General features: G+C 62.2%; 86 protein-coding genes and 4 pseudogenes (1 of these 90 running past the window's edge). 48 read left to right on the forward strand and 42 right to left on the reverse strand.

Going from position 1 to position 103,864, the window contains the following annotated elements:
* Positions 1-441, forward strand: partial view of a LysR family transcriptional regulator gene (locus LB524_RS18245; protein WP_224528962.1) — the final stretch only. 492 nt of this gene lie to the left of the window's left edge; 441 of the gene's 933 nt are visible here — the last part of the coding sequence; its start codon lies off the left edge, out of view; its stop codon occupies positions 439-441.
* A gap of 49 nt (positions 442-490) precedes the next feature.
* On the opposite strand, the gene gndA is transcribed toward LB524_RS18245, so the two are convergent.
* From gndA to LB524_RS18275, 6 genes are all read right to left on the reverse strand, one after another.
* Complete coding sequence (gene gndA, locus LB524_RS18250; protein ID WP_224528964.1) at positions 491-1,915, reverse strand: NADP-dependent phosphogluconate dehydrogenase; 1,425 nt, start codon at positions 1,913-1,915, stop codon at positions 491-493.
* A gap of 116 nt (positions 1,916-2,031) precedes the next feature.
* Positions 2,032-3,666: a copper resistance CopC/CopD family protein gene (locus tag LB524_RS18255; protein ID WP_224528966.1), complete on the reverse strand. Its 1,635-nt coding sequence runs from the start codon at positions 3,664-3,666 to the stop codon at positions 2,032-2,034.
* 52 nt (positions 3,667-3,718) lie between these two features.
* Positions 3,719-4,237, reverse strand: a complete 519-nt coding sequence (locus tag LB524_RS18260) for a YcnI family protein (protein ID WP_140721101.1) — start codon at positions 4,235-4,237, stop codon at positions 3,719-3,721.
* A 37-nt stretch (positions 4,238-4,274) separates the two neighbouring features.
* Entirely contained in the window at positions 4,275-4,817 is a 543-nt protein-coding gene (locus LB524_RS18265) for a copper chaperone PCu(A)C (RefSeq protein ID WP_140721098.1), read from the reverse strand.
* Positions 4,818-4,911: 94 nt separating this feature from the next.
* Entirely contained in the window at positions 4,912-5,268 is a 357-nt protein-coding gene (locus LB524_RS18270; protein WP_140721095.1) for a DUF2946 family protein, read from the reverse strand.
* 115 nt (positions 5,269-5,383) lie between these two features.
* Positions 5,384-6,286, reverse strand: a complete 903-nt coding sequence (locus tag LB524_RS18275) for a GntR family transcriptional regulator (protein ID WP_140618928.1) — start codon at positions 6,284-6,286, stop codon at positions 5,384-5,386.
* A 206-nt stretch (positions 6,287-6,492) separates the two neighbouring features.
* Between LB524_RS18275 and LB524_RS18280 the strand changes: the two genes are divergently transcribed.
* The 6 genes from LB524_RS18280 (at position 6,493) to LB524_RS18305 (ending at position 14,135) form a co-directional block, all read left to right on the forward strand.
* Positions 6,493-7,998 carry a UxaA family hydrolase gene (locus LB524_RS18280; RefSeq protein WP_015315665.1) on the forward strand — a complete coding sequence of 502 codons (1,506 nt, stop codon included), beginning with the start codon at positions 6,493-6,495 and terminating at the stop codon, positions 7,996-7,998.
* A gap of 61 nt (positions 7,999-8,059) precedes the next feature.
* Complete coding sequence (locus LB524_RS18285) at positions 8,060-9,058, forward strand: aldo/keto reductase (RefSeq protein ID WP_015315664.1); 999 nt, start codon at positions 8,060-8,062, stop codon at positions 9,056-9,058.
* Between the two features lie 336 nt (positions 9,059-9,394).
* Entirely contained in the window at positions 9,395-10,387 is a 993-nt protein-coding gene (locus tag LB524_RS18290; protein WP_015315663.1) for an ABC transporter substrate-binding protein, read from the forward strand.
* A 151-nt stretch (positions 10,388-10,538) separates the two neighbouring features.
* Positions 10,539-12,092 (forward strand): sugar ABC transporter ATP-binding protein, encoded by a 1,554-nt coding sequence (locus LB524_RS18295; RefSeq protein WP_140618932.1) that lies wholly within the window; start codon positions 10,539-10,541, stop codon positions 12,090-12,092.
* Entirely contained in the window at positions 12,089-13,054 is a 966-nt protein-coding gene (locus LB524_RS18300; RefSeq protein WP_015315661.1) for an ABC transporter permease, read from the forward strand. Before LB524_RS18295 ends, LB524_RS18300 begins: the two co-directional genes overlap by 4 nt.
* 64 nt (positions 13,055-13,118) lie before the next feature.
* Entirely contained in the window at positions 13,119-14,135 is a 1,017-nt protein-coding gene (locus LB524_RS18305) for a zinc-binding alcohol dehydrogenase family protein (protein WP_224528980.1), read from the forward strand.
* A gap of 2 nt (positions 14,136-14,137) precedes the next feature.
* On the opposite strand, the gene phnF is transcribed toward LB524_RS18305, so the two are convergent.
* On the reverse strand, positions 14,138-14,887 hold the full coding sequence (gene phnF / locus LB524_RS18310) for a phosphonate metabolism transcriptional regulator PhnF (protein ID WP_224528982.1): 750 nt from the start codon (positions 14,885-14,887) through the stop codon (positions 14,138-14,140).
* Positions 14,888-14,998: 111 nt separating this feature from the next.
* On the opposite strand from phnF, the gene phnG reads away from it, so the two are divergent.
* The 12 genes from phnG (at position 14,999) to phnE (LB524_RS18370) (ending at position 25,447) form a co-directional block, all read left to right on the forward strand.
* A complete protein-coding gene (gene phnG / locus LB524_RS18315; protein WP_140787834.1) occupies positions 14,999-15,460 on the forward strand; it encodes a phosphonate C-P lyase system protein PhnG in 462 nt (153 codons plus the stop codon).
* Positions 15,460-16,071, forward strand: coding sequence for a phosphonate C-P lyase system protein PhnH (gene phnH, locus LB524_RS18320; protein ID WP_224528984.1), 612 nt, complete (start codon positions 15,460-15,462; stop codon positions 16,069-16,071). The genes phnG and phnH overlap by 1 nt, the downstream gene beginning before the upstream one ends.
* A gap of 1 nt (position 16,072) precedes the next feature.
* On the forward strand, positions 16,073-17,185 hold the full coding sequence (locus tag LB524_RS18325; protein ID WP_224528985.1) for a carbon-phosphorus lyase complex subunit PhnI: 1,113 nt from the start codon (positions 16,073-16,075) through the stop codon (positions 17,183-17,185).
* Positions 17,182-18,093 (forward strand): alpha-D-ribose 1-methylphosphonate 5-phosphate C-P-lyase PhnJ, encoded by a 912-nt coding sequence (locus tag LB524_RS18330; protein WP_015315655.1) that lies wholly within the window; start codon positions 17,182-17,184, stop codon positions 18,091-18,093. The genes LB524_RS18325 and LB524_RS18330 overlap by 4 nt, the downstream gene beginning before the upstream one ends.
* Positions 18,090-18,866 (forward strand): phosphonate C-P lyase system protein PhnK, encoded by a 777-nt coding sequence (gene phnK / locus LB524_RS18335; RefSeq protein WP_015315654.1) that lies wholly within the window; start codon positions 18,090-18,092, stop codon positions 18,864-18,866. The genes LB524_RS18330 and phnK overlap by 4 nt, the downstream gene beginning before the upstream one ends.
* Before the next feature lie 46 nt (positions 18,867-18,912).
* A complete protein-coding gene (gene phnL, locus LB524_RS18340) occupies positions 18,913-19,620 on the forward strand; it encodes a phosphonate C-P lyase system protein PhnL (RefSeq protein WP_015315653.1) in 708 nt (235 codons plus the stop codon).
* Positions 19,617-20,255, forward strand: a complete 639-nt coding sequence (locus tag LB524_RS18345) for a DapH/DapD/GlmU-related protein (RefSeq protein ID WP_224528988.1) — start codon at positions 19,617-19,619, stop codon at positions 20,253-20,255. The genes phnL and LB524_RS18345 overlap by 4 nt, the downstream gene beginning before the upstream one ends.
* Before the next feature lie 86 nt (positions 20,256-20,341).
* On the forward strand, positions 20,342-21,052 hold the full coding sequence (locus LB524_RS18350; protein WP_140618946.1) for a DUF1868 domain-containing protein: 711 nt from the start codon (positions 20,342-20,344) through the stop codon (positions 21,050-21,052).
* 130 nt (positions 21,053-21,182) lie between these two features.
* A complete protein-coding gene (phnC, locus tag LB524_RS18355; protein WP_015315650.1) occupies positions 21,183-22,040 on the forward strand; it encodes a phosphonate ABC transporter ATP-binding protein in 858 nt (285 codons plus the stop codon).
* Positions 22,041-22,151: 111 nt separating this feature from the next.
* The gene (gene phnD, locus LB524_RS18360) at positions 22,152-23,060 is read left to right on the forward strand and encodes a phosphonate ABC transporter substrate-binding protein (RefSeq protein WP_015315649.1); all 909 of its coding nucleotides are present in this window, start codon (positions 22,152-22,154) and stop codon (positions 23,058-23,060) included.
* Between the two features lie 59 nt (positions 23,061-23,119).
* Positions 23,120-24,076, forward strand: a complete 957-nt coding sequence (phnE, locus tag LB524_RS18365; RefSeq protein WP_224528990.1) for a phosphonate ABC transporter, permease protein PhnE — start codon at positions 23,120-23,122, stop codon at positions 24,074-24,076.
* Positions 24,077-24,079: 3 nt separating this feature from the next.
* A complete protein-coding gene (gene phnE, locus LB524_RS18370) occupies positions 24,080-25,447 on the forward strand; it encodes a phosphonate ABC transporter, permease protein PhnE (protein ID WP_224528991.1) in 1,368 nt (455 codons plus the stop codon).
* Positions 25,448-25,742: 295 nt separating this feature from the next.
* Here the strand turns inward: phnE (LB524_RS18370) and LB524_RS18375 are convergent, their stop codons facing one another.
* From LB524_RS18375 to LB524_RS18385, 3 genes are all read right to left on the reverse strand, one after another.
* Positions 25,743-26,594: a sugar phosphate isomerase/epimerase family protein gene (locus LB524_RS18375; RefSeq protein ID WP_224528992.1), complete on the reverse strand. Its 852-nt coding sequence runs from the start codon at positions 26,592-26,594 to the stop codon at positions 25,743-25,745.
* A gap of 212 nt (positions 26,595-26,806) precedes the next feature.
* The gene (locus LB524_RS18380) at positions 26,807-27,994 is read right to left on the reverse strand and encodes a Gfo/Idh/MocA family protein (protein ID WP_224529004.1); all 1,188 of its coding nucleotides are present in this window, start codon (positions 27,992-27,994) and stop codon (positions 26,807-26,809) included.
* A 53-nt stretch (positions 27,995-28,047) separates the two neighbouring features.
* The gene (locus LB524_RS18385; RefSeq protein ID WP_140661665.1) at positions 28,048-29,103 is read right to left on the reverse strand and encodes a sugar phosphate isomerase/epimerase family protein; all 1,056 of its coding nucleotides are present in this window, start codon (positions 29,101-29,103) and stop codon (positions 28,048-28,050) included.
* Positions 29,104-29,503: 400 nt separating this feature from the next.
* Between LB524_RS18385 and LB524_RS18390 the strand changes: the two genes are divergently transcribed.
* The 5 genes from LB524_RS18390 to LB524_RS18410 are packed head-to-tail and all read left to right on the forward strand — an operon-like array spanning position 29,504 to position 33,768.
* Positions 29,504-30,391, forward strand: coding sequence for a sugar phosphate isomerase/epimerase family protein (locus tag LB524_RS18390; RefSeq protein ID WP_015315643.1), 888 nt, complete (start codon positions 29,504-29,506; stop codon positions 30,389-30,391).
* 60 nt (positions 30,392-30,451) lie between these two features.
* A complete protein-coding gene (locus tag LB524_RS18395; RefSeq protein WP_015315642.1) occupies positions 30,452-31,621 on the forward strand; it encodes a mandelate racemase/muconate lactonizing enzyme family protein in 1,170 nt (389 codons plus the stop codon).
* Positions 31,622-31,623: 2 nt separating this feature from the next.
* On the forward strand, positions 31,624-32,343 hold the full coding sequence (locus LB524_RS18400) for a FadR/GntR family transcriptional regulator (protein WP_015315641.1): 720 nt from the start codon (positions 31,624-31,626) through the stop codon (positions 32,341-32,343).
* Between the two features lie 2 nt (positions 32,344-32,345).
* The gene (locus tag LB524_RS18405) at positions 32,346-33,338 is read left to right on the forward strand and encodes a hydroxyacid dehydrogenase (protein ID WP_224529007.1); all 993 of its coding nucleotides are present in this window, start codon (positions 32,346-32,348) and stop codon (positions 33,336-33,338) included.
* 40 nt (positions 33,339-33,378) lie between these two features.
* Positions 33,379-33,768 carry a hypothetical protein gene (locus LB524_RS18410; protein WP_224529009.1) on the forward strand — a complete coding sequence of 130 codons (390 nt, stop codon included), beginning with the start codon at positions 33,379-33,381 and terminating at the stop codon, positions 33,766-33,768.
* Here LB524_RS18410 and LB524_RS18415 read toward each other — a convergent pair.
* Positions 33,757-35,088: an amidase gene (locus LB524_RS18415; RefSeq protein ID WP_224529010.1), complete on the reverse strand. Its 1,332-nt coding sequence runs from the start codon at positions 35,086-35,088 to the stop codon at positions 33,757-33,759. The genes LB524_RS18410 and LB524_RS18415 overlap by 12 nt on opposite strands.
* Positions 35,089-35,203: 115 nt before the next feature.
* On the opposite strand from LB524_RS18415, the gene LB524_RS18420 reads away from it, so the two are divergent.
* The gene (locus LB524_RS18420; RefSeq protein ID WP_015315637.1) at positions 35,204-35,551 is read left to right on the forward strand and encodes a GFA family protein; all 348 of its coding nucleotides are present in this window, start codon (positions 35,204-35,206) and stop codon (positions 35,549-35,551) included.
* A 38-nt stretch (positions 35,552-35,589) separates the two neighbouring features.
* Here the strand turns inward: LB524_RS18420 and LB524_RS18425 are convergent.
* A pseudogene (locus LB524_RS18425) lies at positions 35,590-35,817 on the reverse strand (MFS transporter); the annotation flags it as partial.
* Here LB524_RS18425 and LB524_RS18430 point away from each other — a divergent pair.
* Positions 35,808-36,113 (forward strand): annotated as a pseudogene (locus LB524_RS18430) (DUF4437 domain-containing protein); the annotation flags it as partial. The pseudogenes LB524_RS18425 and LB524_RS18430 overlap by 10 nt on opposite strands.
* A 7-nt stretch (positions 36,114-36,120) precedes the next feature.
* Here the strand turns inward: LB524_RS18430 and LB524_RS18435 are convergent.
* From LB524_RS18435 to LB524_RS18465, 7 genes are all read right to left on the reverse strand, one after another.
* Positions 36,121-37,224, reverse strand: a complete 1,104-nt coding sequence (locus tag LB524_RS18435; protein WP_224529012.1) for an ABC transporter ATP-binding protein — start codon at positions 37,222-37,224, stop codon at positions 36,121-36,123.
* Positions 37,224-38,327 (reverse strand): ABC transporter ATP-binding protein, encoded by a 1,104-nt coding sequence (locus LB524_RS18440; RefSeq protein WP_140618969.1) that lies wholly within the window; start codon positions 38,325-38,327, stop codon positions 37,224-37,226. The genes LB524_RS18435 and LB524_RS18440 overlap by 1 nt, the downstream gene beginning before the upstream one ends.
* Positions 38,324-38,554, reverse strand: coding sequence for a hypothetical protein (locus LB524_RS18445; RefSeq protein WP_015315634.1), 231 nt, complete (start codon positions 38,552-38,554; stop codon positions 38,324-38,326). Before LB524_RS18445 ends, LB524_RS18440 begins: the two co-directional genes overlap by 4 nt.
* On the reverse strand, positions 38,551-39,510 hold the full coding sequence (locus tag LB524_RS18450) for a carbohydrate ABC transporter permease (RefSeq protein ID WP_140618971.1): 960 nt from the start codon (positions 39,508-39,510) through the stop codon (positions 38,551-38,553). The genes LB524_RS18445 and LB524_RS18450 overlap by 4 nt, the downstream gene beginning before the upstream one ends.
* 1 nt (position 39,511) lies before the next feature.
* Positions 39,512-40,417: a carbohydrate ABC transporter permease gene (locus LB524_RS18455; RefSeq protein WP_015315632.1), complete on the reverse strand. Its 906-nt coding sequence runs from the start codon at positions 40,415-40,417 to the stop codon at positions 39,512-39,514.
* A gap of 69 nt (positions 40,418-40,486) precedes the next feature.
* Positions 40,487-41,803 (reverse strand): ABC transporter substrate-binding protein, encoded by a 1,317-nt coding sequence (locus LB524_RS18460; protein ID WP_015315631.1) that lies wholly within the window; start codon positions 41,801-41,803, stop codon positions 40,487-40,489.
* Between the two features lie 360 nt (positions 41,804-42,163).
* Positions 42,164-42,844 (reverse strand): TetR/AcrR family transcriptional regulator, encoded by a 681-nt coding sequence (locus tag LB524_RS18465; RefSeq protein ID WP_041163315.1) that lies wholly within the window; start codon positions 42,842-42,844, stop codon positions 42,164-42,166.
* 139 nt (positions 42,845-42,983) lie between these two features.
* On the opposite strand from LB524_RS18465, the gene LB524_RS18470 reads away from it, so the two are divergent.
* From LB524_RS18470 to LB524_RS18480, 3 genes are read left to right on the forward strand one after another with little or no spacing between them, the layout of a single operon-like run.
* On the forward strand, positions 42,984-44,180 hold the full coding sequence (locus tag LB524_RS18470; RefSeq protein WP_224529014.1) for a Tm-1-like ATP-binding domain-containing protein: 1,197 nt from the start codon (positions 42,984-42,986) through the stop codon (positions 44,178-44,180).
* Between the two features lie 9 nt (positions 44,181-44,189).
* Positions 44,190-45,047, forward strand: a complete 858-nt coding sequence (locus LB524_RS18475; protein ID WP_224529016.1) for a phosphoenolpyruvate hydrolase family protein — start codon at positions 44,190-44,192, stop codon at positions 45,045-45,047.
* A 5-nt stretch (positions 45,048-45,052) separates the two neighbouring features.
* Positions 45,053-45,469: a cupin domain-containing protein gene (locus tag LB524_RS18480; protein WP_140661659.1), complete on the forward strand. Its 417-nt coding sequence runs from the start codon at positions 45,053-45,055 to the stop codon at positions 45,467-45,469.
* Between the two features lie 67 nt (positions 45,470-45,536).
* Here the strand turns inward: LB524_RS18480 and LB524_RS18485 are convergent, their stop codons facing one another.
* Positions 45,537-46,727, reverse strand: a complete 1,191-nt coding sequence (locus tag LB524_RS18485) for a M24 family metallopeptidase (protein ID WP_224529018.1) — start codon at positions 46,725-46,727, stop codon at positions 45,537-45,539.
* 366 nt (positions 46,728-47,093) lie between these two features.
* Between LB524_RS18485 and LB524_RS18490 the strand changes: the two genes are divergently transcribed.
* From LB524_RS18490 to LB524_RS18510, 5 genes are all read left to right on the forward strand, one after another.
* On the forward strand, positions 47,094-48,704 hold the full coding sequence (locus tag LB524_RS18490) for an ABC transporter substrate-binding protein (RefSeq protein WP_140713142.1): 1,611 nt from the start codon (positions 47,094-47,096) through the stop codon (positions 48,702-48,704).
* 144 nt (positions 48,705-48,848) lie between these two features.
* Positions 48,849-49,835: an ABC transporter permease gene (locus LB524_RS18495; protein WP_224529023.1), complete on the forward strand. Its 987-nt coding sequence runs from the start codon at positions 48,849-48,851 to the stop codon at positions 49,833-49,835.
* Positions 49,832-50,662, forward strand: a complete 831-nt coding sequence (locus LB524_RS18500) for an ABC transporter permease (protein WP_015315623.1) — start codon at positions 49,832-49,834, stop codon at positions 50,660-50,662. The genes LB524_RS18495 and LB524_RS18500 overlap by 4 nt, the downstream gene beginning before the upstream one ends.
* A complete protein-coding gene (locus tag LB524_RS18505) occupies positions 50,659-51,540 on the forward strand; it encodes an ABC transporter ATP-binding protein (RefSeq protein ID WP_224529025.1) in 882 nt (293 codons plus the stop codon). Before LB524_RS18500 ends, LB524_RS18505 begins: the two co-directional genes overlap by 4 nt.
* Complete coding sequence (locus LB524_RS18510) at positions 51,537-52,313, forward strand: ATP-binding cassette domain-containing protein (protein ID WP_140823936.1); 777 nt, start codon at positions 51,537-51,539, stop codon at positions 52,311-52,313. Before LB524_RS18505 ends, LB524_RS18510 begins: the two co-directional genes overlap by 4 nt.
* A 36-nt stretch (positions 52,314-52,349) precedes the next feature.
* Here the strand turns inward: LB524_RS18510 and LB524_RS18515 are convergent, their stop codons facing one another.
* The 4 genes from LB524_RS18515 to LB524_RS18530 form a co-directional block, all read right to left on the reverse strand.
* Positions 52,350-53,105 carry an ATP-binding cassette domain-containing protein gene (locus LB524_RS18515; RefSeq protein WP_224529027.1) on the reverse strand — a complete coding sequence of 252 codons (756 nt, stop codon included), beginning with the start codon at positions 53,103-53,105 and terminating at the stop codon, positions 52,350-52,352.
* Positions 53,098-54,159, reverse strand: coding sequence for an ABC transporter permease subunit (locus LB524_RS18520; RefSeq protein WP_140713133.1), 1,062 nt, complete (start codon positions 54,157-54,159; stop codon positions 53,098-53,100). The genes LB524_RS18515 and LB524_RS18520 overlap by 8 nt, the downstream gene beginning before the upstream one ends.
* 98 nt (positions 54,160-54,257) lie before the next feature.
* Positions 54,258-55,235: an ABC transporter substrate-binding protein gene (locus tag LB524_RS18525; protein ID WP_015315618.1), complete on the reverse strand. Its 978-nt coding sequence runs from the start codon at positions 55,233-55,235 to the stop codon at positions 54,258-54,260.
* A 431-nt stretch (positions 55,236-55,666) separates the two neighbouring features.
* Positions 55,667-56,572: a sugar-binding transcriptional regulator gene (locus tag LB524_RS18530; RefSeq protein WP_140661652.1), complete on the reverse strand. Its 906-nt coding sequence runs from the start codon at positions 56,570-56,572 to the stop codon at positions 55,667-55,669.
* A gap of 275 nt (positions 56,573-56,847) precedes the next feature.
* Here LB524_RS18530 and LB524_RS18535 point away from each other — a divergent pair, with 275 nt between their 5' ends.
* Both LB524_RS18535 and LB524_RS18540 read left to right on the forward strand, forming a co-directional pair.
* On the forward strand, positions 56,848-57,756 hold the full coding sequence (locus tag LB524_RS18535) for a tagatose-bisphosphate aldolase (protein ID WP_224529030.1): 909 nt from the start codon (positions 56,848-56,850) through the stop codon (positions 57,754-57,756).
* A gap of 50 nt (positions 57,757-57,806) precedes the next feature.
* A complete protein-coding gene (locus tag LB524_RS18540) occupies positions 57,807-59,264 on the forward strand; it encodes an ROK family protein (RefSeq protein ID WP_224529033.1) in 1,458 nt (485 codons plus the stop codon).
* On the opposite strand, the gene LB524_RS18545 is transcribed toward LB524_RS18540, so the two are convergent.
* Complete coding sequence (locus LB524_RS18545; protein ID WP_224529036.1) at positions 59,248-59,859, reverse strand: NAD(P)-dependent oxidoreductase; 612 nt, start codon at positions 59,857-59,859, stop codon at positions 59,248-59,250. The genes LB524_RS18540 and LB524_RS18545 overlap by 17 nt on opposite strands.
* 36 nt (positions 59,860-59,895) lie before the next feature.
* Positions 59,896-60,534 (reverse strand): DsbA family protein, encoded by a 639-nt coding sequence (locus LB524_RS18550; RefSeq protein ID WP_224529039.1) that lies wholly within the window; start codon positions 60,532-60,534, stop codon positions 59,896-59,898.
* Between the two features lie 139 nt (positions 60,535-60,673).
* Between LB524_RS18550 and LB524_RS18555 the strand changes: the two genes are divergently transcribed.
* Complete coding sequence (locus LB524_RS18555) at positions 60,674-61,591, forward strand: LysR family transcriptional regulator (protein WP_140720305.1); 918 nt, start codon at positions 60,674-60,676, stop codon at positions 61,589-61,591.
* Here LB524_RS18555 and LB524_RS18560 read toward each other — a convergent pair.
* The 10 genes and pseudogenes from LB524_RS18560 to LB524_RS18605 form a co-directional block, all read right to left on the reverse strand.
* Positions 61,509-63,368: a recombinase family protein gene (locus tag LB524_RS18560; RefSeq protein ID WP_224529042.1), complete on the reverse strand. Its 1,860-nt coding sequence runs from the start codon at positions 63,366-63,368 to the stop codon at positions 61,509-61,511. The two genes, LB524_RS18555 and LB524_RS18560, sit on opposite strands and share 83 nt — an antisense overlap.
* Complete coding sequence (locus LB524_RS18565; protein ID WP_224529045.1) at positions 63,365-63,631, reverse strand: hypothetical protein; 267 nt, start codon at positions 63,629-63,631, stop codon at positions 63,365-63,367. Before LB524_RS18565 ends, LB524_RS18560 begins: the two co-directional genes overlap by 4 nt.
* A gap of 121 nt (positions 63,632-63,752) precedes the next feature.
* On the reverse strand, positions 63,753-64,370 hold the full coding sequence (locus LB524_RS18570; protein ID WP_224529047.1) for a hypothetical protein: 618 nt from the start codon (positions 64,368-64,370) through the stop codon (positions 63,753-63,755).
* A 421-nt stretch (positions 64,371-64,791) separates the two neighbouring features.
* The gene (locus LB524_RS18575; RefSeq protein ID WP_224529049.1) at positions 64,792-66,096 is read right to left on the reverse strand and encodes an HlyD family type I secretion periplasmic adaptor subunit; all 1,305 of its coding nucleotides are present in this window, start codon (positions 66,094-66,096) and stop codon (positions 64,792-64,794) included.
* A complete protein-coding gene (locus LB524_RS18580; protein ID WP_224529051.1) occupies positions 66,096-67,841 on the reverse strand; it encodes a type I secretion system permease/ATPase in 1,746 nt (581 codons plus the stop codon). Before LB524_RS18580 ends, LB524_RS18575 begins: the two co-directional genes overlap by 1 nt.
* Before the next feature lie 28 nt (positions 67,842-67,869).
* On the reverse strand, positions 67,870-74,988 hold the full coding sequence (locus LB524_RS18585; RefSeq protein ID WP_224529053.1) for a calcium-binding protein: 7,119 nt from the start codon (positions 74,986-74,988) through the stop codon (positions 67,870-67,872).
* 75 nt (positions 74,989-75,063) lie between these two features.
* Positions 75,064-76,062 (reverse strand): hypothetical protein, encoded by a 999-nt coding sequence (locus LB524_RS18590; protein WP_224529054.1) that lies wholly within the window; start codon positions 76,060-76,062, stop codon positions 75,064-75,066.
* Between the two features lie 599 nt (positions 76,063-76,661).
* Positions 76,662-76,892, reverse strand: coding sequence for a DUF3363 domain-containing protein (locus tag LB524_RS29110; RefSeq protein ID WP_224529056.1), 231 nt, complete (start codon positions 76,890-76,892; stop codon positions 76,662-76,664).
* Between the two features lie 297 nt (positions 76,893-77,189).
* Positions 77,190-77,742: pseudogene (locus tag LB524_RS18600) on the reverse strand (type VI secretion protein); the annotation flags it as partial.
* 554 nt (positions 77,743-78,296) lie between these two features.
* Positions 78,297-79,374 (reverse strand): annotated as a pseudogene (locus LB524_RS18605) (IS110 family transposase).
* Positions 79,375-79,899: 525 nt separating this feature from the next.
* Between LB524_RS18605 and LB524_RS18610 the strand changes: the two are divergent.
* Positions 79,900-80,376: a transposase gene (locus LB524_RS18610; RefSeq protein WP_224529059.1), complete on the forward strand. Its 477-nt coding sequence runs from the start codon at positions 79,900-79,902 to the stop codon at positions 80,374-80,376.
* Between the two features lie 83 nt (positions 80,377-80,459).
* Positions 80,460-81,980 (forward strand): hypothetical protein, encoded by a 1,521-nt coding sequence (locus LB524_RS18615; protein WP_224529061.1) that lies wholly within the window; start codon positions 80,460-80,462, stop codon positions 81,978-81,980.
* Positions 81,981-82,075: 95 nt separating this feature from the next.
* Here the strand turns inward: LB524_RS18615 and LB524_RS29025 are convergent, their stop codons facing one another.
* The 5 genes from LB524_RS29025 to LB524_RS18640 all read right to left on the reverse strand — a co-directional run bounded on the left by LB524_RS29025 (position 82,076) and on the right by LB524_RS18640 (position 88,535).
* Entirely contained in the window at positions 82,076-84,739 is a 2,664-nt protein-coding gene (locus LB524_RS29025; protein WP_224529063.1) for a S8 family peptidase, read from the reverse strand.
* A 116-nt stretch (positions 84,740-84,855) separates the two neighbouring features.
* Positions 84,856-85,797 (reverse strand): trypsin-like serine protease, encoded by a 942-nt coding sequence (locus tag LB524_RS18625; protein WP_224529066.1) that lies wholly within the window; start codon positions 85,795-85,797, stop codon positions 84,856-84,858.
* A 62-nt stretch (positions 85,798-85,859) separates the two neighbouring features.
* A complete protein-coding gene (locus tag LB524_RS18630; RefSeq protein WP_224529069.1) occupies positions 85,860-86,840 on the reverse strand; it encodes a hypothetical protein in 981 nt (326 codons plus the stop codon).
* Between the two features lie 235 nt (positions 86,841-87,075).
* Positions 87,076-87,729 carry an acyl-homoserine-lactone synthase gene (locus LB524_RS18635; RefSeq protein WP_224529073.1) on the reverse strand — a complete coding sequence of 218 codons (654 nt, stop codon included), beginning with the start codon at positions 87,727-87,729 and terminating at the stop codon, positions 87,076-87,078.
* A gap of 83 nt (positions 87,730-87,812) precedes the next feature.
* Positions 87,813-88,535, reverse strand: a complete 723-nt coding sequence (locus LB524_RS18640; protein WP_224529075.1) for a helix-turn-helix transcriptional regulator — start codon at positions 88,533-88,535, stop codon at positions 87,813-87,815.
* 461 nt (positions 88,536-88,996) lie between these two features.
* Here LB524_RS18640 and LB524_RS18645 point away from each other — a divergent pair, with 461 nt between their 5' ends.
* The 8 genes from LB524_RS18645 (at position 88,997) to LB524_RS18680 (ending at position 96,651) form a co-directional block, all read left to right on the forward strand.
* Positions 88,997-89,452, forward strand: coding sequence for a MucR family transcriptional regulator (locus LB524_RS18645; protein ID WP_224529079.1), 456 nt, complete (start codon positions 88,997-88,999; stop codon positions 89,450-89,452).
* A gap of 520 nt (positions 89,453-89,972) precedes the next feature.
* Positions 89,973-90,263, forward strand: a complete 291-nt coding sequence (locus LB524_RS18650) for a cytochrome b (protein WP_224529082.1) — start codon at positions 89,973-89,975, stop codon at positions 90,261-90,263.
* Between the two features lie 533 nt (positions 90,264-90,796).
* The gene (locus LB524_RS18655; protein ID WP_224529086.1) at positions 90,797-91,699 is read left to right on the forward strand and encodes a MurR/RpiR family transcriptional regulator; all 903 of its coding nucleotides are present in this window, start codon (positions 90,797-90,799) and stop codon (positions 91,697-91,699) included.
* 86 nt (positions 91,700-91,785) lie between these two features.
* A complete protein-coding gene (locus LB524_RS18660; protein ID WP_224529089.1) occupies positions 91,786-92,790 on the forward strand; it encodes an ABC transporter substrate-binding protein in 1,005 nt (334 codons plus the stop codon).
* 22 nt (positions 92,791-92,812) lie between these two features.
* Entirely contained in the window at positions 92,813-94,621 is a 1,809-nt protein-coding gene (locus LB524_RS18665) for an ABC transporter permease (RefSeq protein WP_224529092.1), read from the forward strand.
* A complete protein-coding gene (locus tag LB524_RS18670; protein WP_224529095.1) occupies positions 94,618-95,661 on the forward strand; it encodes an ABC transporter ATP-binding protein in 1,044 nt (347 codons plus the stop codon). Before LB524_RS18665 ends, LB524_RS18670 begins: the two co-directional genes overlap by 4 nt.
* 25 nt (positions 95,662-95,686) lie before the next feature.
* On the forward strand, positions 95,687-96,442 hold the full coding sequence (locus LB524_RS18675; RefSeq protein WP_224529112.1) for a COG4280 domain-containing protein: 756 nt from the start codon (positions 95,687-95,689) through the stop codon (positions 96,440-96,442).
* On the forward strand, positions 96,439-96,651 hold the full coding sequence (locus LB524_RS18680) for a hypothetical protein (RefSeq protein ID WP_224529114.1): 213 nt from the start codon (positions 96,439-96,441) through the stop codon (positions 96,649-96,651). Before LB524_RS18675 ends, LB524_RS18680 begins: the two co-directional genes overlap by 4 nt.
* On the opposite strand, the gene LB524_RS18685 is transcribed toward LB524_RS18680, so the two are convergent.
* Positions 96,652-96,969 carry a hypothetical protein gene (locus tag LB524_RS18685; protein ID WP_224529116.1) on the reverse strand — a complete coding sequence of 106 codons (318 nt, stop codon included), beginning with the start codon at positions 96,967-96,969 and terminating at the stop codon, positions 96,652-96,654.
* Between the two features lie 545 nt (positions 96,970-97,514).
* Between LB524_RS18685 and LB524_RS18690 the strand changes: the two genes are divergently transcribed.
* The gene (locus LB524_RS18690) at positions 97,515-103,844 is read left to right on the forward strand and encodes a hypothetical protein (RefSeq protein WP_224529119.1); all 6,330 of its coding nucleotides are present in this window, start codon (positions 97,515-97,517) and stop codon (positions 103,842-103,844) included.
* Positions 103,845-103,864 lie beyond the last annotated feature (20 nt).

Here is a 103,864-nt window from a genome sequence, read left to right on the forward strand (position 1 = left end):
TCCCGGCGACTGCTCGTGGGGGCGCCCGACTATCTCGCTGAACGCGGCAGGCCTGAAGGTCCCGGGGACCTGGCCGATCACGAAGGTATCCGGATGTCAAACGTTGCCGGCAGCGACACCCTTGTGCTGCAAGGACCAGACGGCAACCGCCATACAGTGCCGTTTGCAGGGCGCCTCCGGGTCGACCACGGGCTTGCCGCACGCGAAGCCCTGCTCGCCGGGCGCGGCATTGCGCCCGCCCACCAATGGCTTGTCGGCGATCTCCTGGCGTCCGGCCGGCTTGAAGCGATTCTGCCGGACTATGCGCTGCCTTCGGTTCCGCTCAGCATGCTGATCGTCCCCGAACGGGCGGGCATCGCCCGGGTCCGGCTGCTGGTCGATTTTCTTGCCCAACAGGTCGGCGGCATCCCCGGAATCGAGAAGCCACATGTGGAGCGGTGAGTATTCCGGCACGGCAGCCAAGCTAAGCCGGATGTCTTCATAGCGTGATCTAGCCAGCCGCGCCGCTGCCCCACGGTCCGTGGAACGCGCCCTGCTCGCCGATGCGCTCGAAACCATGCGCCCCGAAGAAGTCGCGCTGCGCCTGGATCAGGTTCGAGGTGCCGCGGCCCTGGCGGTAGCTGTCGAAATAGGCAAGAGCCGAAGACAGTGCAGGCACCGGCGCGCCGGCTTCGGAAGCCCTCGCCACGACGCGCCGCAGCGACGGATGCGCCTCCTGCATCAGGCTGATGAAGGCAGGTGCCATCAACAGGTTGGTGGAAGCGCCACCACTGAAAGCCTCGGCCATCGTGTCGAGCATCTGCGAGCGGATGATGCAGCCGGCGCGCCAGATCTTGGCGATGGTCGGCATCGGCAGGTTCCAGTTGAACTCCTTCGAAGCGCCGCTCATCACCGCGAAGCCCTGCGCGTAGGCGGCGATCTTGCCGGCGAACAGCGCCAGTTCGAGGTCTTTCAGCAGCGCGTCCTTGTCGCCGGAAATCCTGGTCACGCCGATATTGCTATAGGCCTTTTCCGCCGCCTGCCGCTCGTCCTTGATCGACGACAGCACGCGCGCCGCCACCGCCGCTTCGATCGCGGTTGCCGGAATGCCGAGCTGCTGCGCCTCGATGACGGACCATTTGCCGGTGCCCTTCTGGCCGGCGCGGTCGAGGATGATGTCGACCACCGGCTTGCCGGTCTTCGGATCGTCGGCGGCGAGCACCTTGGCGGTGATCTCGATCAGGTAGGAATTGAGCCGGCCCTTGTTCCAGTTGGAAAATACCGTGGCGATCTCCTTCGGCCCCATGCCCAGGCCGTCACGCAGGATGCCGTAGATTTCGGCGATCATCTGCATGTCGGCATATTCGATGCCGTTATGGATGGTCTTGACGAAATGCCCGGCGCCGTCGGTGCCGAGCCATGCGGCGCAAGGTTCCTCCTTGAACTTGGCGGAGATCGCGGTCAGCACCTTCTCGACGCGCTTCCAGGAGTCTTCCGTGCCGCCGACCATGATCGAGGGTCCGTGGCGCGCGCCCTCCTCGCCGCCGGAGACACCCATGCCGATGAAGGTCAAACCCGAGCCAGAGAGCTCGGAGAAGCGCCGCATCGTATCGCGGAAATTGGCATTGCCGGCATCGATGACGATATCGTTGTCGGACAGCACGCCACGCAACGCTTCGATCTGCTCGTCGACCGGCTTGCCGGCCAGCACCATGATGATGATCGGACGCGGCGGCCGGATCGCGGCGGCAAGTTCCTCCAGGCTGTAGCAGGGGACGACCATGTCCCTGAGCGCGCCGGAATTCTCGACGAAAGCGTCGGTGCGTGCCCTTGTGCGGTTGAAGACGGCGATGCGGTGCCCGTGCTCGGCGATGTTCAGCGCCAGGTTGGAGCCCATAGTGCCAAGGCCGATCAGCCCGATTTCGGCTTTTTCCATCGTTTCTTCCCTGCTTTCGGATCTGGTGTTTTCGAGCTTGCGCTCATTGTTGCTTGAATGATTGACGGCCCTTCAGGCCCGCGTCAACCGCCTCGCCCAATTGTGTGGCTGGGACGTTACGGTCTGATGTCGACCGGCGCCTCGATCTTCACCATCTCGAAGTCCGAGACCAGGATGTCTATGCGCACCATCCAGCGGCCGGGTACCGGGATGATGAGGTTGTCGACACGCCAGCTGCCGTCGCCGGGCCTGGTCGCCGCGCGCTTCAGCGGTTCGATGCCGGAATCGGGCTTCGACAGCACCAGCGTCACCTCCTTGGCGTCGAGCGGTCCGAAATCGCCGGTCATGATGATCATCGAGGCGACCACCGGCCCCGCATGGCCTGGCGTGATGCTGAGATCGGCCATCGCCTGCAGCGCGTGGATGTGGACCGAAACCGGCTGCGCCGCCGCGATCGCCAGTGCTCGTGGCGGCGGCGTGAAGCGCCAGCCCGCGGCGACCCCGAAGATCGCCAGCACGATCAGCACTTCGACGCCGACCGAGCGGGTGAGCCTGCGTTGCACCTCGGTCGCTCCCGCCTCGGCCGAAGCAGTGAGCTTCCAGCGATTGACGGCAGCGAGCGTGAACAGGAAGACCAGCAACGCGAGCTTGACCAGCAGCAGCCGGCCATAGGCTGTGTCGGCCAGCGCCGAGGGTATCTGCACCTGGATCACGGCCAACACGATGCCTGCCGCGGCAAGCAAGGCCACCACAGGCAGGATTGCCCATGAGAAGTGGTGCAGGAATTCGACGGCGCCCGCCGCTTGACGCTTCAGCGCGAGACCGAGCGGCACCAAGGCGCCGGCCCAGAAAGCGATGCCGACGCCATGCACGAAGACCAGCGGCCGTGTCAGCCATTGCGGCTCGGCCGCACTGGCATGGCCGCTGGCGGCGAGTGCGACGCCGACGCCAGCCAGTCCGGCAAGGGCAAGCGGCCTGGCGGCCGCGCGCGGTCCGGCCAGCGACAGCAGGCCAAGTCCCAAGGCGACCAGGGCGATCAGCACCGTCCAGCCGAAGCTGGTGCCGAGCCCGGTGCGCCAGATCACCGGCTGCGCCAGATGGGAGAGCGGCGCCCCCAGCGCATCGAGACCCTGAAAGCCCAGCGACAAGGGTGCCGCCACCAGCCCGCACAAGATCGCGGCCGCGACAAAGCGCTGGCCGGCACGGCCAGCCCTGGCCAGCCAGGCAAAGGCGAACGCGCCGCCAATGCCGAGGAAAAGGCCTATGTAGAGAAAAACCTTGCCGATCCAGATCGCCGACCGCAGTGGCCAGTCAATCGCCTCGGAGACGGCCGGCGGCTCGCTTGGCGCGCCGATGGAAAACAGCAGCGAGCCGCCGACCGGATGGCCGTCGGCGGAAATGACACGCCAGCTCAGCACATGCGTGCCGGATTTGAGCGCCCGCGGATTGTCGATCTCGACCGTCTGGTCGCCGAGACGGAAGTCGGTCAGCGGAACCGGGGTGCCGTCGGGCATCACCAACGTCAGCACCAACGGCGAGACCGGCTCGCTGAAGGTCAGCGAGAACCGCGCTGGCGCCTGCGCCAGCACCGCACCGTCGGCCGGATCGGTCTTGATCAGCGCCGCATGGGCAAGGGCCTGGCTTGTCGAGGCCATGACGATGAGCGCCATGGCCGCGGCGAGCAGCCCGCCGGCAATCCAGCCGACGAGCTTGCTGTTCGTATCGACTATCCAGGAAGGTATTGCGATCATGCCATGCCATGGGGATGCGGCGCTCCGACAGGCAGAGCGCCAGGGAGAAAAGCTATTTCTTCGGCGTGAGCTTGATGCCGGGCGCCGGGTTCTCCAGCGCGTCCTCATCCTGTCCGGCCGCCGGAATCTCGATCCAGCGGGCGGCGGCATCGCCGCATTCCTGCACCACCGGGAAGTACAGCTTCTGGCCGGCGGGCAGGTCGGCCGTCAGCGTCGCCCGGAAGATGAACTCATCGTAGAATTCATCCGGCAGATTGCCGCCGCTCCAGTCGACTTCCTTGACCCCATCGGCAACCGCCTGACCATAGAGCTGGTAGGATTTCTCGTACTTGCCCTTCTTGGTCTGCAGCGTCCAGCCCGACTTGGGCATCGGCTTCACCGCGATCACCCCTTCCGGGATCTGCACGCGCACCGCCGTCGTGGCCTTGCCGTCGCAACCGTGCGGCACGCGCAGCACAGCCTTGTAGGTCGAGCCGACTGCCGCCTCCTGGGTCTCGAGCGTGATGTGCGCGAAGGCGGCATTTGTCCCCAGCACGAGAAACGCGCCGGCCGCCAAAAGATATTTGTTCATGATGGTCCCTCAGATTCAAAATTGGTGATTGGCGCGATCAATTGGCGTGGTCGTCCATGCCGCCCATTTCGCCCATCCCTTCAACGGCGAACTCGACATTGACCGTGCCGGCCTTCTCGAAGGTCAGCGTGGCGGCGAATTTTTCACCCTGCTTGGGTTGCCGCTTCAGGCCGATGAACATCAGGTGGTAGCCACCGGGCGCCAGCGCGACCTTGCCGCCTGCCGGGACTTCCAGGCCACCATCCACTGGCCGCATGGTCATGACGCCGTCCTTGACGCCCATTTGATGCAGCTCGGCCTTTTCCGAGACGTCGGAGGAAATCGACAGCAGCCGGTCCGGTGTACTGCCCTTGTTGACGATGGTGAAATAGCCGCCGGCCACCTTGGCGCCGGCTGGCGTGGCGCGCGACCAGGGGTGTTCGATTTCGAGATCGCCGACCTTGAATTCATGCGCCAGGACGGCCTGGGCGCCCAGGAAGACAAGCGCGAGGGCCAACGCGGCAATGCCGAAATCGGCTTTGAAGCGGGACAGGGTGCGGCCGAACACAGTGCCCGCCGATATACGGAAAGAATGGGACATGGTTGCTCCACGACATGATGATCGCGCCGTCGCCGGTCGCGAATGCTTGATCTTGGATGAGTACGCTCGCGAAAGGTTCCGCAAGCAAGCAGGCTCAAGCCGCCAGTGGCGGCGCGCGCGGGTTCGATGGGGAGCGTTCGCGGGCGAAGTCGAGATGCGTGGTCGCCGGGAAGACGAAGGCGACGGTCTCGAAGGAAAGGGACGCAAGTGCAAGCCTGGCATCGGCCGGCGGCGCATAGGCCGGCGAAAACATGCTGCAGCCGAGTGTGCAGCAGGCCGGCGGATGGGACGGGTGCTGGTCGCCGCCGGGAAGCTGTGTGGCGCCATCGTGGGTACAGATGACGTTGCCGAAGGCATCGAGCTGCGCGGTATCAGGCCCGATGCTGAAGGCGAACGCACCAAGTGTCGACTGGAGCAACAGCAGACAGGCCGCGACAAGCGCGACCGGCATGCTCCAGCGTCTCTCCCGGCGGTTCACCATTTGCCTCTTCAAATCGATGACTATCCCTACCACGGCAGCCAGAGGTCGAAAATCGTCAATTCCATGCTGCGGCAACACGGCAGGATCAGTTCTTTTGGGATGGCCGGCTTTCCGGGATGGAGGTCAGCAATGTCTGGCGGGCCGACTTCAGGTGCTTGCGGCAGGCGGCATCGACCTTGCCGAGATCGCGCGACTTGAGCGCCTCGATATAGGCAAGATGCTCGCCGATCGCGACTTCGTTGCGCTCGCGTTCCTGTGCCTTGTTCCACTGGTAGTGGTAGTGGAAGATCATGGCGATGACGTCGTAGAAATCGACGATGAAGCGGTTGCGTGAGGCGCGATGAATGAGCCGGTGCAAGCGCTCGTCCAGCTCCGAGAACTCATTGAAACGCGTCGCGATCTCGCGTGCCAGAACGCGGTGTTCCCCTTCCAGCCGATCGAGATCGCCCCATACCGGACTGTCCTGCGGCAGCGCCGTGAAGGCGGCGGCCGAGCGCAATTCGAACATTTCGCGGATCTCGGTCAGTTCCAGCGCGAAGGCCCGCGTGAAGCCTTTCAGCACCCAATGGCTGTTGCGGCGTTTTTCGATCAGGCCGAAGCGGGAGAAGCGGATCAGGAACTCGCGTACGCTGGTGGTGCCGACGCCGATCTCGCGCGCCAGTTCGAGCTCGTTGATCTGCATGCCGGCCTCGGCGCCGCCGGCCAGCAGCCTGCGCATGAACGACCGTTCGATGATCTCGGCCAGCGTGTCGGTCTCTTCCTCGGGAAAGAAATCATCCGCACGTGGATCGCGCAGCACCGTCTTGGCGCGCTTGTTCCAGGCGATCAACCCGGTTTCTTCCATGCGCGCCAGGATGCTGCGCACGGTCGTGCGGCTGACTCCCAGCAAGGCGCCAAGTTCCGGTTCCGAGGGCAGGCTGCGCGTCTCATCGAGCAGCCTCAGACAACGGTTATAGGCGTCCTTGTAGACGTTGTTGCTCTTCGACATCCCCTGACCCGTTGCACGCCAGCGCTTGCGGCGGCCGGCTTGAAGCGCAATATGACGTTCCATCGTCTGCAGCGCCACCACTTACCCAGGGCGGAACCGCCGTGAAAAAACAATTGACGCAAAACTGTTTTTTCACGATAAAAGACATTAACTCTTAACAGGCGCGTGTCAATCCGCGCATCCCAGGATCACCCAGGAAACCGCCCGTGAACGTCTCGAATACCATTCTTCTGTCCCCCGCCGACAATGTCGCCGTTGCCAATGGGCGCATCGAGATCGGCACCGCGCTGCCGGGTGGCGCGCTCGCTGCCACCGTCATCGAGCCCGGCCACAAGGTGGCGATCAAGCCGATTGCCGCGGGTGAAGCCGTGGTCAAATACGCTCAGGCGATCGGTCGCGCCACGCAGGACATCGCGCCCGGCGAGCATGTCCATTCGCACAATCTGGTCTTCGAGGCCGGCCGCCTCCCCGTGGTGCCGCCAAGCGAGGCCGAGCATGCGACGGAAGCGGACCGCGCCCGGACATTCATGGGCTATCGCCGCGCCGACGGCCGCGCCGGCACGCGCAACTTCATCGGCATCATCGCCAGCGTCAATTGCTCGGCCACCGTCTGCCATTCGATCGCCGACACCGCCAACCGGACCCTTTTGCCGAAATATCCCGGGATCGATGGCTTCGTGCCCATCGTCCATGGCCAGGGCTGCGGCATGAGCGGCACCGGCGACGGCATGATGGTGCTGCACCGCACGCTGGCCGGCTATGCCCGCCACCCGAATTTCGGCGGCGTGCTGATGGTCGGGCTCGGCTGCGAGGTCAACCAGCTCACGCTTTACGGCCAGAAGGGTGCCGCCGCCGGCAAGCGCCACTTCAACATCCAGGATGCCGGCGGGTCGCGCAAATCGGTCGAAAAGGCGATGGGCGTGCTGGCCGAGATCGCCGAGGAAGTCGGCCAGTTGAAGCGCGAGCCGATCCCCGTCAGCGAGATCGTCGTCGGCCTGCAATGCGGCGGCTCCGATGGCATGTCGGGTATCACGGCCAATCCGGCGCTGGGCGCGGCCGTCGACATCCTCGCTGGCGTCGGCGGCATCGGCATCCTCTCCGAGACGACGGAAATCTATGGCGCCGAGCACCTGCTCGCCTATCGCGCCGCAAGCCCCGAGGTCGCCAAGAAGCTCGATGGCTACGTGAAATGGTGGGAGGATCACGTCGCCAAGCATGGCGCCTCGATCGACAACAATCCGTCGCCTGGCAACAAGCGCGGCGGCCTAACCACCATCCTGGAAAAGTCGCTGGGCGCGGTCGCCAAGGGCGGCCAGACGCCGCTTAACGGCGTCTTCGGCTACGCCGAGAAGGTCACCGGCAATGGGCTGGTGTTCATGGATACGCCCGGCTACGACCCGGTCTCTGCCACCGGTCAGGTCGCGGGCGGCGCCAATGTCATCGTCTTCACCACCGGCCGCGGCTCCTGCTTCGGCTGCCGGCCGACACCCTCGATCAAGGTCGCCACCAACTCGACCATGTATCACCAGATGGAAGAGGACATGGACGTCAATTGCGGCGTCATTGCCTCCGGCGAAAAGACCATCGCCGGCATGGGCCGGGAGATCTTCGAACTAATCGTCGAGACGGCTTCGGGCCGCAAGACCAAGAGCGAGGATTTTGGCTACGGGGACAACGAATTCGTGCCCTGGCATCTCGGCGCGACGCTCTGATTTCGATTGATGTCTGATAGACTGCCCGGCCGGACAAGTGGCCGGGATAGGGAGGTTGCGCATGGAAAAACGCCGCATCGGCCAGACCGCGTTGGAGGTCACCGAAGTCAGTTTCGGAGGCGCCGCGATCGGCGGCCTCTACCGGGCGTGTTCGCGCGAAGCGGCAATGGAAACGCTGCAGGGTGCCTGGGAGGCGGGCCTGCGCTATTTCGACACCGCGCCCTTCTACGGTTTCGGCCTGTCGGAACGGCGCTTCGGCGATTTCCTGCGCTACAAGCCACGTGATTCCTATGTGTTGTCGACCAAGGTCGGCCGCCTGCTTCACCCGGTGCCCGAAGATCAGGTGCCAGACCACTCCTATGTCGATCCGCTGCCCTTCGCGCTGGACTACGACTATTCCTATGACGGCATCATGCGCTCGGTCGAGTTCAGCTATGCGCGCCTTGGGCTAAACAGGATAGACATCCTGTTTGTCCACGATATCGGCGTTTACACGCACGGTGTCGAGAAAACCAAATTGCACTTTCGCCAGTTGATGGACGGCGGCCTCAAGGCGCTCGAGGAGCTGAAGCGGGCCGGCACGATTTCCGCCTACGGGCTCGGCGTCAATGAAGTCCAGATCTGCCTCGACGTGATGCGCCGCGCGCCGCTCGACTGCATCCTGCTCGCCAGCCGCTATTCCTTGCTCGACCGCAGCGCGGAAGCCGAATTGCTGCCGCTGTGCCGGGCGCAACGGACCTCGCTTGTCATTGGCGGGGTTTTCAACTCAGGCATATTGGCGACCGGGCCGGTGCAAGGGGCGCATTTCGACTACCAGCCCGCCAGCCGCGATGTTCTCGACCGTGTCGACGCCATGGAGAAGATCGCCGCTGAAGGTGGCTACCCGCTGCCCGCCGCCGCGTTCCAGTTTCCTTTGCACGAACCCGCGGTCGCCACTGTGCTGACCGGTACCGCAAAATTGGCAAACCTGACGCGCAACCTCGAACTGCTCGATATCGACGTGCCGGAGACGGACTATGCCAGGTATCGTCCCTACACGGTGGTGCAGGAACTGCATTGAAGCGCATCGTCGCGATGTGCACGGGCGCGCGACCCGCCTTCACGATGTCGCGATCCAGAGAAGAATGAACATTCCATGTTGACTGATCTATGGAATTAATATTCCATACCTTCACAGAACGGAAACGGGAGCGCCTGACCGCGACAAGGGAGAGCCGCCGCTGGGGGAGTCATTGTCGGGCAGTTGGAAGAACTGGCTGAAACACCGCTTGCATCGGCTGGATCGATGCACTATCAAAACGGTGCAACTGTTTTTTATTGATAAAGTTCTGTTTGGGCCACGCCTATCCGGACGGAGCTTCCGTTAACGTTCACCGGGCGACTTAGGGAGGATCCTATGAAATTCGTGACCAGCATTCTCAACCGCCGCGCCGTCATGGCCCTGGCGGCAGCATCGATGCTCACCGGCGTCATGCATACCGCACCGGTTTCGGCGGCGGATGTGACCATCCCGATCATTGTCAAGGACACCACGTCCTTCTACTGGCAGATCGTTCTGGCCGGCGCCCGCAAGGCCGGCAAGGATCTCGGCATCAACGTGCCGGAACTCGGCGCCCAGGCCGAGACTGACGTCAACGGCCAGGTCTCGATCCTCGAGAACGCCGTCGCCAGCAACCCGGCCGCGATCGTGATCGCGCCCACCGAGTTCAAGGCGCTGGGCAAGCCGATCGATGAAGCGGCCGCCAAGGTCAAGGTCATCGGCATCGACTCCGGCGCCGACTCCAAGGCCTTCACCTCGTTCCTGACCACCGACAACGTGCAGGGCGGACGCGTCGCCGCGGACGGCCTTGCCGCCGCCATCGGCGCCGCCAATGGCGGCAAGATCGAGGGCGACGTCGCCCTGATCACCAACGCTCCCGGCGCCGGCTCGCTCGAACAGCGCAAGCAGGGCTTCACCGAGCAGCTCAAGGCAAAATATCCCGGCCTGAAGCTGGTCGCCGACAAATACGCCGACGGCCAGGCCACCACCGGACTCAACATCGCCACCGACCTGATCACCGCCAATCCGAACCTCAAGGGCATCTTCGCCTCCAACCTGATCATGGCGCAGGGCGTCGGCCAGGCCGTCGCCGAGAACAACCTTGGCGGCAAGCTGGCGCTGGTCGGCTTCGACAGCGACGAGAAGCTGATCAAGTTCCTCAACGACGGCGTCATTTCCGCCCTCGTCGTCCAGGATCCCTACCGGATGGGCTATGACGGCATCAAGACCGCGCTCGCCGCCTCGAAGGGCGAAAAGGTCGAGGCCAATGTCGACACCGGCGCCAATCTGGTGACCAAGGCCAATATGAAGGACCCCAAGATCGACGCGCTGCTCAATCCCAAGCTCTAAGCAGCCGGCGTTCAAAACCGCTTCCGGGGCCAGAGGCCCCGGAAGCATCCGCCGCCAAAGCGGCTTGGCGATCAGCCCGTTTGGCCTTCGCCTGAAAGACGACCGCAGCCTCGCCGAATGCCAACCGCGAGGCCAATCTGGGAGGATTGTCATGACGCCGACGGCGCAGGAACTGCATCCGGCCCCCGTGCTGGAACCCGGCAGGACCATCCTCGAACTGCGCGGGCTGGAAAAACGCTACCCCGGCACCCATGCGCTGAAGCCGGTCAATCTCGCCTTCAAGTCAGGCGAAATCCACGCCATCGTCGGCGAGAACGGCGCCGGCAAATCGACCCTCATCAAACTCCTGACCGGCGTCATGCCGCGCACCTCTGGCGAGGTCCTCTGGGAAGGCCAGCCGGCTGCCTTGGCGACGCCGCATGAAGCGATGGCGCTCGGCATCAATGCCGTGCACCAGGAAGTCGTGCTGTGCCGTCACCTGACGGTCGCCGCCAACATGTTCCTTGGCGAGGAAAATTCCCGTTTCGGCATCCTGCAGCAGCGCGCCATGGTCAGGGAAGCGCAGACGATCATCGACGATCTCGGCTTCGACCTGCCGGCGCATGTCGTGCTGGGTGATCTCACCATCGGCCAGCAACAGCTGATCGCCGCTGCCCGCGCCACGGTGCGCGGCACCAAATTCCTGATCTTCGACGAACCCACGGCCTACCTCACCCGCAAGGAGGCCGACCAGCTTTTCACGCTGATCCGGCGCCTGAAGGGTGAAGGCGTGACGATCATCTACATCAGCCATCGCATGGAGGAGGTCTTCGAACTCGCCGACCGGGTTTCCGTGCTGCGCGACGGCACGCTGGTCGGCACACGCAATATCGCCGAGACCAATGATGCCGAGCTGGTCAAGATGATGATCAACCGCTCTATCGAACAGGTCTATCACAAGGAGCATTTCACGCCGGGCGCTCCGATCGTCGAAACAAGGAACCTGTCGGGCAAAGGCTTCGAGAACATCTCGATGACGGTGCGTGCCGGTGAGATCGTCGGCCTCTACGGACTGATCGGCGCCGGCCGCAGCGAGTTCGTCACCTCGCTCTATGGACGTCACAAGAAGTCGGCCGGCCAGATCCTGTGGGAAGGCAAGGACGTCCAGATCAACTCCGAGCACGACGCCATCAAGCTCGGCATGGCACTGGCGCCGGAAAGCCGCCGCGACCAAGGCCTTTGCCTCAATTTGCCGGTTGGCCTCAACCTCAATTTGCCGATCTACAAGCGCATCTCCAGCAATCTGTTGATCTCGAATGCGAAAGAGAAGGCCGAGGCCGACCGTCAGATCGCCGGCCTGAGGATCAAGACGCCGACGCGCGGGGCGCTGGCGTCGAGCCTTTCGGGCGGCAACCAGCAGAAGATCGTCATCGGCAAATGGCTGGCGCACGGCGCCAAGCTGTTCATCTTCGACGAACCGACGGTCGGCGTCGATGTCGGCACCAAGGCGGAGATCTATCGCCTGTTCGGCGAGCTGTTGTCGAAGGGCGCCGGCATCATCCTGATCTCGTCCTATTTGCCGGAGGTCTACGAACTGGCCGACACGCTGCACGTGTTCCGGCGCGGCAAGCTGGTGGCCACGCACGGGTTCCACACCGCCAGTCACGAGGACATTCTCACGCAGGCGCTCGCCGAGAAACAAGAAAAACTGGGAGGACAGACATGAGCATCGAGGCGATCCCCGCCGAAAAACCGAAGCGCAACTACAACGTCCTGTTCGGGCTGACGCTGCTGGCGCTGCTGGTGCTGCTCTGGATCGTCCTGTCCCTGGCGACGCCAAGCTTCGCCTCGGGCAACAACATCGCCAATCTTCTGCGGCAGGGCTCGATGATCGCCATCATGGCGGTCGGCCAGACCTTCGTCATCATTACCGGCGGCATCGATCTGTCGGTCGGCGCGGTGGTCGGCTTCGCCACCGTCGTCGTCGCCATGCTGATCAATGCCGGCGTTCCGATCGCGGTCGCCATCCTGATCACCTTGCTCGTCGGTGTCGCCATCGGCCTTTTCCATGGCTTCGGCATCGTCAAGATGGGCTTGCCGCCGTTCATCATCACGCTGGCGACGCTGACCTCGCTGCGCGGCATCGGCCTTTTGATGACCAACGGCAACTCGATCAACATCAACAGCGACAGCTTTACCGCCTTCTCGCGCAATTCCTTTATCGGCATCCCCAATTTGTTCTGGATGGTGATCCTGGTGGGTGTGCCCGCCTATGTCTTCCTGCATCACAGCCGTTGGGGCCGCTACCTCTTTTCGGTCGGCTCCAACGCCGAGGCCTCGCGCCTGTCCGGCGTCAATGTCCAGCGCACCATCTACATGGCTTACACGCTGTCCGGCCTGTGCGCGGCCTTCGTCGGCGTGCTGCTCGCCGCCCGCATCGGCATCGGCAACCCGACCCAGGCCGAGGGCTGGGAACTGCAGGCGATCGCCTCTTCGGTCATCGGCGGCACCTCGCTGTTCGGCGCGGTCGGCTCGGTGCACGGGCCGCTGCTTGGCGCCTTCATCCTGGCCACCATCAACAACGGCGCCAACCTGCTCAACGTCAACTCGTTCTGGCAGCGCATCATCACCGGCGCGCTGATCATCATCATCGTCTACTTCGACGGACTGCGCCGCCGCGGCAAATGACGCATTCCAATCGATCGCCGGCCTGGCGCGGGCCGGCGATTTCTTGAACAGACTGGATCAAAGCATGAAAGCCGTCGTCTGCCGCTCGCCCGGCGACCTTGCTGTCGAAGACCACCCGGCTCCCGGCGCCCCACCTCCCGGCTGGGCTCTGGTGGCGGTCAGCCATGTTGGCATCTGCGGCACCGACTACCATATCTTCGAGGGCAAGCACCCTTTCCTCGCCTATCCCCGCATCATGGGCCACGAAGTCTCCGGCACAGTGATCGAGCGGGGCGAAGGCGTCGACCTCGCCCTTGGCGAACCGGTGATCATCAACCCCTACCTTTCCTGCGGCAAATGCATCGCCTGCCGGCACGGCAAGCCCAATTGCTGTGTCAGGATCGAAGTGCTCGGCGTGCACCGCGACGGCGCCATGTGCGAACAGATCCTGGTGCCGGCTAAGAATCTCTATCCCACCAACGGCCTGTCGCTCGCCGACGCCGCCGCCGTCGAATTCCTGGCCATCGGCGCGCATGCCGTCCGGCGCGCCCGGGCCGAGCCTGGCGCCCGCACCCTGGTCATCGGCGCTGGCCCGATCGGGCTCGGCACCGCCATCTTCGCCCGCATTGCCGGGTTGGACGTGACACTTCTCGACATGAGCACCGAAAGACTGGTCTTCGCGGCGAGTGAACTCGGCTTTTCGATTCTCGACGGCTCGCAAGCACCCGTGTCCGATCTGGTGCGTGATGCGACCGGCGACGAAGGCTTCGACGTGGTGTTCGACGCCACCGGCAACACGCGATCGGTGCGATCGGCCTTCGCCCACGTCGCGCATGGCGGAGCGCTGGTGCTGGTCAGCGTCGTCAAGGACGATATTGTTTTTTCCGATCCCGAGTTCCACAAGCGAGAAATGACATTGATCGGCAGCCGCAATGCGTTGCGCGCCGACTTCGACCATGTCGCGGCCTCGATCCGCAATGGTGCCGTGCCGTTGGCCAAGCTTGTCACCCACCGCACCACGCTGGCCGATACGCCAGGGGATCTCGCCCGCTGGGCGCATGAAAAGTCGGGCCTGATCAAGGCTGTCATCGAGATCGGATAGCCCTACAGCGCCGACAGCTTCAGCTCCACCCGCTCGGCCGGAAAACGCGACTCCGAAAACTGGATCGGCTGGCCGTCAGGTGTGACGTTGACCGCAACCGTGACCAGCACGATGGCGCCCGGCTGCAGATCGAGATCGGCGAGATCGGCGGCGCCCGCATGGCGTGCCGAGAGCACGGTCGATTGCCTGAGATAATCGTCGATGCCGAAACGTGCGAGCGAGGCGGTGATAGAACCGGTTTGCGCCATCGCCTTGTCGATGCCGGCAAAGCGCCGGGCATCGAACCATCCAGCGGCGCGCGACACTGGCCGTCCGTCAGCCTCGCCGCGTGTCTCCAACCGGATCACCTCGGCACCCCTGGCGAGGCCAAGGCCTTCGGCCACGCGCTGGCTGGCGGGCTCGACCGACGAAGCGAGCAGCACGATGTGCCGTTCCGACGTCTGCCCCTGCAGGCCAGTCGAAAAGCGTGTCCGCGCGCCAATCGGATAGGACAGCCGCTTGCGTGACAGGACGAAGGTGCCGCGTCCCTGCTCGGCCCGCAGCACGCCCTCCTGCACGAGGGCCGATATGGCGCTGCGTACGGTGTGACGGTTGACGCCGTAGCGCTCGGCCAGCGCGACTTCGGGCGGCAGCGCGGCGTTTTCGGCGAGATCGCCGGCGGCGATCGATTGCAGGATCCTGTCGGCGATCTGGCGCCACAGTGAGACGCCGCTGCGCCGCTCGATGCTGTCGGCCACATCATGCCCGATCATGTTTTGCCCCCCGGCCTGTCACGCACCCGTCATGGACTCGCGTTAGGTAATATGTATAACTTGTATAGTTGTCTATATCAATAGACAAATTTAGCTGAGAGGAAGTTGGCGATGCGAGGACAGGAAGGCCGCGACCAGGCCGAGCGCAAGGCCGCCATGGCGACGCTGGCGCAATCGAGCGGCGACGACATCGTCCGGCTCTGGAACGAGTCCGGCCTGCCTTCGCAAGCCGAACTTCTGCGCGGTCCCGAGACGGGCCTTGTCACGCTTCGTGGCCGCATCGGCGGCGGCGGCGCGCCCTTCAATGTCGGCGAGGCGACCGTCACGCGTGCCACTGTCCGGCTGCCATCCGGGCAGGTCGGCCATTGCTACGCGCTTGGCCGCGACAAGCAGAAGGCGAAGCTGGGAGCAATAGCCGACGCGCTCTGGCAGGACCCTGCCCGCCGCACCGAGGTCGAGACCAGGCTCATTACGCCTTTACGCTCGGCTCTCACCGCTGCCCAGGAAAAACGCCGCGCCGAGACGGCGGCAACGAAGGTGGATTTCTTCACCATGGTTCGCGGAGAAGATTGATGGATATCGCTGCGCAATCGATCGAGGGCGGTTTCGCCGATCCGGTCTTCAACGCTCAGACCGTGTTTCGGGCCGTCATGGATGCCATGGCGCGGCCGGGCAGTGTCCACCCCTTGCCACCCCTGGCCCGCCCGCCGGCTCCGCTCTCGGCGACGTCGGGCGCCGTAGCACTGGCGCTATGCGACAACGACACGCCGCTCTGGCTCGACCCTGCCCTGCATGCCTCCGCCGCGATCGGGTCCTGGCTTGGTTTCCACACAGGCGCGCCGCTGGCCAACACGCCGGCCGACGCGCATTTCGCGTTCGTTGCCACGCCGGCCGAGATGATGGCGCTCGACGGTTTTTCACAGGGCACGCAGGATTATCCCGACCGATCGACGACGCTGATCCTGCAGGTCGGCGATCTCACTTCAGGGGCCCCGCTCTTGCTGGAAGGCCCGGGCATCGAAACCAGCGCCACGATCGCGCCGGCACAGATGCCGCGCCATTTCGTCGAGCAGTGGAAGCAGAATATCAGGCGCTTTCCGCGCGGCGTCGACATCATCCTCGCCACATCGGACCGCATAGCCTGCCTGCCGCGCACGACGCGCATCAAGACGATGGAGGTGTAAGATGTATGTCGCGGTAAAAGGCGGCGAGGCCGCCATTGCCAACGCCCACAGCCTGCTCGCCGATCGCCGGCGCGGCGACCGCTCGGTGCCCGCACTTCGCCTCGACCAGATCGTCGAACAGCTGGCGCTCGGCGTCGACAGGGTGATGAGCGAAGGCTCGCTCTATGACCGTGAACTGGCCGCACTCGCCATCGTCCAGGCACGCGGCGACATGATCGAGGCGATCTTCCTGGTGCGCGCCTACCGCACAACGCTGCCGCGCTTCGGCTACAGCAAGCCGATCGACACCGGCGCCATGCTGGTCGAACGGCGCGTCTCGGCGACCTACAAGGATCTGCCAGGCGGCCAGTTGCTCGGTCCGACCTTCGACTACACGCATCGGTTGCTCGACCCTGAACTTGCCGCTGGCGCCGATGTCGCCGAGCCCTTGCAGCGCGAGACGGAAGCGCAGGCAATGCCGCGCGTCTCGGCGATCCTCGCCCGTGAAGGCCTGATCGAGCCCGATGGCCAGATGCCGCAGGACCATGTGCCCGGCGACATCACCCGCGAGCCGCTGGAATTCCCGATGGCGCGCGACATCCGCCTGCAGGCACTGTCGCGCGGCGACGAGGGTTTTCTGCTGGCGCTCGGCTATTCCACCCAGCGCGGCTATGCCCGCAACCATCCCTTCGTCGGCGAAATCCGCATCGGCGAGGTCGAACTGGAACTCGACGTTCCCGAACTGCCCTTCGCCGTGCCGCTCGGCACGGTGCGCGTCACCGAATGCCAGATGGTCAACCAGTTCAAGGGCTCGGCCAAGGCGCCGCCGCAATTCACCCGCGGCTACGGCCTCGTCTTCGGCCAGAGCGAACGCAAGGCGATGGCCATGGCGCTCTGCGACCGCGCCTTGCGCGCCTCCGAGCTCGGCGAGGATATCGTCGCCGCCGCCCAGGACGAGGAGTTCGTCATCTCGCACTCCGACAATGTCCAGGCCACCGGCTTCGTCGAGCACCTGAAGCTGCCGCACTACGTCGACTTCCAGGCCGAACTCGATCTCGTACGTCGCATGCGCGCCGAGTACGAAGCACGCGAGAATCCAGCGAAGGCGGAAGAAAAAAAGGAGGCAGCGGAATGACTGCGCAACCGACAGACATCGCCACCTACAACTTCGCCTATCTCGACGAGCAGACCAAGCGGATGATACGCCGCGCGATCCTCAAGGGCATCGCCATTCCGGGCTACCAGGTGCCGTTCGCCTCGCGCGAAATGCCGATGCCCTATGGCTGGGGCACTGGCGGCGTGCAGGTCACCGCGTCGATTATTGGCCCCGACGATGTGCTCAAGGTCATCGACCAGGGCGCCGACGACACCACCAATGCCGTGTCGATCCGCGCCTTCTTCAAGAAAGTCGCTAACGTTGCGGTCACCACCGATACCGCCACCGCCACCATCATCCAGACCCGTCACCGCATCCCCGAACATCCACTCACGGCGGGCCAGGTGCTGGTCTACCAGGTTCCCATCCCCGAACCGCTGCGCTTCCTCGAGCCGCGCGAGACCGAAACGCGGAAAATGCATGCGCTGGAAGAATACGGCCTCATGCATGTGAAGCTCTATGAGGACATCGCCAAGCACGGCCGCATCGCCACCACCTATGCCTATCCGGTCAAGATCGAGGGCCGCTATGTGATGGACCCGTCGCCGACGCCAAAATTCGACAATCCCAAGATGCACCGCTCGCCGGCCCTGCAGCTGTTCGGCGCCGGCCGCGAAAAGCGCATCTACGCCGTGCCGCCCTTCACCGATGTGGTGAGCCTCGACTTCGAGGATCATCCGTTCGAGGTGCAGACTTTCGATCAGCCCTGTGCGCTGTGCGCGGCCGAGAATGTCTATCTCGACGAGGTCATCCTCGACGACCATGGCGGCCACATGTTCGTCTGCTCCGACACCGATTATTGCGAGAAGCGGCGCGCCGACGGCCATCGCGGCCACCTTGCCCCCGAAACCGATCTTGCCGCAGGAAACATGGAGCCGGCGCAATGACCGACGAACCGCTGCTGCGCGTCTCGGCGCTCTCCAAGTTCTATGGCTCGCGGGTCGGCTGCGACAATGTCTCCTTCGACCTGTGGCCGGGCGAGGTTCTGGCGGTCGTCGGTGAGTCCGGCTCCGGCAAGACGACGCTGCTCAACTGCCTGTCGACGCGGCTGCTGCCTTCCTCCGGCACAGCCAGCTACCGCATGCGCGACGGCCAGTTCCGCGAGCTCTACCGCATGAGCGAGGCCGAGCGCCGCTTCCTGATGCGCACCGACTGGGGCTTTGTCCATCAGAACCCAGCCGACGGCCTGCGCATGACGGTCTCGGCCGGCGCCAATGTCGGCGAACGGCTGATGGCGGTCGGCGACCGCCACTACGGCAAGATCCGCGCTACCGCGGTCGACTGGCTGTCGCGCGTCGAGATCGAGGAAGACCGCATCGACGACGAACCGCGCGCCTTTTCCGGCGGCATGCGTCAGCGGCTGCAGATCGCCCGCAATCTCGTCACCGGGCCACGGCTGGTGTTCATGGATGAGCCGACCGGCGGCCTGGATGTCTCGGTGCAGGCCCGCCTGCTTGATCTCTTGCGCGGCCTGGTCACGGACCTCGGCCTTGCCGCGATCGTCGTCACCCACGACCTCGCCGTGGCGCGGCTGCTGTCGCAGCGCATGATGGTGATGAAGGACGGCCGCGTCGTCGAAAGCGGCCTCACCGACCGCGTCCTCGACGACCCGCGCGCGCCCTACACGCAATTGCTGGTTTCCTCGATTTTGCAGGTGTGATGATGGCGCGTGTCCCGCCGACGATTGACGATTGGAGAACCTTCTGATGCCGACCCCACTCGTTGTTTCCGACGTTGCCAAAAGCTTCACCATGCATCTGCGCGACGGCATCAAACTCCCTGTCGTCGCGGGTGTCTCGTTCTCGATCAAGGCGGGCGAATGCACCGTGCTCGGTGGTCCGTCCGGCGCCGGCAAGAGTTCGATCCTGAAGATGCTCTACGGCAACTACGCCGTCGACGAAGGCCAGATCATCGTCAGGCACGAGGACGGACTGATCGACCTCGCCCATGCCAGCCCGCGCACCGTGCTTGCCGTACGCCGGCAAACGATCGGCTATGTCAGCCAGTTCCTGCGCACCGTGCCGCGCGTCTCGGCTCTCGACGTCGTCGCTGAGCCACTGGTTGAACGCGGTGAGGAGCGCGAGGCAGCCCGAGCCAAGGCACGCGCGTTGCTGGCCCAGCTCAACCTGCCGGAAAAACTCTGGATGCTGCCACCGGCAACCTTCTCGGGCGGCGAGCAGCAGCGTGTCAACATCGCGCGAGGCTTCATCACCGAGCACCCCATCCTGCTGCTCGACGAGCCGACCGCATCGCTCGACGCGACGAACCGCGACGTGGTGATCGAACTCATCGCCGCCAAAAAGGCGGCGGGCGTCGCCCTGCTCGGCATCTTCCACGATCACGATGTGCGCGAGGCGGTGGCCGACCGCATCATCGACGTCACCGCCTTCGCTCCGGGAAAAATCGCCGCATGACCAGGAAGCTATCGGAGACGCCGCTGGTTCACCCGACGGCGGAGGTGCACAACTCGACACTCGGCCGCTGGACCGAGATCGCCGACCGCAGCCGGGTTTCGGAAAGCGAGATCGGCGACTATTCCTACATGATGCAGGACTGCGCGGTCTGGTGCGCGACGATCGGCAAATTTGCCAACATCGCCGCCAGCGTGCGCCTCAACGCCACCAACCACCCGACCTGGCGGCCGACGCTGCACCACTTCACCTACCGCGCCTCCGACTATTGGGGCGACGCCGAGCATGAGAGCGAATTCTTCGCCGAGCGCCGCGCCAAGCGCGTCATCATCGGCCACGACACCTGGCTCGGCCACGGCTCGACCGTCCTGCCCGGCGTCACCGTCGGCGACGGCGCCGCCGTTGGCGCCGGCGCGGTCGTCTCGAAGGACGTCGCGCCCTACACGATCGTCGCCGGCGTACCGGCAAAACCGATCCGCGAGCGCTTCGACCGCCGCACCGCCGAGCGCTACCAGGCGCTTGCCTGGTGGGATTGGGATCACGCGAGGCTGCGCGCCGCGCTCGATGATTTTCGGGAGCTGACGGCCGAAGCGTTTTTGGAGAAACACGAAGAACGGGCATCGGGCAAAGAGGCATAGCCCTCACATCATCGTCATATCGCTGGCTTGTTCATACCCTTGACACAGGACTCGGACAGGACGCGATCTCCTTGAAGGAGATCGCCATGCTCGACACTGTCAGACCCTCGCTCGCCGGATTCTTTGCCGGCTCCAATCCGGCGTCGCCGGCGCATCTCGGCACGCGCTACGACGCGTCAGGCAACTTCCTCCTCGAGCCGGGCAACACCGTCGTCAGCCATCTGGTCAGCGGCTCGCCTTCGGAAGCGGTGGTGTTGGCCGTCCGCGAGAAGATGCTGGCAATGCCTGATGCCGACCGCCTCGCCTTCACGCCCGTTTCCAGCCTGCACATGACCCTTTTCCAGGGCATAATCGAATATCGCCGTCGCCTGCCCTTCTGGCCGCGGGACGTGCCGCTCGACACCAGCATCGACGCCATGACCCGCCTCTATCTGGAGCGCCTGAAGGGGTTCCAGGGCTTCGGCCCTTTCAACATCAAGGTGGCCGAGGTCCTGCCGACCGGCCTCACCGTTGCCGGCGCGACCGACGAGGATGCGCGCATCATGCGTGCATGGCGCGATGCGCTCGCGGTGCCGTTCGGCTACCGGCATCCCGATCACGACACCTACGTCTTCCACATCACCTTCGCCTATCAGATCCAGCGCTTTGATGATGATAGGGCCGCCGCGTGGCAGGCGCTGTTTGACGATTGCCTGGCACTTTTCGCGCGCCAGGCGCCGGTGATCGAGATCAAGGCTCCCGCCTTCTGCGCATTCCGCGACATGAAGCATTTCGAGGAATTGCTGGTGCTCGGCTGATCGCCCGCAAGGCGCCAGTCGCCGCGCCTGTGGAGCGTAACAAAACTGACATCATCGCGACACGGCAGGTTCATGTGGTTGCGTTAGGCGAGTGCCTGACGATCAATATGGACCGGACTGGAACCAGCCCATGTCAGCAAACTCTGCCACGCTCGAAATCCGCGGCGTCAGCCGACGATTTGGCAAGAACACCGCCGTCAGCGACGTCAACATCTCGATCCCGCAAGGGCAGATGGTCGGCGTCATCGGTCGTTCGGGCGCCGGCAAATCCACTCTTCTTCGCATGATCAACCGTCTTGTCGACCCCAGCCAGGGGTCGATTTTTTTTGACGGCGCCGAGGTCTCCCGGCTGCGCGGCTCGCCGCTGCGGCGCTGGCAGCGCGACTGCGCCATGATCTTCCAGCAGTTCAACCTGGTGCCGCGCCTCGACGTGCTGACCAACGTGCTGCTCGGCAAATTGAACCACCGTTCGACCCTGTCCAATCTTCTGGGCATGTTTTCGCGCGCCGAGTGCGCGGAGGCGGTCGCCGCGCTCGAGCGGCTCGACATCGCCCGCACCGCACTTCAGCCCGCCGGCACGCTGTCGGGCGGCCAGCAGCAGCGCGTCGCCATCGCCCGCGCCATGATGCAGCAGCCCAGGGTGATCCTCGCCGACGAGCCGATCGCCTCGCTCGACCCGCTCAACGCCAAGGTGGTGATGGATTCTCTGCAGGACATCAATCTGCGCGAAGGCATCACCGTTGTCACCAATCTGCATACGCTCGATACCGCCCGCACCTATTGCAACCGCATCATCGGCATGGCCGCCGGCAAGGTCGTCTTCGACGGGCCGCCCGAAGAGCTCGACCGCCAAGCCGTGCGTCTTGTCTATGGCGCCGATAGCAATGGCGGCGAGATATCGGAGGTCATCACCTCCACCAGTGTTGCCTTCAAGCAGAAGATCGCCGCATCCGCCGGACCGCTCGAGCCCGCATTCCCGGGATACTGAGCCCAGTAAGGGCCAATAGCGAGCAGCCTGGATCGTCCGTCCGCGTCAAGGGCACTTGTCAAGATCAAGAACGCTGCCGGCGCGGGGCCGGAACTTACAGGAGAGATATCAATGTTCAGGAAGATGGTTTTCGGTGCCGTTTCGGTGCTCGCCATGGCCACCAGCATGGCCCATGCCGCCGACATGAAGGAATTTCGCGTCGGCATTCTCGGCGGTGAAAACGAAACCGACCGGCTGCGCAACTACCAGTGCCTGGCCGATCACCTGAAGGCAGAGTTTGGCTTCGAGAAGGTTTCGCTGTTCCCCGCCGCTGACTATGACGGCGTCATCCAGGGCCTGCTCGGCGGCACGCTCGACTTCGCCGAACTCGGCGCTTCCGGCTACGCCAGCGTCTATCTCAAGGATCCGAAGGCGGTTACCCCGATCCTCACCACCAAGCAGACCGACGGCTCCACCGGCTACTATTCGATCGGGCTGGCGCTGAAGACGTCGGGGATCACCGACATCAAGTCGGCCAAGGGCAAGAAGCTCGGCTATGCCGATCCGGATTCGACCTCCGGCTATCTGATCCCGCTGACCCAGATTCCGAAGACCACCGGCGCCTCGAACGAGACCTACTTCGCGTCGACCCAGTTCAATGGCGGCCACGAAAACAACGTTCTGGCCGTGCGTGACGGTAAGGTAGATGTCGCGGTCGACGATTCCTCGGGCATCGGCGACTTCAAGAACGGCTACACCTCCGGCACCTTCCACAAGGAAGTCGCCAAGGGCGCCGTCGACCCTAACGACTTCGTCGAAGTCTGGCGCTCGGGCCTGATCCCGAACGGCCCGCTTGTCGTGCGCACCGCGATCGGCGATGACATGACCGCCAAGCTGGCGGCCTTCTTCACCGACCTGCCCAAGAAGGACAAGGCTTGCTTCGAAGGCGTCGAAGGCGGCGATTTCACCGGCTACGTTCCGGTGAAGCCGGACTTCTACAGCGTCATCGTCGAAGCCCGTAAGGCAGCCATCGGCGGCTAACGGCGAAATTGCAAAAGGGCGGTACCTCATCAAGTACCGCCCTTTTTGCATCTCCGATCATGACCCTTTCCGTGACAGCCCCCTCCAGTGCCACCCACGAGATGGCCCATGCCTGGCGACGCCAGACGTCGCTGCGCCGGTTGTATACCGTGCTGGGCGTCGGCCTGCTGCTTGCCGCGATACTTTCCAGCATGTGGTTCGCCGACGAAGCCAATGCCGGGCACTTCTTCGACCGGCTGCCGCATATTCTGGATTTCCTGAGCTGGCTGGTGCCCAAGGACTGGAACGACGTCTGGCGGGCGCTGTTCGACATTGCCTCGCCGCATGATACCGGCACCCAGGAATTCAACTTCCCGCTCGGCCGCGTCTACGTCTGGGGCGGTTTCTACATCCCCGAATATTTCGAGCTGATGCTGACCACCGTGAACGTGGCGCTGGTCTCGACCTTCATCGGCTTTGTCTTCGCGGTGCCCTTTTCCTTCATCGCGGCGCGCAACCTGACGCCTCATCCGGCACTGAGGCTAGTGGTCAAGCGCTTCATGGAATTGCTGCGCGCCTTTCCCGAAATCGTCATCGCCGGCCTGTTCGCGGCCATCGTCTCAACCGGTCCAATCGCCGCCATCATCGCCATCGGCCTGCATTCGATCGGCGCACTCGGCAAGCTGTTCTACGAGATCAACGAAAACATCGACATGCGGGCCGAGGAAGGCCTGCGCGCGGTCGGCGCCAACTGGTTCGAGCGGGTTCGCTTTGCCGGCCTGCCGCAGGTGTTGCCCAACTTCATGTCGTACACGCTGCTGCGCGTGGAGATCAACGTCCGCGTCTCGACCATCATCGGCGCCGTTGGCGGCGGCGGCATCGGCGAAGAGCTGAAGCTCTCGATCTCGCGCGGCTTCGGCGCCAAGACGCTGGCACTGGTGCTGCTCCTGTTCACCACCATCTTCATCATCGACCAGTTTTCCGCCTGGCTTCGTCGCAAGCTGGTCGGCGAACAAGCCTTTCTGATGGGGACGTAAATCATGGCGACCATGACCGCCGAGGAGATGCTGTCGATCGAGGCGCGCCACCCGCAGGTGTTCCGGCGCCCGGCATACAAGCGCTTCGGTCCGCTCCTGCTGTTCGTCGGCACTCTCCTCTATCTGATCTATGCCTTGTGGTTCTTCAGCCTGCCGCAGGTGCTGCGGGAATCGCACTGGGAGCGCCTGCCGCTCTTCTTGACACAATGGATCAGCTACGATCTCCAGCCGGAATTCCGTCTCGACCAGCCGGAGATCACGCCCAAATACCCGCGCTTTTCCGCGCTGGGCGACAACCCGAATCCCGACTGGGTGGTCAGGAATCCGGACGGCACCTTCACCGTGCTGATCGACGGGCCGGCAAAATCCGTCACCTTCGACAAGACGCAGGCGACGATCGTCACCAACGGCCAGACCGTGCCTGTTTCGCTGACCAGCGGCAAGCCGGTGGTCACGGGTGCCGTACCGGACTGGATCACCGCCCATGACGACGAGGTGGTGGCCAAGATGGGCTTCGTCGGCGAGGTGCGCGTCACTGTCGACCGCGTCAAGGTGCGCAAGCGCTTCCTCGGCTGGGCGAACTTCGTCTTCGACACGCGCTCGCCCTTCTTCGGCAAATCAGCGCGGGAAGTGATCTCGCTGATCATCTCGGGACCAGAGCTGAAACCAGGTACCACCAACCTTGCTCTTGCCGGCGACAACATCTGGAACAACGCCCAGTGGCAGCACGGCGATGTCTGGACGAAGCTCCTGCAGACCATTGTCATGGCCTTCCTCGGCACGCTGCTCGGCGGCATCGTCGCCTTCCCCCTTGCCTTCTTCGCGGCGCGCAACATCACGCCGAGTGGCATGCTCGGCCAAGTGCTCAAGCGCTTCTTCGACTTCATGCGCTCGGTCGACATGCTGATCTGGGCGCTGTTCTTCACCCGCGCCTTCGGCCCCGGCCCGCTGGCGGGAAGTGCAGCGATTTTCTTCACCGAGATCGGCACCCTCGGCAAAGTCTATTCGGAAGGCCTGGAGAACATCGACGACAAGCCGCGCGAAGGCGTGCTCTCGACCGGCGCCAACGGCATCCTGGTGCAGCGCTACGGCGTGATGCCCGAAGTGATCCCGGTCTTCATCAGCCAGACGCTCTACCAGTGGGAATCCAACACCCGCGGCGCCACCATCATCGGCGCCGTCGGCGCCGGCGGCATCGGCCTGAAACTGTGGGAAGCGATGCGCACCAATTCCAACTGGGCCAACGTGTTCTACATGGTGCTGCTAATCCTCCTCGTCGTCTTCGTTTTCGACAACATATCCAACTTCCTGCGCCGCCGGCTGAGCCGGACGATCCACGATTACAACAGGATCCAGGCCAGGCAGGGTTAGTGTTGTGACGCAGAAGCGCAAGCATCGTCTCGCCCGGCGCCGAGGGGTCGACCCCCACTCCGTCGAGCTTCGCTCGACACCTCTCCCCCGGTCGACGGGGTAGAGGAAAGGCACCAGACTGTCCGATCCGCGCTTGTCCCCGAAGGCCGAGGCTTCTCTTCGTGTCCCGGCGCCACCAAGCCCCTTCCTCTCCCTCCGGAGGGGGAGAGGTGGCTCGGCGAAGCCGAGACGGAGTGGGGGAACCACCTGGCAAGCGACGCGAACACAAATAGAAAATGGACCAGGCGTAGGGCGCCTAAGCCGCCTTCCTCCACCCGTCCCTGATATGCCTGTACCCATCGCGATAGACGGCTTCCGGCGTCTCGGAAAAATCCCTCCACACCTTGGTCGCCGCCGCCAGATCCTTCAGCGAGCGACCGAACGCTTCGATCGTCAGCCAGTCGTCATAGCCGCTCTTGCGAATGGCGGAAAAAGTTTCCTTCCACGGAATGTTGCCACGCCCCGGCACGCCGCGATCGTTCTCCGATATATGGATATGCACGACATTGCCCCGGTGCTTCGTATAGGCGCCGATCGGGTCGGCTTCCTCGATATTGGCGTGGAACGTGTCGTACATTGCCCTGATGTGCGGCCGGTCAATGGCATCGATATGCTCCGACAGGTCGGCCATGGTGTTGAGGAGGTAGCATTCGAAGCGGTTCAGCGCCTCGAGCCCGACAGTGACGTTGCGCTTGCCGGCATGGTCGCCGATGGCACGCTGCGAGGCAATCGAGCGCTTCTTTTCGGCGGCGGTCGGTCCGGACCCGGAAAAGGCGCCGAGCGTCGAATGCAACGGTCCGCTCAGCGTGCGGGCGCCAAGCGCATCGACGCAATCGATGGCCCATTTCATGTAGTCGACACCGGCCTTGCGCGTTGCCGCATCGGCCGAAATCAGGTTCATCGCCGGATCGCCCATGGCTGACACAGCGGTCCGCTCCAGCCCGATACGGTCGAGCAATTCGCCTAGTTTCCTGTAGTCGTCCGGCGTGCCGGCGAAGATCGGGATTTCGACACCGTCGAAGCCGGTTGCCTTGATGTCTCGAAGCAGCGGCTCGTGCTTCTTCGATACCGCCGTCGTCCACAAGAACATGCACATGCCGATCTTCATCGACGCCCTCCCTTTTTGGCGGCCGGCCGATTGCACCGCCGGTGTTCGCCACTCCCCTCATCCGGCCGCTTCGCGGCCACCTTCTCCCGGAGAGGGAGAAGAGATATGCGCCAACGCCTCCTCTCCCCCTCGGGGAGAGGTCGGATTGCCCCGAATTGCCTTTCGCAATTCGGTTGGCTATCCGGGTGAGGGCCCTCGTTACTCGGCGCCTCTTACAGCTTGGTCCAGGCCCCGTTCTTCTTCGACGACTTCACGCAGGCCTCGATGAAGGCCATGCCCTCGACGCCGTCCTGGATGGTCGGGAAGACGACATCCTTTGCTGGCTTGCCACCCTTCTTGCGTGCCGCGCGGATGGCCCGTGCGGCCTCCTGGTAGATGTTGGCGAAGCCTTCGAGGTAACCCTCGGGATGGCCTGACGGAACGCGGCTGACACGGCCCGCCACCGGCAGCGCACCGGCGCCGTTGCGGGTGATCAACTGTTTCGGCTGGCCGAAGGGCGTGTACCAGAGATAGTTGGGATCGGCCTGCACCCATTCCAGCCCGCCCTTCGAACCGTAGATGCGTAGCTTCAGGCCGTTCTCATGCCCGGGCGCCACCTGGCTCGCCCAGATCATGCCCTTGGCCGGATGCGTTTTCCCCGTCGGCTTGAAACGCAGCATGACGTTGACATTGTCGTCGAGCAGCCTGCCCGGCACGAAGGCGTCGAGATCGGCCGACAGGGAGTCGAGTTCGAGCCCGGAGACGAAGCGGGCGAGATTGTAGGCATGGGTGCCGATATCGCCGAGCGCGCCGCCGGCGCCCGCCTGCTTGGGGTCTGAACGCCAAGCAGCCTGCTTCTGGCCGGTGGCGGCGAGGTCCTCGGTCAGCCAGTCCTGCGGATATTCCGACTGCACGATGCGGATGTCGCCGAGCACACCCTTGGCGACCATTTCGCGCGCCTGCCGTACCATCGGATAGGCGGTGTAGTTGTGGGTGAGCACGAACACCTTGCCGGTCTTTTCGACGATCGCCGCAAGCTTTTTCGCCTCGGCCAGGGTCGTTGCCAGCGGCTTGTCGCAGATCACGTGGATGCCTGCTTCCAGGAAGGCCTTGGCCGCCGGCACATGCACGTTGTTGGGAGTGACGATGGCCACCGCCTCGATGCCATCCGAGCGCTTCGCCTCGGCCTTGGCCATTTCGGCGTAGGACGCATAGCTGCGCGAGGGATCGAGCCCCAGTTCGGCGGCCGAGGCTTTCGCACGCCCCGGATCGGCCGACAGGGCGCCGGCGACCAGCACGAAATCATTGTCCATGCGCGCCGCGATCCGGTGCACCGCGCCGATGAATGCGCCCTGCCCGCCGCCGACCATGCCGTAGCGGATCGGGCCGCCTCCCGTTTCCGACTTCGATGCACCAACCATGTCTTTCTCCCTCGTGTGAGATACCCCTCCCCCGAGGGAGAGGGAAAGCCGTGTCAAAATCCCATCATGGCGCGTAGCAGCTTCTTGTCCGTGGTGCCGGCGGCGAAATCGTCGAATGCCTTCTCCGTCACCCGGATGATGTGGTGCTGGATGAAGGGCGCCCCTTCGGCCGCACCATCCTCCGGATGCTTCAGGCAGCATTCCCACTCCAGCACCGCCCAGGAATCGTAATTGTACTGCGTCAGCTTGGAGAAGATGCCGCCGAAATCCACTTGCCCGTCGCCGAGCGAACGGAAGCGGCCGGCGCGGTTCGTCCAGCTCTGGTAACCAGAGTACACGCCCTGCCGTCCAGTCGGATTGAACTCGGCGTCCTTGACGTGGAAAGCCTTGATCCGCTCGTGATAGATGTCGATGAATTCGAGATAATCGAGTTGCTGCAGCAGGAAATGCGAAGGGTCGTAATTGATGTTGCAGCGCTTGTGGCCACCGACTGCGTCGAGGAACATCTCGAAGGTCGCCCCGTCGAACACGTCCTCCGAAGGATGGATTTCGTAGCCGACATCGACACCATTGTCTTCATAGACGTCGAGGATCGGCTTCCAGCGTTTGCCGAGTTCGCCGAAGGCTTCCTCGATCAGTCCGGCGGGGCGCTGCGGAAAGGGATAGAGGTAAGGGAAAGCCAGCGAGCCGGTGAACGACACCGACACATTCAGCCCGAGATTGCGCGATGCCTTGGCACCGAACTTCATCTGTTCGACAGCCCATTCCTGTCTCGCCTTCGGGTTGTTGTGCACCGACGGCGGCGCGAACCCATCCATCTGCGCGTCATAGGCCGGATGCACCGCCACCAATTGCCCCTGCAGATGCGTCGACAGTTCGGTGATCTCGACCCCGGCGTCAGTGCAGATGCCCTTCACCTCATCGCAATAGGCCTTGGAAGACGCCGCCTTCTTGAGGTCGAACAGGCGCGCGTCCCAGGTCGGGATCTGCACGCCCTTGTAGCCGAGGCCGGCGGCCCATTTGGTGATCGACGTCAGCGAATTGAACGGTGCGGCATCACCCGCGAACTGCGCCAGAAACAGTCCAGGGCCCTTCATTGTCGTCGGCATCGGCATCCTCCTCGTTTGTCACGACCAAGCATAGCGCCTGATGAAAGCAGGGCCAGTCACTTTGGTCTTTATCGCGTCGGACGCTCTGCCGACACCGCCATTCTGGTATGACCAAATAAGGCAATCTGGTCAAGCCTTGGAATGCGCCGAAAAGGCACTCCGAAAGCCCAAAATAACGGCACATATTGCAATGTAATCAACAAACTAATTCACCCTGAAAGTTGCGTCGCCACAGTTGTTGCCGTCTCAAGGAATTTGCTGTAGACCTCATTTCAGACCCAATTGGTCTAACCAGTTTGCAGTAAAAGGCTGGGGATCCCTTGGGGAGGAACCCTTGCGTCGTCTTCCGGCGATGCATGTCGCAGGCAAACCATACGGACGAATCTGGGAAGGACAGACCATGCATCTTTCGACGCACAACTGGATGCGCGCGGAACCGCTTGAGACGACGCTGAAGCGCATCAAGAAATTCGGCTATGAGTCGATCGAGATTTCCGGCGAGCCCGCGCAGTACAAGACCAAGGAGACACGGGCGCTGCTGAAGGAGCATGGCATCCGCTGCTGGGGCGCGGTGACCTTGATGCTGGGTGAACGCAACCTCGCCGCCAGGGACCAGGGCCAGCGCGAGCGCTCCGTGCAATACGTCAAGGACGTGCTGACGATGGTCGGCGAACTCGATGGCGAGATCATCACGCTGGTTCCGGCAACCGTCGGCAAGGTGGTCCCGGACGGTACCGAGGAAGAGGAATGGAAGTGGGTGGTCGACGCGACCCGCGAATGTTTCACCCACGCTAAGAAGGTCGGGGTCAAGATCGCCGTCGAACCGCTCAACCGCTTCGAAACCTATCTGTTCAACCGCGGCGCCCAGGCGCTGGCGCTGGCTGACGCGGTCAGCCCCGAATGCGGCGTCTGCCTCGACGCCTACCACATCCACATGGAGGAATTTAACGTGCATGACGCTATCCGCCAGGTCGGAAAGCGCCTGTTCGACTTCCATGTCGCCGACAACAACCGCTTTGCCGCCGGCCTCGGCCAGATCGACTGGCCAAGGATCGTCGCCACCTTGAAGGAAGTCGGCTACGACGGCGCACTGACCAACGAGTTCGTCGCCCCGGTCGACCGCACGCCGGCAGCACCCTATCCCGACATGGTCGAGCGCCATCCGGTCGATATCTCGCCCGAGCAGCTGAAGTTCATCCAGGACCATGGCTCCAGCGTGCTGACCGAGAAATTCTACACCGACCAGATGCGCATCACCGCCGAAACACTGCTGCCGCTGATCAAATAGTCGACTGCCGCTGGGAAATTTGTCCTTCCGCCCCGACCGGCGGCAGGGCTGGGGAAAAATATGCGCATCAAGACAGTCCAGGCCTGGTGGGTCCGCGTGCCGATCGAAGCCGCGAAGCAGCATCGCAGCGACTTCGGCCAGGTGACGACCTTCGACGCCGCCATCCTGCGCGTCGAAACCGATGACGGGCTGGTCGGCTGGGGCGAAGGCAAGAACGCGGCCGGCAGTGCCGGCAGCTACGGCGCACTCGTTCACATGCTGAATCACGAGGTCGGGCCGCAGTTGATCGGCCGCGATCCGGCCGACATCGGAGTCATCTGGGAGATGCTCTACAACGGCGTGCGCCATGAGAGCGCCGCCCGCGCCGGCCACGCCATGCCACAACTGGCGCGGCGTGGCATGAGCGTCGCCGCCATCAGCGCGGTCGACATCGCGCTCTGGGACATCCTGGGCAAGTCGCTGGGCCAGCCGGTCTGGCGGCTCCTCGGCGGCCGCAAGGTCGATCGCATGCAGGCCTATGCCTCGGGCGGCTGGGCCTCCGCCGATTCCATCGGCGAGCAATTGAAATCCTATATCGCCAAAGGCGGCTTCAAGGCGTTGAAGATGCGGGTCGGCGCCATGGACGGCGCGGCACATGTTTCCGCCGCCCGCGTGCGCGCCGCGCGCCAGGCCCTCGGCCCCGACATCGAGCTGATGGTCGACGCCCATGGCACCTATACGGTAGCGGAAGCCAAACGCTTCATCCATCTCGTCAACGACCTCGATCTCGCCTGGTTCGAGGAGCCTGTTATCGCCGACGATAAGCTAGGCATGGCCGAAGTGCGCGCCTCCGGCGCCGTTCCGATCGCCACCGGCGAAAGCGAGGCGACACGCTATGCCTTCCGCGATCTCGCCGTTCTCAAGGCCGCCGACATCTTCCAGCCCGATCCTGCCTTCTGTGGCGGTATCAGCGAGGCGATGAAGATCGGCACCATCGCCAGCGCCTTCAATTTGCGCTTTGCGCCGCATCTGTGGGCCGGCGCGCCCTGCTTCTTCGCCGGGCTGCATGTCTGCGCCGCGTCGCCTTCGAGTTTCACCGTCGAGTATTCGCTCGGCGCCAACCCGATGATCCACGATCTGGTCGAAGAGACTGTCGAAGCCCAGGACGGTATGATAGCGATCCCGGAAAAGCCCGGACTGGGATTCACCGTTTCGGAGCGATTCCTGGAGGCGCACGCGCAACGCAATTGACGATGAAAGAAAAGAACCTTCTCGCGGAACTCGCCGCCTATCTGTTCTCCCACTCGGACAAGGAGAGCGGCCGCACGCCGTCGGAACGCGAGCTGGCCGAGCATTTCGGCGTCAGCCGTGGCCAGATCCGCGAAGCGCTCGCCATCCTCGAGGCCATGCGCATCGTCGAGCGCCGCGCCAAGTCCGGCATCTACATCGACACCAAGCAGGCCAGCGTCGAGGCGCTGGCGCTGTTCGCACGTGCCGGCCTGCCGCTCGATCCCTTGCAGATCTATGAAACGGTCGAGTTGCGCAAGATCCATGAGATCAAGGCCGCCGAGCTTGCCTGCTCGCGCGCCACCGAGGAGAATTTCGAGCGCCTGCGCGAAATCCTCAAAGCCTCGGAAGACCGCATCGCCGCTGGCGAAGGTCTGGCCAAGGAAGACCGCGAGTTTCACCTCGAGATCGTGCGCGCCACCAAGAACAGCGTCTTCCACAACATCTGCAGCGTCTACTATCTGATGGGCGAGCAGCGCCTGCCGATCTATTTCAACGATCCTGAACGCAGCGTGCGCTCGCATGCCGAGCACGTGCAGATCTACGAGGCGCTGCTGCGCCGCGACGGCAATCTCGCCCAGGCGCTGATGAGCGCCCATCTGCAAGGCGCGGAAAGCTATTGGAAGGGCTTGATCGAGGGCGGCATGGCGGCTTCGCCCGCGGGCGCGGCACTCGAAAAGGCCTGACCGTGACCCAGACCGTGCCAAAGATCCTGTCGACGCATCCGCTGCACCCGCGCGCCACGGCCAAGCTGGCTGGCGCCGGTCAGCTGGTCATCGCTTCGGCGCTCGACCCCGGCACATTGACGGGGGAGGCCAAGGATGCCGACATCGTCATCGTGCGCGCGCCGCTGCCGCCGGCGCTGTTCGAGGGTGCATGGAAGCTGAGGGCCGCGATCCGCCATGGCGCCGGGCTCGACATGATCCCGATGGAAGCGGCCGCGGCGGCCGGCGTGCTCGTGGCCAACGTGCCGGCGGTCAATGCCCGCTCGGTGGCCGAGCATGTCATGTTCACCGCGCTTGCACTGCTGCGGCAGTTCCGCCGGGTCGACCGCGACCTGCGCGCCAAGGGCTGGCTGGCCGGACGCGAGCACGCCAATGCCAACATCGAACTCGCCGGCAAGACCATCGGCATTGTTGGTCTCGGCGCCGTCGGGCAGGCGGTCGGCCACATCGCCGCACACGGCTTCGATCTCAAAGTGGTGGCAACGACACGCAGCATGCAGCCGGCGCCGGAAAAGGTCGGCTTCCTGTCGATCGACGCGCTGGTCGAGCAGAGCGACATCATCGTGCTCTGCTGTCCGCTGACGCCGGAAACGCGCGGCCTCATCAGCCGCGAACGCATCGCCCGCATGAAACCCAACGCACTGCTGATCAACGTGTCGCGCGGGCCGGTCGTCGATGACGACGCGCTGATCGAGGCCTTGCGGGGGCGTCGCATCGGCGGCGCCGCGCTCGACGTTTTCCCGACGCAGCCGCTGCCGCCAAACCATCCCTATTTCGGCTTCGACAACGTCATCGTCACCCCGCATATGGCGGGGATTACCGAGGAATCGATGATGCGCATGGGCGTCGGCGCGGCCGGCGAAGCCTTGCTGGTGCTGGCGGGCAAACTGCCGGTCAATCTGCGCAATCCAGAAGTGGTCGATCACTACCGGCGTCGCTTTCCGGCGCAGATATAGCATCGCGGTTTCGCCCCAATTCTCCGCGACGTTGCGAGCCATGTCCGGTCTTCGCCTTGCAGTTCTGATTGTCGCAACTTCGTCCATCTGCACCTTGCCGGCATTCGCAGCGGCCGAGAGCAGCTATGTCTATTGCGACAACGGACTACGCTGCTTCAAGGCGCCCTGCCCGTCGAACAGCGCGCTCGACCTTGCCACCGGCACCATCACCAAGGGCGTGTCGATCGACACCAGCGGATTGCCGCAGGCCGACGAGGCGATAACGGCCCAGTCCGACGTGCTTTATAGCGGAAAGATCGTGGTCAGGGGCTCGATCGAGCACCGCATCCAGACCTTCACCGGCAAGGAATACAGCCTGCCTTGGCTGGTCGCGACCCGCATCGTGCGCACCGCCAAGGACGGCGAACGCAAGCACTGTTCATCGCACTGATCCGTCATCCATGACTCGCTGCCGATCAACCCCCAGCAGCCTCTCCACCGACACGGCGATCCGCAGCAGATGCCGGTCATGGCCATTGCGCGCCACGAGCATCAGCCCCATTGGCAGCGATGGCCCCGGCATCGGCAACGAGATCGCACAAAGGTCGAACTGGTTGGCGACCTGGGTGTTGCGCAGCAGCAGGCCTTCGGTGCGGTCACGCAACTCGGCATCCTCGGCCATGGAAGCGATGGCCGGCGCCGTCACCGGTGTGGCTGGCAACGCCAGCACGTCAACCGATGCCAGCCGCTCATCCATGGCGGCGGCCAGCGCGGTACGGCGGCGGAGCGCCCTGATATAGACCGGCGTCGGCAGCAGCGCCGCCCGCGACAATGGCCCGCTGACATGCGGGTCGACCGGCACGGATGCGCCTGTCGCCAGCCAGTCGGCATGCACTTCCGCGCCCTCCATCGCCGCGATCGATCCGCGCCTGGTGGCCGCGCGTAGATCCGCGATCATGTCGTCGATCGACAGATCCGTAATGTGTGCGCCAGCCTGTTCGATCTTGCCAAGACAATACTCGAAGGCGGATCCAACCTCGCCTTCCGTGTCGCCGAAAAGAACGCCGCGCGGAATGCCGATGCGAAGCCCGGCGAGTGGAATGGCCACCAACTCCTTCAGCGCTTCGCCGGCCATCACCGCGTCGGCGGCGGCGCATATCGAGACGGTTCGGGCAAGCGGTCCGACCGAGTCCAAAGTGCCCGAAAGCGGAAAGGTGCCAGAGAGCGGGACGCGCCGTGCAGTCGGCTTGAAACCGACGACGCCGTTGAGCGCCGCCGGAATGCGGATCGAGCCGCCGGTGTCGGAGCCGATCGAGATGTCGCTCGTCCCCTCGCCCACGGACACGCCGGCGCCCGAGGACGACCCGCCTGGAATGCGGCTGGCATCAACGGCGTTGCCTGGCGTGCCGTAATGCATGTTGTCGCCGATCGCGGTGAAGGCGAACTCGGTCATGTTGGTCTTGCCGATGACGACCGCACCGGCTTGCCGAAGCCGGCTGACGATGGCGGCGTCGCGCTGTGCCGGCGCGGCGGTCTTGCGCATCAGCGACCCGGCCGTGGTCGGCTCGCCGGCGACATCGAACAGGTCCTTGATCGAGACAATGGTGCCGTCGAGCGGGCCGAGTGTCACGCCCACTCTTTTGCGGGCATCGCTGGCGTCAGCCGCGACCCGCGCCGCTTCGGCATAGAGCTTCGTGAAGACCTTCTCGTCGGCCGCACGGTTGGCAAGACGTGACAGGATGATTTCGAGGCGGTCGCGGATTGGTTGCATGTTGGTGTCGGACTCCGCCAGGATGGAACGTCTTGAAGGCAAGCAGCCGTTGGGACTGCAGAAGGGATAACCCGGCCAGCGTGCCTTTGCACCTGCCAGCGACAGGAAGATACTGATGCTGTACAAAGGCAGCTGCCATTGCGGCAAGGTTGCGTTCGAGGTGGAGGGCGAACTTGAGGGCGTCGTGCGCTGCAATTGCTCGATCTGCGCCCGCAAGGGTGCGCTGCTATGGGCCGTGCCACACGACAAGCTTACGCTCGTCGCCTGGGGCGATGACCTCGGCCGCTACACATTCGGCGAAACGAAGATAGCGCACCGCTTCTGCCGAACCTGCGGCATCCATCCTTTTGCCGAGGACACCAGCGAAGGCGGCGAACGCAGCGCCTACATCAACATCAATTGCGTCATCGGTCCCGACCCGTCCACCTTGTCGATCTTCGAGTTCGACGGGCGGGCCGTCTAAGCTTCCCATCATCCCCTATCGGTGGCCGTTGCGAGAGACTATTCGGCCTGTGGGCCGCGCAGGAACACCACGATGGCCGCCAGCAGCGTCGCGGCGCCGCAATAGGCAAACGCGCTGCCGACACCGGCATGGTCGACCAGCAGCCCGCCGAAGACGGCGCCCATCGCAATCGCTCCCTGGAAGGTCGCCACCATCAGGCCACCGGCGCTTTCAGCCTGGTCGGGCGCTGCCCGCACCAGCCAGCTCTGCAGCTCTACCGGCACGCTTGGGACCACTGTGGGGCGAAAGGGCCAAAGGCGATGCCGGAACCTTGCTGAAAGTCCCCGGCAACTGGCGCGCGCCTGTCCACGCGCACACCGCCGACTATCGCGCCGTGGTCATCCAGGGACTATAGGCGCATTGGCAGATGGAAGGCGGTGAAGCGACCAAGGTCGAACTGCCACCTGGCTCCTACTGGACCCAGAAGGCCAATGAGATGCATGACGACGCCTGCCTCTCGAAGACGGAATGCGTGATCCTGCTGATCAACGACACGCCTTACGAGACCTACCTGCCGAAATAGTCGCGCCCTATGATGCGTGCCGCAGGCTGACACCACTGCCCTTGTCGAACAGCACCACCTTGTCGGGATTCCAGGCAAAGCGCACCGGTTGCTCGATCGCGACATCGGTCCTGGCCGGCACCGTGGCGCGAAGCGTTGTATCGCCGACCCGCAGCGTCAGGATCTTTTCCACGCCATGGTTCTCGACGTCGTGGACACGCGCCTCGACCGGTGCGCCGCTTTCCAGATAGACATCCTCCGGACGGATGCCGAAGACGAGCGGGCGACCGTCGGTCGCCGCACTCGCCCCAGCCCCCGTAAAAATTTTGGCCCCCCCCGCGAAGGGCAGCTCGAAATTCAATGGCGCCATCACCGCGCGGCCGTTAACCAGCCTGCCGTCGATGAGGTTCATCGGCGGCGAGCCGACGAAGCTCGCCACATAGGTGTCGCGCGGATTGTTGTAGATCTCGTGCGGCGTGCCGGTCTGGATGATGCGGCCATGGTTGAGCACGCCGACCTTGTCGCCCATCGACATCGCCTCGATCTGGTCGTGGGTCACGAACAGGAAGGTGGCGCCAAGCTGTATCTGCAGGTTCTTCAACTCGGTGCGGAGCGCCTCGCGCAATTTGGCGTCGAGCGCCGACAGCGGTTCGTCCATCAGGAACACGCGCGGCTTGCGCACGATGGCACGGCCGATGGAGACGCGCTGCATCTCGCCGCCGGACAGGCGGTCGGTCTTGCGGTCGAGCAGATGCTCGATCCGCAGCGTGCGGGCGGCGCGGTCGACGCGGTCCTTGATCTCGGCATCCGGCAGCCGGCGGATCTTCGGCTTCAGAGGAAATTCGAGGTTTTCGCGCACCGTATAGCGCGGGTAGAGCGAATATTGCTGCAGCACCAGCGCCACGTCGCGCTCGGCCGCGCCCCAGTCGGCGACGTCGACGCCGTCGATGAAGACCTGCCCCTCGCTCGGCTTCTCCAGGCCGGCAATCAGCCGCAGCGTCGTCGTCTTGCCGGCGCCCGTCTCGCCGAGCAGGACAAAGAATTCGCCATCGGCGATGTCGAGGTCGAGCCCGGTCAAGGCCGTGTGGTTGCCGAAAGTCTTGGAGATGTTCTTGAGCTGGATATGGGCCATCAGAGCCTCACCTCAAGCGACTTGCCGCTTGCCTTGTCGAAGAAATGCGCCTGGGTCGGATCGATTCGGGCAAACACCTTCTCGCCCGGTCCGGCAACGAAGCCGCTCTTCGTGCGGGCCCGCAGCATTTTCGAGCCAACCTTGAGGTCGACGATGTCGAAGGAGCCGAGCGGTTCGACGATCTGCGTCTCGACGGCCATGAAGCCATCGGCCGCGTCACGACGAATGAGGACGCCTTCCGGCCGGATGCCGAGTGCGAGTTGGCCGCTGGCGTGGCCGTTGAGTTTCGACAGCAGCGCCCGCGGAAACTCGAAGCCGGAAGCCGCTCCACCAACGGTGACCGAGGCCGATGACGTTGTTTCGGCAACCGCCGCGTCGGCGACATTCATCACCGGACTGCCGACGAATTGGGCCACGAACAGGTTGGCTGGACGCGAATAGACCTCGTCGGGCGTTCCCACCTGCTGCAGCACGCCCTCATGCATGATGACGATACGATCCGCGAGGCTCATCGCCTCGATCTGGTCGTGCGTGACATAGATGGTGGTCGAGCCCTGCTTGATATGCAGCCGCTTGATCTCGGCTCGCATCTCCTCGCGCAATTTGGCGTCGAGCGCGCCGATCGGCTCATCCATCAGCATCGCCTTCGGCCGCCGCACCAGCGCTCGGCCGATCGCAACGCGCTGCATGTCGCCGCCCGAAAGCGCCGACGGCTTCTTCGCCAGCAGATCCGTTATCTGCAGCGTCTTGGCGACCGAGCGCACTTCCTGGTCGATCTCGCTTTTGCTCTTGCGCGTGGCACGGAGCGGAAAAGCGATGTTCTCATAGACGCTCATATGCGGGTAGAGCGAGAATGACTGGAACACCATGGCGATGTCGCGGTCGGCGGCCTTCAGATGCTGGACCGGCTTGCCGTCGATGAGGATGTCGCCCTCGTCGATGGTTTCCAGTCCGGCGATGGCGCGCAACGTCGTCGTCTTGCCGCAACCGGACTGGCCGAGCAGCACGATGAACTCATTGTCCGCGATCTTGAGGTTGAGGTCCTTGATGACCTGGACGGCACCAAAGAATTTCTGGACGCCGCGAAGCTCGATCTGGGTCAATGCTGTGCTCCCGGATTTCGCGCGTCCCCGGCATGACCGGTGCCGGCCTGTTCCTCGGGGGCGATCTTCGAGGTGATGTTGAAGCCGATCAGCCCGATCAGGATGATGGTCAGGCCGTAGGTGTGCAGGGTCATGTTCCAGGGCTGGCAGAGGGCCACGATGCCGAGCACCATGAGTATCTGCGAACCCGGTTCCAGATATTTCTGATTGATGGCGCGAAAGCTCATTTGCGGATCGCTCCGAAGGACATGCCGCGCAGCAGATGGTTGCGGAGCAGGAAGGTGAAGATGGCGACCGGCAGCAGGAACAGGAAGGTGCCGGCGGCTATCACCGTCCAGTCCGGCAGGCCCGAGCCGACCTGGCTCGGGATGAACGGCGGCGCCGTCTGGGCGCGGCGGTTGGTCATGATCAGCGCGAAGGCGTATTCGTTCCACGCCGTGATGAAGCAGAAGACGGCGGTGGCGGCGATACCGGTGGCGGCCTCCGGCAGCACGATCTTGAAGAAGGCTTCCATGCGTGTATAGCCGTCCACCAGTGCCGCCTCCTCATATTCCTTCGGGATTTCATCCATGAAACCCTTCATCAGCCACACCGAGAAGGACAGGTTGAAGGCGGTGTAGAGAATGATCAGCCCGACGTGGGTATCGTTGAGGCCGACCGCGCGGTACATCAGGAACATCGGGATCGCGACCACCACCGGTGGCAGCATGCGTGTCGACAGGATGAAGAAGAGCAGGTCCGCCTCCCCCTTTACCCTGAAGCGCGAGAAGCCATACGCGGTGAACGTGCCCATGCCGACGGCCAGCACCGTCGAGGTGATGGCGATGATCAGCGAGTTCAGGAAGCGGCTCGGATAGCCCGACCACTGCACCTGGCCCTTGCCGTCGCGCACGATCTTTTCGCCACCGTCGAAGACGACGCGCTCCCACCATGGGGCCGCCGCGTACTCTTCCGGCGACGGCGGACTGCGCAATTGAGAGCGCTTGGTGAACAGCTTCACGAACGGCGATATCTCCGGCTGGAAGACGACGGTCGGCGGAATTGTGGTGGCAAGATTGCGCGGCTTGAACGCCGTCGAGGCGATCCAGTAGATCGGCGCCAGGAAGATGATCGTCACCAGCAGCACGGCGACTATGGCGACGCGGTTGAAGGTGATTTCGGAAGAAGTGCGGACGGCGGCCATCTCAGCGCTCCTTCACCTTGTTGAGATATTTGACGTAGATGTTGGTGATCGCCAGCACCATGATCAGCACGATGTAGGCCATCGCACAGGAGCGCCCGGTCTGCCATTCCTGGAACGCCATCTTGTAGAGCCGGATGGAGATCAGCTCCGCCGTCGGTTGGCTGGTCAGGATGTAGGCGAGATCGAAGGTCTTGAAGGCTTCCATGGTGCGGAAGATGACGGCGATCATCAGGATCGGCGCGACCAGCGGCAGGGTGATGCGGAAGAACGTGTAGAACGGCCCGGCGCGGTCGATCGCGGCGGCCTCATAGAGATGCTTCGGCACCGCCGACAGCCCGGCCAGCGACAGCAGCATGACGAAGGGCGACCACATCCAGATGTCGGTCAACGCAACAGCGTAGAGCGCCATCTTGGGGTCGGCCAGCCACTCGAAATTGCCGAGCCCGAGCGCATAGTTGATAACCCCCCATGACGGGTCGTAAAGCAGTTTCCAGAACAGCCCGACCACCGCCATCGACAGCATCATCGGCAGCAGCAGCAGCGTGGTGATAAGACCCTTGAGCGGAATGTCCCGGTTGAGCAGCATCGCCACGCCGAAGCCGACAAGCAGCTGTCCGACGACCGAGACAATCACGTATTTCGCCGTGATGGCGAAGTTCGACCAGACATAAGGGTCGTTGAGCAGGTCGCGATAATTCTGCAGCCCGACGAAATTCGCCGGCGCGTTGGTCGACGCGCGGAAGTCGGTGAAGGAATAGCCGAGCGAGTAGATCAGCGGAAAAATGTTGAAGACGATCAGGAACAGAACCGTCGGGATGATGAAGAGATTGCGGATGGAGATATCGCTTAGGCCGCGTGCCGCGGCGCGCGAGGATCTGTCGAGGGTGGTGATCATCGTGGTCGCCAAGACCCTGCTCCCGGTTCAAGAAAAAGAAACGGAGGAGGCGACACCGCCCCCTCCGCGGGACATGAAGGATTATTGGACGCGGCCGTATTTCTTGAAGGTCGCGTTCCAGTCTCCAGCCAATGCGTCCAGCGTTTCCTTGGCGGTGCCGCTGCCGCCGATCATGTAGGGGTAGACGCGCTGGTTGAGCTGCTGCAGCAGTTCTGCGTATTCCGGCACTGCCCAGAAATCCTTCACCTTGAACATGGTCTCGTAGAAGGCCTTGTTGTAGGGCGTGGCGTTCTGGAACTCAGGCGACTTGAGCACCGCCTGGCTGCAGGTATAGCCGCCAAGGGCCGCCCACTTCTTCTGGGTCTCGTCCTTGATGAACCATTCGAGGAACTTCATCGCCTCGTCCTGCTTCTTCGAGTACGAGATGACGGAGATGCCTTGCCCGCCGAGTGCGGCGAACTGGTCGCCATTTGGGCCGGGAGGGTTGGCGAAGAAGCCGGTGTTCTTGGCATTCGGGTTCGACGCTTCGTTGATCAGCGAGGGGAAGAACGCGAAGAAGTTCATGCTCATCGCGGCCAGGTTTTCCGTGATTGCCTGGTTGTCCTCGACGAAGAACGATTTGGCCCAGCCCGGAGGCGTGAACTTGTAGAGCTCCTTGTAGGCATCGAGCGCGGCCACCGCCTTGTCGGAGTTGATGTGACCGTCGACCTTGTAGGTCGTGTAGTCGCCCAGCTCACCGCCATAGGAGAACAGCGCGTTCTCGAAGCCCATCGCCATCGCGTCGTAGGAATTGTCGGTGTAGATGGCGATGCCGTATCTCTTCTGATCCGGCCGGTGGAAGAACTCGGCGATGTCGCGCAGCGCCTTGAAATCCTTCGGCACGTCGAGGTCGTAGCCGTATTTGGCCTTGAAGGCTTCCTTTTCCTTGGGATCCTCGAACCAATCCTTGCGATAGGACCAGCCGACGGCGTCGCCCTCAAGCGGGATCGCCCAGTATTTACCGCTGTTGCCGGGATACTCGGCATAATATTTCACCGTCGCCGGTGCCATGACGTTGCCGAGATCATGCTTCTTGAAGAAGTCAGTCAGGTCGACGTAGTGGCCGCCGGTGGAGCCGGCGCCGAGCCACTGCGAGTCGCCGACGACTAGGTCATAGGCGTCGCCATGGGCGTTGAACTCGGTAAAGGCCTTGGTCTGGAAGTCGGACCAGGGCGTAGTCTCCACCGTGATCTTGACGCCGGTTTCCTTCTCGTACTCGTTGCCGAGTTCCTGCAGGTAATTGGCCGGATCCCATTCCGCCCAGAAGATGGTGAGCGACTTTTCCTGCGCGTAGACGGACGTTCCGCAGGCAAGCGTTAAGCCGATACCAGCAAGCATGCTGGTCACTAACTTGCGCATAATGATTTCCTCCCTTGTGCGCATTCTACCTTGTCGTACGAGCCAGCGACGGAGCCGGCCCTGGTAGTTCCTCCCGTGGTCGCGCTTTTCCGAATTCGGAGCCTCCTCGCTCTGTCCGGAAATGGATCGCAGCCCTCACTTTCGATCCGCTTATCTTCCTTGATCTGGTATTACCAATCCTGCGGCGGCGTCAAGCCCTTTCTTGAAAGCCGGCATGGGCCGTTACTGTCGAATTAAAGCTTTATCTGCCTGTTTTCCCATGATTTTCCTACTCAATGATATACATTGACCTTGCCCCATGATCGCATTTTGGGCTAGGATCAGCGGTATGCAGGCAAATCTGGTCGAACCAGATTGGGGCTATTTCGCCGCTCCTGAAGCGGACTCATCACCACCATAAGCCGACTCCGCGATTGCCGTGCGCACCAGCGCACTCGCCGCCCATTGCGCCACCGACATCATCCGGCGGCTGTCCAGCCCCCATATATCCTTGAGCACGATCAGCACCTCCACGCCGAAGATCAGCGACAGAGCCTGCGCCAGCCGCTTGAAGTCGCGCGGCGGCAAGCGGCCCTTGAGCGGCGTGAGCGCCTCCTTCAGCAATTCGACGCGATGGCCGCGCGTGAAGGCCGGCTCTCCGCCCAGCGTGCCCGCCTGGCGCCGCGCCCATTGATCGAGCGACAGCTTCAAAGCAGCCTTGAATGTCGCCTCGAAGGCCTCGATGCGCGGCATGGCCGTATCGAACAGTTCGGTGACGCGGCGCTCGGCATCGGCGGCGGTGGACTTCCAGGTCAAGATTGGCCCCAGCCCCTCGTCGACGACGGTCTGCACCAGGGCTGCCTGGCTGGGGAAGTAACGGTAGGCCGTGGCCCGGGAGACCTCGGCTGCCTCCGCCACCTCGCTGACCGAAGGCGTCCCACCCGCCTGCATCAGCCGCGTGGCCGTTTCCAGCATCAGCCGCTTTGTCCGCGCCCGCGGTCCGCGCTCTGCTCTCTCCCCGGCGTTGTCGTCCGTTGCGGGTTGTTGACGTGAGACATCCATGCCAATACGATACGCGCGTCTCAAAAATTTGCAATGGCAGCCCTTTTCCTGGAGTGGCCACGTTGACGCTCTACGGCGCACAAAGCTTTCATCTGATGAACATCACCACCTTCGAACCAACCAGCAGAGGGAGGCGCGGATGAAGCGCATCCATGTGGTGGGCACCGCCGACACCAAGGGCGAGGAACTCGCCTTCCTGGCCGATGCGATCGCCGCGACGGGTGCCGTCGTCTGCCGTGTCGATGTCGGCACGCGAGGCGCGACCGTGCCGGTCGACGTCTCGGCTGAAGAGGTCGCCGCCCATCATCCCGACGGCCGCGGTGCGGTGCTCGGCATCGACGACCGCGGCAAATCGGTTGCGGCAATGGCTGGGGCCTTCACGCGCTTTGTCCAGTCCCGCGACGACATATCGGGCATCATCGGCATTGGCGGCGGCGGGGGCACCTCGATCATCACAGCGGGCATGCGCGCGCTGCCGCTCGGTCTGCCCAAGCTCATGGTCTCGACGCTGGCCTCGGGCGACACCGCCCCCTATGTGGACGTGTCCGACATCATCATGATGCCATCGGTGACCGACATGGCCGGCCTCAACCGGCTGTCTCGAGTCGTGCTGCACAACGCCGCCCAGGCGATAGCGGGCATGGCGGTCAATCCGGCGCCTGCGGCGGACGGCAAGGCCTCGATCGGCCTCACCATGTTCGGCGTCACCACGCCTTGCGTGACGGCAATCGCCGAACACCTCCGCTCGACTTATGATTGCATGGTCTTCCATGCCACTGGCACCGGCGGCCGCAGCATGGAGAAGCTGGCCGACAGCGGCCTGCTGTCGGGTGTCATCGACATCACCACGACCGAGGTCTGCGACCTGCTGTTCGGCGGCGTGCTGCCGGCGACCCAGGATCGTTTCGGTGCCATTGCCCGCACCAAGCTGCCCTATGTCGGCTCGGTCGGCGCGCTCGACATGGTCAATTTCTGGGCGCCATCGACCATTCCGGAGCATTATCGTGGCCGGCTGTTCTACGAGCACAATCCGAACGTCACGCTGATGCGCACGACAGCGCGGGAATGCCGCGCGATCGGCGAATGGATCGGCACAAGGCTCGCCCATTGCGAAGGCCCGGTGCATTTCCTGATCCCGGAAAAAGGCGTTTCCGCGCTCGACATCGAAGGCGGCGCCTTCTTCGATCCGGAAGCCGACGCAGCTCTGTTCGAAGCCGTCGAGCGCACCATCAGGCCGGGTGCGACGCGCCGCGTCACCCGCCTGCCGCTGCACATCAACGATCCGGACTTTGCCAAGGCGGCGGTCGCGGCCTTTCTCGACATCGCCAGACAGTGAGACCCAGACATGCCAGCCATACCGCGCAAGGACATACTGAAGAAGTTCCGGGGGATGATCGACAAAGGCGTGCCGATCGTCGGTGGCGGCGCCGGCACCGGCCTGTCGGCCAAGGCCGAGGAGGCCGGCGGCATCGACCTCATCATCATCTACAATTCCGGCCGCTACCGCATGGCTGGTCGCGGCTCGGCCGCCGGCCTGCTCGCCTATGGCAACGCCAACGAGATCGTCAAGGAGATGGCCTATGAGGTGCTGCCGGTGGTTAAGAAGACGCCGGTGCTGGCCGGCGTCAACGGCACCGATCCCTTCGTCATCATGCCGCTGCTGCTGGCGGAACTGAAGACGATGGGCTTTTCCGGCGTTCAGAACTTTCCCACCATCGGCCTGTTCGACGGCCAGATGCGGCAGAGTTTCGAAGAGACCGGCATGGGCTTCGGCCTAGAGGTGGACATGATCGCCGAGGCACACAAGCTCGACCTCCTGACCACGCCCTATGTCTTCAACCCCGAAGAAGCACGCGCCATGACCAAGGCGGGCGCCGATGTCGTCGTCGCCCATATGGGCGTGACCACCGGCGGCTCGATCGGCGCCACCTCGGCCAAGTCGCTCGACGACTGCGTCATTGCCATCGACGCCATTGCCGAGGCGGCGCGCTCGGTGCGCAAGGATGTCATCCTGCTTTGCCATGGCGGCCCGATCTCGATGCCCGACGACGCCCGCTACATCCTCTCCCACGCCAAGGGCCTGCACGGCTTTTACGGCGCGAGCTCGATGGAACGGCTGCCGGCGGAAGCCGCGATCGCCAGGCAGACGGCGGATTTCAAGGCGGTGACGCCCGGCGGCGCCGCAAAGAACAAGAAGGGATGAAAGAGATGACCGACAGGAGCAAGGTGTTTGTCTACCCGAAGGACGTCAGCGCCTTCGGCTTCGACTGGGGAAAACTGTCTTTGACGGTGGCACCTGAAGTGAACGGCGCGACCCGCTTTTCCGGCGGCGTCGTCGACCTGCCCTCAGGCAAGGGCCATACCCGCCACAACCATCCGGGTGCGGAAGAGATCATCTTCGTCATCTCGGGCCATGGCGAGCAGATGGTCGAGGATGAGAAGGGCAATCCGGTGGTGGAGAAAGTCGGCCCCGGCTGCACCATCTACGTGCCGGAGAGTCGGTTTCATTCGACGCTCAACACCGGCGACGGGCCCATGCAGCTGTTCGTCGTCTATTCGCCGGCCGGGCCGGAACTGGGCCTGCGCGAACTGCCGGATTTCAGGCTGATCCCGCCGGGCAGTTGATCAATCTATCCTGCTACAGGCAGCGCCGCCCCGAAAGGCGGATGAGGGGCAGCGCCTGCCTCCAAAATTAGGCCGTCCCACCCCTATTCCATCCCCGGCCCCGATCGCCAAACATCACGTACCCGCTCTCGGTCACCGCCAGCGTATCCTCCAGCTTGATGAAGCCGCGCGTCGGGTGAAGCATGGTGGTCTCCACCGACAGCACCATGTTTTTCTCCAGCGGCTTGGCCGCATAGGTGCCTTCATAAGCCACCGGATGGTTGGTCATCAGGAACGGCGCTTCATGCGTGATCAGGCCCATGCCGTGGGCGAAGAAATCCGTATAGGGGGCGACCTTGGATGTCTTCAGCACACCCTCGGCGTAAGCAATCATGTCGCCGCCAAGCGTGCCCGCCCTCACCTTCGAGAAGGCCGCCTGCTGCACCGTCTCGACCTCGGCCAGCAGATCCTCGAGCTCGGCATCGGGTTCGCCCAGAATGCCCATCCTGCAGAGATCGCCAATATAGCCGTGATAATTGCCGCCGGAATCGATCGACAGCACCTCGCCCTTCTTCCACGCTTGCGGGGAGGTGGCGCGGTTGTGGCTGGAGCCCAGCGTCAGCAGGCAATATTCAAAATGCGCACCGCGATTGGTCTCTTCGCGCCTGATCTGCTCGATCATCTCGGCCTTGGTCGTGCCCTCGCGCGCCCAGGCGATGGTCGCCAGCATGGAATCGGTGATCAGCTCGGAGGCCGTGCGCAGCTTCTCCAACTCCGCGTCGGTCTTGATGGCACGCATGCGTTCCAGCATGTCGGTCGCATCGATCAGCTTCGCGTCGGGCAATGCCTTGCGGATCAGCGCATAGGCGTCCGACGGCAGGAAACCGGGCTCGATACCGATGCGGGCATCGCCCTTGCCGATCTTCCTGACATGCTCGACGGCAAGATTGGCGGCGTCGAGGGTGCCCCAGCAGGCGGCATGCAGCGTCGGCGTCCAGAACGGGTGGTTCTGGTGCTCGCCGCCTTCCATGCGATTGCCGATATAGGCAGCATGATCCGGACCGCCCTTCTCGTAGACCACGATCGGCAAATAGCGGCTGTGGCCGATCGCATCCATGGCGGCGAAGAAGATGAACTTGTAGCCGCCCAGCAGATACTGCGTGTTGTGCTTGGAGGTCGCGAGCAGCACGTCGATGCCGGCCTCCTCCATCAGCCGGTCGACCCTGGCCTGCTCGAACGGGATATCGCTGACGGCACTCTTGCCCGGCGCAATGTTCATCACTCTCTCCCTGAATTGCCGGGATCGGCGCTGTTTCGCACCCGATCCACTGGCTCGCGGTCAAATCTGCACCATTTTTCTCGTTCTGGTCCAGCCAGAATGTTTACGAACACAGCGCCAGGGTGGTCACCAAAGCGTCATTTGTTCACATATCCGGAAATCTGGTCCTACCAGCCAACCGAATTGACTGGACTTGTGCTAAACTGGTCCAGCGGACGGAAATTTCAAAGCCAAGCAGGGATGCGCCAATTCCGTCTCTGGCGAAACCCTCGGCAAGGCCCATAATCCCCGCCGCAAGGATGCCGATGCGCGCGCCGGCGTTCGAGGCCGCGCCCGGTCGGGTGGAGGAGAGGACGGAGTTCGATCATGTCAGGTTTCACCATTTCCAGACGCACCGTGCTTACCGGGTCGGCAATGCTGCTGGCGTCCACCGCCATGCCGGCCCTGGGCTGGACGCAGACGCCAAAGAAGGGCGGACGGCTCGTGCTTGCCGCCGATTCCGAGCCGCGCAATCTCAACCCGGCGATCGTCGCCTCCAACGGCGTTTTCTTCATCTCCAGCAAGATCGTCGAGACGCTGGCCGAAGCCTCCTTCGACGGCAAGGACGGGCTCGCGCCTCGGCTGGCGGTGAGCTGGGAAGGTGCCGCCGACGGTCTCTCGGCGACCTTCAAGCTGCGCGAAGGAGTCAAATGGCATGACGGCAAGCCGTTCACCTCGGCCGACGTCGCCTTCTCGGCGCTGCAGATATGGAAGCCGCTGCAGAATCTCGGCCGCACCGTGTTCAAGGACCTCAGCACGGTCGACACGCCAGACGATCTGACCGCCGTGTTCAAATTCGCCAAGCCGACGCCGTTCCAGCTGATCCGCAACGCCTTGCCGGCGCTGTCGAGCGTGGTGCCGAAGCACATCTACGAAGTCGGCAAGATCGAGGACAACCCCGCCAACAACGCACCGATCGGTACGGGTCCGTTCAAGTTCGGCGAGTATAAGGCCGGCCAGTACTACCGGCTGACGAAGAACGCCGACTACTGGGGCAAGGACGAGCCCTATCTTGACGAGATCATCTATCAGGTCCTGCCCGACCGTACCTCGGCCGCCGCCGCGCTGGAGGCCGAGGAAATCCAACTTGCGGCTTTCTCGGCCGTGCCGCTGGCCGATCTCGACCGCATCTCCAAGGTTCCCGGCCTGAAGGTCATCACCAGGGGCTATGAGGGTCTGACCTACCAGCTCGTGGTCGAGATCAACCATCGCCGCAAGGAATTGGCCGACCTCAAGGTGCGCCAGGCCATCGCGCACGCCATCGACAAGGACTTCGTCGTCAAGACAGTGTTCCTCGGCTACGCCGCCACGGCCACCGGCCCGGTGCCGAAGAACGATCCGCAATTCTACACCGCCGACGTGCCGATCTATGCCTTCGACGTCGCCAAGGCCAACGCGCTGCTCGACGAAGCTGGTTATAAGAAAGGCGCCGACGGCAACCGCTTCTCGCTCAGGCTCTTGCCTGCCCCCTATTTCAATGAGACGAAACAGTTCGGCGACTATCTGCGCCAGGCGCTCGCGGCAATAGGCATCGACGCGCAGCTGGTCAACAACGACTCGGCCGCCCACATCAAGGCGGTCTATACCGACCACGCCTTCGACCTTGCGGTCGGTCCGCCGGTTTTCCGCGGCGACCCGGCGATCTCGACCACCATCCTGGTGCAGAGCGGCATTCCCGATGGCGTGCCGTTTTCCAATCAGGGCGGCTACAAGAATGACGCGCTCGACGCCCTGATCACCAAGGCCTCCGAAACGCTCGACACCACGGCGCGCACCGACCTCTACAAGGAGTTCCAGAAGCAGGTCGCGGCCGACCTGCCGCTGATCAACGTCGCCGAATGGAGTTTTATCAGCGTCGCCAGTGACAAGGTCGGTAACATCGCCAACAACCCGCGCTGGGCGGTGTCGAACTGGGCGGACACGTATCTGGAATCGTGACAGACTTGCGCGGATGAGAGTTCGCGAGGAAAGCCATCGGCAGCAGCCCATCTCCCCCCTCGAGGGGGAGATGTCCGGCAGGACAGAGGGGGGCGCCTGGGCTCGACATTTCCTTATGTCCCTTATCGCACATTCGAGGTCCGCATGAATCGCGCCCTCGTCCTTCTGCGCCGTCGCCTCGTCGGCAGCATCGTCGTGCTTTTGATCGTCGTCATCGGCACCTTCGTGCTGCTCGAAGCAGCGCCCGGCGATGCGGTCGACGCCTACATCGTCTCGACCGGCGGCGACGCCGGCATGATCGAGCTGTTGCGCCACCGCTGGGGTCTCGATCAGTCGGAGCTGACGCGGCTCGCCAACTACCTCTGGGCACTGCTGCATCTCGATCTCGGCCAGTCCGTCACTTTTTCCCGACCGATCCGCGACGTCATCCTCGAGCGCGTGCCGACCACGCTCATCCTGATGGTCAGCGCCACTACGCTCTCCTTCGGCCTCGGCTCGGCGCTCGGCATCTATGCCGGCGCCCGGCCAGGCAGCTTCCGCGACCGTTTTCTCTCCGTCACGTCGCTGGCTCTCTACGCGGTGCCCGGCTTCTGGCTCGGCCTGGTGCTGATCGTGATCTTCGCCGTCGACCTGCGCTGGCTGCCGATCGGCGGCGTCGAGACGCTGGCCTCGGACAAGACCGGTCTCGACCGCGCCGCGGATATCGCCACCCATCTGGTGCTGCCGGTTTGCGCGCTCGGTTTCATCTATCTGGCGCTCTATCTGCGCATGATGCGCGCCGGCATGGCCGAGGCCTGGCGCCAGGATTTTGTGCTGGCCGCCCGCGCCAGGGGCTTGTCGCGCCGCCGCATCGTGCTCGCTCATGTCGCCCGCAACGCATTGCTGCCGCTGGTCACCATGCTCGGCCTGCAGTCGGCGCAGATGCTGGGCGGCAGTGTCGTCATCGAGAGCGTCTTTGCCGTGCCCGGCCTTGGTCGGCTGGCGCAGGAAGCGGTCGCCGCGCGCGACACTCCGCTGCTGCTCGGCATCATTCTTACCAGCGCCGTCCTGGTCATCGTCATCAATCTTGTCGTCGACATCGCCTACGCATTCCTTGACCCGCGCGTCGGCGCCAGCGGGGCCGGTGCATGAGCCGTCTGCGCCGCTTTCTGCGCACGCCCGAGGCGGCCGCCGGTGCCATCATCCTGGCGGCGCTTTTCGCGATGGCGCTGTCGGCCTCGCTGCTGTTTCCCGGCGACCCGCAAGCCATTGCTGGCGCGGCGTTGCTGCCGCCTTTCCAGGACTGGTCGCTGCCGCTCGGCACCGACCGGCTCGGCCGGGACGTGTTGGCCGAGCTGTTTCATGGCGCCCGTACCTCGCTGGCCGTCGGTCTGGCCGCGGCGGCCGCGGCACTCGCTTTCGGCGCGGTGATCGGCACGCTGGCCGGCTTCGCCGGCGGCCTGATCGACGAGGTGCTGATGCGCGTCACCGATGCTTTCCAGACCGTGCCGGGCTTCCTGCTGGCACTGGCCTTTGTCAGCGTGGTTGGGCCCTCGCTCGGCGTCGTCGTCGTCGCAATAGCGCTCGGCACCTGGACGGGGCCGGCGCGGGTCGCCCGCGCGGAAGTCCTCTCCATTCGCGAACGCGACTATGTCGCCAGTGCCCGTGTCATTGGCATGCATCCCCTGGAAATCGCCTTTCGCGAGGTGCTGCCCAATGCCTTGCCGCCGATCTTGGCGATGTCGTCGGTGATCGTCGCCGCCGCGATCCTCACCGAAGCAGCCCTGTCTTTCCTTGGTCTTGGCGACCCCAACCGGGTCACCTGGGGTGGCATGATCGCGGAAGGTCGCGCTGTCTTGCGCACCGCGCCGTTCCTCTCGATCGTCCCGGGCATTGCGCTGGTGCTGACGGTGCTCGGCGTCTATCTCGCCGGCGAAGGCATCGTCGAGACGACGGCCGTGCGGAGGGGCCTGTCGTGACGGTACTGGCGTCGATCCGAGATCTGACGGTGACCTACCGCCGTGATGGCAGCGAGGTCGCCGCGCTGAAGAATATTATTCTCGATATCCAGCCAGGCGAACGGCTGGCCATCATCGGTGAAAGCGGTTCGGGCAAGAGCACGCTGGCGCTGGCGATCGCGGGATTGTTGCCGGCGAGCGCCAGGATTGAGGGGAGTATCGACTGGTTCATGCGATCACCGCCAACGTTGGGGGCCAAGGCACCCCCCTCCGGCAGGATAGAGGGGGGTGGGAAGGATCGCCTATCTCTCAACCGTCACAATCAAGCCTCCCTTGGCGGCCGCGACATCGGCTTCGTCTTCCAGGATCCGTCCGCCAGCCTCGATCCGGTAATGGCAGTCGGCAAACAAATCGCCGAAGTCGCGCGCACGCATCTCGGCCTCACATGGGCCCAAGCATATGCCAAAGCCAAAACCCTTCTCGAACGCGTCCGCTTGCCTGACCCCGACTCCGCCCTGCACGCCTTCCCGCATCAGCTTTCCGGCGGCCAGAAGCAGCGCGTGGCGATTGCCGGCGCGATTGCCGCCGGGCCGAAACTGCTGATCGCCGACGAGGCGACCAGTGCGCTCGACACCATCGTGCAGGCCGAGATCGTCGCTTTGATTCGACGGCTTGTGGCCGAGGACGGCATGACGCTGCTGTTCATCAGCCATGACATTGCGCTCGCCGCCGAGCTTGCCGAACGCATCGCCGTGTTCCGCCACGGCCAGTTGGTGGAGTTTGGCAAGACCGAGCAGATTGTCGAAGCCCCGACGCAAGCCTATACCCGCGCGCTGCTCGACGCCCATGTCGACCTCGACGCCGAGCCGCTGCTGCACCGAAGCAGGCTGAATGCATGAGCCTGCTGACAGTGTCCAATCTCACCAAACGCTACAGTCGCGGCGGCAAGACCCTTGCTGCGGTGAGCGATGTCTCCTTTCATATCGAGCCCGGCGAAACGCTGGCGCTGGCAGGCCCTTCCGGCAGCGGCAAGTCGACCATCGCGCGGTTGGTGCTGCGCCTGATCGAGCCGGATGGCGGACGCATTGAATTCGAAGGCGATGATTTCCTGGCTCTGGGCGGCTCGGCACTTCGAGCCCGTCGCGCGCGACTGCAAATGGTGTTCCAGGATCCACTGGCCGCCTTCAACCCGCGCGCCACGGTGGCGCGCGTCCTCGATGACCCCTTGCGCATTCATGGCGTCGCCCCGCGCTCGGAGCGCCCGCGCCGCATCGCCGCCTTGCTGGAGCGGGTCGGCCTGGCGGCCGATCTCGCGCCCCGCGCAATCCATGAAATCTCCGGCGGTCAGCGGCAGCGTGTGGCGATTGCCCGCGCCATCGCCACCAAGCCGTCGCTGATCGTGCTTGACGAAGCGGTGTCGGCGCTCGATGTCTCGGTGCGCGGCCAGATCCTCGATCTCCTGCTCGACCTGCAGCGCGAGGAACGGATCGCCTGTCTCTTCATTTCGCATGATCTTGGCGTCGTCCGGGCGGTCGCCCACCGCGTCATCCTTCTCGATGCCGGGCGGATTGCCGAGAGCGGCGATGCCCGAACCGTCATCGACGCGCCGCGATCGGCCATCGGCAAGGCACTGGTGGCGGCTGCGCCTAGATTGAACAGAAACAGACCATGATCCGCTCTTCGAACAAGATCACACCGACAGGACGGCCTACCCTCCAACCATCAACCTGACGACCTCGTCATGGTTGGTCTCGGAAATTTTGCGCTCGCCGGCCTGGACGCCGCGGCGCAGCACGACGATGCGGTCCGAGACCGCGAAGATATCCTGCAGATTGTGCGAGATGAAGATCACGCCGCGTCCTTGCGCCTTGAGCTGGTGGATGAGCGAGATCACCTTGCGCTGTTCCGGCACGCCAAGTGCCGCGGTCGGTTCGTCCATGATGAGGATCTGCGCATCCCAGTAGACAGCGCGGCCGATGGCGACGGCCTGGCGCTGGCCGCCGGAGAAATTGCTGACCGGGGCGTTCATCCGGCTGACGTGGAAATCCAGCCGCTTCATCGTCTCCCTGGCCGCCTCGGCCATGGCCTTGCGGTCGAGCACCGGCAGGAAGCCGAACGCCTTGCGCATCGGTTCGCGGCCAAGGAAAATGTTGGCGCCGATCGACAGATTGTCGGCGAGAGCCAGATCCTGGTAGATCGTCTCGATACCTTTTTCGCGCGCCTCCTGCGGCGTCGCGAATGCCACCGGCTGGCCACCGAGCAAGATTTCGCCGCCTGTCGGCTGGAACACGCCCGAGATCGCCTTGATCAGCGTCGTCTTGCCTGCGCCATTGTCGCCGGCCAGCGCCACCACTTCGCCCGGCCGCACGGCCATGGAGAAATCGTTGAGCGCGCGCACGGCGCCGAAATGCTTGGACAGGTTGCGGACCTCGAGCAAGGGGGTGTTCTGGTCGGTGCTATTCATCCTGGCGGCCTCCACTGAACCGGCGCTGCGCCTGGTCTATGAGCACGGAAATGATGATGACGACGCCAACGGCGATGAACTGCCAGAACGGCTCGACATTGACGAAGACCAGCCCGTACTGGATGACCGCGATCACCAGCGCGCCGGCGACCGTGCCCAGGATGGTGCCGGAGCCACCGAACAGGCTGGCGCCGCCGATGACGACCGCCGCGACGCTGTCGAGCAGCAGCGGCTCGCCGGCTTGTGCCGCACCGGCCGTGAAGCGCGCCGCGTAGAGCGCCCCGCCAAGGCCGGCGCACATCGCCGACAGCACATAGAGCCGCAATATATGGCCCCGGATATCGATGCCGGCGCGCCGCGCCGCCTGCACATTGGCGCCGATGGCATAATTGTGCTGGCCGAACCGTGTCTGGCTAAGCAGATAATGCATCACGATGACGAACACGGCAGCGATCATGACCAGATAGGGCACGCCGTAGAACTTGCCATTGCCGAGCAGCGCGAACCAGGAATTCTGAACCGGCACCGTCGTGCCGCCGGCAAGCAGGAAGGCAACGCCGCGCGCGACGCCGAACATGCCGAGCGTGCCGATGAACGGCGGCACCCTGAGGCGCGAGATCAGCAGGCCATTGATGATGCCGGGCAAGCCGGCGACGATCACCGCGGCGAGGATGCCCGCCAGCATGGCCAGCGGCAAGGGAATGGCGGCGCCCGCCATATTGGTGGCATGCGCGGCAACGACGGCGGCAAGCCCCATGATGAACCCCAGCGACAGATCGATGCCGCCCGAAATGATGACGAAGGTCTGTCCGGTCGCAAGCAGCAGCGGCGCTATGGCAAAGATCGCGATGGATTGCAGGTTGAACGGGTTGAGCACGAACGTCGCGCCGAAGGCGAACCTCGACCATACCTCGAAACAGATGATCAGACCGGCGAGGAACAACCAGGCGCGCCCTTCGGCGATGCGCCCGATCAGGGTCCTGGCCGGATCGCCATGATCGGCCTGGGGGGCGACATGCTTCTCGGCCGACTGGGCTGGTGATGTCGAGGTCATGAATACTCCGCGGCGCGGCTGCGTTCAAACAGGCCCCGCCTTTGGGAGCCGGCACGAGCTCCCCCCGGCGGACCGGGAGGAGCCAAGCTCGTCTTGACCTACTCGGAGTAGAGGTACTTCGAGATGTTCGGGTCGGCGATGTTGGACTTGTCCATGATCGTGAAGCCGGTGCCGATCGTGACCGGGATTGAATGGCCGGTCAGGTGGGCATAGGCCGAGACGACGCCGAAGTAGCCGATCTCGGCGGGATGCTGGGCGATCGCCACGTCCACCAGGCCGGTGTTGATGTTGTCGACGATGCTGGTCGGTGCATCGAAGGCAACGACCTTGACGGTGCCGCTCTGCCCGGCCTGCTTGACGCCGTTGGCCGCACCCAGCGCGGAGAACAGATTGGCGCCGAACACGCCGACCAGATCGGGATTGCGCGCGAAGACGGCCTGCAGCTGCGAGGCCGCCTTGTTGGCGTCGTCGTCATTGAATTGGGTCTCCAGCACGGTGATGCCCGTATGCTTGGCCATTTCCTTCTTGAAGCCTTCTTCGCGCTGGTCGGTGGTCGAGATGCCGGGCTTGACGTTCGACACATAGACCTTGCCCTTGTCGCCGACGGCGGTGGCAAGCGCACGCGCGGCGATCTCGCCGCCCAGAACATTGTCAGAAGCAATGTAGGCCAGCGGGAAATCGGCATCGCCAGCACCCGTCTGGTAGACGCCGCTGCCGATGAAAGTATCGACTGTTATGACCGGAATGCCGGCGTCGTTGGCCTTGCGCAGCGGCTCGACCAGCTGGACCTTGTCGGTCGGCGCGATCAGGATCGCATCCGGCTTCTTGGCGATGACCGCGTCGAGCACCGGCACCTGGGTGACCGGGTTGAAGTCCGGAGCGCCCTGGAAGACCAGGTTCACGCCGAGCGCGTCGGCGGCCGCTTGGGCACCCTTGCGCATGGTGATGTAAAAGCCATCGGTCGTGAGGCCCGGAATGAGCGCAATGGTGTATTTTTTGTCCTGCGCCTGCGCGGGCGCCATCAGCACCGTTGCGCTGACGGCAAGCGCCGCGAGCGCGGCAACGATCTTCTTCATGACATCCTCCTCATTGTTGGCAGTTCTGCCGTTTTCGGTGACATTGGAATGGCCGTTATCCGCTCAGAGGCAGATGCCGACGGCCGGAACGCCTGTTTGCCTTTCGCGGGCAGCTCCTCCCAAGCGCCCTCCAGTCTAAATATCAGCCGGCCGAGCCGACCGCACAATCCCGTGCTCACTTTCCTCGCCTCCGCGAGGTCAGGGAACCATCGCGCCCGGCATCCTGCACGACGGATCGGCAATTTGTAACACTTTGCAGAAATAAATTGCAACTCGGTTTTTCCGCGACTGCAACGCCGGCTTTTCCAGACGCCATCTGACTGCTCCTCCGAGCCCCGGCGAACTATCGTCCCGACTCCCCGGCGACACAATCGATTTCGCAGCGGCTTCTCTCCGCGCCGACAGCGCCGCATCAGTCCGCATATCTGCCGCTATCGCGTTGCAAGAACCGCGAGGATGGCCTGAGCCGTCTTGGTATCCGTCACCAGCGTGTTGATGAGCCCGGAACGAACGGCGCCGATGATTGCCGTCGCCTTCTCCGGCGAGGCTGCGACGCCGATCACCAGGGGCACGGCGCGAAGCTGCGCCGGCGACATGGCGATCATCCGGCTCTCCCCTTCCCAGGCGATCAGGGCGCCTTCCGCATCGAAATAATGGCGAAGGACGTCGCCAGCCGCATGGACCAGCGCCTGCTCGGTCGGCGTGGCGGCACTCGCCTCGGGCGGGTTTATGGCGTGCGGCAGGCCAATGCCGACGATCGCGACGTCGGTCCTGTCCCACAGCGCGACGGCATCGCGGATGGTGGCGTCTCCGAGGAAGACGTCACGCAGTTCGCTGGACGGCAGATAGGGCGCATGGATAAAGTGAGGTGTCCCGCCAAACTCTTCGGCGGCGAGCCGCACGAATTCATTGACCTGGAAATGCGCCGCGTGCTGCTGCATGCCGCCAGTCGCGGCCACAGTCAGCACGCCCGGCATGCGCGGCAGGCCGGCTCGAATGACCTCGCGCACGGCGCGTCCCCAGCCGATGGCGACCACGGAGCCGGCCACCAGTTGCGCCTGCCTGAGCAAAGCGCCAAGCGGGGCGGAAAGCGCCGTCAGCGCACCCGCTGCCGGCGTTTCGACAACGGCGGCGTCCCGCAATTTCAATCCGTCGACAAGTTGCCTGGTAATATCCTCCGGCGTCGCCAGGTCGATCACCTCGATGCGCACGATCCCTTCGGCCCGCGCCCGCTGCAGCAGGCGCGAAATCGTCGCGGTGGAGACACCGAGCTGCCGCGCTATATCGACCTGCGACATCTCCTCCACATAGTGCAACTTGGCAACCGTGTGCAGCATGGTGCGCGATGCGGTCGCGTCCTGGGCGGAGGGAACAGACAGCTTGCAATTCCTTTCAGAAACGTGTTACACACGTATACGCCGATGCGAGTTATCGCGCAAATCCGGTGAACTCGCAACTTGAGGCATACCAGGCCAAACGCCGGTTGGGCTGCTTATCCCAGCAGCCGGCGATGTATCAGGCGGCAAACTCTTCCTGCCGGCAGGCGGGCAAACTGACCATTTGTTTCACGGGATCAGCGCCTCGGCGCGCCAACATCGGACAGAAGAAAACCATGACCAGGATGACCACCGCGGAACTGCGCGGCTACCAGCAGATATGCGGCAAGGACGGAGCCATGGTGGCCATCGCTTGCGATCAGCGCGGCGGCATGCGCACCTTGTTGGCGTCGGACCCCGAGGACCAGGCCAGAATCACCAACGACATGCTCGGCGACACCAAGGCCGACATCACGCGCTACCTCGCAAGTGCGGCGTCCTGCGTGCTGCTCGACCCACTCTGCGCGGTGCCGAGGGTTGTCGACGACGGCGTACTGAACCGTGACACCGCGCTGCTCATCGGCCTCGACGCGTCCGGTTTCGACGTTTCGCCGGAGGGCTATCGCCTGTCGCGGCTGGTCCCCGGCATCGATGCGCGGCGCGTGCGCGAACTCGGCGGCACGGGCGGCAAGATCATGGTGTATCTCAGAGCCGACAAGCCTGAAGCCAACGAACACAACATCGCCATCCTGCGCCAATGCATCGCCGACTTCGGCAAAGAGGACCTGCTGCTCGTCGTCGAATTCCTGACCTATCAGCTCGAAGGGGAAAGCCCAGAGGACTATGCGGCCAAGACGCCCTGGCTGGTCGAGGAGGGTACGAGGATTTCGCTGGAATGCGGCGCGAAGGTGCTGAAGCTTCCCTATCCCGGAACGCCGGAAGCCTGCGCCAACATCACTGAAATGGCCGGCGAAGTGCCGTGGGCCGTGCTTTCGGCCGGCGTCAACCACACCACTTTCCTTGGCCAGGTCGAGATCGCCATGCAAAATGGCGCCTCCGGCGTCATCGCCGGCCGATCGCTGTGGAAGGACTGCATCTCGCTCGATCGTGACATTCAGCGCGAAAGGCTTAAGACCATCGCGGTGCCGCGGCTGCGAGAGATCCAGGCGGTGATCGGGCACTATCGGCGGAAGGCTGCCGCCTGATATCCCCGTTTGAGCGCCGGCACGTGCAGGACGTCATGTCACAAAAGTCGATGGCCATAGGAATCGATATCGGCGGCACCAATTTGCGTGCCGCCCGCATCTCGTGCACCGGTGAAATCCTCGAACACCTTTCCGAAAAGAGCGCGGCCGACGCGGAGCTGGTGCTTGGCCGCATCGCCGACATGGCGCGCCTTCTCGATACGCCTGATGTGGCGGCCATCGGCGTCGGCGTTCCCGGCCGCGTCGACGCACGGCGCGGCGCGGTCCTGTCGGGAGGCTATGTCAACCTCGCTTCGGTCGCGCTCGCGCAGCGGCTGGAAAGCATGACCGGCAAGCCTGTCATCGTCGACAATGACTGCAACATGGCGCTGGCCGCCGAGATGGCGCTTGGCGCCGGCCAAGGCCACGACAACATCGCCATGTTCACCATCGGCACCGGCATTGGCGGCGCCGTCGTCCAGAACCGACGGATCATGCGCGGCCGGGCAACAGCGGGGCAACTGGGGCACATCACCGTCGATGTCAACGGCGAACTCTGCGCTTGCGGGCGGCGCGGCTGTGTCGAAACCACCAGTTCGGGTACGGCGCTCGGCCGTCACATAGCGCTGGCTGGCCTTGGTCCCGAGGTTTCGGTCGACCAACTCTTTGCCCGCGATGCCGCCGGCGACATCCAGGCGCGAGGCATATTGGAAGCCTGGGCGAGGCCACTGCGCGCGGCCATCGATACCACCGTTGCCGTGTTCGACCCCGACCTCGTCCTGCTTGGCGGCGGTCTTGGCCGGGCGGCACACAGAGCGCTTGGCCACGCGCCGGCGCTGGCGCCGTGGTACCAATGCCCGGTGGCGCCGGCGCGGCTCGGCGACGACGCCGGAGTGATCGGCGCCGGTCTCCAGGCGCTTTCGGCACCGACATCGACATCGCTTTCCGTTCAGCACGGCCGCGCCAGACGCGCCGTGCTCGTCAACGGCATCCCGGCCAGCGGCAAGAGCACGGTGTCACGCGGCATCGCAGATCGCTTGGGATGGCCGCTGCTCGCGCTCGATACGGTCAAGAACCCGTTCCTCGAAGTGCTCGGCGGCGGCGACCGCGAATTCAACCGCACGCTGGGCCGCGCCAGCTACCAGGCAATTTGGTCGCTCGTAGGCGACGCCCCGGCCGGCAGCACCTTCATCGTCGATGCCTGGTTCGGCTTCCAGCCGCGGCAAGTGCTCGAGGATCATCTGCGCAACGCCGGCGTCGAACACACGGTCGAAATCTGGTGCCACGCGCCGGGCGAAGTTCTGGCCGAACGCTACGGCGCCCGGCTCGGTCAGCGCCTCCCGGGTCATCCCGGCGCTGCCTATATCCCCGAATTGATCGAGCTGGCCAGGCGCGCCGAACCGCTGCGGCGCGGGCCGCTGTTCGACGTCGACACGACGCAGCCGATCGACTTCGAGGCCATCGCCGCATGGCTCCGCGCGACCCTGGCCGGCGACGCGTCGGTCCTTTCAATCAATAACCGACGGTGAAGCGCTGCCTGACATGCGTCGGCTTCTCGATTTCGTCGACCATGGCGATGGCATAGTCCTCGAACGAGATGCTGCTACCCTTATCCGAGGCGAGAAGCGTGTCCTTGCCGACGCGGAACTTGCCGGTGCGCTCACCTGGGACGAACATCGCGGACGGCGACAGGAACGTCCAGTCGAGGTCGCTGACTGTCTTCAACTTGTCCAGGAAGTCGGCGCCCTTCTGTGCCTCGGCCTTGTAGATCGCAGGAAATTCGGCGGTATCGACCAGACGCTTGCCGGGCGCGACTTCGAGACTGCCCGCGCCGCCCACGACGAGATAGCGCTTCACGCCCGAGGCACGCACCGCGGCGATCAGCGTGTCGGGGTCGCTATCCACGAAATGCACCGCGCTGATCACCGCGTCATGGTCGCGGATCAATTTGGCAAGGCCTTCCTTGTCGAAGACATCGCCCTTCTTGGCGGTCACGCCGGGCAGCGCGGCAATTTTTTCAGGACTGCGGGCGATACCGGTGACCGTGTGGCCACGATCGGAGAGTTCCTTGAGTATGCGCGAGCCGACAGCGCCGGATGCACCGATGAGAGCGACGTTTGCCATGTTCTTTTCCAGTCCTTGTTGGAGGTCGGTTGAGGGTCACGCCGCCGCTATATGGGCGACAAGATTGTCAAAGCTGCCGAACAGCGCGTTCGAACCGATGAGCCGAGGCGCTTCGTTGCGGATGGCCGCTAGCGAAGGCACGCCCTTGGCATGCAAGCGCTGGAACAGCGCGCTGCCCCGATTGACCAGGTCGAGGTGCGCCGTCAGTAAGGTTTCGGTCGGGCTCTTCAGGATCGCGGCGGCATCCATCATGCCAGCGCCGGCGAGCACGGCAGCCACGCCTTCCACAGTTACGATATCGCGACCGTCGACATAGCGCGCACGTTGGATTGCCTTGAGCGCGGTCAACCGGCGGCTCGGGTCTTCCAGGCCGGCGGCGCTGATGGCGAGGGTCGCGGCATGCGAGTCCAGCAAGGTGCCACGGATGCCGAGGACATTGTGCTGATAGGCTTGCGTGAACGCTTGTCCGGTCAGACGCTCGATACGCTGGTCGTTCGCCCAGGCGTGAGCGGCAAAACCTTCATCCATCGGCCTCGCGCCCGCTCCCGAAAACAGACCAGTCGGCAGCAATTCGACGCGCACGCCCCTGGCAGCCAATTTGTCCAGCATCGGGGCGGCGCCGTAGCACCAGCCGCAGAGCGGATCGAAAAGATAAATCACATCCGAATTGCTCATGATTGCCTGATATCCCTTGGCGCGGCGTGCAGCGGTCTGGATTGCCAAATCTGTTGCTCCTATGTGGCAGACAACGATCTTGCGATAAACACCATCCAATAATATAGATTGTCTGACCAGTTCATACAAAGCGATCGCCGTGGCTGACCTGCTGAACCTCAATCGACTGGTCTACTTCACCACCGTGATGGAGACCGGCTCCTTCACATCGGCGGCCGACCGGCTTGGCGTCGCCAAAGCCGTGGTCAGCCATCAGATCGGCAAGCTCGAGGAGGAGTTGGGCGCGACACTCATGCGACGAACGACACGGCGTGTCGCGCCGACCGAAGAGGGACGCCTCTTCTATGATCGTGCGATGATAATCCTGCGGGAAGCGGAGGCCGCCTATGGCGAGATTTCGCGCGCGGCCGTCGAACCGGCTGGAATGTTGAGACTGACGGCGCCGCTCGACTACGGCACGAAGGTGGTTGCACCGGTCATCGCCGCCTATCTGAGAACTTATCCGCATATGCGCGTCGAGGTGATCTTCGACGACGCGGTAAGCAATCTGGTCGACGAGCAGATCGACCTCGGCATCCGCGTCGGCTGGCTTGCTGATTCCTCCAACCAGGCGCGGCGCCTGGGCACGATCCGGCAGATCGTGGTGGCAAGTCCTGCGTTCGCCGCAAACCTGCCGCAGGGCGTGAGCCCGCGGCAGGCGCGGTCGCTGGCCTGGGTCGGAAACGCCCAGCTTCGCGGCGTCGGCCAATGGCTGTTTTCCAGGGATGGCGACAAGGTGCTGACTGAACTCAACCCGGTCATCACATGCGACAAGAGCCCGGCTGCCCATGCCTGCGTGCTTGCCGGCATAGGGCTGGGTGTGTTTCCCGACTACAGCGTCAGCGACGACATCGCCGAGGGGCGGCTGGTTCCTGTCTTTGCCGACTGGGCCTTGCCCAACGGCGGTATCCACGCTGTCTTTCCGCCGGCAAGGTTCAGGCCCGCCAAGGTGCGCGCGTTTGTGGACCTGCTCGCCGCCGCCGAGAGAAAGCGATCGCGCGGCAGTGCCGTGGCGTGAATGCAACCGCGGCAGAAGGTCGGTAATGGCTTACATAAAGCGGTTCTGCCGCACCCCAAAACAAGACATCCGCAGCATTATGAGATCGGAACGCGAACGGCCCGCCGGCATTGAGCCAGGCGGGCCGTTTTGTTTGGTTGCGGGGACCCGCAACCCCTTTTGTCATAACATCGTCAGGCTTTTGATTTTGGTCGGGTTCGGCGAATTCGAGGATGGCGAACAGCTCACCGCGTAGCTCGGCATGGACCTCGCCGCGCTTGTCGCCGGGCGTGAGCACGATCTCTCCGATCAACGAACGCAGCGCCTCGGCGGCAAGACGTCCGTCCTCGTGGTCGGCGAGCGCTTGCGTGAACTGCTCGACCCGCTTTCGGTAGAGAGTGGCGATGTTGGGATGCAGGTCAGGCACATCGGTGGGCGCCACCGCCAGACGCGCGGTGATCTCCGCCTTCAGCCTCTCCAAGTCTTCCATTCTCGCTTTCATCGAAGGTTGGTACAGGCCATCCTCGATCGCGGTCATGATGCCGGCGATGGCGCGCTCGATCTTGTCGAGTGCCTTGCGGTCCTGTTCGCTTTGCGCGCGACGCTCCTGGTTGAGGCGGTTGGTCTCCTGGGCATAAGCTCTGATTGCCTCACCCACGGCATCGGCCGAGACCAGCCTTTCCTTCAGGCCTGCTAGGACCCGCTGTTCGATTTTCTCGCGGGTGATGGAGCGGCCATTGTCGCAGATGCCCCGGCGCTGGTGGTTGAGGCAGGCATAGCGGTCGCGTGTGAACAGGCCGTAGCGCCCGCCGCAACAGCCGCAGGTGAGCAAGCCGGAAAGGAGGGAGACCGGCCGCTTCATGGTGTGCAGCTTCCTGGCCCTGGCTTTGCGCGTGGCGATCGCCACCCCCTCGAACTGGCTGGCGATGGATTTCTGTCTCTCCTTCACGGCCTGCCATAATTCGTCCTCGACGATCCTGAGATGCGGCACCTCGGTGCGAATCCATTTGATTGGCGGATTGGTCCGAGAGACGCGCTTGCCGGTGGCAGGATCCTTGACATAGTGCAGGCGATTCCAAACCAGCACACCGGCGTAGAGTTCGTTGTTAATGACGCCGGTACCTCGGATTACATGCCCGCGTACGCTGGTATCGCCCCAGTGCCGGCCGAGTGGACCAGGAACGCCTTCCTTGTTGAGGTCGACGGCGATCGCCTTCGGGCTCTTGCCAGCGGCGAATTCGCGGAAGATGCGACGCACGATGGTCGCTTCCTCCGGCACGATCGCGCGATCACCACGGACGGGCTCGCCTTCGGAATCGAGTTTCTTCACCACGCGATAGCCGTAGCATAGCCCGCCCCCGGCCTTGCCCTTCTCCACCCTTCCCCGCAGGCCGCGATGGGTCTTGAGGGCAAGGTCCTTGAGGAACAAAGCATTCATCGTGCCCTTGAGGCCGACATGCAGTTCGCTGATCTCGCCCTCGGCCAAAGTGACGATGGCAACGCCGGCGAATCTGAGATGCTTGAAGAGGGTGGCGACATCTGCCTGGTCGCGGCTGATACGATCGAGTGCCTCTGCCAGAACCACTTCGAAGCGGCCGCGCTGGGCATCGCGTACCAACTGCTGGATGCCCGGCCGCAGCACTGTGCTGGCACCGGAGATTGCCGCATCCTCATAAGTTCCCGCCACGCTCCAGCCCTCCCGCGCCGCCTGCTCTCGGCACAGCCTCAACTGGTCCTCGATGGAGGCATCCCGCTGGCTGTCGGAAGAATAGCGGGCATAGAGTGCTACACGGGTCATGGTGGCAGATCCTCTCTCCTGTTCCCAAGGGGCTTGCCATCCTGCCCCCTGCCCTCTCCCCCTTGGCGGCTCGGCCGGTTGTCGTTGGCCGCCTTGAATGTCTCTCGCGCCAACTGCCGGCCGATAAGCCGGGCGACACTCAGCACCACCTGATCCAGCCTGGCCGCCGCCGTCTCTTCAGGGCGACCTTCGGGGCTGACGAGGTCGCCGTTGTCGTTCGCCGAGACCACCGCCTGTGGTCCGGCACTGGTTTCCTCTGACATGTCGGATGCTCCCAATGGTCGATCGACCTGCCATCAGAGTCCTCCGGACGGCGAAGGAAAGCACGAAGTTCATGTCTTGGGCCACAGCGTACAATGACTTGCGCCGTGCGGTTTTGGCGTGTCAGGAGACCGCTACATCGCCACGGTACTCCGCCGCGTCTTCTTCTTCCAGCGCCGCTACCAACTTGACCGCGGACTCCCAATGTCTGGCCACGTCGCTCCGCGTCCTTTCCCGGCTCTGGCGACCAACCGGCATGCCTCCTGCAATCGCCTTCAAGTCACGCAGTACGGAAGCAATATGAGGCCACGGGAAATCGGTAGGGTCACCAATATCTCGATCAGCGCCAACGATCATCTCGAGCTTGGCGATGACACCGACGAGCGACGTTGCCGCGATGACAGGGATAGAATCCTGAAGCTTCAGAGCTTCGGTCATCGCAAAGACCTCAGCCTCTCGCGCCACCGCATAGTCCCCTAGACGACAGAGAGTGCGCGCCGATCGTCCTTGAACTCGCGTCGGTGATTCTGCGGTCAATACCTGAATTCCGGTATTGACGATCATTCGTGCCTCCAACTGCTGTTGCACCCGACACAACAGCAATGAGGCATATCGAGCGCGTTGCCACTCGCTCCAGCGGCTCAAAGCGGAATCTATGGCTTGGGAGGCCAGACTGTCAGGCTCATCGCGTTGCCGGCCGATGACGAAAGGCAAAGTCGTGGTATTGTCGGAATCAGCCATGATCCGAGCTCCAAACAGCTTGGGTTGTGGTCAGGCCGAGCGACGTGTTCGTGCACGTTGTTCGGCCACAAAACGCAAACCACGATTTACGTACATACCGTACATTACGGACATATTCATTGTCAAACACGCCCGATGCTATTGATAACAAAACTGAGCGCTTCGAACTGCGGCTCACGAGTGACTTGCTTGCGCGCGTTGACGAATGGCGCCGCAATCAGCCCGACCTTCCCACCAGATCGGAGGCTTTTCGACGACTTGTCGAGGCTGGGTTAGGCTCCAAGATAGCCGGCGACCCAACGTAAGGCTTAGCATTCGAGCGGAAGATAGCAATTGGATTGACGGCGCGCGGCGCGCCGGCTTGCGTAATGGTACTGTCGAGAAGTGGTCGCCACTCCGATCACCCAGAAGCCAAGAGGCCTTACTCTTCCCGGAACGCCCTTGCTATCTGATCGGCCAGCGGTTTCACGAGATAGGACATCATGGTGCGGCTGCCGGTCGAAAAGAACGCTTCAACGGGCATGCCTGGCGTGAGTGTCAGGCCTTTCAGCTTTTTCAGCTCTGCGCGCGGCAGGCTGACGCGAGCCGTGTAAAAGGCCGCGCCACTTCGTTCGTCGACGCTGAGATCGGCGGAGATTTCCTTGACGACGCCGTTCAGTTCCGGCGTCACGCGCTGGTTGAACGCCGATAGCTTCAGTGTCACATCCTGACCCAGGGAAAGCTGATCTATGTCCTGTGGCGCAACACGGGCCTCGACGGTCAGGTCATCCGCCACCGGCACCACCAGCATGATCACCTCGCCCGGTGAAATGACGCCGCCGACCGTGTGGACGGCGAGCTGGTGGACCACGCCATTCTGCGGGCTGCGGATGTCGATGCGTTTGAGTTGGTCCTCGGCCGAAACCTTGCGCTCGACGAATTCGGAAATCTTGCCCTGCACGTCGCGCAACTCGGTCGCGACTTCGCTGCGCAGATCCTGATCGACCTGGATGATCTGCAGCCGGGTTTCGGCGATGCGGCCTTTGGACTGCGCGATCGACGCGGTCAGCTGTCCGTGCTCGCCGTCGAGGCGGACGGCGTCGCGCTCCAGTGCTGTCAGGCGATCAATCGAGACCAGCTTCTGCTGCCAGAGTTTGCGAATGCTGTCGAGCTCGGTGCCGATCAGCTCGATCTCGCGGCTCTTGGCCTGCCGCTGTTCTTCGAGCCCCGAGGCCTCCTCGCCCAGTTGCGCGATGCGTTCTTCCAACTGAGCCTTCTGGCCGGCTCGCGCCTGCCGGCGAAACTCGAACAATGACTGTTCACCCGCCATGGCACGTCCAACTGCGGGATCATCCTGCCTCGAGGTCAACGAGGTCGGAAAGGCGATGGCGGCATGGTCGTCGCGCTCGGCCTCGAGACGGGCCAGACGCGCCTCGAATTCATCGAGACCCTTGGTGACGATTGCCAGATTGGCGCGGGTTACGGTTTCGTCGAGACGGATCAGGACTTGGCCGGATTTCACGGCATCGCCTTCATGCACCAGAATCGTGCCTACCACGCCGCCGCTCGGATGCTGCACTTTCTTGACGCTGGAATCGACAACCAGCTTTCCCGACGCGATCACGGCACCAGACATTTCTGTGACCGCCGCCAGGCTGCCGGCGCCGCCGACGAGCAGTATGCAGGCGGCGACCCCACCGAGCAGATAACGCCGAATGGTCCGATCGATGGTGGGAGCGCCGGCCATCAAGATACGTTCTCCTCGGCCGCGGGCACGACCTTCAGGGGGACGCTGGCCGGCCGGGTGACCTTGTTCAGGACATCGTTCTTCGGACCGAAGGCCTGGACACGGCCATTGGCCATCACCAGCACCTGATCGAGGCTTGCCAGCGCGCTGGGGCGATGCGCCACCACGACGGCAATGCCGCCACGCGCGCGAACGTCCTGGATCGCCTCGGTCAAGGCGGCCTCGCCTTCCGCATCGAGGTTGGAATTGGGTTCATCGAGAACGACCAGGAACGGCTCGCCATAAAGAGCGCGCGCCAGTGCCACCCTTTGCCGCTGGCCCGCCGACAAGGCAGATCCCGCCTCGCCGATGCGTGTCTCGTAACCTTCCGGCAGATGGACGATCAGGTCGTGCACGCCCGCCGCGCGGGCCGCGGACAATATCTTGTCCGACGGTGCCTCGGCTTCGAAACGCGCAATGTTTTCAGCGATGGTGCCGTCGAACAATTGCACGTCCTGCGGCAGATAGCCGACATGTCTGCCGAGTTCTTCCGGCAGCCATTGGTCGAGCGTCGCGCCATCGAGCCTGACTGCGCCGCGCGCCGGCTGCCATATGCCGGCAATCGCCCGCACCAGCGAGGATTTGCCGGAAGCGCTCGGCCCAATGATGCCGAGGCCGGCTCCCTTTTCCAGCACAAAGCCCACATCCTGCACCACCACGCGCCGTTCTCCCGGCGGGGTGACGCTAATGCTCTCGACCACAAGGGTATCGATCGGTGCCGGCAGCGAAACCGTCGCAGCCGCCTCGGGCAGTAGCGCCAGGAGTTGGGTCAGCCTCGCCCAGGCCTGGCGGGCGCCGACAAAGCCCTTCCAGTGCGCGATCGCCAGTTCGATCGGCGCCAATGCCCGGCCCATCATGATGGAACTGGCGATCATGATGCCGCCCGTCGCTTCCTGATGGATGACCAGCCAGGCACCGATGGCCAGGATGCCCGACTGCAGCATCATGCGCAGTATCTTGGAAATGGTGCCGAGCGTGCCGGCAAGATCGCTCGCCTTCGCGTTGGTGCCGAGATACTCGGCGTTGATGTCGGCCCAACGGCCGGCAATGCGCGAGCCAAAGCCCATCGCCTGCAACACTTCGGCATTGCGCCGCGTCGCCTCGGCCAATATGTTGCGCGCCGCCGCCTGGCTGTTGGCTTTCCTGGCCGGCTCGCGCGTGCGCGCCTCGGCAAGCAGCGTCAGGCCAAACAGGATGATCGCACCCGCCAGCGCCGTCATGCCGATCCAGAAATGGAAGAGGAAGCAAATACCGAGATAGAGCGGCATCCATGGCAGGTCGAAGAGCGCGGTCGGACCGGCGCTCGATAGGAAGGACCGCACCTGATCGAGATCGCGCAGCGACTGCAGGCCATCGCCGGCGAGCTTGGTGCGCAGGGGCAGCCGCATGAGCGCGGCATAGACCTGACCACTCAGGCGGGCGTCCAGGCCCATGCCAATGCGCACCAGAAGACGCGATCGGATGAGCTCGAGCACGCCCTGGAAGACGAAGAGCACGCCGGCGAACACCGCAAGTCCGACCAGCGTCGGCACACTGCGGCCGGGGATGACGCGATCATAGACCTGCAGCATGAAGAACGAGCCGGTCAGCGCCAGTATGTTGACGACGCCGCTCATCAGTGCGATCCCGGCGAATGCACGACGAAATGAACCAAGAACCGCCGCGAGGGTTGTTCGCGGCGGCACTGATGGAGCGGACTGCGGCATCGCCTTCACATGAATTCCAGTTCAGGCATCAGGCGGCGATGAACTGGAAATCGTCCTGATGAAGATTGGCTAAGGCAACATTCTTCAGGGTGACGACATTGCTGGCGTCATGCGTGATGACCGTGTCGGCGCCGACTTGAGAGGCTGCGGCAAGCACCGAGGCAAAGTCGGCGAAGACGTCGTTTTCGAACTCAATGACATCCTCGGTCCCGAGACCCGCGACAAAGTCGTTGATCACCTGGTTGCCGAAATTCGGGCCGAAGACGAACGTATCGCCGCCTTCGGTGACTTCGATCGTGACCTGGACGCCATTGGGAGTCATCGTCTGGTCCAGGTGATCGGCATCGTGCAGGCCATAGGTAAGCGTGTCAGTGCCAACAAATCCTTCATCGGGCTGATAGACATAGGAATCCGATGCGCTGCTCCACGAGACGGTGCCATGTTCCGGCTGCACCCAGATGTAGTGCTCGGCATTGGCCCCGGTGGGAATGACATCGTTGGCCATCAGGTTGAGGATGATCGGCGTGTCTTCCCTGGTCGACAATGCATCGTCATTGCCAACCCATTCGTTCGGATGGGTCTCGGCCTCGGTGACATCGATAGTCACATGCACGCCATTCGGTGTCATGGTCTGATCGAGATGATCCGCGTCGTGCAGACCATAGGTGAGCGTATCGGTGCCAGTAAATCCCGCATCCGGCTCATAGATGTAGGAGTTGTCGGCGCTACTCCAGTAGACCGTGCCATGCTCGGGCTGGACCCAGATGAAGTGCTCGGCGTTGGCGCCTGACGGAATGACGTCGTTGGCCATAAGGTTGAGCACAAGCGCCGTGCCTTCGGTCGTGGAAAGCGCATCGTCGGTGCCGGTCCATTGCGCCGGCTGGGCCGACCCGATCGTCAGCGACAGCGTGTCGGATACCTGCAGGACACCGTCGGACGCCGTGATGGTGACGTCGATCGCGCCTTCGGACCCTGACGGCGGCTCGCCCGACAGCGTACGCGTAACCGCATCGAAGGTCAGCCAGGACGGAAGTGCCGATCCGTCGGCCAGTTTGGCCGACGGCGTCAGCGATTGCCCGTCCGGATCGGAGAAGGCATCTGCCGGCAGGACGACGCTGAAAGACGCGCCTTCGGCGGTTTCATAATCCGGCAGCGCATTGGCAACGATCGGCGATCGATTTGCCGGCGTGCCGGCCTGCATTTCGGTCCTGGCCCAGACTGCTCCGTTGTCGAACTCGACGGTCTCGATGCCGTGCTGACCGGAATTGGCCGCCGTACCGGTGAGCACGATCTGGCCACCATCACCCGCACCAGCGCTGCTCTCGGCAATGGCCAGGATTAGATCATCGCCCGATGTCTGCACCGTCACTTCATATGCGTTTATGCCGTGAAGCACGATGTGATCCGACCCGCCGCTGCCGGTGTTGCTGTCAACAGCATCGTTGACGATGTCGTTGCCATCGCCGCGGCTGTAGACGTAGGTATCGTCGCCGTCCCCACCGACCAGATTGTCGTCACCCGTGCCGCCAATCAAAGTGTCGTCGCCAGCTCGCCCGTAAAGCGTGTCGTCACCTGCGCCGCCGTCTAGCGTGTCGTTGCCCGCCACGCCTACCCTCACAATCGCGCCCGAATCGATGCCAACAGAGACGTTCAGTTCATAAGTCTCGCCGGCGGGGACGACGTCGTGATCCTCGTAGCTCCCCACCACGATATAGTAGGTTCCATCGACCGAGGCAGTGAAGGTCAGTGACGAATCAAGACTTATGGTGGAACCCGGATCCCCGCCATTATCGTCTGAGGATAACTCCTCGGAACCGTCAGCCCGAATCAGTCTGATGTAAGTGTCCAGATCCCCCGATGTATGGTCGATATCGGCGGTGATGGTCTCGCCAGCCTTCAAGATGATCTTGTAGTAGCCGGCGGCGCCATTGCCGGTTGCGTTGACCGTGGAATGCGCCACGGTGGTCGAATCCGCGATCTCGCTATCAGCAAGGGTGGAGAAGCTGTTGCTGATATCGTAGGCATTGGCGATCGAATTGTTGGCCGCCGTCGAAGTCAGCGTCGCATAGCTTTCTCCAAGGCCGACGCCGACGACCACCTCGGGCGCGAAATCGCCGTCGATCGTATCGTTGCCGGCGCCGCCGGAGATCGTGTCGCCGCCGCCCTGGCCGACGAGCTTGTTGTCGCCGGCATCGCCGGTCAGATGATCGTCGAACGCCGAGCCCGTCAGGTTCTCAATCGAGATAAAGGCATCGGAGCCCTCACCGCTCGAAAGGTTGGCCGCAACTGCTTCCGTCCGGGTGTGGTAGGATGCCGTGTCGAAACCCTCACCGCCGTCGATCTGGTAGCCGTCGCTATCCGTGAAGACAAAAACATCATCGCCGTTCGACCCGGTATAGGACTCACCATTTTCCGATCCCACCAGGATCGTCATGCTCCCGCCCGGCACCTCGCCCGCCTCGATGCTGATCCGTGCAGAGTTCCACTCCTCGCCGTTCGAAAATACAATCTTCTCGATACCTGCATCAACGGGCTGAACATGGAACTGATTGCGTATGGTGATCAGTTCGTTGGTTTCAAGGATGCGTATCTGCAGATTATCCCCGTCTACAGAAAGCGCGACTCCGCTTGAGAGAATATCGGTAAATATCAGCGTATCGCTCTCTATATCGTCTGGGTCATCAAACCATGGGTTATACAGGGAGTAGGTATCGTTCCCGTCACCCAAAGCGTAGATGAACTTGTCGTCACCCATTGAAGGGCTGAAATAATCGTCACCCTTGCCTCCATAAAACGTAACAGGCCACAAGCCATTCTCGTAAAGGTTATCGTCGCCGTCGGTTCCGCGTATCCAGGCATTTGCCTGAATATCTGCCTGGTTCCACGATGAACCATCGGCGAATTCGATCTTTTCGATGCCGAAATTCTGATCAGGATCGGAAAACTGGCCGTCGACGGTGATCGTCTCGCCGGTGGAGAGCACTTTGATCGTCAGATTGAAATCATCATGAGAAAACTGCACGTCTTCGGCATTCAGATCTGTCAGCCGCAAGACATCGATATCGGTGACGGAACCGTCCTCATCGTTGATATGATCGTTGCCGTCACCGGCTGCATAGACGTAGGTGTCGCTTCCCGCGCGCCCCTTCAACACATCGGCGCCCAGACCGCCGGTCAGCGTGTCATTGCCTTCAAGGCTGATGATCGTATCGGCTGCGGTGGTGCCGGTTAAAGAATTATTCGCTTGGTTCCCCATGATGGCACCAGCAGCTGCGCTAAGGAAATCCGCCCTGTCCCAACGCGCGCCGTCAGCGAAGACGATGCTTTCTACCCCTCTTGAGGAGCCGAGCTGTTCTAAGATGGTGATGGTTTGGGATGTTTGAAGGTCGGTGATTATTAGATCTAGACCCGATTTTGTTAGCACAACGTCGTTCATATTGAGGTCGATGAGCTTAAGCGTATCGGTCCCCGAGTACAAAATATTCCCGCCATAATCGTCTATGCGGTCGTTGCCGTCGCCAGAAGCGTAGATATAAGTATCGCTACCTGACCAATCCCAGAACGTATCGTCCCCCTTTCCGGCGTCGTAATTATCATTCCAGTTGCCGCTTTCAATGCTGCTTCCTGTTAGATCGTCGTTTCCCGTAGTGCCGCGAGTCCAGGCATGGGCGGTGATATCTGCCTGGTTCCAGGACATACCATCAGCGAAGATGATTTTCTCGATGCCCCAGTTTTCATTTTTCCAGAATTGCTTTTCGACGGTAATAATCTCGCCCGTTGAGAGGATCTTCACTGTCAGGGTCGTGTCTTGCCGCGCAAGCTGAATGTCGTCCGCATTGAGATTGATCAGCCTCAAAGTGTCGACGTCGGTAAGGTTTTTTGTGCCTTCGATCACGTCGTTCCCGTCGCCGGAGGCATAGACAACCGTGTCGCTGCCGACGCCGCCATTCACCGTGTCATTGCCGCCATCACCCTGCAGCGTATCGTTGCCGCCCAAACCAGTGAGGGCCTCACCCGTGGCGGTCCCGACGATCGTGTTGTTTCCGGCGTCGCCATGAATGCCGCCACGCACAAGGTTGACGAAGTCCGAGCGTGTCCACACCTCGCCATCGGCGAACACGATCTCATCCACACCGATCAGACTGTCGACGGAATTGGAGAGCGAACCTACCAATAGGATCGAGCCGCCATTGCCGGCGCCAGGGGCGCTCTCGCTGACAGTAACGGTCACGTCGGTCCCGGACAGGCTCAAATTGACGTCGGCCGCCAGAATATTGGTAAAGACAAGACGATCGCCACCCGTCACATCACCCGACCATAGCCCTTGGTCGAGAATGTGGTCGTTGCCATCGCCGCGCGCGTACAGATAGGTGTCGTCGCCGGCGTCACCGCGAAGCGTATCGTCGCCATGTCCTCCGACCAATGTGTCGTTGAGGAGTCTCCCTTGCAGAATATCGGCTTGGTCTCCCCCCTGCAGCAGCGGGCCATCGTCGACCAGCGAAGCTAGTGCGGGATCGTTACCGGTGGCTGCGTTGAGGGCGTTGGAGACGACAACTTCCCACGTCCAGCTAGAATCGTAGAAATATTCATACTGAATACCTTTAAGGGCGATCAAAGCCTTCTGTACGTATTCGGTCCGCTCAGCTGCGCCACTTGGCATCCTATCAAAGACCGACTCTATCCAGAGCACGCTAACGTGCAAGCGGTCGGCTTCGTGATCGTAGCTTACCGGCCATTGCGATCCAAACGGACTGTTCTCGATCACTGTCGGATCGATCCCAAGCGTGAAGGCGCTGACCGCAGATTGGCTTATGAACCGGGTAAGCAGTGTATTCAATGCCTGGTCGAACGTCTCCTCGAGGGTTCGCTCGAAGGAACTCGGTATCGTCTCTGGAAATGGGCTTCCAAAATACTTTTCGAGAAAGGCCCTATGTCGCGAATCGAGGTAGGAGCCTTCCGGGCTAGCGGGAACCCCATCAACGCCGGCCCACTCCAGCAGAAGGGCTTCGAACGACGCACGGATGTCGTGCGCTGCACCCGTGTAGAGCTGAAGTACCAGATCGGATGCGTGCTCCAGAAGCTCCCCATCCAACGTCATGGCGTACGCCAAATCGGGGATCAGTCCATAGCCCTTCAGGTTCGGCAATTCCTTTGCTTGGTTAGAGGCGACAAAGCCTTCAGGGGGAATCCAGTGCGTGACGGTGTTGTCGACGCCGAAATAAACCGCCGCCGCCGCCCCTGTCGTACCATCGCCTGAAACGTAGGAACCGTCAAACGCAACAACATTGCCGCCCTGACTGCGGCCATTGGCGCTGTTCGCAAGATTAATTGCCGATATGTTGTACGATGAAAGAGAAAACAGTTCGCCAGCATCGGAAACGCCATCACCATCCAGGTCGCGCCAAAGCTTCAGTGTGCTGAACACGGAATCGTCGGCATCGATGCGGCCGTCATGATTGGAGTCGAACGCGCTCAGGGCGGTAAAACCATCCTGGGTCTCATTGCCAAATAGCTCAGAGGCACCATCAACGACGGAGTTACCATTCGCATCCCGCACCAGGAACGCATCATCCGACGCAACCCAGCCAGTTTTTTCTGCAAATCCATCGCCTTTGAAGTCGAAATGAGTATGTGAGTTAGCAAGCGAAATAAGCTCAACGCCATCGCCATCAAGGTCCAAGACTAAGGGATCAATGGGCGGTGAGGGTCTGTACGGCGGCCATCGCGAAAGCGGGTTCTGCTCCAAGGAAAGGGTAATTCCGAGGTCTCCGTTCGAAAAATCCTTAATGGTTACCGACCCCGAGCCAAAATCGATGACCAACACATTGTCTGTCAGCGTGTAGACATTTCCGAACTTGTCCTTATACGCTGCGGCGCCCTCGCTCTTCGTACCGCCAAAAAACCGCTCATCGCCAAGATAAACTGCACCGCTGCCGTCGCTGTCGCGAACAGTGTCACCATCGCCGATCTTGTAAGTGTCGAAGCCACCGCCGCCAATCAGGTCATCAGCGCCGCCCAGGCCAGCCAATACATTGTTAGAGCTGTTGCCGACGAGCGTATTCTCGGCGTCGGTCCCGGTAATGTTCTCGAAGTTCGATAGCTGGTAGAAGGACGTCCCGCCGCCGACATCCTTGGTACCAAAACCCGCAAAACCGATCGACAGATCGACCCAGGCTCTTTCACCGGTATCGTAGAACGTCAATGCATCGTTGCCGTCGCCGGCGTCCAGAACACGGTTGTAGCTGCCGCTGTTAACGCCTATTGCGAAGACGTCGTCGCCACCTCCCGAGTTGATCCGGATATCTCCGTCGTACGCATAGACCGCAGCGCTGTCGGCAGCCGCAGTTCCCTCAATGGTCTCAATGTTTGTCAGCGTGTCGAGGCCCGTGTTGTGGGATACGCTGATACTGCTTTCAGTTGCGTCAATATGGACTGCACTCATCTGGCTATAATCGACCGTATCAGGCCCGCCACCTCCGTCTATGACATCCGATCCGCCATTCTGGATGATTGTATCGGCCGAAAGTCCTGTGTACACGCTGTCAGAGAAATGACTGGTCGCTATATGATCGCTGCCAATAGTTCCTGCGATTGCCACTCCTTGTGAGTATGTGGAAAAGTCGAGGTTCGTCCCGAAACTAAGCCCCATCTCTTCCATCTGATCAAGGATGAAAAGCACGCCCTCGTCGATCAGCGCTCCAGCCAAGATCGCGCCAGAGGCGGCTGCAGCGCCAATCAAAACAACCGTGCCCACCGTTGGCACTAGCACCGCTGAGCCTGCAATAACCGCCCCTGAGAAGGCAACAACGGCCGCTCCAGCAGCAACTGCGGCGGCTGTATCGATCCCGGCCCTGACCGACGCTCGGAAACTTGCCCAGGCCAGCGTAGTTGATGGGTCCGCCTCATACCTCGCCAGTTCATCAAACGATACGGAGACCGAGGTAAACAGTGCAGTCAGCGCCGAGCCGACGGTGGCGAAGGTTTCGGCAGCAGCCAAAAACCGTGAAGCGTCGGCAGCAGTGTCTGCGATACGCGCAGCCTGTCGCAACATATTCTCCTGGGCGGCAAAATAGATGGTCGTATTATTGCTCTCCCGATCCAAATCATTCTTAAGAGCCGTCAGCCGTTCGATGTCATCCTGGTCCATTCGTGCCCTCCGCTGGTAGTTCTCGCCAATAGAGACTGTGTGATCGCTTATTGATGGTTGATATAGAACGCTAAACTAATCACCGCGCGGTACGCGACTTGCTGATCGAAAGATGATCGACATCGCCATATATAAGAGCAGAAGCGTCACCTCTGCGAAGTTAACAAGCGCAAACTGAAGCGCCGAAATAATTCCATTGGAGGCATCCAGAAAATAGAAAAACTCCCCATCTATAGGGTACCTAAAAAATGTCATTCGCGAATGAGGGACGCTCGGCGCAAAGTATGTAACAAATTTGAATACAACAGACCCAACAGAAACCAATGAAAGAATATAAAATGCTCTCCTGATGATCGAGAGATTCTTATCTCCGCTGTCAAGAAATTGATAAATACGCGACTTGACGCTCATCAAATGGCCCGGAAATCTAATAAAATAGTAGTTGAACAATAAAAGAGGAACTAAACTAAAATACGGCGATATAACGAGGGCAAAAATAGCGTTTGCGGAGCTGCTCGTCGAATAGAACTTATTTCCATATTCCGAATATCCGGCAATATTCTCCTTGAAGAGCGATACGTCTTGAATGAGACGGGTGATCTGGTCGCTAACCGGAACTCCAAGGCTCGCAGACAGCGTGGTTGCGAACAACATAGCCACTAAGGACGAAGAGAGAAGGCTCAAGAACACGACATTCGTCGAAAATACGTTCTGCTCGGACGTATAATTTTGAGCAGGAAGCATCTTTACTTTATATAAACAGAACAACAGATACGGGAGCAGCGTAAACGGGAAAAATAACGGAGATATTGCTATCGATCCCGCAAACAAGGTGCAGTCCGTTGCCTGGACTGGGACAAGTTGGCCATGCCTTCCATGAATGCCTTTCCCCCCAGAAATCACCCGCACCAAAAGCAGGGCACCCGCAACGACGATTACCCAACCAGAGAAAAACAGCCAATTGGATTTCATCGCCAAACCTTCAAATGAGGCTATGGTACCGCCTCGACCAGCCAGCCTTGATCTTAGGCCTGGCCCGCCCCGTATAGGCGTGCACAACATCAGCAATGCCAAGCGCGGTGCCCGACACCATATATCTCCGCCGCTTTTTGGGATTGCTGCAGTTGCCGCCGCACTACCCCCGCAGCAAATTCGGTAACACATCCGTGATCGTCTGATAAGAGGCTAGGCGGTATCCGGAGAAGAAAATTTTCGCTATCTACATAAGAATAATCTAATTTACACTTAAGTATATTGTTCTCTTTGGCCGAGAGCCGGCACGGTGAGGAAATGATTGCCACCCGAACTAACGGCAGTAGAGACAGATACTCGGCCGCCGCGTTATGTCCCGCTTGTGACACAAGCGCCGATTCTGGCGGAGTTCTCGTGGGATCAAGTTCTGACGCAACCCACCTTCGGTCTGTTGGTCGCCAATGTCCGCTTTCAGGCGATGGCAAAGCGATCATCTATGACTGAGATTGGGCGCAAGCTGGCGTTCTTATCGTGGAAGATGTAGTCGGCCCTCCCGCAAAGTCAAAGCCCCCAACCCGCTCTTCTTGCCGACCTCCACTCGATGCCGCCGCCGTCGCGGGCCATGCCGGTATGTGCTGGCCGATGCGCTTATCGAGCGCTGACTGCCAAGGCACGAGCTGGAAAGCCGACACCGTCGTCAATCATGCAAACCGGCCAGAGGCGAGCTGAGCCGCTTCGACCAGCCGGCCGCTGACGTGCTCTCCAGTCTGACTCCTCTCCAAGCACAGCCTGCGCTCGGTCACCATCATGCACCCGACGCGGGGGACGTCGTGCTGGTCTAGCCATTGCAGCAAGTTTATTGACGCTCGGATGCGTCCGTCGTCGAGGCTTGGCATGGCCATCTCGACGAGGCTCTGCCGGCGCCGGTCCACCGAGTCACCGGCGTCTCAACCAGATCCGATTTGTGCCAGCGGCGTCCGGTTTGCGAGGTCAGTTCCGGATTGAGCCACGCCGCACGATCGCTGGTCACCTAGTTGTCGAGGTCGAGGAGAGACAGTGTGCGGACGGCAAAGTCTCTGCGCCAGTTACGGGCGTCGTAGGCAGCAACTTATTTGACGAAGTCGTTCGGTACTTCCCAGCAGTCGGGATCGATCCGCTCGACGATGCCCGCGCGCCGCAGCGCTTCGCGTCGACAATGGGAACGAGTAAAGGCGTCGGAATCACCATCGATGGATCTGCGGATTGTCGGTGTTCCAATGATCGACCGCGACCCAGTCGAGTGCCATACCGAGATCGTTCTGCATGCGTCCATGAGATCACGAGTGAAAGATGTCAAGTCGGCCATCTCGACAGCGTCCTCGGCGAGACGATGAAGGGGAAATGATGCCGGTCATCCTTGCAACGCGCGACGAACTCCGTGGTCGACGCTTCGGCGACCTCCGGTCCGAACAAGCGGGCTTTCGCGTGTTGCGTGTAACGCCTCGCGCCGCAGATAGTTGAGGTGGGCCGCCAACGGCGCGCCACGTTTGTATGGCGAACCACGCGGGTCCTGATCGTGGCGACGCGGGAGCGGCTGGTGAGGAAGCGATTGGCCTGAAGGCTCGCTGCCCTGCCCCGCCCGAACCGCGAACTGTTGCCTGTCCCGATCCGGCCTGAGCGCGACACGCTGCCGCCGGCTTTTTGCGCCGCCGCAAGCGCCTGGGCGATGAAGGGCCGCGACGATTGGGCTCGCGTCGAGCGAATGCGGCCCGGACGGACGCGGAAGTCGTGCTCATCGGACACGGCACCCGTCCTCACCCTGCCATTTGCACAGAGGATACAATAATTTGCATGCTCTCAGCACATTGCGCGAAGACGCAGCAATGTTCGGGAAGCGGCAAAAAAACCAGGAAATGCAACCAACCGACCGCAGCACAATGTGCGCCATTTTATCTTGCCATCTTAATCGGTCGTATTTTGCGAGACTTGTTCTCCATCGTCGTTTCTCTCCTAATATACGATAATACACTATTTTATGCTCTATGCCACGATCCCGTACTCTTGCGTCGAGTTCCGATGCGCCGTGCAGTCTTCCGCGCTCCGCGACGGCGTAGCAGCGCTGCTTATTTGCAGCACGGGAACCGTCGTGGCGCACTTTCCATCGGAGTGAACGAAGCATCGTCACAGGCAATCCGGCGCGGTCCGGCCGTCTCGCGATCGGCGCGGCCGTAGGGAAGATAACGTGCGTTCCGTCGTTCCTGGTCTGCATCAGTCCTCATCCGCCGGAGCAGATTCCTTGTGTCAGATGGCGCCCGTCAGCGTGCCGACCCAATGCGTTTCAACTGTCGATCTTCTGCTCATCGATGCGCTCCCAGCAGCTTGCGGGCCTTGTCATTGGCACGCCGGCCGGTATCCGCTTGGCTTGCCGCGGAATCGCCGACATGGAACGTGCCGTCGCTCCACATGGCGTGCATGATCACCGCCAGCTTGCGCGCCACCGCCACGCAGCTTGCGGTGGCAGGAGCGTTTGGCGATCGCCTGGCCCCAGTTCTTGACCTTGTCCCTGCCCTTGAAGCGCGTCAGCATTCCCGATGCCGCCTTGTAGAGCGCACGCCGAACGTCTGCGTCGCCGGCTTTCGAGATGCGTCCCAGAATGTCGATCGTTGAGCCGGACTGCCAGCGTCGCGACGTCAGCCCGAAGTAGACCGCGACTTCGCGCGAGCGGCATAAGCGTGTGGGATCGTCGATCGCTGTAATGAACGAGAGCGTCGTCACCGGGCCGACACTGGGATGGCCATGAAGCGCCGGCACACCTCATTGCGCGCGACTACCTTCACGACGACATCGTGCAGCCCGCAATACTGTCGCCACAGCGCCGCGCGCCATCAGCATGGCGCCTCATCAGCTCGGCCGACAGCGGATCGACCGCCACGGCCGCGCGCATCGCCCGCTCGAAAGCGCCGCGTCCGACCTTGCTCAACCGGATGCCGAACGGCTTCAGCGATTGGTGGATGGCGTTCTCCAGGTCGAGGAACTTGGCCTTCAGGTTGCGCCGGTGCGTCAAAAAAAGCCGCGTCCGATAGCAGCTTTCTGACTTGATATAGGCCTGGCGGAACCGGCCCGTGCGCATCAGATGCGCAATGTCCAGCGCATCCGGCTTGTCGGTTCTGTTGCACTGCGCCGACATCGCGGCGCACACATGAACCGTTTCCAGTCAGATCGCCGGCGGGCGATCGCCACCAGTTCGGGGTGCAGCAAAGACAACGGCGAGCCGGCTTCGTCACCAAGACGTCGCATGCGCTTCGCGTTGGGTTCGAGGGCCGAGCGGTGCAATCAGCGCCGAATAGACGTTTGCAAGAGCATCTCGCCTGCTTCCGTGACCACACAGACCGACGTTTCATCGAACGACACATCGGGGCCCGCCAAGTAGTTCATCTCCCTACCCCCTTTGCGGCATTTGCGGGTCGACAGGATCGGTCCGGGTGCAGGCTAGGAACAAGCCGACGACCCGTCGGGACCAGCGCAAGGATCAACCAGCAACACAGCCAAGTCCTGTCCAACTACAGCGGCCGTCCCAATTGGGCGCCTGTAGGCGCCCTGTTCCTGCACATTTTTGGTAGTGCAATCACGCGTCATGGTGGCGGAAGAAGGCAGAACGCCAGCGCAGCAAGGGCGCCGCCGAAGCGCCCCAAATGCCTCCCCGGTATCGTTGCGGCAAGCGCGCGGACAGCGGCCCGACCGTGCTTGGGGCGCTGGGGCGAGGAACCGGAGCAGCATGGGGCAAGCCGAGTATGCGCGGTGCTCGGGCTGCCGCGACAAGCGTTGCGGATCTGGCGCGATCGGCTCAAGGAATCCCGCGACGAAATGGACTGGCGATCGCTTCTTCATCCGAGAACCCGGGCTCAATCAAGCAGCGCTGCTAGTTGCGTGCGACGGGCATATCTCCCGACACCGGCGGCGGTGGACGGGCGCTCGAACCGGCACCGCTTCAGCGTCGAAGAGAAGCATGCGATCGTGCAGGAGACGGAGAAGCCCGGCGTCGCCGTGGCGCAGGTTTGCCGCCGGCATGGGATTGCCACCTGCATAGTGTTTCGCTTGCGCGAGGAGTTCGGCCTGACCGCCCGCAAGGCGCCGCGACTAGTAACGGTGGTGCTTGCCGATGGCGCAGACAATGAGCCGCCGACGTTCGCAGCGTTGCGCGATCTCGTGCGACCGCTGGAGGGCATGGTGGCGATCGAACTGGATGATGGGCGGCGGGTGTTCACGGCGGCGGGCACCCCCACTGGCGTGCGCCGGAGCGCTGCTGGCGGCGGCGGTTCATTAAAAATTACCATTGATGACGGCCGGAGTTTTATGTGGCATAATAACTCTGCAGGAGGTGAGCGATGTTTAGACTCTTATCTATCTCGGTGTTTTGCGGTTTCGTGCTGGCCATGATACCTGCTCTTGCTCAGGTTTCCGGCACCGAAGTGCATGCACAAGCTTGTCCGAACGGTGTTTGTCCCCCTCGGTGAACCTTCATGACGGAGTTGCTGACATCAACACAGTTTTGGCTTGGAGTGTTTCTGCTTACGTGCTTTCAAATTGGAAAGTATGGCGAACTCGACGAGCAGGATGAGGACTTGCGGCGTTGGTTTGGAGTGATTCCGAACCTACGAGCGAGACACTTCCTTGGGCTTCGATCGTATGTCAGCACGCTCGTGTTGTTCCTACTCCTGACGTTTGCGGCATATCTTCTAGTGTGTCTTCTTTCGCCGTCTTTAATTTCAGGATGGCTCCGTGTAACTGAAGGAAAAGAAAACACTGGTTTCGCGGAAACGATACGATCCGTTCCATATCCTTTGTTTATAGCGGCTGCATTCATGGGTTTGGCTAATCCAGCAATCCCAGGTTTCTCAAAGGTCGCAAACTTAATGCGAGACATATTCCATGACTTGGTTGGGGTGCCAAGGCTTGTAGCCAATACCGCTACCGATTTTTCCGTTGAGTTATGGAATAAACTTTCGACCAGCGATGCGCGACTCGCACAACTCGAAGAATGGACAAAACTTGATTGGCAAAACAAAATACGAGACTATGCGGATATCGCCTTTTATCAAACTGAGCTTTCTAGGCGTGCCGATGAGTTAAACAAGAGTAATTTATCCACAAGTTCAGAGAAGGAAATAAAGGCGTTACTTGAACAAATTATCTATGTGTTATCGATTGCGGCAGTGAGAAAAGGGGGAGGTGCGGCGCTCAGAGGGCTTGCGAAAGACCTAGGTGTGCGAGAGCCTCGATCAAAAAACGTGCCAGTAAGAGGCCTCGTAGCAGGAGCGTTGCTGTCGATTGTGGCGCTCACGATACTTTGGTTTGCTATCCCCCTAGCCGCTCCAATCGTTGACCGCCTAAATGGAGAACAGCGTTTGGATTTTTGGCCCGATGGCCAGGATGCTCTCAAGACATCCGGCATCTACCTGCTAGCCCAAGCTATTCCGATTCTTTTGGCCGCAACAATTCTAATAATATCGCTTTCACCGAACTCAAACACTGAGGATGATAAACTTACGTTACGTGGAATAGTTGAAAAATATTCCCTCACCCTTCTGACGATCACAGGCGTTGTGTTCTTTTTTGATTATGCACAGGTCATATCGGATTATGGAATAAACAGCCCAGCCCCTCCAGAATCGCCCGTGAGGTTTTTTGCTTCGTGGATACCATTTAACGCTCTGCACTCGGTTATTTCTCTTGTTCTATGCGTGGTGTTGCTAAATTATATAGTTCGAGGAGAAATAAGGACTCCTGGTGTTTCATTTTTTTATTTAGTGATCGTGTCAACGGCTGCCGTCATATTTTCATTTTTGTACGCTGTTGCTAGATTGCGTTTTGATTTTGGCAAACCATTGGCGATCGACTATATAATTATTATATGCTTACTTAACACTGTAGCGGCAGCCATTTCGTTGTACTTGTCGCAGTGCATTTGTCACCGCCGTCTGATGAAGTCGGTTCAACCAGAGAATACGGCCCCTCCCCCGAAGACGGCTGCTGCGCCCTAGGATGGGAAACCGGCAATAATAGTGGTGCCTCCGACCGCAGCACGGAGTTCAACTCAAACGCGATCCTCGGCTGGTCTTCCCACGCCAACCGATATCTAGCCCAGCATCTTCACTAAATTGGGAAGACCGGCACCTTGGGCATAGGGATCTCGCCCCAAGTCAACGCAGGCATCCAGCAGGATTTTTTTCACTCGATCGGGATAGCTGATGAATTCTCGTCTCAGTGACAGAAATGCGGCAAGGATACCCGACACGTGGGGGGTCGCCATGCTGGTGCCACTCATCTCGACATAGAATTCATGCCCCACGACGCCTGCTTGCCAATCGTGGCGTGCAGAGAGAATTTTTTCGCCTGGGGCGACAAGATCAGGCTTTCGGCGCCCATCGGCCGTGGGGCCTCGCGATGAAAAATACGAGACACCATATGTGTGCGGGTTTGTTTTATGAACCGAGCCGACAGCGATCGTTTCTTCTAGATTTGCCGGATCCCCGATCGAAAGATCAAGATTAGCCTGGATGTTTCCGTCGCTCGTCGCCAAGACCGCGTAGCCTTCGTTCCCCGCCGCAAGACATATGATTACTCCTTGACGCCACAAGCGCCGTAATTCCTGACACAGCGGCGTGTGACCACACCCGAAGACACTGGCATCAAAGGTCCCTCCTAAACTGAGATTGATCCCTTGTATTACCAGCTGGCCGGCCTCTTCATTGGTTTGTGAGATGATATCAAGCGCCTTGATGATCCAGGCATCGTTGCCATCCCCATTATCGTTGAGGACTTTGAATCCATAAAGCAACGCCTTTGGCGCCATACCGGAATAGGTGATGCCTTCAATTTCCAATTCACCAGCGATGATGCCTGCCACGTGCGTGCCGTGACCGTGACCGTCGAGCGAGCTAAACGCTCCCGGACCAGGCGACAGTCGCTTGGGACTACCGAACTTGGTGCAATCCCACTGCGCCAAGACATTTCCATGTTTTTGGAAATGTGGATGATCTGCGCGTATTCCCGTGTCCAGGACAGCCCAACAGATTTTTCTCCCGTCGGCGCCGTACCCAAGGTTAGCCGGCGCAGCTTGAACGGTATGGATGGAATCCGTGATGAGCGCACGCTTGGCAGCATTGCGCCAAATCCCGTCAATGCGAAGGTCGGCGTAGAGAGACCGCAGTGTCTCGACCTCAAGTCGCGTAAGTCGGGCTGACACAAAGTGGCTGAGTTTTTCGATGGCGGCATCTTCACGCCGCCCACCATCGGCTTCAACAAGTTCTACGATTTTCTTTTCAATGTCTGCCGCAAGGAGTCTGAGCACTTTAGGGCTGGTGGGATCCGGTGCCTTGTCCCCCGCGAGTTGGATTAGTGTTGCGTGCCGGTTTTGCGGCAACGAGTCCTCGATGTCTGTGACAAGATCCTTGGCGATAGCGAAAGGTGCAATCGCCTGATGGAAGCCCGCTCCGACTATGCTGCGGACTTCAGTTCTGACGGCATATGTACGCAGATACCCCGTTCCGGAATGAGGGTGGCGTGGTGAGTCCGTGTTAATGCCAATACCGCTAATATCTACGATATCCCCGCCTTGAATGTCGTCTCGCAGCCGGACGTCGAACGATACTGGATCCAGCCTATCGGCCACATTGATCCACCTACCAACGCAACTAGGCGCCTCGAGCCGACCTCTGGCCCAGGGCCGCATAATGTCTTGGATCTCCGCAAGGCCCAGTGGCGAACCCATGGTGACGAAAAGAGGAACTTCAATCTTACTCGAGTCGAGGCGCCGCAACACGTCGTAGGCGATCAAGGAACCTTGGGAATGCGCAATCACGACGAACGGGCCGCCTCCTGCCGACAGGCGATCTAAGAGCGCCCGTTCCATGGCCTCGCGCCGCGTTGTGTCGAACAGAAAGTCATTCACATCACGCAGGAGGGCACGCGTGAGTTGGCTTGTTACTTGGCGGCGCAGAAACGCCGGCAGCGGCAAGACCTTTGTCGTCAGCCCTAGCGCTGCCGACCGATGATCTCCCCCACCTCCCTCTTCCGACGCGTCATAGGAGCGTTCGTATATCTCCGTGGCGATGGCGCGGAGTCGAGCTTCCCGGTCGGCGTTCCCGTTAGCGAGCGCCTGGATTTCGCGTTCAAAGACCCTATCGTCCGAGGCGTGTTCGCCGCGAGCCAAGGCCATGATCGCCGGTGTGGAGGCCTCGTCGTCCTCAATGCTTACCAAATCGCCGGCAGCACAGGTGGCGTCCAGAGGTGCCGGATAGAAGTCCCTGTTTACCCAATATGCCATACGGCTGCGGTCACCGAGCTGAGTGCCAAAGAGCGCGGTGTCCCACTGGCATTTGAGGACCGAGGCTTTCGGCTTGTTGCCGATGCCATGAACATACACAATGGTGTTCGCGCCTTGCGCGCCGGTCGCTCCGGGCGCAGCGTTCCTGGCCCCCGTCGAGCGCAGTTCCAGCCCGGGTTCGGCGGCAATAGACTGGGCGCCAGGCTGCGGAATTCTTCGTTTATTAGTCCCGATAACCTCTGCATGCAACGTAATGTCGTCGCTTGGTTCCGGTACTCCTTTCCTTCTCCCGGTTGGACCAGACTGGCGAGAAGGCGAACCGCCTTTCGTCGTACTGCCCTGCGGTGCTCTTGCCTGCCGGCTGGCTGATTTGACCCCCGTTGTGTCACCGGGTTGTGGGATCTTTTTCTTCTTCTTCCCGATAACTTTTATTGATTTCCGTTTGCCGGCCGAGTCGCCATTGCCCTCGCTCACCTCAGGTTCCTCCGAATAATAACCGCAAATCAGCGCCTTCGGCGCGTAATTCAAACGTTCTGCCCACCGGCTCACCCGCTAAGCCAAGCCGCCCTCGTGCGTGCAGACCGGCAACCTCACCGCTGCATGACGATCCGTAAATCCGGAACAAGGCTGTAAAGCCACTGCAGTGTGGGAATGGTTCCGACCACCCCATAAATGCCCCCGCGGCCGCAATCGAGACCGGGCTGATCGACGATAGCTCGCGACGTGATGCCAACGAGAATCCGTGGCACCCTGTCTGGAATGAACGCCGGTCCGCCACTATCGCCGTTGCACGTGTCGGCGGCCTCGGACTGAGGGGCCGGGTCAGAAAGGACAAACTCGCCGAAGCGCGCGCAACTAGTCGCTGCGAAGCGCGGTTCGGTGCAGGTATACGATGCAACGGGAACTTCGTTGGAGAAGGCTTCGCCGCTCGTCAAATTCGTCAGCGAGCTGATGCCATACCCAGCCACCGTCAGCTCGGGAGGCGCCATTTTCAGGAAGGAACGCGCAAGGAGGATGCGGGCGAACTGCCGGTAGCCGGGGTTCACAATGTGATCTTCAAGGATCAGCACTGCAAAGTCATTGCCGGGGAGGGTCTGCCAACTGCGAGCGGCAGGGTGAAGCACGATGCTTCGCACAGGAATTAGTATCTTGGATCCAACATCGGCCCCGAAGCCGACGATCGCCCTGCATGGAGCCGGACAGTTTAAGAAGCAGTGCGCGGCAGTGAGGACGCGATTTTCTCCGATGAGAACGCCGGTACAGGCAAAGTCGGTTTGCCCCGTCGCGGCCTGGGTGATTTTTATAAACACCGTCGAAAACCCGTCTGGGTCACAGACCGTCTCACCTGGAAAGACATCGCTGGAATTGATACGGCCGCCGGAGGTCCCGGGATCACGGCAGCGATCCGAACGATTTGCCGCTGCTACTTGGACAAGGTATGCCGCGCCATCCGACTGTTCCTGCGATACAGCGACGAACCGAGACTGCTCAAATGCATTGACCGAGGTCGGCGCCAGAGAAAGCAGAAACATCCATACCAACATTGCCGATCTGCGTCTCATCTGATGCGGGGAGCGATGGTGCACCGTGGGCATTACGTCCCACCCTTGATGAGCGCGCGACAATCTGTAACGTCAGCGCCGAGATTTGTTTGACAGATTGCAAGGTCGTTCGCCCCTGAGTTGTCGATGGCACCAAGCGACCGAGCTCCGGCGGCGATGAAATCGACGTTGCTGCGCACGAGACTTCCCCCTTCCGTGCTTCCGCCGCGCTCCACCTGTAGCTTCAGCAATTCATCCTGCCGTTGCAACAACGTAGTTTCCGCTTGGATTTTCGCTGCCTTTGCGTTTGTTAACGCGGCATTTTGATTGAGGGCCTCCAGTGGTATGGCGAGAGCGATCTTCACTATTTTCAGTCCAACGGTGGAAAGCGCGAAAAGCTCGCTCGGCTTGTTCACGTGAACCTTGGTCAAAGCGCCACTCTGGAACGTCAGCTCAACCTTCTTCTCAACGAATGCGGCTCTGTCCACTGCAACTTGGTACACTTCTGATTTGTCAAACAGCGTTTCATTACCAATAAAGATGGCATTCCACCCGCCCTTCTCACGCCGGTAGATACGCACTGGTTCTGGAGTTGGTTGCCGATAATATATGCCGGGCTGGTTGAGCAGGTGTCGGGCTGGATTGTCATACGCGATATTTGATGAGGGCATAGCGATTGCTGCCCCAGACTTTGGGCAGACTCCAGAGCCAAACGTCGCCTCTCCACCTACGACAATGCAATACCCGGCTTTGGCGAGGCCCTGACGCACATCGCCGGCCTCGGTTGGATCAAGAGGATCATAGCTAGCCGTAAATCCTGCTGCGCCTGGGAGTTGAGCGGGAAGCGATCGCAGGTCACCAGGCAAAGGGGCGCCAGCGGTTCCAATCGTGAAGATTGTTTGAGCAATGTTCACGGCAATGTCGCCGGATCTATCCTTTACGGTTGCGCTGACAGACTTGAGAAGGCCGTCTTCGGCAACCTCCGCAAGAAGGTCGTCGTCTGAGAATGCGCTCGACTGATATTTGAATTTCATCCGGCCGCCAGGGTCGGGCTCGGTCGCTTTGGTAACGACCAAACTCGTCTTATCGGCCTTCACGTTGAAGACCGTTCGCGGAAGGCTGTACGCCGCTTCCGCTCGCCGAGCTACGTGAGTTGGCTCAGCAAGGTCTCCCGAAGATGATACGACCGAGCAGGCCGCCAACCATATCCCGAGACCAGCAAGGGCGATCGGCTTAGTCTGATATGAGAGAAAGGTCGGTGGCCCCAGATTATGCATTAGAGAGGACCCTTCGACCGGCAACAAACGGCACCTGCGTGCCACGCCGCACTAGCAGCGAGTGATTGATGCCGAGGATCTTGCGGACACTCGCAAGCGCAGTCTCGTTCACTTCGATGTAGGCGACGATGTACCACTCGCCGTTCTCTTCCCTGGCCATGCCGAGCGGCTCCGCACGCCATCTGAGCGCACCATGGTGGGGCATGAAGTAGGTTTCCTGGACGCCGCCCACTGCGCTGAGGCCCTCTTGAAGAGCGTACTCCATCACGGCACAGCACAACTGCGTCAGCGTGCCACGCAAGCCAGTTGACCGCTTGTCAGGGACGACGAAGGTGCGCGTCCATTCGGCCCAATCAGGGCGCCTGGGGACCCCCGATTTCTCACACATATGAGGAAAGACCTCCGAGACCATGTGCGGCTCGGTCGTTGGGATCAATCGAGCAGAGGTCACGACTCGACCGTCTTCGAGACCTAGAAGGTAGGTTGCTGTGTCGGTATCGAACTGGTCTCGTTCGCGCCCATCGGGACTCGGAGGGCGCCAGCCTTTCTGGTGCACGAAGAAGTCGTGCCGGCGGCGCAAAAACTCGTCGAACTCGTTTTCATAGAGGTGCTTGTTGTGCGCATTGACGACATGCACGGTTATCATAGAGCAACCCCCCTTCCTTCCCGAAGGGAACAGTTGCAGCCCTCCTAAAATACGTCACCTGTCCGATCGGACAGTTGACGCAGTTATGGGTGGATCAGGCGCCTACGCAACGCCTCCACGACGGCTTGCGTGGTAGTTGCAACGCCAAAGGCTTCGCGGGCCCGTGTCGCGTGCCATTTGACAGTGCGCTCGGTCAGGCCAAGGATTTGCGAGGTTTCGGACGAAGTCTTGCCGGCAGCCGCCCACAGCAGGACTTCTTTTTCCCGGTCCGTCAGCTGACCCTCACCGTCTTCGTCGTCATTCGAAAGACCTTGGATGGTCATACCGGCGTACACCGCCATGGTGACCAGTTGCACTTGCTGGCGTGGCGATAGCTTGCAGGGCTTGGCGGAAGAGGCAAACGACAGAACGGATTGCCAGTGATGTACGCTCAGCATCGGCACGGCAAAGCCACTCCAGATGCCGAACTCCGTTGCTTCGCCAGCAACTCGACGCGAAGCATCCGTCCCAGACCACTTGGCGGGAACCTCAGACCAATGAAACGGCTTCAAGGTTTTCGCGGAGTAGATGCAGACGCCGTCCACCGCGGCGTGCTCAGCTTGGACATAGCGCTCGAACCAGCCTTTGGGCCAACCGTTCAATTCGACCATCGGCGCCAGTTTCTGGCCACCCAACGGCACCCCGCTCAATATAAGATGCTCGAATCCGAGATTTTTCACCGTGTCGAGAAGATCGCTCAGAAGCGCGCCGGTTGCCGTGTGTTTCCTGCAGCGCTCGACAAAGTCAAATACATCGGAGTCGATCATGGTAGAGACCCATCCCCACGCAACCCATGTATAGCTTACTTTAGCGATATAGAATACGAAAAATTTTCATGATAGCGAACTCTGAATGGTGCCTGCTGGTACTTTCTGCGATTCAAAACGCTGGGATTGTCAGACCACAATTTCGTAGCAAGCGGTCAAGTTTTAATGCGATTCACCCGCCGTGTTCGCTAGCGCTGCGAGGCGTTAAGCCCGCTTTGCAGGTCGCACTTCCTCAGACCCCAATTTCTTACATAAGCGCGCAGTTTGGCTGAAGGAGCGAGCCAGAAAGTCAGAACGCTTCCAGGAACCCTGGGCGAATTAGAGGCACTCTAGCAAGTTTTGGCGACAGCGAAATTCGTCTCACGCGTTTCGGTTGTAGGATTTTATCTCGGCTTCGCTCGAAATTGCGGTATATAGGACAGATGCGTGGGCGTGTTTTCCCATTTTGTAGGAGCGAATACTTGAGCGATCAAAGCGAAGCCCAAACGGCCGATCTCGTCGGGCTGACTGCAGACATTGTCGCTGCCTACGTCAGCCAAAATCCACTACCTGTCGCTGGATTGCCAGATCTCATAACGTCAATTCATTCGTCACTGACAGGGCTTGGTCAGTCAAAAATAACCGAGCTACCTAAGCAGGAACCAGCTACCAATCCAAAAAGGTCGGTAACTCCGGATTACATCATCTGCCTGGAAGACGGGAGGAAATTCAGATCGCTGAAACGTCATCTCGATGTGCACTACGGGCTCACTCCGGACGAATATCGCGAGAAATGGGGATTGAAGCCGGATTACCCAATGGTTGCGCCAAACTACGCAGCACAGAGATCGACACTCGCGAAGGCGGCTGGGCTCGGACGCAAACCGCAACCGACCCCAGCCAAGAAGGATCCTGCCAAGCGCAAGCCTAGGGTCTAGTGGCGACAAGCATCTGAAACGTCGCACCTCGGGCGCTCCGGTTTTTCGCCCAAAAACGATCCGCGGCCACGCGCCGGGACGCGCGCCACCTTATCCCAGGCGACCTTCGACGTTTGCGTTCTCGACAGAGCACCGCCTATAGCAGAACAGTGCTTCCGCGATATTGGGTGTCGGGATGTAGCGGTCTCCCGCTACCACTTCACACCCACTATCGTCTTCGACGGCCGTACCGAAGCGGCCGCCTAATGAGGCGTGCCGCGCGGTAGGGAACGCTGCTCCGCCAATGAGGGCGGCGAGCTTGCCCTTGACCTTTGACGGCGTCGAGCTCGCGCCGAAAGGCCTTGGCCGAGGTGGGTATTGCCGGAGTGATGATCCGCACCGACATGCAGCGTTTAGGACAGCAATGAGCCTCCGCAAGTTGGAACCATCGCCACGTCTTACCGATTCGTAATATAGCAGCCACAACTCCGCCAGGAAGCGACCCGCGGGGATGGCCTGTTAAACAGGAGCCCTCATCGTCATGACCTCTAATACATACACCTCGGCCCAGAAGTTTTTGCACTGGACTCTCTTTGCCCTCGTCGTCTTTCTCTACGGCCTGACCTACGGCGAGGATCTATTGCCCCGCGGCGCCCCAACCGTCGATGTCATCTGGCGGCTGCACATTTCTTTTGGTCTTTTGTTGGCCGGGTTCGTCCTTTGGAGGGTGGTGTTGCGCGGTATTCGGGGACACCGGACCTTCCGGATCAGATGTCAGTTCCTGAGCGAGCTGCGGCCAGGATTGGGCACCTGGTGCTTTACGCGCTGCTGATCGCGATCCCGGTTCTTGGTATTCTTTTGACTGGCTCAGAGGCGACGCGTTGAGCTTCTTTGGCATCTTCACGGTGCCAGCTCCATTTCCTTCGGATCGATCAACAGCCAGGACAATTCGAGAGCTTCACTCCCTTTGGCCGGTCTGCATGCCTTGGCTGCGCTTTATCACCATTTCATTCGTCGAGATGCAATTTTGACCAGGATGCTTCCAAGAGGATGGGGCGGTTCTCGTTCTGCCTGAGCGTGCGTTTTCGCTCTTACGGCTACTCGAGGGTGCGTAGATCATGAAGACCGCTCCGGAGAATGGGATAGAATGACAGCGTGATTCGTCTAAAATGCTTGGCTCCTTCTAGCGGCCGCCGTGGGACGTGGGGTTGCCCGCCCTGAACGTGGTAGCTGACTGGAGTTGTCGCAACTCTGCCGCGTTCAACACCCAGTTTACCTCACCGTGTCACACAGATGTAATGAACATTTCGGATTGTCCGCGCCGTAGCGGTTGCTACGAGACAGTTTCTTAAGCGGCCACCCGTGATGACAGCAGACGATTCCGAAGATCGGCAAAGCACCTTCGACGATCGCGTCGAGGCCGCTCTCGAAACCCTGCCACCGGCCGAGCAGCGCATGGCGCGCTTCTTCGTCAGCCAGAAGCAGTCGGTGCTGCTGGGATCGGCGGCCGAGGTTGCGGCGCTAGCCGGCACCAGTGACGCCACGGTGGTCCGCACCGCGCGCTCGCTGGGGTTCGAGAGCCTCGCAGCACTGCGCCAGATGCTGCTGACGGACCTGACGGGAACCGTCTCGCCGGGCAAGCGGCTGGCCCACACGCTGCAGGAGACGGGCACCGACAGCGCGTCGGCGCTGCACCATGTCATTGGTCTTCACGAAGGCGTGCTGGAAGTGCTGAAGCGGCCCGACATGGAGGCCACCTTCGCGCGAAGCGTCAACATTCTGGCGCGGGCCAACCGCCGCCACATCTTCGGCATCGGCCCGTCCGGCGCGATGGCTGAGTATGCCAGCCTGCAATTCAACAGGATCGGTCTGCCCAGCAGCTCGCTTTCGGTTTCAGGCGTGGCGCTCGCCGACCGCCTGCTCTGGTTGGCCAGCGGCGACGCCGTGCTGATGATGGCTTACGCGCCGCTCTATCGCGAGGTCGAGATCGTGCTCGACCAGGCCGCCCTGCACGACGTGCCGGTCGTGCTGATCAGCAACAACCTCGGACCGCTGGTGTCCGACAAGGTCGCCGCGACGCTGCCAGTGCCGCGCGGCAAGGCCGACCATCTCGCCACGCATGGCGGCACCATGGTCCTCATCGAGGCCATGATCATCGCCCTGGCCGCGAAGGCGGGCGAAACCGCGTTCGACAGCCTCGACAGGCTGAGCACCTTGCGCGGCGCCATCGACAAGGCATGGGTGAAACGAGGCATTCGAAAAAAGTAATCGCTGTTGACTTAAAAGCGTCAGCACCAACTAGATAATATAAAATCGGCCTTACTCTGCCCTTCTCAGATAAACAGGAGAGATAAATGAATATAAGAACGACGCTTGGACTTGCGTTGAGTTTGACGGCTCTGTCGGTTTCCGCACCGGCTTCGGCCGCCGACCTTGTTCTCTATGATGCGCTCGACTTCGCTGGTCCGGTCGCGAAAGCTTTCCAGGCCAAGACCGGACTGACCGTCGATGTCGTCGAGCCCGGCAGCACCGGCGAGACGCTGGGCAAGATCGCCGCCGAAGGCAACAACCCGCAATTCGACATCGTCTGGCTCGACGGCTCCGCCGTCATGGAACGGATGGCGGCCGACCATGTGCTGCAGCCGATCCCTGCCGACGAGTTTGACAAGGTCGCCTTCACCGATCTCGGTAAGTCGCTGGTGCCGCAAAGCCATGCCTTCCTGCCGACCGGCACCAGCACCACGGCCATCGAGGTCAACACCAAGAAGGTGCAGGCCGACAAGATGCCGAAGTCGTGGGCCGACCTCGAGGCCTTCGCCGGCAGCGTCGCCGCCAAGGATCCGAACCTTTCCGGCCCGGCCTATCAGTGGCTGGCCGGCTTCTTCCAGACCAATGGCGTCGACGCCGGCAAGGCGCTGCTCGGCAAGACGCTGACCAACAAGTCCCTGTCGGGCCTGTCCAGCGGCGGAAAGGTCAACAAGGCGGTACTGACCGGCGACGCCGCGGTCGGCATCAACCAGGACAGCGCCATCTTCTCGAAGATCGCTGCGGGCGAGCCGGTCATCGCGGTCTATCCGAGCGAGGGCTCGGTCTCGTTGCCGCAAGGTCTCGGCATCAGCGCCAAGTCCGAGCATATGGACGTGGCACGCAAGTTCATCGAATTCGTCACCAGCGCCGACGGCCAGGCCGCCATGCAGAATGGCGACGACACTGACTTCTTCTTCATTCCAATCGTCAAGGGCGTCAAGGCCAAGCCTGGCCGCGAGACCAACATCAGCTACACGCATCTCGACGACGCCACAGCGTCCGCCCATGAGGGCGAATGGAAGCAGTGGTACAAGGACAATTTCGTCCAGTGACCGCGCTGTTCAGACGATGACCATGGTGCTCAATCGCAACGCCGCCGGGTTCACCGGCGGCGTTGGCTCCCGCAGGCCGCCACGCCTCCGCCTGGCCGTGCTGTTGCGCCAAGGCGGTCCGATCGCGGTCTACGCGGTGTTTGCGCTACTGATCGGATTGCCGCTTTCGCTCGTGTTGCTGCAGGCCGTCATACCGGGGCTGTTCGGCGCAGAGGCGGCAAGCGTTTTCAGCCTCGAGCCGCTGGCGCGGATTTTCTCTTCGCCTTATATCACCGGCTCGATTCTGCATTCGCTCGAGCTCGGCGTACTCGCGGCCTTCACCACCACGGTGCTCGGCGGCGCCTTTGCGGTGCTGGTGCAGCGCTGCGACATCCCGCTGCGCGGCGCGATCTCGATCGTGCCCTGGCTGGTGTTCCTGACGCCATCCTATCTGAAGGCGCTCGCCTGGGTGCTTTTGATGTCGTCGGGTGGCTATCTGGCGCAACTCGGCCTGCTGCCGCCGGCGCTGGGCGCGGATTTTTTCGGGCTGGCGGGGCTCGTCTTCGTCCACACGCTCAGCCTGTTTCCGTTGGCGACCTTCATCATCGGCAGCGCGCTGGCGGGGCTGGGCAGCGAGTTGGAGGATGCGGCGCGTCTCTCGGGCGCCGGTCCGCTCAGGATCTGGCTTCGTGTCAACGGTCCGCTGCTGGCGCCGGCAATCGCACTCGCCTCCATCGCCACCTTCGCCGAGGTCCTGTCGGATTTCGGCTTGGCCTCGACCATCGCCAGGATGTCGAGCTTCGGTGTGCTGACCTACGGCATCTATGCGGCGGCGAGCGACTATCCGGTCGACTTTCCCGCCGCCGGCGCGCAGGCCCTGGTGTTGCTCGCTCTAGTCTTGCTAATCGTGGCCGCCGACCGGCTGCTGCGCCGCCGCGCCGACCCGCACCTGATTTCCGGACGCGCCAGGCCCGCCCGGCTTTACCACCTTGGCCGATGGCGCTGGCTCGCCGTGGCTGCGGCGCTCGCGGTCGCCTTCCTGGCGCTGATACTGCCGCTTGGCGCCATCGCGGCGCGGGCGCTGACCAGCACGCTCGGACACGGTCTGGTGCCGGAAAACTTCACCCTGGCGAACCTCGCCGCGGCACTGACGCTGAACACCGCCGCCAATGACGGGCTGATGCGCAGCCTGTTCTATGCCGGCCTCACCGCGGTCATCGCCAGCACCCTGGCGCTGCTTTTGTCTGCGCAACTCGGTCGTTCGAGCCCCTTCATGCGCACCATGATCCTCGGCCTGTCGCTCGGCGCGGTGGCCATACCGGGCATTGTGCTCGGCTTCGGCTACATTCTGGTCTGGAACCGGCTGCCTGGGTTTCGCGACTGGCCGTTTCCGCATTATGGCGACGGCTCGCTGCTGGTCATGGGCTATGTCGCGGCGGCTCTTCCCTATTGCCTTGTGGTCATCCTGTCCGCCATCGGCCAACTGGCGCCCAGCCTGACCGACGCCGCGCGCCTGCATGGCGTCGGTGCGATGCGGCGCTTGCTGTCGGTCACCTTGCCGCTGATCGTGCTCAGCGTCGTCACCGCCTTCCTGCTCACCTTCATCCGCACGGTGTTCGAATTGCCGATGTCGCAGATGCTCATTCCGCAAAGCGGCCCGCCAGCGCCAACGCTGATCCTGAAATTGTTCAGCCACGATCGCGACGGGCTGGCCTGTGCCATCGCGCTGGTCGCGATGACCACCGCCGGTGGTGCGGCGGCCCTGATATGGTACCCGCTGAGCCATTTGGTCGGACCTGGAAGGCGCCGGGCGCGCAGCGGCAGCGGGGCTGCCTTGGGGAAACTGCCATGACCGCTTCGCTCAATTGCGCCGGCATCTGCAAATCGCTCGGCGGCCGCGCCGTGCTGAGCGACCTCGATCTGGCAATCAGCGCCGGCGAGGTGGTGTCGCTTCTGGGTCCGAGCGGCTCCGGCAAGACCACGCTGCTGCGCAGCATCGCCGGGCTGGTCGATCCGGAACGCGGCACCATCACCCTCGACAATCGCATCGTCTGGAGTGAGAGAACGGTAGTGCCGCCGGAAAAGCGCCGGATCGGCATGGTGTTCCAGGACTATGCGCTCTGGCCGCATATGACGGTGGCCGGAAATCTGGCCTTCGGCCTGCAGTCGCAGCGTCTGCCCGAGCGCGACGTCGCGGCGCGCCTTGGACATGCCCTGGAGGTCACACGCCTTGCGCCCTATTGCGATCGCTATCCGGCCGAACTCTCGGGCGGCCAGCAGCAGCGCGTCGCCATCGCCCGCTGCCTCGCCGCCCGACCGGCGCTGATGCTGTTCGATGAGCCGCTCAGCAATCTGGATGCGGCGTTGCGCGAGGATATGCGCATCGAGATGATGGAGCTGGTGCGCCGCGAAGCCGCCACGGTCGTCTATGTCACGCATGACCAGGCCGAAGCCATGGCCGTTTCGGATCGTATCGCCGTGATGCGCGACGGTCGCATTGCCCAGTTCGACACGCCGCGGGCGATCTACGAAGCGCCGGCCGATTCGTTCGTGGCCGGTTTCATCGGCGGCTTCTCGGTGGTGCCCGGCGTGGTCCAGGACGGGCTGTTCAGGCTGCGCGACAGCGATGCCGAAAGCCTGCGCACGCCGGGTGCCAGGTCGGGCAAGGGCATGCTGGTGGTGCGCCCCGAAGATGCGCGGCCGGCCCAAGCCCATCCCGCAAATCGGCTGCAAGGCCGGGTGCTGTCGAGCGCTTTCCAGGGCCGTTGCTGGCGGCTGGCGGTGGAGCTCGGACCGCAGCGTGTAAGGCTGGACTGGCCGGAGGCGCCGCCGGTCGGCTCGTCGCTCGCTTTCTCCCTGCCGCCAGAGCGCTGTATCGTCCTGGCCCACTAGCGATTCTCGAACACAAGGTACCTTCATGCATGGCCTGACGCCCATACTCTCCACCGTGACCGCTTCCTTCCTGGCGTCCTTCGTCGAAGTGGTCGAGGCCTTCACCATCGTGCTCGCCGTCGGCGTGACGCGCAGCTGGCGCCCGGCGCTGGCCGGCGCGGCGCTGGCGCTGGCCGTTCTGGCGGCGCTTGTCCTGGCGTTCGGGCCGCTGCTCGCGCTCGTGCCCATCACCGTCCTGCAGTTCGTCGTCGGCGTGCTGTTGATCCTGTTCGGCATGCGCTGGCTGCGGAAAGCCATCCTGCGCAGCGTCGGGGTCATCGCTTTGCACGACGAAGAGGCTGCCTTCTCCAAGGAAACCGCCGCGCTCGGCCGCCAGGCCGGCGAACGCCGGGCCGACTATCTGGCCGGCGTAGCGGCGTTCAAGGCCGTGCTGCTTGAAGGCGTCGAAGTGGTGTTCATCGTCATTGCCGTCGGCGCCGCGCACGGCCAAACGTTGTTCGCCGGCCTCGGCGCGCTGGCGGCTTTCGTGCTGGTGACCCTGATCGGCCTCGCCGTGCACCGGCCGCTGGCGCGGGTGCCGGAGAACGCGCTCAAGTTCGTCGTCGGCCTGATGCTGACCAGCTTCGGCATTTTCTGGACCGGTGAAGGCCTCGGCGCCGACTGGCCGGGCGCCGATCTCGCGCTGCTTGCCATCTTCGCCATCGTAGCGGTGGCGTCCTTCGCCATCGTGCGCTGGCTGCACATCACCTATCCCGCGCCTGCTGAAGGGATCGCCCGATGAACATCATCCGCACCGTCCTGAAGGAGCTCGTCGGCATGTTCGTCGACGACGGCAATCTGGCGCTGCTGGCGCTGATCCTTATCGCCTTGATTACCGCAGCCGTGAAAGTGCTGGCGCTGCCGCCGCTCGTTTGCGGCTGCCTGCTTCTGATCGGCTGCCTGGCGATCCTTTTGGAAAGTGTCAGGCGCGCCGCGCGCGGCAGAGGCTGATCAGTAAACGGTGAACAGGGTCGGCTGCATGCCGATCGTCCTGAAGTGCTCGACCGTCTCGATGAGCGGGAACAGCGCCAGGAAGTAGAGGCCGTCGCGAAACGTGCTCTTCAGCGCGCTTATCGAAATCGCATCTTGTGGCGTCGATACGAGAACGAGGCCGCCACGTTGTCCCTCTCGGGCGACTTGATGGGAGAAGCGCAAAGAGAAGCGCTCGCCGTGGCGCCGCGTCTCGGAGATCGTGCGCCATTCGTCGTCCGTGAGGCGGAGCAACGCCATGCTCGTGCTGTTGAGTTCCTGCCGGTCGGTCGTATCCATGCGTAAAGTTTATGACTGACCGACGGTCGGGTCTGCAATCCTGACTTAGGTGCGTTGAGAGCTTTTAGCCATTCTAGCCGCCATTGGGCTCGTGTCAGGTTTTTTCGTTCCCTAGCGGTCTTGGCGCCGAGACAGGTCCATCACGCCCAACACCGTAGAAAATATCGCGGGGATTCTGGGCGGGGGGAAGGCGGTAGCGCTCTTCCGACTCGAACCCGCAAACATGCGCCCCGGTCAGGTGTGCAAAACTGCGGATACAGTCAGCCAACTTCCTTGATGAGCAATCAAGGTTCGGCGGGAGGCGCCAAGCAGAAAGTTCGATGAGCTTCCAAGAATCCCATCGATCGTGAATTGTAGAAATATTCGACGACCACTTTGGGCCGACCCCGGACCGACAGCCTTCGAAGTATCGTCAGCGGACGCTTGCCGTCAATCGGCTCTCTTGAGATAGGTTGAACTCGCTTTCCGCTAAACCGCGACTCTGCAACTATCTTCCTGGAATATGCATATCCGGGGCAAGCATGTGCGACGGGAGGGGTAAGACGGTGTCGACGGTCGGTCCGAGCGAAGACCAAATCAAGATCGACAAGGTCCGTGCGTCGAAGGCCGGCCATGCCTTCCACGAGGCCTGGGCGGCACGCTCGGCGCTTGAGCTTCTCCTTCCCCACACCGAACTCGTAGCAATTACCCTCGAAGGCTTTGACGAGCGCGATGAGGCCGAGTTGGGCACCGGCGCCGTCGAGATCGCCGATCTCGTTCGCTATTTCGGCGCGAGTGATACAGCGCGGGCCAGCCGAGTCGAAGTCGTCCAGTTCAAATATTCGATCGCCAGCGCCGACAAGCCCGTGCGCGCGGCCGACCTCGCCACCACGCTCACAAAGTTCGCCGAAACCGACAAAGAGCTGCGCGCCCGGCACGGTGAAGATCATATTGCAGCAGTTGTACGCTATGATTACGCCACTAATCGCCCGATCCATCCCAACCTTGCTACCGCGATAGCTGCCGCACGTGAGGGGGAGGCCCGTCACGGCGACATTGGCCGCCAGCAGGAGCAAATCAACGCAGCGCTTGAGGGGTACCCGCATCCCGCGCACCAGCTACTCGAACGCTTGTCGCTTTCCGGCACTCTGGGCTCGCTAAGCAATGCCGAGCGCGGTACCGCAGCTCTGCTCGCATCGTGGAGCGAGCCCAGCGACCCGGATGCCGAGAAACGCCTCCTTAAGCTGCGCAATCTCATCCGCGTCAAGGCGGGTCCAGGAAGTGAGACCGACAAGCGTGTTGACCGGGTCGCCGTGCTTGCCGAACTCGACGTCGACCATGAGGAGCGTCTCTATCCGACGCCGGACGCATTCCCTGAGGTCGGAACAGTTATCGCACGTTCGGTGCTCGATACAATTGTTGGGCAAGCACGTGTGCCGGGCCTGCCGCTCGTGCTGCACGCTACGGGGGGCATGGGCAAGACAGTCCTTATGCAAGGCGTTGCCGAGCGTCTGGGCGCTGATGGTCCCGTGGTTCTCTTCGATGGCTTCGGCGCGGGCCGATGGCGCGATCTCGCCGACGGCCGGCACCGTCCGGAGCGCACGCTCGTCCATCTGGCCAATCTGCTCGCTGGCCAAGGACTCTGCGACATCCTGCTGCCGATCACTGATGTAACCAGCTTGCTTCGCGGCTTTCGGCGGCGACTGGAACAAGCGGTTGCAACCGCGCGTCAGGGGCTTGCCGAGGCTACCGTCACCCTCGTGCTCGATGCAATCGATCATGCGGGGCTCGCGGCGAAGGAATTCGGAACGCAGTCCTTTGCGCATGTGCTGATGCGTAGTCTAAGCGTTGATCCAATCGAGGGTGTGCGGGTCATCGCTTCCTGCCGACCGGAACGCCTCGCTGTCGCGGTGGGAGACAATGCCCATCGCACCTTCCCCGTCCCGCCCTTCACCGAAACCGAGGCAAAGGCGCTGATCAAGGTGCGCGCCCCGGACGCGCACCCAGATGAGGTGGCGGCATTACTGTCGCGATCGGGGCGCAACCCTCGCTGCCTCGACACTCTGCTCGACGCCGGGCGGCCCTATGATCCGCATTTGATGCCGGGAAACGACGACGAACCGGCCAAAGACGTTCTCGACGCGCTTCTCGCAAAACGGCTTGATGATGCGCGTCGGGCGGCGATCGGGCGGGGTGCGAGCAGCGGCGAAATCGATCTGTTACTTGCGGGGCTCGCCCTGCTTGCGCCGCCGGTACCAATCAACGAGCTCGCCGCGGCGTATGGCCTTACCCCTGAGCAGGTCGAAAGCTTCGCGGCCGATCTCGCCCCGTTGCTAGAGCGCACTCCGTATGGACTGATGTTCCGCGACGAGCCGACCGAGACGCTGATCCGAAACAGCTACGGGCGGAGCGCGCCCGACACCGTCAAGGTTGTCGCAACGCTGCAGGCGCGTCAGTCGGTGTCCAACTACGCTGCGCGCGCGCTGCCCGCGTTGCTCACAGCGCTACGCTATGCGGACCAGCTGATCGCGCTCGCGTTTGACACCCGCGTGCCAAAAGGCGCATCGCAGGTGAGCGCTCGCGACATACGGCTCGCTCGCATCACCGCCGCGCTCGCCTTGACGGCAGAACTCAGGCGGCGTGACGATCTGGTGCGGCTACTGCTCGAGGCATCCCTGGTCGCTGCGGGCCACGAACGTTCGGACCGCTTTCTCTACGAGCATCCCGATCTCGCTGCAGTTGCTGGCGACGCCGAGGTGTTGCGGCGGTTGGCGGTGACATCGGTCGGCTGGCCCGGCGGCAAGCACGCTGCGCTTGCTCTCGCCAACGTCTTCGCAGGAGAGATGGGCGAAGCACGCCGCCATGCGCGGCGCTCAATCGATTGGCACAATTGGGCTGCTCAGCCGCGGCGAAAACCGAGCTTCGGTCCGAACTCCATCTCCCGCGACTGGGACGATGTCGGTTTCGCCTATGTCGAGATGCTCGCGGGAAATGACATCCGCGTCGCGCGCTTCTTTGCTGGCCGCGGCGACGCTGAAGCGTTTGGCAAATTTGACGACCTGTTAGACTTGTTTGAGCGGCATCGCGTCTCGGCGTATTCGCCGGCTGCACGCATCGCCGAGCGCTTGGCACGCTGCCGGCTGCCATCGCGCTCGCTCTGGGCGGCAGCGCTTCGTCATTCAAGCACGGACCCCGCCTATGACCGCAGGCTGATCAAACGGTTCGCCGCTGCTGGCGCCGCCAAGGAAAAGTCTGAAGCGCTTGCCATTGCGAGCATTCGCGCGGCCGCACGCGCCTTTGCGCTCGACATGGAGGCCGAAGCACTTGCTATTCTCGATGGTGCTGGTTTGGCCCCTCCCAACATCCACGACTATGCAAGCTACTGGCCCGTCGATCGTTCGGCGGAAGTTGCGGTTTTGGCGGCTGGCGTCCGCGCTGCGATACGGGGCAGGCGGGCGACGTTGATGGATATGGCGCCGAGCGAGCTTCTCGCGCTTGTCCCTAGGAGTGCTCAGGCGAAGGGACCGGCAACGTTTGGCCGGGTTCTGAAGAGCAAGCTCGCGAATCTGCCTCATGACGGAACGCGTCGCCGTCGTAGGCGAACTGGTCTCGATACTAAACAGCGAGACGACTATTCGCGCACACTCGACCGTCGTATCGGGCCATTGGTCGCCTACGCACAAATGGTCGCCAACGTCCTGCGTCCACCTGGCGAGCGCAGCCGTGAGGCGATGGTGCATGACAGTTTCGACGCTTTGGCGAGGGATGTCCGCGAGGCCAGCGATTACCCCTATCGGGATGGCAAAGCATATCTGGCTCGGGCCGGATTCCGAGTAATATTCACAACCGCCGACGCCTTGGGGCTGATCGACCGCGGAATCGCAGATGTGCTCGTCGACTGGCTCGCAAGCGCACCGGGGCTCTTCATTCCGGACCTGACAGAGGTAGTGGCGCGCCTGTCGCGCACTCCGTCGTGCCACATTCCTGCGCTTCGCCTGGCCGGCGAAATCGAGAAACGCATCCTTCTCGACACTGACGTCACAAGCCGCGTGTCGGCCTACGGTCAGCTTGCTCGGGCGGTATGGCGGATGGGAACCGAGGAAGCAGCAGTATATTTCCGGCGCGCACTTGATCTAGCCGAAGCGATCGGGTCGGACGATTTCGACCGCACCAATCACCTACTGGAGATCAGCGGCCACTATACCGGAGCCGAACTGAGTCCAGCTGCAAGCCACGCGCTTGCACGCATTCTTGAACTCAACCAGTCTGAGGATAGCAAATTCCCTTGGATCGAATATGCCGCGAGTATGACGCCCACCGCCGGACTAGCCATCCTTGCGACCGTAGCGAGGCTGGACGATCGCGATGTGGCTCGACTTGGCCTATCGCTTGGCCCTGCACTTACCGTGCTCTTGCGCAGTGGCAAGTTTCCCGCAGACCTTGCCACCGCTATCCTCGGTCTCGCGGAGCCGCTTGAGACCTGGACCTGGCATATGAGCGATTTCGCCGCGGAGGCGGTCGCGCGGACACCGGCAGACCAGCTTCATTGGCTATTCGATGTCCTCGTTGAGGAGATTGACCGCAGCGACCAGCTGTCGCCATCGTCTATGGCGATTACTCGTTTGCGCACACTTGCCGAGCAGTATCTTCCGCCGCACGATCGGCTACGTTTGCGGATCGAGGCACTTGCCGCGCGAACAAATGAGGAGCCGTCGTCCCCAACACGCGCTTCGGCTATGGAGCCTAGAAAGCCGAGCCCCTATCCCGCGCCGTTCCGCGAGCCTGATGCAATCGACCGAGCAATCCTGAGCGAGGAAGTCGGACCTTCCGGGCAACGCTGGCCGGTCAGGACACTTGTCGATATTGCAGCCCAGTCGACCACGCCTGCCGCGCGGCTCGAGTTCGTTCGGGCCGTTGTCGAATCCAGTGTGGCCAGCCTCGCTGATAAGGTGAACGCGTTGGACGATCTTGTCGCGGCCTGGAGTGAAGAGTCGCCGGCACTGTATGCTGCGCTGCCTGGGCTGGCGCTTCGGCTCGCCGAAAAGCACCCTCGCGAACTAGCAAACTCGAGCGTTGACGCGTGGGGCGGCTGGCGGGGCCTGATCCGCGACTTCAATGCCGATCGCGGGCAGCTCGTGGAACGTGTCGTCTCGGCGCTCGGCTCGAATACTCAAGGTCTTGGCGGCAATGCGTGGCTGGCTCTGGCGGCACAAATGGCGCCATCAGCCAGCAGCGAAGCGCTGGCCGAAGGCCTCGAACGCTTTCTCACGCTCAGCAATGCGACCTTGCCGACAGAAGTTGGCGATGGCCCGTGGAACCCGCGGTTCGCAGCGCCGGCAGACGTTCAAGATGCAGTCGCCGGGTTGTTGTGGGCGCGGCTTGGCCAACCTGAAGCCGCCGCGCGTTGGCGCGCGGCGCACGCCGTGCGCCGCCTCGCCATAGTCGGCCGGTTCGACGTAATTGACAAGTTGGTCAGCCGGTTCGACCATGACCAGGCACTGCCCTTCTGTGACGCTAAGTTGCCCTTCTACCCATTGCATGCGCGCCTCTGGCTCTTGATAGCGCTCGCGCGTATCGCGCGCGACGCGCCAGCAGCAGTTATCAATTGCCGGCCGCTGCTCGAGAAGGTCGCCTTTTCCAGTGATTTTCCGCATGTCGTGATGCGTGCGACGGCAATCGACGCGCTTCGGCGCATCGCGCCGGCCGTCGAAAGCGGCGCGGACCGTGCCGCACTCCTCGCACGGCTGGATAAGGCCAATCGCTCGCCATTCCCATATGAGCCGAAGACTAACTATGGCGAGAAGCGATTTATCCAGCGTCCCAAAGCGTCGCTGCGGCCGGCGGATGGTTTCTACCTCGACTACGATTTCATCAAATACCAAGTCGAGCGGTTGTGCCGGGTTTTCGGTTGCGCGGGTTGGGAGGTCGAGGATCTGATCTACAAGCGGGTCCGGCTCTGGGACGCCAAAGTCTCCGGAATGAACGAGTGCCCGCGCAGCGCGACCCATGATGCGTCTTGGTCATCGGGCTATGTCCCCAATCGTGACCGATATGGCGGCTATCTCGGTTGGCATGGTCTGATGCTGGCCGCCGGCGAGATGCTGGCAACTCGGGCTGTGACCGGCCAGGACTGGGGTGGCGATGCCTGGGATGCGTTTCTCGCGGAGTATCAAATCACCAGGTCTGACGGCCTTTGGCTTGCCGACGCCACCGATCTGTTTCCGCTCGACCTGCCGAGCGAATTGGCGCTGGCGGTTCCCGACGCCGGTGAACGCAGCAGGCCGGCAGACGATTATCGACTATTAGCGCCGTTGCTCGGCGTCAACGAGAAGCAGCTAAAGGGCGACTGGATGCCGGTTGCTGGATACTGGTCGATCACCAACGACTTAAATATTGCGATGCGAAGCGTGCTCGCCAACGCGCGGGACGCTCGCAACATCGTCATGGCGGTGCTCGCGGAGGAACCCTTCAGCCGATGGCTCCCCGACGACGACGATGAGATCACCCGTCTCTTCGGGGACAACGGACACTCAGTACGTGCGTGGATCGATCGTGATCAGCACAGCGAGCGCAAGTTCGACCGCCAGGATCCCTATGCGGCGACATCCGCGCATCAGCGTCCTCGCCCTGTCGCCTGGGTTCGCGACGCGCTAGGGCTCAGTCCCGATGACACTGTCCCCCGCAGCTGGTCGCGGGAGCAACGCCTTGCGTTCCAGGCTGAGGCATGGGGCGTCGAAGGTGGACGGGGTGAGCATGCCTGGGAGATAAACGGCGCGCGGCTCCTCGGACATCGCGACGTAATCTTCGATCTGCTGGAAAAGACAGAACTGCAACTTATTGGTACCCCTCCGGTGAGGGCCGTCTTGTCAGCTGAGGGCGAACATCGGAAGTCCTAGGGATAATCCTAGGAGTAGCC

It is taken from the genome of Mesorhizobium sp. ESP6-5 (assembly GCF_020164695.1).
GTDB classification, from domain to species: Bacteria; Pseudomonadota; Alphaproteobacteria; order Rhizobiales; family Rhizobiaceae; genus Mesorhizobium; species Mesorhizobium australicum.

Coding starts and splice junctions, on each gene's coding strand:
- gndA (WP_224528964.1), bottom strand. CDS start 1,915: ATGGAAAAAGCCGAAATCGGGCTGATCGGCCTTGGCACTATGGGCTCC.
- LB524_RS18255 (WP_224528966.1), bottom strand. CDS start 3,666: ATGATCGCAATACCTTCCTGGATAGTCGATACGAACAGCAAGCTCGTC.
- LB524_RS18260 (WP_140721101.1), bottom strand. CDS start 4,237: ATGAACAAATATCTTTTGGCGGCCGGCGCGTTTCTCGTGCTGGGGACA.
- LB524_RS18265 (WP_140721098.1), bottom strand. CDS start 4,817: ATGTCCCATTCTTTCCGTATATCGGCGGGCACTGTGTTCGGCCGCACC.
- LB524_RS18270 (WP_140721095.1), bottom strand. CDS start 5,268: ATGCCGGTCGCGCTTGTCGCGGCCTGTCTGCTGTTGCTCCAGTCGACA.
- LB524_RS18275 (WP_140618928.1), bottom strand. CDS start 6,286: ATGTCGAAGAGCAACAACGTCTACAAGGACGCCTATAACCGTTGTCTG.
- LB524_RS18285 (WP_015315664.1), top strand. CDS start 8,060: ATGGAAAAACGCCGCATCGGCCAGACCGCGTTGGAGGTCACCGAAGTC.
- LB524_RS18290 (WP_015315663.1), top strand. CDS start 9,395: ATGAAATTCGTGACCAGCATTCTCAACCGCCGCGCCGTCATGGCCCTG.
- LB524_RS18295 (WP_140618932.1), top strand. CDS start 10,539: ATGACGCCGACGGCGCAGGAACTGCATCCGGCCCCCGTGCTGGAACCC.
- LB524_RS18300 (WP_015315661.1), top strand. CDS start 12,089: ATGAGCATCGAGGCGATCCCCGCCGAAAAACCGAAGCGCAACTACAAC.
- LB524_RS18305 (WP_224528980.1), top strand. CDS start 13,119: ATGAAAGCCGTCGTCTGCCGCTCGCCCGGCGACCTTGCTGTCGAAGAC.
- phnF (WP_224528982.1), bottom strand. CDS start 14,887: ATGATCGGGCATGATGTGGCCGACAGCATCGAGCGGCGCAGCGGCGTC.
- phnG (WP_140787834.1), top strand. CDS start 14,999: ATGCGAGGACAGGAAGGCCGCGACCAGGCCGAGCGCAAGGCCGCCATG.
- phnH (WP_224528984.1), top strand. CDS start 15,460: ATGGATATCGCTGCGCAATCGATCGAGGGCGGTTTCGCCGATCCGGTC.
- LB524_RS18325 (WP_224528985.1), top strand. CDS start 16,073: ATGTATGTCGCGGTAAAAGGCGGCGAGGCCGCCATTGCCAACGCCCAC.
- LB524_RS18330 (WP_015315655.1), top strand. CDS start 17,182: ATGACTGCGCAACCGACAGACATCGCCACCTACAACTTCGCCTATCTC.
- phnK (WP_015315654.1), top strand. CDS start 18,090: ATGACCGACGAACCGCTGCTGCGCGTCTCGGCGCTCTCCAAGTTCTAT.
- phnL (WP_015315653.1), top strand. CDS start 18,913: ATGCCGACCCCACTCGTTGTTTCCGACGTTGCCAAAAGCTTCACCATG.
- LB524_RS18345 (WP_224528988.1), top strand. CDS start 19,617: ATGACCAGGAAGCTATCGGAGACGCCGCTGGTTCACCCGACGGCGGAG.
- LB524_RS18350 (WP_140618946.1), top strand. CDS start 20,342: ATGCTCGACACTGTCAGACCCTCGCTCGCCGGATTCTTTGCCGGCTCC.
- phnC (WP_015315650.1), top strand. CDS start 21,183: ATGTCAGCAAACTCTGCCACGCTCGAAATCCGCGGCGTCAGCCGACGA.
- phnD (WP_015315649.1), top strand. CDS start 22,152: ATGTTCAGGAAGATGGTTTTCGGTGCCGTTTCGGTGCTCGCCATGGCC.
- phnE (WP_224528990.1), top strand. CDS start 23,120: ATGACCCTTTCCGTGACAGCCCCCTCCAGTGCCACCCACGAGATGGCC.
- phnE (WP_224528991.1), top strand. CDS start 24,080: ATGGCGACCATGACCGCCGAGGAGATGCTGTCGATCGAGGCGCGCCAC.
- LB524_RS18375 (WP_224528992.1), bottom strand. CDS start 26,594: ATGAAGATCGGCATGTGCATGTTCTTGTGGACGACGGCGGTATCGAAG.
- LB524_RS18380 (WP_224529004.1), bottom strand. CDS start 27,994: ATGGTTGGTGCATCGAAGTCGGAAACGGGAGGCGGCCCGATCCGCTAC.
- LB524_RS18385 (WP_140661665.1), bottom strand. CDS start 29,103: ATGCCGACGACAATGAAGGGCCCTGGACTGTTTCTGGCGCAGTTCGCG.
- LB524_RS18390 (WP_015315643.1), top strand. CDS start 29,504: ATGCATCTTTCGACGCACAACTGGATGCGCGCGGAACCGCTTGAGACG.
- LB524_RS18395 (WP_015315642.1), top strand. CDS start 30,452: ATGCGCATCAAGACAGTCCAGGCCTGGTGGGTCCGCGTGCCGATCGAA.
- LB524_RS18400 (WP_015315641.1), top strand. CDS start 31,624: ATGAAAGAAAAGAACCTTCTCGCGGAACTCGCCGCCTATCTGTTCTCC.
- LB524_RS18410 (WP_224529009.1), top strand. CDS start 33,379: ATGTCCGGTCTTCGCCTTGCAGTTCTGATTGTCGCAACTTCGTCCATC.
- LB524_RS18415 (WP_224529010.1), bottom strand. CDS start 35,088: ATGCAACCAATCCGCGACCGCCTCGAAATCATCCTGTCACGTCTTGCC.
- LB524_RS18420 (WP_015315637.1), top strand. CDS start 35,204: ATGCTGTACAAAGGCAGCTGCCATTGCGGCAAGGTTGCGTTCGAGGTG.
- LB524_RS18435 (WP_224529012.1), bottom strand. CDS start 37,224: ATGGCCCATATCCAGCTCAAGAACATCTCCAAGACTTTCGGCAACCAC.
- LB524_RS18445 (WP_015315634.1), bottom strand. CDS start 38,554: ATGAGCTTTCGCGCCATCAATCAGAAATATCTGGAACCGGGTTCGCAG.
- LB524_RS18450 (WP_140618971.1), bottom strand. CDS start 39,510: ATGGCCGCCGTCCGCACTTCTTCCGAAATCACCTTCAACCGCGTCGCC.
- LB524_RS18460 (WP_015315631.1), bottom strand. CDS start 41,803: ATGCGCAAGTTAGTGACCAGCATGCTTGCTGGTATCGGCTTAACGCTT.
- LB524_RS18465 (WP_041163315.1), bottom strand. CDS start 42,844: ATGGATGTCTCACGTCAACAACCCGCAACGGACGACAACGCCGGGGAG.
- LB524_RS18470 (WP_224529014.1), top strand. CDS start 42,984: ATGAAGCGCATCCATGTGGTGGGCACCGCCGACACCAAGGGCGAGGAA.
- LB524_RS18475 (WP_224529016.1), top strand. CDS start 44,190: ATGCCAGCCATACCGCGCAAGGACATACTGAAGAAGTTCCGGGGGATG.
- LB524_RS18480 (WP_140661659.1), top strand. CDS start 45,053: ATGACCGACAGGAGCAAGGTGTTTGTCTACCCGAAGGACGTCAGCGCC.
- LB524_RS18485 (WP_224529018.1), bottom strand. CDS start 46,727: ATGAACATTGCGCCGGGCAAGAGTGCCGTCAGCGATATCCCGTTCGAG.
- LB524_RS18490 (WP_140713142.1), top strand. CDS start 47,094: ATGTCAGGTTTCACCATTTCCAGACGCACCGTGCTTACCGGGTCGGCA.
- LB524_RS18495 (WP_224529023.1), top strand. CDS start 48,849: ATGAATCGCGCCCTCGTCCTTCTGCGCCGTCGCCTCGTCGGCAGCATC.
- LB524_RS18500 (WP_015315623.1), top strand. CDS start 49,832: ATGAGCCGTCTGCGCCGCTTTCTGCGCACGCCCGAGGCGGCCGCCGGT.
- LB524_RS18510 (WP_140823936.1), top strand. CDS start 51,537: ATGAGCCTGCTGACAGTGTCCAATCTCACCAAACGCTACAGTCGCGGC.
- LB524_RS18515 (WP_224529027.1), bottom strand. CDS start 53,105: ATGAATAGCACCGACCAGAACACCCCCTTGCTCGAGGTCCGCAACCTG.
- LB524_RS18520 (WP_140713133.1), bottom strand. CDS start 54,159: ATGACCTCGACATCACCAGCCCAGTCGGCCGAGAAGCATGTCGCCCCC.
- LB524_RS18525 (WP_015315618.1), bottom strand. CDS start 55,235: ATGAAGAAGATCGTTGCCGCGCTCGCGGCGCTTGCCGTCAGCGCAACG.
- LB524_RS18530 (WP_140661652.1), bottom strand. CDS start 56,572: ATGCTGCACACGGTTGCCAAGTTGCACTATGTGGAGGAGATGTCGCAG.
- LB524_RS18535 (WP_224529030.1), top strand. CDS start 56,848: ATGACCAGGATGACCACCGCGGAACTGCGCGGCTACCAGCAGATATGC.
- LB524_RS18540 (WP_224529033.1), top strand. CDS start 57,807: ATGGCCATAGGAATCGATATCGGCGGCACCAATTTGCGTGCCGCCCGC.
- LB524_RS18545 (WP_224529036.1), bottom strand. CDS start 59,859: ATGGCAAACGTCGCTCTCATCGGTGCATCCGGCGCTGTCGGCTCGCGC.
- LB524_RS18550 (WP_224529039.1), bottom strand. CDS start 60,534: ATGAGCAATTCGGATGTGATTTATCTTTTCGATCCGCTCTGCGGCTGG.
- LB524_RS18560 (WP_224529042.1), bottom strand. CDS start 63,368: ATGACCCGTGTAGCACTCTATGCCCGCTATTCTTCCGACAGCCAGCGG.
- LB524_RS18565 (WP_224529045.1), bottom strand. CDS start 63,631: ATGTCAGAGGAAACCAGTGCCGGACCACAGGCGGTGGTCTCGGCGAAC.
- LB524_RS18570 (WP_224529047.1), bottom strand. CDS start 64,370: ATGGCTGATTCCGACAATACCACGACTTTGCCTTTCGTCATCGGCCGG.
- LB524_RS18575 (WP_224529049.1), bottom strand. CDS start 66,096: ATGGCCGGCGCTCCCACCATCGATCGGACCATTCGGCGTTATCTGCTC.
- LB524_RS18580 (WP_224529051.1), bottom strand. CDS start 67,841: ATGCCGCAGTCCGCTCCATCAGTGCCGCCGCGAACAACCCTCGCGGCG.
- LB524_RS18585 (WP_224529053.1), bottom strand. CDS start 74,988: ATGGACCAGGATGACATCGAACGGCTGACGGCTCTTAAGAATGATTTG.
- LB524_RS18615 (WP_224529061.1), top strand. CDS start 80,460: ATGACGGAGTTGCTGACATCAACACAGTTTTGGCTTGGAGTGTTTCTG.
- LB524_RS18625 (WP_224529066.1), bottom strand. CDS start 85,797: ATGTTTCTGCTTTCTCTGGCGCCGACCTCGGTCAATGCATTTGAGCAG.
- LB524_RS18630 (WP_224529069.1), bottom strand. CDS start 86,840: ATGAAATTCAAATATCAGTCGAGCGCATTCTCAGACGACGACCTTCTT.
- LB524_RS18635 (WP_224529073.1), bottom strand. CDS start 87,729: ATGATAACCGTGCATGTCGTCAATGCGCACAACAAGCACCTCTATGAA.
- LB524_RS18640 (WP_224529075.1), bottom strand. CDS start 88,535: ATGATCGACTCCGATGTATTTGACTTTGTCGAGCGCTGCAGGAAACAC.
- LB524_RS18650 (WP_224529082.1), top strand. CDS start 89,973: ATGACCTCTAATACATACACCTCGGCCCAGAAGTTTTTGCACTGGACT.
- LB524_RS18655 (WP_224529086.1), top strand. CDS start 90,797: ATGACAGCAGACGATTCCGAAGATCGGCAAAGCACCTTCGACGATCGC.
- LB524_RS18660 (WP_224529089.1), top strand. CDS start 91,786: ATGAATATAAGAACGACGCTTGGACTTGCGTTGAGTTTGACGGCTCTG.
- LB524_RS18665 (WP_224529092.1), top strand. CDS start 92,813: ATGGTGCTCAATCGCAACGCCGCCGGGTTCACCGGCGGCGTTGGCTCC.
- LB524_RS18670 (WP_224529095.1), top strand. CDS start 94,618: ATGACCGCTTCGCTCAATTGCGCCGGCATCTGCAAATCGCTCGGCGGC.
- LB524_RS18675 (WP_224529112.1), top strand. CDS start 95,687: ATGCATGGCCTGACGCCCATACTCTCCACCGTGACCGCTTCCTTCCTG.
- LB524_RS18680 (WP_224529114.1), top strand. CDS start 96,439: ATGAACATCATCCGCACCGTCCTGAAGGAGCTCGTCGGCATGTTCGTC.
- LB524_RS18685 (WP_224529116.1), bottom strand. CDS start 96,969: ATGGATACGACCGACCGGCAGGAACTCAACAGCACGAGCATGGCGTTG.